At 68.6% G+C, this 115,039-nt stretch carries 114 protein-coding genes (1 of these 114 only partly in view); 86 read left to right on the forward strand and 28 right to left on the reverse strand.

Features of this window, described 5'->3' with window-relative positions; all coding sequences use genetic code 11:
- A protein-coding gene (locus tag VGC47_11870; protein HEX9856000.1) for an ABC transporter ATP-binding protein crosses the window boundary here: on the reverse strand, positions 1-91 show its beginning. 839 nt of this gene lie to the left of the window's left edge; only the first 91 of its 930 coding nucleotides appear in the window; its start codon is at positions 89-91; the stop codon falls past the left edge of the window.
- A gap of 254 nt (positions 92-345) precedes the next feature.
- Between VGC47_11870 and VGC47_11875 the strand changes: the two genes are divergently transcribed.
- The 12 genes from VGC47_11875 (at position 346) to VGC47_11930 (ending at position 13,508) form a co-directional block, all read left to right on the forward strand.
- Positions 346-1,473: a CaiB/BaiF CoA-transferase family protein gene (locus VGC47_11875; GenBank protein ID HEX9856001.1), complete on the forward strand. Its 1,128-nt coding sequence runs from the start codon at positions 346-348 to the stop codon at positions 1,471-1,473.
- A 164-nt stretch (positions 1,474-1,637) separates the two neighbouring features.
- A complete protein-coding gene (locus VGC47_11880; protein ID HEX9856002.1) occupies positions 1,638-2,783 on the forward strand; it encodes a hypothetical protein in 1,146 nt (381 codons plus the stop codon).
- Between the two features lie 13 nt (positions 2,784-2,796).
- The gene (locus tag VGC47_11885; GenBank protein ID HEX9856003.1) at positions 2,797-3,234 is read left to right on the forward strand and encodes a nucleoside deaminase; all 438 of its coding nucleotides are present in this window, start codon (positions 2,797-2,799) and stop codon (positions 3,232-3,234) included.
- 95 nt (positions 3,235-3,329) lie between these two features.
- The gene (locus VGC47_11890) at positions 3,330-4,214 is read left to right on the forward strand and encodes an ABC transporter permease (protein ID HEX9856004.1); all 885 of its coding nucleotides are present in this window, start codon (positions 3,330-3,332) and stop codon (positions 4,212-4,214) included.
- A 10-nt stretch (positions 4,215-4,224) separates the two neighbouring features.
- On the forward strand, positions 4,225-5,016 hold the full coding sequence (locus tag VGC47_11895) for an ABC transporter ATP-binding protein (protein ID HEX9856005.1): 792 nt from the start codon (positions 4,225-4,227) through the stop codon (positions 5,014-5,016).
- The gene (locus VGC47_11900; GenBank protein ID HEX9856006.1) at positions 5,013-5,858 is read left to right on the forward strand and encodes an ABC transporter permease; all 846 of its coding nucleotides are present in this window, start codon (positions 5,013-5,015) and stop codon (positions 5,856-5,858) included. The genes VGC47_11895 and VGC47_11900 overlap by 4 nt, the downstream gene beginning before the upstream one ends.
- Before the next feature lie 64 nt (positions 5,859-5,922).
- Entirely contained in the window at positions 5,923-7,041 is a 1,119-nt protein-coding gene (locus VGC47_11905) for an ABC transporter substrate-binding protein (protein ID HEX9856007.1), read from the forward strand.
- Positions 7,042-7,131: 90 nt separating this feature from the next.
- Entirely contained in the window at positions 7,132-7,977 is an 846-nt protein-coding gene (locus tag VGC47_11910) for a nitrilase-related carbon-nitrogen hydrolase (GenBank protein ID HEX9856008.1), read from the forward strand.
- Complete coding sequence (locus tag VGC47_11915) at positions 7,978-9,273, forward strand: aspartate aminotransferase family protein (GenBank protein ID HEX9856009.1); 1,296 nt, start codon at positions 7,978-7,980, stop codon at positions 9,271-9,273.
- Positions 9,274-9,285: 12 nt separating this feature from the next.
- Positions 9,286-10,713: a dihydropyrimidinase gene (hydA, locus tag VGC47_11920; GenBank protein ID HEX9856010.1), complete on the forward strand. Its 1,428-nt coding sequence runs from the start codon at positions 9,286-9,288 to the stop codon at positions 10,711-10,713.
- Positions 10,713-11,717: a TIGR03842 family LLM class F420-dependent oxidoreductase gene (locus VGC47_11925; GenBank protein HEX9856011.1), complete on the forward strand. Its 1,005-nt coding sequence runs from the start codon at positions 10,713-10,715 to the stop codon at positions 11,715-11,717. Before hydA ends, VGC47_11925 begins: the two co-directional genes overlap by 1 nt.
- 72 nt (positions 11,718-11,789) lie before the next feature.
- Positions 11,790-13,508 (forward strand): adenylate/guanylate cyclase domain-containing protein, encoded by a 1,719-nt coding sequence (locus tag VGC47_11930; GenBank protein ID HEX9856012.1) that lies wholly within the window; start codon positions 11,790-11,792, stop codon positions 13,506-13,508.
- Between the two features lie 77 nt (positions 13,509-13,585).
- Here the strand turns inward: VGC47_11930 and VGC47_11935 are convergent, their stop codons facing one another.
- On the reverse strand, positions 13,586-13,939 hold the full coding sequence (locus VGC47_11935; GenBank protein HEX9856013.1) for a hypothetical protein: 354 nt from the start codon (positions 13,937-13,939) through the stop codon (positions 13,586-13,588).
- A gap of 112 nt (positions 13,940-14,051) precedes the next feature.
- Here VGC47_11935 and VGC47_11940 point away from each other — a divergent pair, with 112 nt between their 5' ends.
- The 5 genes from VGC47_11940 to dtd are packed head-to-tail and all read left to right on the forward strand — an operon-like array spanning position 14,052 to position 17,935.
- Positions 14,052-15,494 carry an NAD-binding protein gene (locus VGC47_11940; protein HEX9856014.1) on the forward strand — a complete coding sequence of 481 codons (1,443 nt, stop codon included), beginning with the start codon at positions 14,052-14,054 and terminating at the stop codon, positions 15,492-15,494.
- The gene (locus VGC47_11945; protein HEX9856015.1) at positions 15,494-16,744 is read left to right on the forward strand and encodes a cation:proton antiporter; all 1,251 of its coding nucleotides are present in this window, start codon (positions 15,494-15,496) and stop codon (positions 16,742-16,744) included. Before VGC47_11940 ends, VGC47_11945 begins: the two co-directional genes overlap by 1 nt.
- Positions 16,745-16,785: 41 nt before the next feature.
- Complete coding sequence (locus VGC47_11950) at positions 16,786-16,977, forward strand: flagellar biosynthesis anti-sigma factor FlgM (GenBank protein ID HEX9856016.1); 192 nt, start codon at positions 16,786-16,788, stop codon at positions 16,975-16,977.
- A 2-nt stretch (positions 16,978-16,979) separates the two neighbouring features.
- Positions 16,980-17,480 carry a small multi-drug export protein gene (locus VGC47_11955; GenBank protein ID HEX9856017.1) on the forward strand — a complete coding sequence of 167 codons (501 nt, stop codon included), beginning with the start codon at positions 16,980-16,982 and terminating at the stop codon, positions 17,478-17,480.
- Positions 17,480-17,935, forward strand: coding sequence for a D-aminoacyl-tRNA deacylase (gene dtd / locus VGC47_11960; GenBank protein HEX9856018.1), 456 nt, complete (start codon positions 17,480-17,482; stop codon positions 17,933-17,935). The genes VGC47_11955 and dtd overlap by 1 nt, the downstream gene beginning before the upstream one ends.
- A gap of 1 nt (position 17,936) precedes the next feature.
- Here the strand turns inward: dtd and VGC47_11965 are convergent, their stop codons facing one another.
- The 3 genes from VGC47_11965 to VGC47_11975 are packed head-to-tail and all read right to left on the reverse strand — an operon-like array spanning position 17,937 to position 24,481.
- The gene (locus VGC47_11965; protein ID HEX9856019.1) at positions 17,937-21,035 is read right to left on the reverse strand and encodes an ATP-dependent DNA helicase; all 3,099 of its coding nucleotides are present in this window, start codon (positions 21,033-21,035) and stop codon (positions 17,937-17,939) included.
- Complete coding sequence (locus tag VGC47_11970) at positions 21,032-24,001, reverse strand: ATP-dependent DNA helicase (protein ID HEX9856020.1); 2,970 nt, start codon at positions 23,999-24,001, stop codon at positions 21,032-21,034. Before VGC47_11970 ends, VGC47_11965 begins: the two co-directional genes overlap by 4 nt.
- A gap of 33 nt (positions 24,002-24,034) precedes the next feature.
- A complete protein-coding gene (locus VGC47_11975; protein ID HEX9856021.1) occupies positions 24,035-24,481 on the reverse strand; it encodes a DUF488 domain-containing protein in 447 nt (148 codons plus the stop codon).
- A 56-nt stretch (positions 24,482-24,537) separates the two neighbouring features.
- Between VGC47_11975 and VGC47_11980 the strand changes: the two genes are divergently transcribed.
- Positions 24,538-25,821 carry a Glu/Leu/Phe/Val dehydrogenase gene (locus tag VGC47_11980; protein ID HEX9856022.1) on the forward strand — a complete coding sequence of 428 codons (1,284 nt, stop codon included), beginning with the start codon at positions 24,538-24,540 and terminating at the stop codon, positions 25,819-25,821.
- Positions 25,822-25,830: 9 nt separating this feature from the next.
- On the opposite strand, the gene VGC47_11985 is transcribed toward VGC47_11980, so the two are convergent.
- The gene (locus VGC47_11985) at positions 25,831-26,613 is read right to left on the reverse strand and encodes a PD-(D/E)XK nuclease family protein (GenBank protein HEX9856023.1); all 783 of its coding nucleotides are present in this window, start codon (positions 26,611-26,613) and stop codon (positions 25,831-25,833) included.
- 708 nt (positions 26,614-27,321) lie between these two features.
- Positions 27,322-27,990: a hypothetical protein gene (locus tag VGC47_11990; protein HEX9856024.1), complete on the reverse strand. Its 669-nt coding sequence runs from the start codon at positions 27,988-27,990 to the stop codon at positions 27,322-27,324.
- A gap of 528 nt (positions 27,991-28,518) precedes the next feature.
- Here VGC47_11990 and VGC47_11995 point away from each other — a divergent pair.
- Positions 28,519-29,154: a PH domain-containing protein gene (locus tag VGC47_11995; protein ID HEX9856025.1), complete on the forward strand. Its 636-nt coding sequence runs from the start codon at positions 28,519-28,521 to the stop codon at positions 29,152-29,154.
- Between the two features lie 6 nt (positions 29,155-29,160).
- Here the strand turns inward: VGC47_11995 and VGC47_12000 are convergent, their stop codons facing one another.
- A complete protein-coding gene (locus VGC47_12000) occupies positions 29,161-30,405 on the reverse strand; it encodes a class I SAM-dependent RNA methyltransferase (GenBank protein ID HEX9856026.1) in 1,245 nt (414 codons plus the stop codon).
- Positions 30,406-30,448: 43 nt separating this feature from the next.
- Here VGC47_12000 and VGC47_12005 point away from each other — a divergent pair, with 43 nt between their 5' ends.
- The 5 genes from VGC47_12005 (at position 30,449) to fabI (ending at position 34,443) form a co-directional block, all read left to right on the forward strand.
- A complete protein-coding gene (locus VGC47_12005; GenBank protein ID HEX9856027.1) occupies positions 30,449-32,014 on the forward strand; it encodes a 4-coumarate--CoA ligase family protein in 1,566 nt (521 codons plus the stop codon).
- Positions 31,998-32,480, forward strand: a complete 483-nt coding sequence (locus tag VGC47_12010) for a YbaK/EbsC family protein (GenBank protein HEX9856028.1) — start codon at positions 31,998-32,000, stop codon at positions 32,478-32,480. Before VGC47_12005 ends, VGC47_12010 begins: the two co-directional genes overlap by 17 nt.
- Before the next feature lie 74 nt (positions 32,481-32,554).
- Entirely contained in the window at positions 32,555-33,151 is a 597-nt protein-coding gene (locus VGC47_12015) for a poly-gamma-glutamate hydrolase family protein (GenBank protein HEX9856029.1), read from the forward strand.
- A gap of 54 nt (positions 33,152-33,205) precedes the next feature.
- Positions 33,206-33,562 carry a hypothetical protein gene (locus VGC47_12020; GenBank protein ID HEX9856030.1) on the forward strand — a complete coding sequence of 119 codons (357 nt, stop codon included), beginning with the start codon at positions 33,206-33,208 and terminating at the stop codon, positions 33,560-33,562.
- 101 nt (positions 33,563-33,663) lie between these two features.
- Positions 33,664-34,443 carry an enoyl-ACP reductase FabI gene (gene fabI / locus VGC47_12025; GenBank protein ID HEX9856031.1) on the forward strand — a complete coding sequence of 260 codons (780 nt, stop codon included), beginning with the start codon at positions 33,664-33,666 and terminating at the stop codon, positions 34,441-34,443.
- A 5-nt stretch (positions 34,444-34,448) separates the two neighbouring features.
- On the opposite strand, the gene VGC47_12030 is transcribed toward fabI, so the two are convergent.
- Positions 34,449-36,272 (reverse strand): ATP-binding protein, encoded by a 1,824-nt coding sequence (locus tag VGC47_12030; GenBank protein HEX9856032.1) that lies wholly within the window; start codon positions 36,270-36,272, stop codon positions 34,449-34,451.
- Between the two features lie 50 nt (positions 36,273-36,322).
- Here VGC47_12030 and VGC47_12035 point away from each other — a divergent pair, with 50 nt between their 5' ends.
- Positions 36,323-37,336 (forward strand): D-alanine--D-alanine ligase family protein, encoded by a 1,014-nt coding sequence (locus tag VGC47_12035; GenBank protein ID HEX9856033.1) that lies wholly within the window; start codon positions 36,323-36,325, stop codon positions 37,334-37,336.
- Positions 37,337-37,384: 48 nt separating this feature from the next.
- Here the strand turns inward: VGC47_12035 and VGC47_12040 are convergent, their stop codons facing one another.
- The 3 genes from VGC47_12040 to rpmB are packed head-to-tail and all read right to left on the reverse strand — an operon-like array spanning position 37,385 to position 38,078.
- Positions 37,385-37,618, reverse strand: a complete 234-nt coding sequence (locus VGC47_12040; protein ID HEX9856034.1) for an Lrp/AsnC ligand binding domain-containing protein — start codon at positions 37,616-37,618, stop codon at positions 37,385-37,387.
- A 54-nt stretch (positions 37,619-37,672) separates the two neighbouring features.
- The gene (locus VGC47_12045) at positions 37,673-37,885 is read right to left on the reverse strand and encodes a cold shock domain-containing protein (protein HEX9856035.1); all 213 of its coding nucleotides are present in this window, start codon (positions 37,883-37,885) and stop codon (positions 37,673-37,675) included.
- A 4-nt stretch (positions 37,886-37,889) separates the two neighbouring features.
- Entirely contained in the window at positions 37,890-38,078 is a 189-nt protein-coding gene (gene rpmB, locus VGC47_12050) for a 50S ribosomal protein L28 (protein ID HEX9856036.1), read from the reverse strand.
- A 104-nt stretch (positions 38,079-38,182) separates the two neighbouring features.
- Between rpmB and recG the strand changes: the two genes are divergently transcribed.
- The 14 genes from recG (at position 38,183) to VGC47_12120 (ending at position 53,666) form a co-directional block, all read left to right on the forward strand.
- Positions 38,183-40,369, forward strand: coding sequence for an ATP-dependent DNA helicase RecG (gene recG, locus VGC47_12055; GenBank protein ID HEX9856037.1), 2,187 nt, complete (start codon positions 38,183-38,185; stop codon positions 40,367-40,369).
- Positions 40,370-40,376: 7 nt separating this feature from the next.
- Positions 40,377-40,919 (forward strand): 16S rRNA (guanine(966)-N(2))-methyltransferase RsmD, encoded by a 543-nt coding sequence (rsmD, locus tag VGC47_12060; GenBank protein HEX9856038.1) that lies wholly within the window; start codon positions 40,377-40,379, stop codon positions 40,917-40,919.
- A complete protein-coding gene (gene coaD, locus VGC47_12065) occupies positions 40,916-41,392 on the forward strand; it encodes a pantetheine-phosphate adenylyltransferase (protein HEX9856039.1) in 477 nt (158 codons plus the stop codon). The genes rsmD and coaD overlap by 4 nt, the downstream gene beginning before the upstream one ends.
- The gene (locus VGC47_12070) at positions 41,389-41,946 is read left to right on the forward strand and encodes a hypothetical protein (GenBank protein ID HEX9856040.1); all 558 of its coding nucleotides are present in this window, start codon (positions 41,389-41,391) and stop codon (positions 41,944-41,946) included. The genes coaD and VGC47_12070 overlap by 4 nt, the downstream gene beginning before the upstream one ends.
- A 23-nt stretch (positions 41,947-41,969) precedes the next feature.
- Positions 41,970-42,476, forward strand: a complete 507-nt coding sequence (locus tag VGC47_12075) for a DUF177 domain-containing protein (protein HEX9856041.1) — start codon at positions 41,970-41,972, stop codon at positions 42,474-42,476.
- 18 nt (positions 42,477-42,494) lie between these two features.
- Positions 42,495-42,671, forward strand: coding sequence for a 50S ribosomal protein L32 (gene rpmF, locus VGC47_12080; GenBank protein HEX9856042.1), 177 nt, complete (start codon positions 42,495-42,497; stop codon positions 42,669-42,671).
- A 10-nt stretch (positions 42,672-42,681) separates the two neighbouring features.
- Complete coding sequence (plsX, locus tag VGC47_12085) at positions 42,682-43,671, forward strand: phosphate acyltransferase PlsX (GenBank protein ID HEX9856043.1); 990 nt, start codon at positions 42,682-42,684, stop codon at positions 43,669-43,671.
- Entirely contained in the window at positions 43,668-44,369 is a 702-nt protein-coding gene (gene rnc, locus VGC47_12090; protein HEX9856044.1) for a ribonuclease III, read from the forward strand. Before plsX ends, rnc begins: the two co-directional genes overlap by 4 nt.
- A complete protein-coding gene (mutM, locus tag VGC47_12095; GenBank protein HEX9856045.1) occupies positions 44,362-45,192 on the forward strand; it encodes a bifunctional DNA-formamidopyrimidine glycosylase/DNA-(apurinic or apyrimidinic site) lyase in 831 nt (276 codons plus the stop codon). The genes rnc and mutM overlap by 8 nt, the downstream gene beginning before the upstream one ends.
- 69 nt (positions 45,193-45,261) lie before the next feature.
- Positions 45,262-48,747: a chromosome segregation protein SMC gene (smc, locus tag VGC47_12100; GenBank protein HEX9856046.1), complete on the forward strand. Its 3,486-nt coding sequence runs from the start codon at positions 45,262-45,264 to the stop codon at positions 48,745-48,747.
- 60 nt (positions 48,748-48,807) lie between these two features.
- Positions 48,808-49,818, forward strand: a complete 1,011-nt coding sequence (ftsY, locus tag VGC47_12105) for a signal recognition particle-docking protein FtsY (protein HEX9856047.1) — start codon at positions 48,808-48,810, stop codon at positions 49,816-49,818.
- Position 49,819: 1 nt separating this feature from the next.
- A complete protein-coding gene (locus VGC47_12110) occupies positions 49,820-50,212 on the forward strand; it encodes a cytidine deaminase (protein HEX9856048.1) in 393 nt (130 codons plus the stop codon).
- Positions 50,209-50,538 (forward strand): hypothetical protein, encoded by a 330-nt coding sequence (locus tag VGC47_12115; protein HEX9856049.1) that lies wholly within the window; start codon positions 50,209-50,211, stop codon positions 50,536-50,538. The genes VGC47_12110 and VGC47_12115 overlap by 4 nt, the downstream gene beginning before the upstream one ends.
- A gap of 155 nt (positions 50,539-50,693) precedes the next feature.
- On the forward strand, positions 50,694-53,666 hold the full coding sequence (locus VGC47_12120; protein ID HEX9856050.1) for a fibronectin type III domain-containing protein: 2,973 nt from the start codon (positions 50,694-50,696) through the stop codon (positions 53,664-53,666).
- Between the two features lie 190 nt (positions 53,667-53,856).
- Here the strand turns inward: VGC47_12120 and VGC47_12125 are convergent, their stop codons facing one another.
- From VGC47_12125 to upp, 7 genes are all read right to left on the reverse strand, one after another.
- Positions 53,857-54,807 carry an electron transfer flavoprotein subunit alpha/FixB family protein gene (locus VGC47_12125; GenBank protein ID HEX9856051.1) on the reverse strand — a complete coding sequence of 317 codons (951 nt, stop codon included), beginning with the start codon at positions 54,805-54,807 and terminating at the stop codon, positions 53,857-53,859.
- 2 nt (positions 54,808-54,809) lie between these two features.
- Complete coding sequence (locus VGC47_12130; GenBank protein HEX9856052.1) at positions 54,810-55,574, reverse strand: electron transfer flavoprotein subunit beta/FixA family protein; 765 nt, start codon at positions 55,572-55,574, stop codon at positions 54,810-54,812.
- A gap of 68 nt (positions 55,575-55,642) precedes the next feature.
- On the reverse strand, positions 55,643-56,473 hold the full coding sequence (locus VGC47_12135; protein ID HEX9856053.1) for a purine-nucleoside phosphorylase: 831 nt from the start codon (positions 56,471-56,473) through the stop codon (positions 55,643-55,645).
- Entirely contained in the window at positions 56,470-57,777 is a 1,308-nt protein-coding gene (locus VGC47_12140) for a thymidine phosphorylase (protein HEX9856054.1), read from the reverse strand. The genes VGC47_12135 and VGC47_12140 overlap by 4 nt, the downstream gene beginning before the upstream one ends.
- Positions 57,778-57,823: 46 nt before the next feature.
- The gene (locus VGC47_12145) at positions 57,824-58,111 is read right to left on the reverse strand and encodes an MGMT family protein (GenBank protein ID HEX9856055.1); all 288 of its coding nucleotides are present in this window, start codon (positions 58,109-58,111) and stop codon (positions 57,824-57,826) included.
- Positions 58,108-58,719: a class I SAM-dependent methyltransferase gene (locus VGC47_12150; GenBank protein ID HEX9856056.1), complete on the reverse strand. Its 612-nt coding sequence runs from the start codon at positions 58,717-58,719 to the stop codon at positions 58,108-58,110. The genes VGC47_12145 and VGC47_12150 overlap by 4 nt, the downstream gene beginning before the upstream one ends.
- Entirely contained in the window at positions 58,719-59,336 is a 618-nt protein-coding gene (gene upp, locus VGC47_12155) for a uracil phosphoribosyltransferase (protein HEX9856057.1), read from the reverse strand. The genes VGC47_12150 and upp overlap by 1 nt, the downstream gene beginning before the upstream one ends.
- Before the next feature lie 90 nt (positions 59,337-59,426).
- Here upp and ffh point away from each other — a divergent pair, with 90 nt between their 5' ends.
- Genes ffh through VGC47_12180 form a run of 5 tightly spaced genes read left to right on the forward strand, consistent with a single transcriptional unit; the run spans position 59,427 to position 63,629 of the window.
- A complete protein-coding gene (gene ffh / locus VGC47_12160; GenBank protein ID HEX9856058.1) occupies positions 59,427-60,764 on the forward strand; it encodes a signal recognition particle protein in 1,338 nt (445 codons plus the stop codon).
- Positions 60,765-60,768: 4 nt separating this feature from the next.
- Positions 60,769-61,464: a 30S ribosomal protein S16 gene (rpsP, locus tag VGC47_12165; protein HEX9856059.1), complete on the forward strand. Its 696-nt coding sequence runs from the start codon at positions 60,769-60,771 to the stop codon at positions 61,462-61,464.
- Entirely contained in the window at positions 61,461-61,712 is a 252-nt protein-coding gene (locus VGC47_12170; GenBank protein ID HEX9856060.1) for a KH domain-containing protein, read from the forward strand. The genes rpsP and VGC47_12170 overlap by 4 nt, the downstream gene beginning before the upstream one ends.
- A gap of 4 nt (positions 61,713-61,716) precedes the next feature.
- Positions 61,717-62,238 (forward strand): ribosome maturation factor RimM, encoded by a 522-nt coding sequence (rimM, locus tag VGC47_12175; protein ID HEX9856061.1) that lies wholly within the window; start codon positions 61,717-61,719, stop codon positions 62,236-62,238.
- Positions 62,239-62,267: 29 nt separating this feature from the next.
- Entirely contained in the window at positions 62,268-63,629 is a 1,362-nt protein-coding gene (locus VGC47_12180) for a hypothetical protein (GenBank protein HEX9856062.1), read from the forward strand.
- Here VGC47_12180 and VGC47_12185 read toward each other — a convergent pair.
- From VGC47_12185 to VGC47_12205, 5 genes are all read right to left on the reverse strand, one after another.
- The gene (locus tag VGC47_12185; GenBank protein HEX9856063.1) at positions 63,621-63,965 is read right to left on the reverse strand and encodes a histidine triad nucleotide-binding protein; all 345 of its coding nucleotides are present in this window, start codon (positions 63,963-63,965) and stop codon (positions 63,621-63,623) included. The genes VGC47_12180 and VGC47_12185 overlap by 9 nt on opposite strands.
- Positions 63,966-64,001: 36 nt before the next feature.
- Positions 64,002-64,997, reverse strand: a complete 996-nt coding sequence (locus VGC47_12190) for an MBL fold metallo-hydrolase (protein HEX9856064.1) — start codon at positions 64,995-64,997, stop codon at positions 64,002-64,004.
- The gene (locus VGC47_12195) at positions 64,994-65,215 is read right to left on the reverse strand and encodes a dodecin family protein (protein ID HEX9856065.1); all 222 of its coding nucleotides are present in this window, start codon (positions 65,213-65,215) and stop codon (positions 64,994-64,996) included. The genes VGC47_12190 and VGC47_12195 overlap by 4 nt, the downstream gene beginning before the upstream one ends.
- A 64-nt stretch (positions 65,216-65,279) precedes the next feature.
- Positions 65,280-66,200: a Gmad2 immunoglobulin-like domain-containing protein gene (locus tag VGC47_12200; protein HEX9856066.1), complete on the reverse strand. Its 921-nt coding sequence runs from the start codon at positions 66,198-66,200 to the stop codon at positions 65,280-65,282.
- Positions 66,201-66,240: 40 nt separating this feature from the next.
- Positions 66,241-66,972 carry a heavy metal-binding domain-containing protein gene (locus VGC47_12205; GenBank protein HEX9856067.1) on the reverse strand — a complete coding sequence of 244 codons (732 nt, stop codon included), beginning with the start codon at positions 66,970-66,972 and terminating at the stop codon, positions 66,241-66,243.
- Positions 66,973-67,012: 40 nt separating this feature from the next.
- On the opposite strand from VGC47_12205, the gene trmD reads away from it, so the two are divergent.
- The 6 genes from trmD (at position 67,013) to VGC47_12235 (ending at position 70,415) form a co-directional block, all read left to right on the forward strand.
- The gene (trmD, locus tag VGC47_12210; protein HEX9856068.1) at positions 67,013-67,681 is read left to right on the forward strand and encodes a tRNA (guanosine(37)-N1)-methyltransferase TrmD; all 669 of its coding nucleotides are present in this window, start codon (positions 67,013-67,015) and stop codon (positions 67,679-67,681) included.
- 106 nt (positions 67,682-67,787) lie between these two features.
- Positions 67,788-68,132, forward strand: coding sequence for a 50S ribosomal protein L19 (gene rplS / locus VGC47_12215; GenBank protein ID HEX9856069.1), 345 nt, complete (start codon positions 67,788-67,790; stop codon positions 68,130-68,132).
- 119 nt (positions 68,133-68,251) lie between these two features.
- Positions 68,252-68,800 carry a signal peptidase I gene (gene lepB, locus VGC47_12220; GenBank protein HEX9856070.1) on the forward strand — a complete coding sequence of 183 codons (549 nt, stop codon included), beginning with the start codon at positions 68,252-68,254 and terminating at the stop codon, positions 68,798-68,800.
- Between the two features lie 77 nt (positions 68,801-68,877).
- Complete coding sequence (gene lepB, locus VGC47_12225; GenBank protein HEX9856071.1) at positions 68,878-69,579, forward strand: signal peptidase I; 702 nt, start codon at positions 68,878-68,880, stop codon at positions 69,577-69,579.
- 204 nt (positions 69,580-69,783) lie between these two features.
- The gene (locus tag VGC47_12230; protein ID HEX9856072.1) at positions 69,784-70,080 is read left to right on the forward strand and encodes a DUF2469 domain-containing protein; all 297 of its coding nucleotides are present in this window, start codon (positions 69,784-69,786) and stop codon (positions 70,078-70,080) included.
- The gene (locus VGC47_12235) at positions 70,077-70,415 is read left to right on the forward strand and encodes a YraN family protein (protein HEX9856073.1); all 339 of its coding nucleotides are present in this window, start codon (positions 70,077-70,079) and stop codon (positions 70,413-70,415) included. The genes VGC47_12230 and VGC47_12235 overlap by 4 nt, the downstream gene beginning before the upstream one ends.
- A gap of 64 nt (positions 70,416-70,479) precedes the next feature.
- Here VGC47_12235 and VGC47_12240 read toward each other — a convergent pair whose 3' ends face one another.
- A complete protein-coding gene (locus tag VGC47_12240) occupies positions 70,480-70,674 on the reverse strand; it encodes a hypothetical protein (GenBank protein ID HEX9856074.1) in 195 nt (64 codons plus the stop codon).
- A 164-nt stretch (positions 70,675-70,838) separates the two neighbouring features.
- Here VGC47_12240 and VGC47_12245 point away from each other — a divergent pair, with 164 nt between their 5' ends.
- From VGC47_12245 to VGC47_12325, 17 genes are all read left to right on the forward strand, one after another.
- On the forward strand, positions 70,839-71,624 hold the full coding sequence (locus VGC47_12245; protein ID HEX9856075.1) for an enoyl-CoA hydratase-related protein: 786 nt from the start codon (positions 70,839-70,841) through the stop codon (positions 71,622-71,624).
- Positions 71,625-71,663: 39 nt separating this feature from the next.
- Positions 71,664-73,217: a calcium-binding protein gene (locus VGC47_12250; GenBank protein ID HEX9856076.1), complete on the forward strand. Its 1,554-nt coding sequence runs from the start codon at positions 71,664-71,666 to the stop codon at positions 73,215-73,217.
- 46 nt (positions 73,218-73,263) lie between these two features.
- The gene (locus VGC47_12255) at positions 73,264-74,733 is read left to right on the forward strand and encodes a YifB family Mg chelatase-like AAA ATPase (GenBank protein ID HEX9856077.1); all 1,470 of its coding nucleotides are present in this window, start codon (positions 73,264-73,266) and stop codon (positions 74,731-74,733) included.
- The gene (gene dprA / locus VGC47_12260; GenBank protein ID HEX9856078.1) at positions 74,730-75,785 is read left to right on the forward strand and encodes a DNA-processing protein DprA; all 1,056 of its coding nucleotides are present in this window, start codon (positions 74,730-74,732) and stop codon (positions 75,783-75,785) included. The genes VGC47_12255 and dprA overlap by 4 nt, the downstream gene beginning before the upstream one ends.
- A gap of 36 nt (positions 75,786-75,821) precedes the next feature.
- Positions 75,822-76,736: a tyrosine-type recombinase/integrase gene (locus tag VGC47_12265; GenBank protein ID HEX9856079.1), complete on the forward strand. Its 915-nt coding sequence runs from the start codon at positions 75,822-75,824 to the stop codon at positions 76,734-76,736.
- Positions 76,711-77,505, forward strand: a complete 795-nt coding sequence (whiG, locus tag VGC47_12270; protein HEX9856080.1) for an RNA polymerase sigma factor WhiG — start codon at positions 76,711-76,713, stop codon at positions 77,503-77,505. Before VGC47_12265 ends, whiG begins: the two co-directional genes overlap by 26 nt.
- Positions 77,506-77,842: 337 nt before the next feature.
- Positions 77,843-79,015: a Fic family protein gene (locus VGC47_12275; protein HEX9856081.1), complete on the forward strand. Its 1,173-nt coding sequence runs from the start codon at positions 77,843-77,845 to the stop codon at positions 79,013-79,015.
- 196 nt (positions 79,016-79,211) lie between these two features.
- Positions 79,212-79,985, forward strand: coding sequence for a 30S ribosomal protein S2 (rpsB, locus tag VGC47_12280; GenBank protein ID HEX9856082.1), 774 nt, complete (start codon positions 79,212-79,214; stop codon positions 79,983-79,985).
- Complete coding sequence (locus VGC47_12285) at positions 79,982-80,641, forward strand: translation elongation factor Ts (protein HEX9856083.1); 660 nt, start codon at positions 79,982-79,984, stop codon at positions 80,639-80,641. Before rpsB ends, VGC47_12285 begins: the two co-directional genes overlap by 4 nt.
- A gap of 1 nt (position 80,642) precedes the next feature.
- On the forward strand, positions 80,643-81,347 hold the full coding sequence (pyrH, locus tag VGC47_12290) for a UMP kinase (GenBank protein ID HEX9856084.1): 705 nt from the start codon (positions 80,643-80,645) through the stop codon (positions 81,345-81,347).
- Between the two features lie 10 nt (positions 81,348-81,357).
- Positions 81,358-81,903: a ribosome recycling factor gene (frr, locus tag VGC47_12295; protein HEX9856085.1), complete on the forward strand. Its 546-nt coding sequence runs from the start codon at positions 81,358-81,360 to the stop codon at positions 81,901-81,903.
- Positions 81,904-81,948: 45 nt separating this feature from the next.
- The gene (locus VGC47_12300) at positions 81,949-85,353 is read left to right on the forward strand and encodes a phosphatidate cytidylyltransferase (protein ID HEX9856086.1); all 3,405 of its coding nucleotides are present in this window, start codon (positions 81,949-81,951) and stop codon (positions 85,351-85,353) included.
- Complete coding sequence (dxr, locus tag VGC47_12305) at positions 85,350-86,483, forward strand: 1-deoxy-D-xylulose-5-phosphate reductoisomerase (protein ID HEX9856087.1); 1,134 nt, start codon at positions 85,350-85,352, stop codon at positions 86,481-86,483. Before VGC47_12300 ends, dxr begins: the two co-directional genes overlap by 4 nt.
- Before the next feature lie 43 nt (positions 86,484-86,526).
- On the forward strand, positions 86,527-87,813 hold the full coding sequence (gene rseP / locus VGC47_12310) for an RIP metalloprotease RseP (protein ID HEX9856088.1): 1,287 nt from the start codon (positions 86,527-86,529) through the stop codon (positions 87,811-87,813).
- Between the two features lie 31 nt (positions 87,814-87,844).
- Entirely contained in the window at positions 87,845-89,056 is a 1,212-nt protein-coding gene (gene ispG, locus VGC47_12315) for a flavodoxin-dependent (E)-4-hydroxy-3-methylbut-2-enyl-diphosphate synthase (protein ID HEX9856089.1), read from the forward strand.
- Positions 89,057-89,129: 73 nt separating this feature from the next.
- Positions 89,130-90,092, forward strand: coding sequence for a UDP-glucose 4-epimerase GalE (gene galE, locus VGC47_12320; GenBank protein HEX9856090.1), 963 nt, complete (start codon positions 89,130-89,132; stop codon positions 90,090-90,092).
- A gap of 56 nt (positions 90,093-90,148) precedes the next feature.
- Positions 90,149-91,858, forward strand: coding sequence for a proline--tRNA ligase (locus tag VGC47_12325; GenBank protein ID HEX9856091.1), 1,710 nt, complete (start codon positions 90,149-90,151; stop codon positions 91,856-91,858).
- A 33-nt stretch (positions 91,859-91,891) separates the two neighbouring features.
- Here the strand turns inward: VGC47_12325 and VGC47_12330 are convergent, their stop codons facing one another.
- Positions 91,892-92,728: a hypothetical protein gene (locus VGC47_12330; protein HEX9856092.1), complete on the reverse strand. Its 837-nt coding sequence runs from the start codon at positions 92,726-92,728 to the stop codon at positions 91,892-91,894.
- A 116-nt stretch (positions 92,729-92,844) separates the two neighbouring features.
- Between VGC47_12330 and dinB the strand changes: the two genes are divergently transcribed.
- From dinB to VGC47_12380, 10 genes are all read left to right on the forward strand, one after another.
- Positions 92,845-94,092 (forward strand): DNA polymerase IV, encoded by a 1,248-nt coding sequence (gene dinB, locus VGC47_12335; GenBank protein ID HEX9856093.1) that lies wholly within the window; start codon positions 92,845-92,847, stop codon positions 94,090-94,092.
- Between the two features lie 146 nt (positions 94,093-94,238).
- Entirely contained in the window at positions 94,239-94,718 is a 480-nt protein-coding gene (gene rimP / locus VGC47_12340) for a ribosome maturation factor RimP (GenBank protein ID HEX9856094.1), read from the forward strand.
- Between the two features lie 11 nt (positions 94,719-94,729).
- A complete protein-coding gene (gene nusA, locus VGC47_12345) occupies positions 94,730-96,031 on the forward strand; it encodes a transcription termination factor NusA (protein ID HEX9856095.1) in 1,302 nt (433 codons plus the stop codon).
- Positions 96,032-96,061: 30 nt separating this feature from the next.
- Entirely contained in the window at positions 96,062-98,110 is a 2,049-nt protein-coding gene (gene infB / locus VGC47_12350) for a translation initiation factor IF-2 (protein HEX9856096.1), read from the forward strand.
- Between the two features lie 19 nt (positions 98,111-98,129).
- Positions 98,130-98,423, forward strand: a complete 294-nt coding sequence (locus tag VGC47_12355) for a DUF503 domain-containing protein (protein HEX9856097.1) — start codon at positions 98,130-98,132, stop codon at positions 98,421-98,423.
- Positions 98,420-98,776: a 30S ribosome-binding factor RbfA gene (gene rbfA, locus VGC47_12360; protein HEX9856098.1), complete on the forward strand. Its 357-nt coding sequence runs from the start codon at positions 98,420-98,422 to the stop codon at positions 98,774-98,776. Before VGC47_12355 ends, rbfA begins: the two co-directional genes overlap by 4 nt.
- Positions 98,769-99,731: a DHH family phosphoesterase gene (locus tag VGC47_12365; protein ID HEX9856099.1), complete on the forward strand. Its 963-nt coding sequence runs from the start codon at positions 98,769-98,771 to the stop codon at positions 99,729-99,731. Before rbfA ends, VGC47_12365 begins: the two co-directional genes overlap by 8 nt.
- Entirely contained in the window at positions 99,728-100,615 is an 888-nt protein-coding gene (truB, locus tag VGC47_12370) for a tRNA pseudouridine(55) synthase TruB (GenBank protein HEX9856100.1), read from the forward strand. Before VGC47_12365 ends, truB begins: the two co-directional genes overlap by 4 nt.
- Positions 100,612-101,532, forward strand: coding sequence for a bifunctional riboflavin kinase/FAD synthetase (locus tag VGC47_12375; GenBank protein ID HEX9856101.1), 921 nt, complete (start codon positions 100,612-100,614; stop codon positions 101,530-101,532). Before truB ends, VGC47_12375 begins: the two co-directional genes overlap by 4 nt.
- Positions 101,533-101,595: 63 nt before the next feature.
- Positions 101,596-102,756 carry a hypothetical protein gene (locus VGC47_12380; protein ID HEX9856102.1) on the forward strand — a complete coding sequence of 387 codons (1,161 nt, stop codon included), beginning with the start codon at positions 101,596-101,598 and terminating at the stop codon, positions 102,754-102,756.
- 138 nt (positions 102,757-102,894) lie between these two features.
- Here VGC47_12380 and VGC47_12385 read toward each other — a convergent pair whose 3' ends face one another.
- Positions 102,895-103,284 carry a rhodanese-like domain-containing protein gene (locus VGC47_12385; protein HEX9856103.1) on the reverse strand — a complete coding sequence of 130 codons (390 nt, stop codon included), beginning with the start codon at positions 103,282-103,284 and terminating at the stop codon, positions 102,895-102,897.
- Between the two features lie 162 nt (positions 103,285-103,446).
- Between VGC47_12385 and VGC47_12390 the strand changes: the two genes are divergently transcribed.
- From VGC47_12390 to VGC47_12430, 9 genes are all read left to right on the forward strand, one after another.
- Positions 103,447-104,853 (forward strand): response regulator, encoded by a 1,407-nt coding sequence (locus VGC47_12390; GenBank protein HEX9856104.1) that lies wholly within the window; start codon positions 103,447-103,449, stop codon positions 104,851-104,853.
- A 5-nt stretch (positions 104,854-104,858) separates the two neighbouring features.
- Complete coding sequence (locus VGC47_12395) at positions 104,859-105,884, forward strand: HEAT repeat domain-containing protein (GenBank protein HEX9856105.1); 1,026 nt, start codon at positions 104,859-104,861, stop codon at positions 105,882-105,884.
- Positions 105,881-107,362 carry a glycosyltransferase gene (locus tag VGC47_12400; GenBank protein ID HEX9856106.1) on the forward strand — a complete coding sequence of 494 codons (1,482 nt, stop codon included), beginning with the start codon at positions 105,881-105,883 and terminating at the stop codon, positions 107,360-107,362. The genes VGC47_12395 and VGC47_12400 overlap by 4 nt, the downstream gene beginning before the upstream one ends.
- Positions 107,363-107,455: 93 nt before the next feature.
- Positions 107,456-107,842: a RidA family protein gene (locus VGC47_12405; protein ID HEX9856107.1), complete on the forward strand. Its 387-nt coding sequence runs from the start codon at positions 107,456-107,458 to the stop codon at positions 107,840-107,842.
- Between the two features lie 86 nt (positions 107,843-107,928).
- Positions 107,929-108,195, forward strand: a complete 267-nt coding sequence (gene rpsO, locus VGC47_12410) for a 30S ribosomal protein S15 (protein ID HEX9856108.1) — start codon at positions 107,929-107,931, stop codon at positions 108,193-108,195.
- A 151-nt stretch (positions 108,196-108,346) separates the two neighbouring features.
- Positions 108,347-110,767 carry a polyribonucleotide nucleotidyltransferase gene (locus tag VGC47_12415; GenBank protein ID HEX9856109.1) on the forward strand — a complete coding sequence of 807 codons (2,421 nt, stop codon included), beginning with the start codon at positions 108,347-108,349 and terminating at the stop codon, positions 110,765-110,767.
- Between the two features lie 105 nt (positions 110,768-110,872).
- The gene (locus VGC47_12420; protein HEX9856110.1) at positions 110,873-111,112 is read left to right on the forward strand and encodes a DUF6458 family protein; all 240 of its coding nucleotides are present in this window, start codon (positions 110,873-110,875) and stop codon (positions 111,110-111,112) included.
- Positions 111,113-111,284: 172 nt separating this feature from the next.
- The gene (locus VGC47_12425; protein ID HEX9856111.1) at positions 111,285-111,908 is read left to right on the forward strand and encodes a hypothetical protein; all 624 of its coding nucleotides are present in this window, start codon (positions 111,285-111,287) and stop codon (positions 111,906-111,908) included.
- On the forward strand, positions 111,841-113,328 hold the full coding sequence (locus VGC47_12430) for a DNA polymerase Y family protein (protein ID HEX9856112.1): 1,488 nt from the start codon (positions 111,841-111,843) through the stop codon (positions 113,326-113,328). Before VGC47_12425 ends, VGC47_12430 begins: the two co-directional genes overlap by 68 nt.
- Here VGC47_12430 and VGC47_12435 read toward each other — a convergent pair whose 3' ends face one another.
- Entirely contained in the window at positions 113,329-114,072 is a 744-nt protein-coding gene (locus VGC47_12435) for a lysophospholipid acyltransferase family protein (protein HEX9856113.1), read from the reverse strand.
- Positions 114,073-115,039: the final 967 nt, after the last annotated feature.

The following is a 115,039-nucleotide window of genomic DNA, read 5'->3' on the forward strand; positions in this document are numbered from 1 at the left end:
TCCTGACCTCGAAGTCGATCCCGTCGACCGCAACGAAATCGGCGAATCGCTTGGTGAGGTTGCGGGCGGCCACGAGCGGCTGGGCGGACATCAGCCCGCCAGGTTAGAAGCCCGCCGTGGCAGCTAGTGCTTCGACCAGCAACCTACGGTTGCTGGTCGAGTTTGTCGCCTGCGCCCCTAACGGGGCTTCGACTCTGCTGGTGCGGCCTGCCGGCCGCGCCTATTGCCCTGGTCGAAGCGGCAAGCCGCTCCGCCCAGTACGAGGGGGCCGGCACAAGGGCCGCCCCCTCGTGCACCCCCACCAAGCATGCGAACGTTTCTGGTCGCCGCACTAGCGTCGCAAGGGTGAGCGCCCTCGAGGGACATCGCATCATCGAGTTCGCCGCCATCGGGCCCGTCCCCCTGTGCGGCCTGATGCTGGCGGATCATGGTGCCGACGTCATCCGGATCGACCGGCCGGGAGGTTCGGGTGCCCTCCCTGCCGAGATGCTCGACGTCGCCACACGTGGCAGGCGCTCGATCGCCGTCGACCTGAAGCAACCAGCGGGAGTGGCGTTGGCCGTCGACCTGGCGGCGACCGCCGACGCGATCGTCGAGGGACACCGCCCGGGCGTGATGGAGCGTCTCGGCCTCGGGCCGGACGTCCTCCTCGAGAGGAACCCGCGGCTGGTCTACGGCCGCATGACCGGATGGGGTCAAGACGGTCCGATGGCGGCGATGGCGGGCCACGACATCAACTACATCGGCCTCGTTGGAGCACTCCACGCCATCGGGACGTCTGATGCGCCGGTGCCGCCGCTCAACCTGGTCGGTGACTATGGCGGGGGAGCCATGCTGCTCGCCTTCGGTGTGCTCGCAGCACTGCTCGAGAGGCATCGATCGGGTCGTGGCCAGGTCGTCGATGCGGCGATGATCGACGGAGCCGCCCTCCTGATGGCGCCCACATTCGGGCTCCTCGGAGCAGGCATTTGGAGGGACACCCGCGCCGCCAACACCCTCGACGGCGGTGCCCCGTTCTACGGTGTGTACCGGTGCGCGGACGGCGAGTGGATCGCCGTCGGGGCGCTCGAGCCGCAGTTCCATGCCGAGCTCATGCAACGGCTCGGACTACCCGACGAGCCCGACCGTCTCGATCCTGCCCACTGGCAGGCTCAGCGCGAGCGCCTCGCCGACGTCTTCGCCGAGCGGCCGCGACAGGCGTGGGTCGAGCTGTTCGACGGTTCGGACGCGTGCGTGACGCCGGTGCTCGCCATGACCGAGGCGCCCGGTCACCCGCACAACGTCGCCAGGGACGTGTTCGTGCCTGTCGGTGATCGATCCGAACCTGCCCCAGCGCCTCGGTTCTCCAGGTCGGCGGCATCCGTCCCGACGCCCGGTCCCAGGGTCGGAGCGGACACGGATGCCGTCCTCGAGAGCATGGGAATCAGCGGCGCGGACATCGCGATGCTGCGGTCTCGGGGAGTCGTTCACTGATCGCGGCGCCGATGAGTAGCCCACAATGGGCTGGTCATTCCGAAAGCGTGCCAATCACCCTCGAACACACCCCAGATCGGGGTATGGTGCCTGGAACACAGGGGGCAAGCATCAAGGGCCATCTTCTTGGGCGGCGTGGGGTCGTTCCCATCCTGATCCGCGGCGTGACGACCGCGGCACTCGTCTACGTCCTCCTCTCCGGCGGGGTCGCTCTGGCCCTCTCGGGGGTGCAATGCGCCCCACAGCGTCTCACCGTCGGTGCAGAAGATCGGGTGTTCGACATCGTGGCGGTATTCCCGGATTCGCCCGGCCCGACGTCCGTCGACGTGGTCACCAGCAGCCCTGGGCTGCGCGTCGTCGGCGCCCCGAGCCCTGTCAGCAACGAGACTGCCGACGGATTCGCGTCGAGCTGGAACACGCTCATCACATTCAGCCTCGCCTCCGGGGCGGCCGACGGTGACTACGTCATCACCGTCCGTGGGATCGGCGCCGACGAGACGGCCTGCACGATCGATCTGACCGTCGATACGGCTGTGGCGGAAGGGCCGATCGTCCTGCTCCCCGACGAGAGCGGCGCCCTCGGTGAGCCGGGAACCGGGCAAGAGGCAGTGGTGACGCCTGCCGGCACCGACGAGGCAGCCGCCCCGTCCGGCAACCTCGTCGATCAACTGCTCGATCGGCTCCCATCCGCCGGCCGGTTCTTCGTCTTCTTCATCGGGTTCGTCGTGGTGGGTGGCATCATCCTCTCCCTCGGCGCCCTGGCGATCAGCATCGTGAGACGAGAGTCGCCCCAGGATCTCGCCGCCCCAGAGGTTCCCGTTGTCGAGGTCGCCAGCGTCAAACGGCGCAGGTCGGAGGAGGTTGACCTCGATGACCTTGCAGCCGGCACGACGCGCCGGGCCTCACCTCTCCCCGCCGAGGAGCCGACGCCGCTGTTCGGGCCGCGGCGGCGCTCAGAGCGCAACAGGGCGCAGCGCAGGGCGGCCGCCGAGGTATCGGTTGCGCCACTTGCAGTGCCGGACGAGGCGCCGCCCCGACACGACGCCGGCGTCAGGCGGACGCCGCCCCCCCGGCGGACGGCGATCCAGCGATTCAGGACCTCCGGTGTCGGCCGGGCGTATCTCATGCGAAAGGCCCGGGCGAAGGTGAAGCGGCCATCGGTGATCAGGCGGATGCGCACCGCCATCGCCCGGGAACGGGCCGCAGCCACGGCACCGAAGTGGGATCCGAGCACGAGGCCCAGCTTGCCGGCGCCCCCGCCCGAGGAGACGTCGGACTTCGTCCCGCACTCGGTCGAGAACGCCGGCTGAGCCGACCCGGGCGATGGATCCGTTCCTGGCGGCCGCCATCGACGAGGCTCGAATGGGCCTCTCCGAGGGCGGCATCCCGATCGGCTCCGTGCTCGTGATCGACGGCCAGGTCGTCGGCCGGGGCCACAACCGCAGGGTTCAGCAGGGCAGCGTCGTGCTCCACGCCGAGATGGACTGCCTCGAGCGTGCCGGGCGGATGCCGGCGAAGGACTACGCCAGAGCGACGATCTACTCGACCCTTTCACCGTGCGACATGTGCTCAGGGGCCATCCTCCTCTTCGGGATCCCCCGCCTCGTCGTCGGGGAGAACCGGACGTTCCGGGGCCCGGAGGACCACGTGCGCTCGAGAGGCGTCGAGGTGGCAATCGTCGACGACCCGGTGTGCGTCGCGATGATGAAAGAGTTCATCGCAGCCGAGCCCGAGCTGTGGAACGAGGACATCGGAGTGTGACCCTTCCGTTCTTGCGTCCCAGCGTCGCGACTATGCGATGTGGGGACGCAAGAGCGGAAGGGACGAGGCCCTCTCGGGTCGTTAGATTCGCGGCGATGCGGGAGGAAGTCGCCGGGAGTGGCATTCGATCGCGGGCGCGCAACGCCGTTGCGGTCGTCGGCGTCATCGCCACCGTCGTCGTCGCGTGGGAGCTCTACAAGGTCGTCTGGTCGGCGCTCGGCCTCGAGGAGCCGGTGCGACCGGACGACGTCACGATGCCGCACGTGTGGGACATGGTCTTCGAGCTGTTCCGTCCGGCGCGTCGCGGAGGCGAGACGCTCATCCTGCTCCTCGGCAAGGCCTCGCTGTTCACACTCGGAGAGGCGGCGCTCGGGTTCCTCGCTGGTGCGGTCATCGGCTTCGGCCTGGGGGTCCTCTTCGTCAGGTCTGCCCTCGCCGAGCGGGCATTCATGCCGTACGTCGTCGCCAGCCAGACGGTCCCGATCCTGGCCATCGCCCCGATGGTCGTCGTCTGGGGCGGGCGCCTCGCCATCCCCCAGTGGATGTCGGTCGCCATCATCGCCACCTACCTCACCTTCTTCCCCGTGGCGATCAACACGCTACGCGGCCTCCGCTCGCCGGCCCCCACTGCGCTCGAGCTGATGCGCTCGTATGCGGCGTCACCCAACGAGGTCCTCTGGAAGCTGCGGGTGCCGGCCGCCCTGCCCTACATCTTCACCGCCCTCAAGGTCTCGGCGACGGCGTCCGTGATCGGTGCGATCATCGGTGAGCTGCCCACCGGGATGCGCGACGGCCTCGGGCGAGCCCTCCTCGACTTCTCCTCCCGGTTCAGCGTCCAGTCCGAGAAGCTGTACGCGACCGTGATCGTGACCGCGTTCGTCGGGATGCTCTTCGTTGCGATCGTCGGATTGGCGGAGCGACGGATCGTCGTTGCGACCGGAAGCGGCGAGCAGGCGGCTGCGAACCGGGTCCCGGGATAGGAGTCGGGTGGTGGCGAGCGCGATCGAGGCGACGGCGGTCGGCAAGGTGTTCGGGACGGACGCCGGCCGGGTCGAGGCGCTGCGCGACATCAGCCTGACCATCGGCAATGGTGAGTTCGTCTCGCTGATCGGGCCGTCGGGGTGCGGTAAGAGCACGCTGCTCCGGCTCATCGGCGACCTGGTGCAGCCGTCGTCCGGATCGCTGCGAGTGAACGGCAAGGACCCCGGGCGCTCCAGGCTCGACCGCGACTACGGGATGGTGTTCCAGCAGGCGACCCTCCTCGACTGGAGGACCGTCGCCAAGAACGTCGAGCTCCCGCTGGAGATCATGGGCGGCGCCGGAGACGCAACTGGTCGTCTCGCCACTGCATCCGAGATGCTGTCGCTCGTCCAACTCGGCGAGTTCGCAGACCACTACCCGTGGCAGCTCTCGGGGGGGATGCAGCAGCGGGTGGCCATCGCCAGGGCGCTCGCCTTCCGGCCGTCGATCCTGCTCATGGACGAGCCGTTCGGCGCCCTCGACGAGATGACCCGCGAGCAGATGCAGCAGGAGGTGCTCCGGATCTGGCGGGAGACGAACACGACCGTCGTGTTCGTGACCCACTCGATCCCGGAGGCGGTGTTCCTCTCGAGTCGAGTCGTCGTGATGTCGCCCCGGCCCGGCCGCGTGGCGTCCATCGTCGCCGTCGATCTGCCCCATCCTCGCGACGTCGACACCCGCGAGTCCGCTGCCTACTTCGACAAGATCACCGAGGTGCGCGAGGCGCTTCGGGGCCGGGGAGTCGCCGAGGCCGCGTCGTGACCCACGACCCGGACGTGTTCTCGGCCTTCGAGGGAATCGTGCCCGGCGAGGAGAGAAGCACCAGCTCCGGCCGGCTGGCGGCGGCGTGGCCTGCCGTGCTTGCGTTCCTCGCCGTGCTCGTGGTGTGGGAGGGGCTCACCAGGGCGTTGTCGGTGCAGCAGTTCATCCTCCCCAAGCCGTCGGAGATCGTGCGCTCGTTCTTCGCCACGAGCGGCATCATCTGGGGTGCCGGCCTCCGAACGCTCCAGGAAGCCATCGGCGGACTGTTCGTCGGGGTGGTCTCGGGGGTGGCGATGGCCCTGGTGACGACCCGGTGGATCGGCTTGCGGTCGGGGCTCATGCCATTCGCCATCGCAGCCAACTCGGTGCCGATCGTCGCTTTGGCGCCGATCTTCAACCAGTGGTTCTCGATCACGAGCCCGATCTCGAAGGTCGCAGTTGTGGCTGTCGTCGTGTTCTTCCCGGTGATGATCAACACGGCACGCGGCCTCCTCGAGGTCGACGACTCCGAGATCGAGCTCATGAGGTCGTTTGCGGCGAGCCCGCGGACCGTGATGCTGCGCATCCGGATACCGCGGGCGTTGCCGTACTTCTTCTCGGCGCTCAAAGTGGCGAGCGCCCTGTCGCTCATCGCGGCGATCGTGTCGGAGTACTTCGGCGGTCCCCAGGACGTGCTCGGCCAGTACATCGTCAACCGAGCCCAGCTCTTCCAGTTCGCAGACGCCTGGGCGGCGATCGCGGTCGCATCGATCCTCGGCATCGCGATGTACGGGGCGATCCTCGTCCTGGAGCGCGTCGCCATGCCGTGGCATGTGTCCTTCCGCGAGCCGCAGAGCAGCTGAAGGACACATGTGGAATGGATAGTCTCCTGTGACGGAGGCTTGGAGGAACAAGGAAGGTGACAACTTGAAGAGAGAGTACGTGGGAAGGGTGCTGGCGCTCGTTGCCGCACTCGGCCTCGTGGCAGCGTCGTGCGGCGGCGGCGGGGACGGGCTCGGCACGGAGGAGTGCGACGGAGTAGACGATGTGCGGCTCCAGCTGCAATGGGTCGCCCAGTCGCAGTTCGCCGGCTACTTCGTCGCCAACGAGCTCGGGTTCTATGCGGACGAGTGTCTCAACGTCGAGATCCTCGAGGGGGCGGTCGAGATCGTGCCCCAACAGGTGCTGGCGAGCGGAGGCGCCGAGTTCGGCCTGGCCTGGGTGCCGAAGGCGCTCGTGTCACGCCAGGGCGGCGCCGACATCGTGAACATCGCCCAGGTGTTCGAGCGCTCCGGCACGCTCGAGGTGTCGTTCAAGGAGAGCGGCATCGAAGCGCCCGAGGACTGGGCGGGCAAGACGGTCGGCAACTGGGGATTCGGCAACGAGTTCGAGCTGACGGCAGCGATTGCGCAGTACGGCGTCGAAGACGTCACGCTCGTCGGGCAGGACTTCACCATGAACGCACTGCTCAACGGAGAGATCGACGCGGCCGAAGCGATGATCTACAACGAGTACGCCCAGGTGCTGGAGGCTGAGAACCCCGAAACGGGCGAGCTCTACCTGCCCGATGACCTCAACGTCATCGACTTCAACGAAGTCGGCACGGCAATGCTGCAGGACGCAGTGTGGGTGAACGCCGACTGGATAGCGGAGGACGGCAACGAGGACATCGCCGAGCGGTTCCTCAAGGCGTCGTTCCGCGGGTGGATCCACTGTCTCGACAACTTCGACGAGTGCGTCGAAGTCGTCCTCGACAACGGGTCGACGCTCGGCGCCAGCCATCAGGCGTGGCAGCTCAACGAGATCCTCGCCCTGATCTTCCCGGCGACGAACGGGATCGGCGTGATGAACGAGGACTTGTGGGACCAGACCGTCCAGATCGCCACGGAGCAGATCCCGGAGCTCCAAGGCGTCGACGTATCGGGCGACGCCTATCGCACCGACATCGCAGAGGCAGCCCGCGACGCATTGGAGTCCGCCGACCTCGACGTACAGGGGGACGGGTTCTCGAGGCGCGAGATCGAGCTCGCCCCGGGCGGCGAATGAGATGAGGCAGACGGCGGCCCGGCGACTGCCGGGCCGCCGTCGCATCAGCGTCGCTAGCTTTGGATTCACACGCGAACAAGGAGGAGCTGCATGGCCAACGTGGTGCGTGCCGCCATCGTCCAGACGGAGTGGACGGGCGACAAGGACTCCATGATCAAGAAGAACGCCGACTACGCCCGCCAGGCGGCCAACGACGGCGCCAAGGTGATGTGCTTCCAGGAGCTGTTCTACGCCCCGTACTTCTGCCAGGTGCAGGAGAACGAGCACTTCGACTACGCCGAGCCGATTCCGGACGGCCCGACGACGAAGCTGATGCAGGACCTCGCCAAAGAGACGGAGATGGCGATCGTCGTCCCGATCTTCGAGAAGGAGGACGACGGCTTCTACTACAACACCGCCGCCGTGATCGACTCAGACGGCACGTACCTCGGGAAGTACCGCAAGACGCACATCCCGCACGTCAACGGCTTCTGGGAGAAGTTCTACTTCCGTCCCGGCAACACAGGGTATGCCGCCTTCGACACCCGTAACGCAGGGCGCATCGGGGTGTACATCTGCTACGACCGCCACTTCCCCGAGGGCTGGAGGGCGATCGGGCTCAAGGGCGCCAAGATCGTGTTCAACCCGTCGGCGACGAGCCGCGGCCTGTCGATGTACCTGTGGAACCTCGAGCAACCTGCTGCGGCGGTCGCCAACGAGTACTTCATCGGTGCGATCAACAGAGTCGGCAAGGAGCCGTTCGGCGACAACGACTACTACGGGTCGTCCTACTTCGTCGGCCCGCGCGGCCAGCTCGTCGGATCGGCGGCGTCCGACACGGACGAGGAGCTCGTCGTGCGCGACCTCGACCTCGACGAGATCGACCAGGTCCGCAAGACCTGGGCGTTCTACCGCGACCGTAGGCCCGACGCGTACGGCGACCTGGTGGCCCCATAGATGGGCAGGCACGCCGAGCTCCTGGCGCGCCACCGCCGGGTTCTTCCGTCGTGGCTGGCGCTGTACTACGACGAGCCGATCTCGCTCGTCGACGGTGAGGGCAGGCGGGTCGTCGACGCCGAGGGAAACGAGTACCTCGACTTCTTCGGGGGAATCCTGACGACGATGACCGGTTACCGGCTGCCGGAGGTCGTGTCGGCCATCAAGGCCCAGGCGGACAAGATGCTCCACACCTCGACGCTGTACCTCATCGAATCACAGGTCGAGTTGGCCGAGAGGCTGGCAGACCTATCGGGCATCGCCGACGCCAAGGTGTTCTTCACGAACTCCGGAACTGAGGCGAACGACGCCGCCCTGCTCCTCGCCACCCAGTTCAGGACGTCCAACCAGGTCCTGGCGATGCGCAACAGCTACCACGGTCGCTCGCACTCGACGATCGCGATCACGGGCAACGAGTCGTGGTCTGCGACGTCGCTGAGCCCCTTCCAGGTGACCTACGTGCACAGCGGGTACCGCTACCGGAGTCCGTTCGCCGACCTGCCGGACGCCGAGTACATCGCCGCTTGCTGCGACGACCTACGCGACCTGCTCCGGATCGCCACGGCCGGCGACGTCGCCTGCCTCATCGCCGAGCCGATCCAGGGGGTCGGCGGCTTTGCGACGCCTCCCGACGGCTTCTACGGAGGGATCAAGGAGGTGCTCGACGATCATGGGATCCTTTTCATCTCCGACGAGGTCCAGACCGGTTGGGGAAGGACGGGAGAGCACTTCTGGGGGTACGAGGCCCACGGGATCGTCCCCGACATGATCACCTTCGCCAAAGGCCTCGGAAACGGACTCGCCATCGGAGGAGTGATCGCCCGGGGCGACATCATGGACGTGGTGAAAGCCAACTCGATCTCGACGTTCGGCGGAAATCCCCTGGCGACCGCAGGCGCCCTCGCCAACCTGGATTATCTGCTCGAGCACGACCTGCAGGCGAACGCCTTCAAGGTGGGTCAGCAGCTCAGGGCGAGCCTCGACGATCTCGCAGAGCAGCTTCCCAACATCGGGGACGTCCGCGGCAAAGGGCTCATGATCGGGGTCGAGTTCGTCAGACCCGGCAGCAAGGACCCCGACTCGGGAGTGACCACCAGGGTGATGGAGGAAGCCAGGACGGGCGGGCTGCTCATCGGCAAGGGGGGCCTCTTCGGCAACGTTCTGCGGATCGCCCCACCCCTGTCGGTCACCTCGGAGGAGGCCGCCGAGGGCTACGACATCCTGAGCGCGGCGGTGCACCGCGCCATCGCCGACTGAAGGGAGCGAGCAATGGCGAGAACACTCATCGAGGGCGGCACGATCGTCTCGGCGGACGACACCCAGACCGCAGACGTGCTCGTCGAGGGAGAGACCATCACCGCCATCGCATCGCCCGGCAGCCACGACTGGGGACAGACCGTCGACAGGGTGATCGACGCCTCGGGCAAATACGTCATCCCCGGCGCCATCGACGTGCACACCCACTTCGAGCTGCCGTTCGGAGGCACCTTCGTCTCGGACAACTTCGAGACCGGGACGCGGGCGGCGGCGCACGGCGGTACCACCTCGATCGTCGACTTCGCCGTCCAGGTGAAGGGCGAGCGCGTCATGGACGGGTTCGCCAACTGGATGGCCAAGGCCGAAGGCAACTGTGCCATCGATTACGGCTTCCACATGATCGTGGGCGACGTCAACGAGGCCACCCTCAAGGAGATGGACACCATCGTCGGCGAGGGCGTGACGAGCTTCAAGCTCTTCATGGCGTACCCGGGGGTCCTCTACTCCGACGACGGCCAGATCTTCCGAGCAATGCAGCAGGCGTCGGAGTCCGGCTCGACGATCATGATGCACGCCGAGAACGGCATCGCCATCGACGTGCTGAGGGAACAGGCCGTCGCCAGGGGGCACACCGATCCGAAGTACCACACCACCACCCGGCCGCCCACGACGGAGTCGGAAGCGGTGCACAGGGCGATCGTGCTCGCAGAGTTGGCGGGCTGCCCGCTGTACGTCGTGCACATGTCGGCCAAGGAAGCGGTCGCCGAGCTCACGAAGGCACGCGATCGGGGTGTCAACGCCTTCGGAGAGACATGCCCGCACTACATGGTGCTGTCGTGGGAAGACCACGTGAGCGCCCCGGGATTCGAGGGGGCGAAGTACGTCTGCTCGACACCCATCCGGCCCAAGTCGGAGGGCCACCAGGACTACCTTTGGAACGCCCTGGCTCGCAACGACCTTCAGATCGTCTCGACCGACCACGCCGGGTTCTTCTACGACGACGACGAGGCACTCGGCAGGCAGAAGCGGCTCGGTGAAGGCAACTTCACCCTCATTCCCAACGGGCTCCCCGGCGTCGAGGAGCGTCTCAACGTGATGTACCAGGCGGGCGTCGCCGAGGGCAGGCTGTCCCTCAATCGCTGGGTCGAGGTCTGCTCGACGAATCCGGCGAAGATGTTCGGCCTCTTCCCGAAGAAGGGGGCGATAGCCGTCGGCTCCGACGCCGACATCGTCGTGTACGACCCGAGCGCATCCTTCACGTATTCGCCCGAGACGATCCACATGAACGTCGACTACACGGCGTACGACGGCATGGAGATCAGCGGCAACGTCGCCACCGTGCTCTCCCGAGGCAAGGTGATCGTGGAGGACGCGACCTACGTCGGCAGCAGGGGCGACGGCCGGTACATGAAGCGCGGCCCGAGCCAGCTGCTCATCTGATGGAACTCGGCGTCGTCTTGCAGACTGATCCACCCGCAAGCCGGGTCGTCGAGCTCGCTCGGCTCGCAGAGAGCCTCGGGTTCACACACGGATGGACGTTCGACTCCCACGTCCTCTGGCAGGAGCCATACGTCATCTTCTCGCAGATGCTGGCTGCCACGGAGCGGATGATCGTCGGGCCCATGGTGACGAACCCCGGGACCCGCGACTGGACGGTGACGGCCTCCCTCTTCGCCACCCTCAACGACATGTTCGGCGCCCGGACGATCTGCGGTATGGGGCGGGGAGACTCTGCGTTGCGGTACATCGGCCGCACGCCGACGACCCTCGAGACCATGGTCGAGGCGATGGCCGTCATCAAGGGTCTCGTGGCGGGCGACGAGGTCGACTACCGGGGGAAGGCGCTGCAGATCCCGTGGATAGACGAAGGGTGGGACCTGCCCATGTGGGTGGCCGGGTACGGCCCGAAAGCACTGGCCACCATCGGCGCCCACGCCGACGGGTTCATCCTCCAGCTCGCCGATCCACAGATCCTCGAGTGGACCGCAGGCGCAGTGAAGCAGGCGGCAGCCGACGCCGGCCGGAACCCGGCAGACGTGAAGATCGCCGTCGTGGCGCCTGCGTATGTCGGCGACGACCTCCCGCACCAACGTGACCAGCTTCGCTGGTTCGGGGGGATGGTCGGCAACCACGTCGCCGACCTGGTGAACAGGTACGGCGACGACTCCGCCCAGGTTCCCCAGGCGCTGAGCGACTACATCAAGGCCAGGGAGAGCTACGACTACGCCCACCACGGCCGGTCGGGCAACCCGACGACCGATTTCGTGCCGGACGAGATCGTCGATCGCTTCTGCATCCTGGGACCCGTCGAGGCCCACATCGAGAAGCTCCGGGAGCTCGAGTCTCTCGGCGTCGATCACTTCTCGATATACCTCATGCACGACCAGCAGGAGGAGACGCTGCGGGCATATGGCGAGCTCGTCGTGCCGGCGATGCGGGGCTGACCCGAGGGCAGTCCTCGTCGCCACGGGTCTCGGGGCGGCTCGTGGCTAGCCTCCGCTGATGGAGGCAGGCCGATGACGGCGTTGACCCGTGAGACCTCGAAGATGCTCGTGGCGCTCAACGCCGACGTGGTCGGCTACTCGCGGCTGATGGCGGACGACCTCGAGGTGACGACGTCGGTGATGGGGGAGTATCACCGCTTGGTGGAGCGGGAGGTCGAGGCGAGCGAAGGATCGCTCGTGGCGTTCGTGGGCGACAACTTCATGGCGGTCTTCGACGACGTCACCGCGGCGATGCGAGCCGCCATCGCAATCAGCTCCGAGGTCGAGGCGCGCAATGCAGACGTGCCTCATCACCGCCGGGTCCGGTTCAGGATGGGTATAGACCGGGGCGAGGTGGCGATATCCGAGGACGGTCAGTACTTCGGCGAGGCGCTGAACATCGCCGCCCGGATCCAGGCGATCGCCCAGCCCGGCGGACTGAGCATCTCGGGCGAGGTCTACAAGGCGCTCGACGAACCCGAGCTGCGGTTCAAGGCGGCAGGCCCGCGCAGCTTCAAGAACATCCCGGGCACGGTTCCCGTGTACGAGTTCCTCGACCTCCCCGTCGAGGGCCACACGAAGCCTCGCCACCCGACACTCGACTCACCCACCGTGGCCGTGCTCCCGATCCACACCGAGAAGGTCGACGACGAGCTTCGCTCCATCGCAGACCTGCTGATGGCGGGCGTCGTCCATCGCCTCGCCTCGATCCCGCGCCTCGGCGTCGTTGACGCAACCGGGTCGACGGGCGAGGAGAACGGAGCCACCGTGCAGTACATGCTCGAGTCGGGCATCCACCAGTTCCGCGACAACATACGCGTGTACTCCAAGCTCGTCGACGTGGCGACGATCAACGTCGTCTTCTCTCATCGTTGGGACGCGACGCTCGACGACGTCATCGGGCTCTCGGATCGGATGCCGGACGACATCGCCCGGTCTCTCGAGGTCGAGTTGATCGTGGGCGAGCCTGCCAGGATCTATGCCGAGCTCGCCGACCCCGCCTCTCAAGAGCACATCTACAAGGGCTGGTTCGAGCTCACGGCTGGAACCGCCGAAGGCTGGCGGCGCGCCATCGAGCACTTCGGCGAGGTCGTCGAGATGCACCCGGACGTCACGACGGGCTACGCGCTGCTTGCGTTCGCTCACTGGGTCGGCGCCTCCGATCGGTTCGCAGACGATCAGCGGGCCAGTTTCCGGAAGGCGACCGAGTACGCCCGTCGCGGCATCGAGACGGGTGACCCGACGGGGCTGAGCCAGATGGTCGAGGCCGCCAGCCTGCTCTCGGAGGGCCAGATCGAGGAGGCCCTCGAGCGTCTCGAAGGCGTCGAGATCACTCGTCCGACCTGCGACGTCACGTACGCGCTCGAGGGCAGCGTGCGACGGTACCTCGGACAGTGGCAGAGGTCGCTCGAGTTGATCGATCGGGCGATGCGGCTGACGCAGGTCACGAACCCGTGGTATCCCACCGTGCAGGCGTGCGCGCTGTACATCGGTGACCGTTTCGAGGACGCCGCCTCGACCGCCGAGGCCGTGCTGGATCACCAACCGAACAACCTCGAGGCGCTGCTGGTGCTGGCGGCCGCCCAGAACCACATGGGGCTCGACCGGCGGGCGGCGGCAACGGCCGCATCGATCCGGGACCGGTACCCTGCTGTCGACATCGGGCAATGGCTGGGCTCGAATCCCTATCAAGATCCCACCGTGGTGGAACGATGGCGCCAGGACCTGAGAGCGCTCGGCCTCGTCGGATAGTGGACGTCGCCATCGGGAGCGAGGCCGCTCCCGTATCGAGGCGATCCGGCCTCTCCCTCCGCGACGAAGGCCGCCCGTCAACCCGCCCGCGTGGCGTCGAGACGCTGGAGCAGTTCGTGGGCCGCCAACTCGATCTCTTTGTGGTCCCATTCGGCGGCGCGGTACCGGCAGGCGATCAAGCCCATGCGGTGGAGCCGCTTGAAGTCGCCGTAGACGAAGGCGTACCGAGCCTTGGTCTCGTCATTGGCCCCAACGGTGAGGCCGAGGTGCCAGGCGGCGTACTCATCCCAGCCGGACCGGTCGAGGAAGGCGTTCTGGTCGTCCGCGGTCGGCTGCGACGTGCCCCACTCGCTCCTCAGAACGTACTGCCTGGCGTCGATGAGGGCTCGTGCCTTGTCGACCCCGGCGGGGTTCACCTCGTAGCGAGCCACTCGGGAGAGCCTACGAGGCCGTGCCCTCGAGCGTGACGCTCGAAGAGTGGCCGACGCTTGGTTGGGTCCTCCCGTGATCGAACGCGATAATGCCGGCTCGACAGGAGGTTCGATGCGCGCCATCGTCGTCGGTGCCGGCGGGACCGCACGGGAGCTGCTGCGCCGACTCAGTGGAATATGGGATCTGGTCCTCGTCGATACCGACGAGAACCAGATCGAGCTGGCGAGGGCGATTCGCGACGTCGAGGTGGTCGTTGGGGACGGCTCGAGCGCGCTCGTGCTGCGCAAGGCAGGTCTCGACAACGCCGACGCCCTCGTGGCGGCGACGCAGGACGACGACATCAACCTCGAGGCCGTGAGGATCGCCCAGGAGTCGGGCCTCCTCCGGGTGGTCGCGGTAGCCGCCGATCCGGAGAGGGCGGCCGAGTACCGGGAGCTCGGGGCGGAGGTGTTCTCGCCGGACTCGATCACGGCGCGCCAGGTGGAGGTGCTCCTCGAGCCTCGGCGGGTCGCCTCTACGACGTTCGCGCAGGGTAAGGCCGAGGCCATCGAGTTTCGGGTGTCTCCGGATTCGCCCGTCGCCGGGAAGCGCCTGCGCGAGCTTCACTCGGAAACCTGGGTCGTCGCCGCGGTGCTGCGCGACCAGCGGCTCATCATCCCCAAGGGTGGAACGACCCTGCGTGCCGGGGATCACGTCACGGTCGTCGGGGCGGCTGCCGATTTCGCGACGATCGTCAAGACATTCACCGAGGGGGAGTCGCGATTCCCGCTCAACTTCGGCCGCAAGGTCGCCGTCGTGCTCGACAGCCACGCCGACCTGGACGGCTGCGTTGCGGAGGCCATCAGCATCGTCCGCAACACGTCTGCCGAGGCGCTGGCGGTCGTCTACCGCGACCTCGCCAGCGAGCCGGACGTCGCCAAGGTCGACGAGATCGAGGAGCTCCTCGCCAAGCTGGAAACCCGTTCCGATGGCGTCGCCATCGAGCTGCGGCCGGCGGCCGGGTCACTCGTCGACGCCATGGTCGAGCTGGCGGGTCAGGAGTCGGTGGGGATGATCGTCGCCGATGCACCCGAAGGCGGCGAGTGGCTCGGGCGCCGCCGCGTCGTCAAGACGCTGGCCAGATATCGCAAGGCGGCACTGCCGATCCTCTTGGCGAGAGGCCGCCACCCGTACTCGAGCATCGTCGTTCCGGCCCGTCGCACTGTGGCGGGGGAATCCGCAGGACGGGCTGCGATCGACCTGGCGCGCACCTCGGGCGCGACGCTCACGGGCGTGTCGGTGGTTCCCCCGGCCTTCGTCGGGGGAGGAGACGCCATCGAGGATGCCAGACGATCGGCGGCTTGGCTTCGCGAGGAGGCGGCCGTCCAGGGGGTCCCGGTGCGCCGCAGGGTGCGCCGCGGCAACCCGATACGCGTCATCGAGGAGCTGGCCGCCTCGGCGAGCCTCATCGTGCTCACCCTGCCGGACGATCCGACGACCATCCTGTTCCCGGGGATCGTCGGCCACCTGGTGCGGCGGGTGCGGAGCTCCGTGCTGCTCGTCCCCCGCTCGTGATGCAACTGGTCGCGGTGGCGGCCGAGTCCGGTGAGATCCTGCCCGGAGCCGGGGGGTTCGTCCTCATCGGCCTCGGGGCGTTCACACTGCCGCTCATCGCCAGGCGGCTCGGGCTGCCGGCCATCGTTCTCGAGATCGTGTACGGGCTTCTGCTGGGCCCCGAGGTGCTCGATCTCATCGAGCGAACGTCGGCGGACGCCGCCTTCATCGAGGTCCTCGCCGAGCTCGGGCTGCTGCTCCTGATGTTCCTGGCGGGATTCGAGGTCGACTTCGAGCGTCTCGAGCGGCAGGGGAGGGGGCCGATCGTCTTCGGCTTGACGATCTTCGTCCTCATCGTCGGATTCGCCTGGGTCGGCTTCGGCTTCCTCGACCTGGAGACCATCGAGGAGCGCATCTTCGTCACCTTGCTCACCTCGGCCGCATCCGTCGGGCTCATCATCCCTGCGTTGCGGACGACGAACCGGGCGACCACAAGGCTCGGCCAATACACCCTGGTCACCGCAGTGCTCGCCGAGTTCTTGTCGGCTCTCGGGATCGTCGTGTTCGGGGTCGTCCACGAGTCCGGGTTCGGGGTGCGCCTCCTCAGCGTTCCGGCCCTCTTCGTCATCATGGGCGTGCTGCTCGTCACCGTGCGGCGGGCCGCCTGGTGGTACCCGGAGCGGTTCGAGCGCCTCTTCGCCGCCCATGACCCCGACGAGCTCGGCATCCGCGCCAGCCTGGCCCTGCTGTTCGTGTTCGTCGGCCTCTCGCTCGCTCTCGACATCGAGGCGATCCTGGGCGCCTTTCTGGCGGGGGCCTTGTTCGCCTTCGTCTTCCGCGACACCGGGGAGCTGGAGGCAAGGCTCGGCGCCTTCGCTTTCGGCTTCTTCATCCCCGTGTTCTTCATCAACGTGGGGCTCCGCTTCCCGCTCTCGAACCTCTCCGATCGGGAGGTGCTCGGGACGGCGGTGGCTTTGATCGTCGTCGCCATCGTCGCCAAGGTGCTGCCGGCACTGCTCCTCGTGGCGAGAGGCCTCACCCTGCGTGAATCGGCGGCAGCAGGCGTTCTGCTGGCCGGCCAGCTCAGCGTGATCATCGCGCTCGCCGAGTTCGGGGTGGAGCTGGGCGTCATCGACGAGGGCCTCGAGGCAGGCGCCATCCTCCTCGTCGGCGTGACCGCCATCCTGTCGCCCATCGTCTTCAAGCTGCTCGCCCCAGCCTTGGCGTCCGAGTCGGCGACGTTCCAGGACGTCCGTGACCTCGACGCTTGAGCTCCTCGGCTGCCGGTCCGAGCGCGGTAGCCTGATCGACCATGGATTCAAGCTACGAGTCGTCTTCTGCCGATGACTCAGTAACCGACATGGAGCCCGCCAACGTGGTGCGCATCGATCAGATCAGGACGGCGATCGCACGCGGCGATTACAGGGTCCCGGCGCTGGCCATCGCCGACGCCATCCTGGCGTTCCACCTCGTGCGGCCGTCGGTGCCTCCCCGACCGGCCTGAGGATGCGTGACGCCGTCCTCGAGTGGATCGAGGCGTTGCCGCTGCCCGATCCACTCATCGTGATCGTCGTCGCCATGACGCCGATTTTCGAGCTGCGGGGCGCCATCCCGGTCGCTCGCGGCCTCTTGGACATGGGAGCCGTCGAGGCGTACCTGTGGGCCGTGCTCGGCAACTCGATCCCCGTCCCGATCATCCTGTGGCTGTTTTCCCCATTCGTCGAGTGGACCGAGCGCAGGTGGGCGTGGCTGCACCGGATCCTGACCAGGCTGCAGGCCTACTCGCACCGCAAGCACGCTGCCAGGGTCGAGCGCCTTCGAGACCTGGCCCTCGTGACCTTCGTGGCGATCCCGCTGCCCGTCACCGGTGCTTGGAGCGGCTGCCTCGCCGCAGTCGTCTTCGCAGTCCCGAAGCGGAGAGCGATGCTGCTCATCATCCTCGGTGTGCTCATCGCAGGCCTCGTGGTGACCCTCTTCCTCGAAGCCCTCGGCTTGGCGTTGTCCTGATGCGGGCGGTCGTGCAGCGCGTCTCACGCGCCGAGGTGGCCGTGGGAGGCGACGTCGTCGGCGAGATCGGCACCGGGCTCCTCGTGCTCGTCGGTGTCGCCGCCCCGGACACAGATGCCGACGCCCGGGCCGTCGCCGCCAAGATCGGCGGGATGAGGATCTTCTCCGACGAGGAGGGCAAGATGAACCGCTCTCTCGGCGAGGTTGCCGGGGGCGTGCTGCTCGTCAGCCAGTTCACCCTGCTGGCGGACACCGGGCGAGGGAGGAGGCCATCGTTCACGGGCGCCGCCGCTCCGGCCGTCGCCGAGGTGCTGGTGCGACTGGTCGCCGACGAGCTGAGGCGTGCCGGGATCCCAGTTGCGACCGGGAGCTTCGGGGCCAACATGCAGGTCACGCTGGTCAACGACGGCCCGGTGACGATCATCGTCGAGGCGGCCGGCGGGAGGGTGCTCTGACTCAGGGACTGGTTGCGGCAGCCACGTGTGCCCTCCCTGCCGGGCACAGGTGCAGGAAGTCGCAGCCGCCGCACGCCGGCCCGGGGCGCGGCGCGAAGGCCTCACCCCCAGCCGCAGTCATGAGACCCTCGAGCCGTGCCCGAGCGTCCTCCATCCAGGCGTCGTCCACCCGACGGCTCACCTCGACCGCTTCGCCCGATCCGAGATACACGAACGAGACCGTGAGATCCACGGGAGGTTCCGACGAGACGGCGCCCTCGGCAGCGGCGACGGCGTACGCCTCCAGCTGGACGTCTCGCGCCGGGTCGTCGCGGTGCCTGCCGCTCTTGAAGTCGACGATCTCCCACACGCCCGGCTCGGGCTCGTACACGGCGTCGATGCGGCCCCTCACACGCCCGGACGGCAGGCGCAGGTCGATCGGGACCTCCGTGAAGCGAGGGCGCGCATCGGCGAATCGGGATCCCAGGAAGGCGCCATACGGATCGCCACCCGACCCCGCGTCGCCCTCAGCCGGGGACAGGTCGTAGAGGTCGTCGTCGAGCTCGTCGAGCGGCAACTGGCCCCGGTTGTGGAGCTCGATGCGTCTGTGCACCTCGACGCCTCTCGTCCGTGATGCGTCGGGACGCCGCGGGAGTCGCTCGACCTCACTCCACAGGAACCTCTGGGGACACGACGCCAGGGTCACGAGACCGGTCACCGAGACGCTGAGGAGCGCCGGCCCGCGCTCGATCGTCGGTGGTTCCGGCAGGCCGTCGAGGAGGAGCTCGATCTGCTCCATGTGGGCATCGTATGCCTGCCTGCCCTGTGCGACGTGGCGCGCCGTCCATTCCGGGTCGTCGGCGATCGCCCGTAGCGCAGCCTGCCAGCCGCCCGGGAAGACAGGGTCAGGCGCCCCTTCCGGGGTCGGGAAGCGGAGCAGGTCAGGCGGCCCACCTTGGTCGTCCACGTCGACCGAGAGGGTGACTCCCTTGGTTCGCCTCGTGGTGGCGTGCAGCTCGCTCGGCTCGCGGGGCTGACCGGACGTGTACCACCAGGCCCCGGACACGTAGAGGCGCGCCTTTGCCCTCGTCACGGCGACATACGCAGTCCGCCACTCCTGGGCGACATGGCGCACCCGCAGCTCCTCTTGGTTCTCCTTGTTGCTCCGGTCGAGCCTCGGGAGTGCCTCGGCGTCGAGCCTGAGCCCGAACGGCAGGTACTGCGCCCGCTCGACGGGGTTGTCGAAGCCGAGGGACTTGGCGGGAAACGCCTCCCGGCTCACGGCGGGTATGAAGACGGTGTCCCATTCGAGGCCTTTGGCGCGATGGACGGTTATCAGGCTGACGGCGTCTTCCTGGCCGATGCGGGCCGTGTCGAGCTCGTCCGTTGCCCGCTCCTCGGTGAGCAACCCGAGATAGCCGAGGAAGGCGTCGAGAGACGGGCGGCCCTCCAGGGGGCTCCACTCCTCGGCGAGGTCGAGGAATCGATAGAGGTTGAGCCTGCCCGTCAGGGCGCCGGCGGGGTCGAGCGCCTCGACCTCGGCCCAGGTGTCCGTGACGTCGAGGATGCGCCTGCACAGTTCCACCAAGGCGACGGACTGGGCGTCGGTCAGGAGCTTGCGGAACGTGTCGCGGAACTCCTCGAGCCGCTCCCGGGCCTCCCCGGCCAGCCCCTCGACATCGTCGAGCCTGTCGACCGCCTCGAGGAGCGGCCAGCCGAGCCCTTCCTCTGCCGTGGAGCCGCGACCCATGGCCCCCACCCACCCCGCCAGCGGGACGAGGTCCCCGAGGCCGAGTCGGTAGCGGCCCCCGAGCAGGATCCTCGCCAACGCCGCCGAGTCGTCGGGTCGCCCCAGGACCCGCAGCCATGCGTGCAGGTCTGCGACTCGGGGGACATCGAGGAGCCCGCCGAGCGAGGCGACCTCGTGCGGGATGGAGTGTCCCTCCAACGCCTCCCGCACGAGTCCCATGTGGCGGTTCTTCCTGAAGAGCAGGGCGATCTCGCGCCAGGCAACCCCCTCCTCGTCGTGGATCCGCCTGATCTCCTCGGCGATCGACGCCGCCTCGTCGACGGACGTGGCGTGGTAGCTCAGGACGAGGTCGCCGTCACCTGCGGTCTCGACCGGGTGGAGGACGTTGAACCCGGCCATCGGGTCGGCTTGGCCCCGCACCCGGTTGGCGAGCTCGAGGATGATCCGCCCCGACCGCCTGTTGAGGCTGAGCGGGAGGGTCTCGGCCGGTCGACCGTCGCTGCGCCTGAAGTGCTCGGGGAACGCCTTGAAGTTCTCGAGCGAGGCGCCCCGCCACTCGTAGATCGTCTGGTCACTGTCGCCGACCGCGGTGACCGGGAAGCCGTCGCCGAACAGCTCCCGCATCAGCTCCCGCTGACCGGGGTCGGTGTCCTGGTACTCGTCGAGCAGCACGAGCGAGTACCTCGACCGCACTCGAGCCCTGATCTCCTCGAAGCCGGTGACCAGACGGTGGGCCGCTTCGACGAGGTCGGCGTAGTCGACCACCCCGAGCGATCGCTTGGCCGCCTGGAACCTGGCGATGATGCCTGCCAGCTCGATGCGCTTCTCCCAGACGGGGTCGGCCGACGGCGGCACCGAGGCGAGCAGGTCGTCCACCCCGAGAAGGTTCTCTCCGAGTTGCCTGGCGAGCATGGCCGCCTCAGCCACGCGATGGGGCGGCGAGGACATGTCGAGGGCGGCGTAGCGGGCTCCGCGCAGCGACTCCTCGAGGAGTTGGCGGGTATATCCCCCGCCGATGACCTTGGCGTCTCGCTCGACGCCCACCAGAGCGCCGAACTCCTGGAGCAGCTTCCACGCGAACCCGTGATACGTCGTCACGTCGACCTCGCGGCCGTCATGCGCCATCTCCGGTAGGCCGGTGCGCAAACGGTCTGCGAGCTCGTCTGCGGCCTTGTTCGTGAACGTGATCCCGAGGATGCTCTCCGGCGCCATCCCCCCCTCGACGAGGCGAACCGCCCGCAGGACGATCGTGGTGGTCTTGCCGGTGCCCGCTCCGGCTGCGACGCGGAGCGGCTCGAGCGGGTAGTCGACGATCGCCGTCTGCTCGGCGGTCATCTCGAACGGCTGGTTCGACGCGTCGGTGGCCGTCATGAGAAGTCCTCCCCTCCCTGCGGCCACTTTGGACAGACCTGCCTGACCGGGCACCGATCACACTCCTCACTCACCACCGGGTCGAAGCGCTCGTCGCGGATCCCCTCGGTGATGGCCACCATGGTCGCCATGACGTCTCCCGCCCTGGCGGTGTCGAAGGAGCGCGTGGTGAGGCTTCTGCTCTCCTTCGCCGGATACCACATCTCGGCAGCCACCGGGGTGCCGTGCGAGGTGACGTCCGGGTCTGCAGCCGCCGCGGCCAGGTAGAAGCCGAGCTGGATCGAACGCGCTGCCTGCTCGAGCGTCGGCGGATTGCGGGTCGTCTTGTAGTCGACGATCTTGATCCGCCCGCTCGTCTCTTCGATCCTGTCTGCGTACCCCACCCAAGGCACATCTGCGATCCGGAGGTGGAGCTCTCTCTCGAGAGCGACCACGTGGCCACCCTCGGGCCAGACGTCGTAGAGACGCCTCAGCAAGTCGACTCCTCTGGCGTGCCAGGCGTGCGAGAACGGCGGCCCACCGAACGTCGCATGGTCGAATCGATCGGCGAGCAGTCCGAGGGCCTCGTCGAGCGAGCTCCTCGGCTCGCCGCGCTCGAAGGCGGCGTGCTCCGCCGCCTCGAGCACGTCATGGACGAGCGTCCCGAACTCGGCGTAGATCGAGGTGGCATCGCCGATCTTCAATCGGCGCTCCAACGCGTAGCGGCGTGGGCATCGCTCGTACGACTCGGCCTGGCTCGGGCTCAAACGAAGCGTGGCGGCATCGACGAGGCCGCCGTCGTCACCACGGCGACGCACGCCGTGGAACGTCGATGTCTCCCGCAGGCCCCACCTCGGGCCGTTCGCCAGTGCGCTCGCGGCCGCCATTCGCTCTGGTGCGGACCGAGCAGGATCGGTGAGGATCCGTCGCAAGTGGCTCTCCGCCTCCCTGCGCGACACGGGCCGTGCCTCGGTGTCGACCGGGGTGATGGCCCCGTCGAGCGATTCGGCTCCCGCCACGAGGGGCAGGAATCGGCTCGGCATGCCTCGCCCCTCCTCTGCGCCGGACGCCGTCGCCGTCCACACCACCCGCTTCGTTGCCCTCGTCATGGCGGTGTACGCCAGGCGGCGCTCCTCCTGGAGTCGGAAGCGGAGGTATCCGGCCGTGTCGAGGTCGTCGTGGCGGAGGATGTGACGCACGCCGAGCAGGCTGTCGCGTCTCCTCAGATCGGGGAACACGCCCTCGACCGCATCGGCGATGAAGACGACGTCGAACTCCAGGCCCTTCGCCTGGTGAAGCGTCGTGAGGGTCACCCGATCCTCGTCGGGCCTCGTGTAGCTGAGGAGGGGACGGGCCTCGAACTCCTCCTGATCGAGGAGCGTCCGGTAGTCGACGAGCGTGACCGACGGGTTGCGCTCGCCCCAGCGGTCGATGACCTGTGCCAGAGAGCTCCATGAGCGCAGCTCCCGGCGTCGCCCGGTGCCGCTCACCAGCTCGGCGATCTGCGGGAGCGACGACCAGAGGTGCCAGAACCCACGTCGTACGGGCCACTCGGCCGCCCAACGCGGCTCGTCGAGCAGGTCGGCGAGGGCGTCGCCTTCCGGCACTAGCGCCCTGATGGCTTGCGACCAGGGTATCTCGTCGACGGCTCTTGCCCTCTCGATGTCCCGGAGCCGCCCCAGCGAGACCCTGAAGAGCGGGCCGAGGAGGATGCGGCGCACCGCCCTGTCCAGCTCGGAAGGCACGTCGGCACCGGCCGCCACAGCGGTGGCATCGAGCACGAACCGCACTGCGGGCTGCTCTGCCAGGCGACTCTCCGGCGGATCGTGGGCGATCCTCCTCCGCTCCAAGCTCCGCGACATCTCAGGCAGGAAGCGCCGCTTGCTACGCACCAGAACCCCGATGCGGCCGAGGGGGACCCCGTCGACGAGATGGATCCGTTCGATCTCGGAGGCGATCCACTCGGCCTCCGCCGTCTGCTGGTCGAAGCGGTGCACGACGACGCTGCCACCGGACGAGGCGGGGGTGACCCGGCCCGCCGACCCCGGCAGGTCGCGCTCGGTGACCCGAACGGCAGACTCGAGTATCGCCTCGGGACACCGAAACGACGTCGTGAGGACGATCCTGCGCGCCGGGAGCCCCGCCGGGTCGCGGTGCCGGTCGGGGAACTCTGCGATGTTCTCCAGGACCGCCCCTCGAAAGCTGTAGATCGACTGGTACGGGTCGCCGGCCACCGTGAGGTTGCCGTGGGCGGCCGTCAGCTCCTCCACCAGGACCGCCTGGGACAACGTCGTGTCTTGGAACTCGTCGACGAGGACGTAGCGGGGCACGGCGTCGGGGTGCATCCGGGCGACGGCGACGGCTTCGGAGAGGAGCTCGCCGTAGTCGATGCGCCCGGCGGCGCGCAGCGCCGAGCGGTATCGGTGACGGAACTCGGGCAGGCCCCGCCAGTCGGCTCGGCCGGCGGCCAACTCCGACAGCTCGTCGTCCGTGACGAGTTGCTCGCTCGCTCGCAAGAGGAAGTCCCTGATCTCCCCGGCAAAGGTGGTCGTTCCGAGCAGTCCGCCAAAGGCTGCCGACCACGCTCCCCGGTTCTCGTCGGCGAGCAAGTCGCGCACGAGCGCCGCCTGCTCCGGGCCGGTCAAGATCTGAGGCGGCGAGCTCCAGCCGATCGAGGGTCCGTGCGCTTCGATGAGCCGGGCCGCATACGAGTGGAACGTCGACACGTCGACCTCGGCCACAGACCGATCGAGCCGGGTCCTGACGCGCTCGCGAATGTCGGCAACGCCGCGACGGCCGAAGCTCAGCACGAGAACCGCCCCGGGAGGGATTCCCCTCTGGTCGATCAGGTGTACGACGCGCCTCACGAGGAACTCGGTCTTGCCCGCGCCCGGTCCACCGACGACGACCTGCGGGCCGTCCGTCAGCGCGATCGCATCCGGCCAATCCTCCGGGCGAATGCGCCACTCGTTCTGCACGTCCTCCATGGACCGCAACCTATCGCGCCGTCGTGACGGAATTCACCAGGAGAGGCGGGGTTGGTGACGCGCCACCGAGCCGTCGCCGAGGATGTGAGCGACGCGAATGCCCCGTGCCTCGAGGGCACGTGCCAGCGTGCCGTCGCGGTGACACCCCTGGGGGTCGATCTCGGAGCAGAGCAGCACGACGTGCGACGAGGCGGCCAGTCCGAGGAGCTCGACGATCGCCGCCTCTGTCGATTCGACGCTCGGCGGGTGAGGGGACGGGAGGCCGCCGAGACGGTCGCCCAGGTACCGATAGCCGAGCCCCGAGGCGGAGCAGAGCTGCTCGAGGCTGTCCTTGGTGAACTCCGGCGCGTGCTTCGAGTAGCGCGCAGACCGAACGTCGACGATCGTCTGGACGCCGTGGGGACGCAGCCGGTCTGCGAGGGCGTCGAAGCTCTCGCGGCCGTGGCCGATCGTGTGGACCGTTGCCGAACGCTCCGTCACGTGACCCACCTCCAGCCAGCCGCGTCGGTAGGGTACCTGTGGCGCCGGAGGTGACCTTGGCACTGCGCACTCAGGAATCGCTGCCGACGGAATGGGAGTCCCCGCTCTTCGAGGAAGCGCTCGCTCAGTTCGAGGCCGTCGCGGAGCTCATCAACCTCGACGACAACGTCCGGGAGCGGCTCAGGACGCCCCAACGTGCGATGGTCGTCGCCTTTCCGTTCCGCAGAGACGAGTACGAGCACGTCGACACGGTGTTCGGGTACCGGGTGCAGCACCTGCTGACGATGGGGCCGACCAAGGGCGGGATCCGGTATTCGGACGACGTCAACCTCGGCGAGGTTGCCGCCCTCGCCATGCTCATGACATGGAAGTGCGCCATCGTCGGTCTCCCGTTCGGAGGCGCCAAGGGCGGTGTGCGCGTCGACCCGACCGACCTCTCGAGAGCCGAGCTGCAGCGCCTCACGCGGCGCTACACGATGGAGATCATCGACTTCATCGGCCCGGACCGGGACATCCCTGCACCGGACCTGGGGACGAACGAGCAGGTGATGGCGTGGATCATGGACACCTACTCGACGCACGTCGGGCATGCCGAACCCGCCGTGGTCACCGGAAAGCCGCCCGCCCTGGGCGGCTCCGTGGCAAGGCGGGAGGCTACCGGCCGGGGGCTCGTCAGCCTGATCCCGTCGGTTGCCGGTCACACCGGGGTACCCGTCGAAGGAGCCAGAGTCGTGATCCAGGGCTTCGGGAACGTAGCCAGGTACGCGGCACTCGCCGCTTCGCAACTCGGCTGCAAGGTGATCGGCGTCTCGGACATCACCGGCGCCATCCACAGCGACACAGGTCTCGACGTCGAGGCCCTCTTCCGGCATGCCGACGAGCATCGTGGGGTGAAGGGATACCCGGCAGCCGACGAGATCACCTCCGAGGAGCTGTTCGCTCTCGACTGCGAATACCTCATCCCCGCCGCCGTCGGGGGAGTGCTCAACGCCGACAACGCAACATCGGTGCGGGCCAAGGTCATCCTCGAGGGCGCCAACGGGCCGACGACCAGGGCGGCGGATGCTGCGCTCAGGGAGGCGGGGGTGTTCATCGTCCCCGACGTGCTCGCCAACGCCGGCGGAGTGACCGTCTCGTACTTCGAGTGGGTGCAGGACCTCCAGAACTACCTGTGGTCGGAGTCCGAGATCGTTGCCCGCCTCCGCGAGATCATGAACCGGGCATTCCAGGAGGTGCTCGAGATCTCGACGCGCGACAAGGTCGACATGCGCACCGCGGCGCTCATCAAGGGCATGCGACGGGTTGCATCCGCCAAGCTGGCACGCGGCATCTATCCCTGAGGAGCGCTCTCAGCTCTCCTCGGCGAAGGCGGGGCAGATGCTCTTGTACTGGCACCAGTCGCACAGGCTCGACGGCCTCGGTGGGAACTGGTCGCGTTCGATGGCCCGGTTGATCGCTTGCCACAGCGCCCGGAGCTGCCGCTCCATGGCGTCGAGTTGCCGGTCGTCGACGTCGATCTCGTAGACGGTCGGCCCGTTGAGGTACATGAGCCGCAGCGTCGTCGGGGTCCTACCGACTCGGCGTCGGACGAGCAGAGCGTAGATCTTCAACGCGAAGAACGCCGGAATGGCGTACTGCTCGGGGGGCGCCTTACCCGTCTTGTAGTCGGTGATCACGAGCTCGCCTGCTCGCTCCTCGATCCTGTCCAGGATGCCGCGGATCACGATGCTGTCGAGCTCTTCGAGCATGTCGAGCTCTCGATCGAGCGGCTCGATGGCGGTGGGGTCCTCGACGCCGAAGTAGTTGGCAAGGATCTCCATGCTCTCGATTCCCCACGCGCGCTCATCGTCGACCGACGAGAACAGGTCGGCGAACTCCGTGGGGCGCAGTTCGACCCACGCTTCCCGGAAGAGGTCGAAGAGGCGCTCCGGTGTGCGCCCCTTCGAGTCCTCGTCGAACAATCGTTGGAGCGCCAGATGGGCGGTGGTGCCGCGCGCCTGATAGACCGTCGGGGGCATCTCGATGCGATCGATGGCCTTGAACTTGAAGAGCTGCGGGCACAGCTTGAAGTCGCTCGCCCGGCTGGGGGAGAGCGTCTCTAGCAGAGAGGCCTCGGTGGCTTCGACCGTCATCCTCTCGAATATAGGCGGTGGCTCCGACAGAAACCACAAACGTGTAGTTCGATGTGACGGGCGTATGCCAGCGACGCTCGCCGGGCACCGGCGGTTGCTCGCCGGAAGCCGGCGGTTGCTCGCGAAACTGGTGACTGACTCGCGAAAACGAACCACCGGATTCGGTTGCAGGCGCGGCGACCCGATCGTTACGGTTCCGGCCGCTTCGGGAGCTCAGGCTTCGGAAGCCACCCCGAGGCAACTCGCAAGAGGGACTCGAGGCACGCGGACGGGCTACCGGACGTGAGCCCGAAGCTCGGGGATCCGCCGCCGAGGCTTCGGTTTCGGTGCGGAGTTCGGAGCGGTCGCAAGGCCGCCCCGAGCGCCTCTCGGGCTTCGGTCCGCTGAGGCGGCGATGCCGGCGCCGGCGGGCAACCGTCGGGGCACGGGGCCACGCCTTTTCGGCAGGGCCCCGTCAGGGATCGCACCATCGGTCGGAGACGCTTCGGTGGATCCGGTCGATACCCGGAAAGGCTTCGGCCTGGATGGGGAGGTACGGGGGGTTGGCCCAGAGGGTCGGCGGCTTGCCGAAGACTCGCTGGGTCGCCGCCCGAGCCACTCGCCACGGTGAGAGCCGCGGGGAGGTGCTCGCCGGGTCTCGATCCGGTGGCGGCAAAGCCCCGAGAGGGTGAGGCTTCGGCCGAGCTTCCTCGGGGTTTTTGCCGCGACTCAGTCGATCGGCTCGCACCCGGGCACGCGCTCGAGGAACGTGACGCGGTCGTCGGCCTCCGGCCCCGACAAGCGGCCGGCGAGATGCGCCGGGTCGTCACCGTCGATCGAGAATCCCCACACGTCCACGTCCACGTTCCCGACCTCGGTGAGGCGATCGCCGTACGCCTGGCGCACCTCGGCGAGGCTGCTGCCGATGCCGATCCCCTCGGCGGTTGCCAGGCCGAGCTCCCACGGATCGACGCCTGCCAGTGAGGTGTCGTGGTCGAACCCGTAGGTCCACGACGAGAGCGTCCCGCTGCCGGCGCCTCCGTCGTTCGAGAGGCCTTCGTCGTTCGAGAGGCCTTCGTCGTACGAGAGGATCGCGTAGAAGCTTCCCCAGCCGACTGCGCGCACCTCGGCCCCGGGGCACGACCCGTAGACCTCCGATCGAGAGGCGATCCACCCGGAGTCCTTGTCGGGCGATCCGAGCAGCTCGGTCAGCGCCGCGATCACCTCCTCCTCCTGGTCGCCGATGGCGGTCGGCCCGATCCCGCCGGGCGACAGAACGGGGCGCTCGAGCTGGGACGGCACGGTGCCTGCGCCACCGCCGCAGGCTGCGGCGACGATCGCCAGCGAGAGGACGAGGGTTGCGGCGACAGTGGCAGGAGGGCGCAGGGCTGCAGCCATGGAGGCAATCTAGGTTGGTAGGCGAGACGGCCGTGCGGTCTCACGGACGGCTCTGGGTGGGACGGATGGCCCCGACCCGGCACTGAAAGGACGAATGGCCAGGTCAGCCACGGTCGCGAAACAACGCGGTGAGACGCGAAAACCAAACAGCGTTTCGGCTTGACCCGTGATGGGCTGACGCGTACATTCCCTGCTGTCGCCGGGAAGGGAGACCGACCCGGGGACCCGGCAGCCCGCAAGGGCCGCAGGCGGTGGGTCTCTTCGGAGACTCCCGAGGTCCAGGAAGCTCACCTCCGCGAGGGGGTGGCGCCTACAGGGCGACCGGATTCGAGCCTTCGGGCTCGGAGTCGGCCGGAGGACCGGCCCGGTTCAGGCTTCGGCCAGGACAGGGAACATCGGCCACCGTGAGGTAGACCGATTGGTGAACCCCGAGAGGGCGAAGGTTTCGGCCGGAGCTTCCTCGGGGTTCATCGCGTTGCTGCCCGAATCGCCACCGCGGCGAGCGGGACGCTCTCTACACTCACGACCATGACATTCCCGCACCGGTTCCTCACCGACGACGAGAGCATCGTCAGGCAGTTTCGCCCCCATTGGCGTCTCCTGTTCCTCCCCATGCTGTGGGTCGTGGCGGCGATCGTCGCCATCGTGCTCGTCTACCAGGTCATCCCGCCGGAGAACGGAACCGCCGACCTGATCACCTCGCTCGTCATCGCAGCCGCCCTGATCCCGCTGTCCGTCGTCCCGCTCGTCGACTGGTGGTTCACGCAATACGTGCTCACGAGTGAGCGGCTCATCACTCGCTCAGGCGTCATCAGCCGCAGCGGCATCGAGATACCGCTCGTCAACGTCAACAACGTCCTCTTCCACCAGTCGGCGTTCGAGCGAATCCTCCGTTCGGGCGACCTGCTCGTGGAGTCGGCCGGGGAGAGTGGGCAGAGCCGCTTCTCCGACATACCGCAACCGGAGGAGTTCCAGGCGCTCCTCTATCGCACCCGGGACGAGCTCGTCAAGGCGCGCGCCCGCGAGGAGGGCTCGTTGATCGGCGAAGCAGTCGCACCCGACCCGACCACCCAGCTAGAGCGCCTCGCCAAGCTCCATCGCGACGGCGTCATCACCGACGACGAATACGCCGCCAAGCGCCAGGCGCTTCTCGACCAGATCTAGAGGAGCTCACCTGAGGGTGAAGGAGGCGACCGCCTCGATGTGGTAGGTCTGCGGGAACATGTCGACGGGGCGCACCCGGTCGAGCCGGTATCCCCGGGCAGCGAGGTGCCCGGCATCCCTGGCGAGGCTGGCAGGGTCGCACGAGACGTATGCGATGGCCCGAGGAGCCGCCGAGGCGAGGACATCGATCATCTCGCGGCCCAGCCCTGAGCGGGGCGGGTCGACGACGGCGACGTCGAAGGCGGCCCCGACTTCCTCGAGCACGGCGTCGAAGTCACCCCGGTAGACGACGGCTTCGACGTCTGCGGCCTCGAGGTTGTGGCGCAGGTCGGCGACGGCAGTCGGGCTCGCCTCGATGGCGACAACCGCGGCGCACCCCGCGCCGACGGTTGCGCCGAACAGTCCCCCGCCGGCGTACCCGTCGAGCAACACCTCGTGCGGCTGCGGACTCAGGGCCTCGGAGACGCACTCCACCAAGGCCTCGGCGCCGGCCGAGTTGACCTGGAAGAAGGACCCACCCGTGATCCGTAGCGGTGTGCCGGCCACGACCTCGGTGATCGTGGTGCCTCCGATGATGCTGCGCAGCCCACGGCTCGACCGGTGAGCCACGGAGGCTCCCCAAGTCGCCGCTTGCTCCGGGACGTCGCCCTCGACGATCACGAGCATGTCGCCGGTCGGCGCCGCCACGCGCATCGTGAGCGACCGGGCGCCGTCGAGGGGGCCGAGGCGATCGAAGAGCTCTCCGAGCTCGGGCCGGAGCAGGAGGCACACCTCGAGAGGCTCGAGCGTCTTGCTCCTGAGCCGATGCAGGGCCGGGACGCCGGCGGCGATCTTGAAGTCCATCCGGTTCCGATAGTGGTAGGGAGGGCCGGGGACGATTGCCGCGTCGACCTGGACCGACTCGAGGCCCCCGAGGTGGGCGAGTTGGCCCGCCACGATCGAGCGCTTCCAGTCGAGCTGTGCCTCGTAGTCGGCGTGCTGCCATTGGCATCCCCCGCAGCGCGCGAAGTGCGGGCACGGCGGCTCGACCCTGGCTGGAGACGCTGCGACGACGTCGATCAGGTCGACCCGAGCCCACGATCCCTTGTCCTTCACGACCTGCCCGACCACCCGCTCGTTCGGGAGGGCACCGGCTACGAAATGGGCCTTGCCGTCGAGGCGGGCGATTGCCTCTCCTCCGTGAACCATGTCCGTCGTGTAGAGCTCGATCACCGGTCTCCTCGATCCCGTGGCGGCGCCTGTGAGGCTCATTCTCCTACTCTCGGAGGACGCGCAGACCGAGGAGGCAGGCAGCATGCGCATCCACCACAGTCCCTTCTCCGACGTGGAGATCCCAGATGTCGCGGTGACACCCTTCGTGATGCGTCACGCCGAGCGCCTCGCCGACAAGCCGGCGTTCGTCGACGGCACATCGGGACGCACCCTGACCTACGGTGCTCTCGACGACCTGATCCATCGCCTGGCGGGAGGGCTCGCCGGAGAAGGCTTCGCCAAGGCTGGCGTGCTCGCCCTGATGGCTCCGAACATGCCCGAGTATCCGGTCGTGTTCCATGCCGTCGCCACCCTGGGGGGCGTGGTCACGACCATCAACCCGACGTACACGGCGGGCGAGGTGGCCCACCAACTCGCCGACTCCGGCGCCACGGTGCTGGTCACCATCCCGCAATTCCTCGACGTCGCCCACCAGGCCGCGGCCGCTTCGGGGGTCGAGGACATCATCGTGCTCGGAGATGCAGACGGAGGTCGGCCGCTCGCTGAGCTGCTGGCGGCCGAGCCGGTCTTCCAGGTCGACGTCGACCCGCACAGCGATGTGGTCGTGATGCCCTACTCGTCGGGAACGACCGGCCTCTCCAAGGGCGTCATGCTCACCCATCGCAACCTCGTTGCCAATGTCGTCCAGGCAGACGCCGCGGTCGGCCTGGCAGAGGAGGACGTCATCGTGGCGGTCCTCCCGTTCTTCCACATCTACGGGATGCAGGTCCTCATGAACGGGATCCTCGCATCGGGAGGGACGGCCGTGACCCTTCCGCGGTTCGATCTCGAGCAGTTCCTCCAGTCGCTCCAGGACCACCGGGTGACGCGGGCCTACGTGGTGCCGCCCATCGTGCTGGCGCTCGCCAAGCACCCGGTCGTCGACCGATACGACCTCTCGGCGCTCGATCTCGTGTTCTCCGGCGCGGCGCCCCTCGGCGCCGACCTGGCGAGCGAGGCCAAAGCTCGGATCGGCGCCGAGGTCGTCCAGGGATACGGGCTCACCGAGACGAGTCCGGTGACCCACGCCACCCCGCGCGGGCAATACCGGGCGGGCTCCATCGGGATCGTGATCCCGAACACAGAGGTCAGGGTCGTTGACCCTGTGAGCGGGGAGGATCTCGAGGTAGCCGAAGACGGAGAGATCTGGATCAGGGGGCCCCAGGTGATGAAGGGATACCTCAACAACGAGGAAGCCACCGCGGCGACCATCGACCCGGAAGGATGGCTGCACTCGGGAGACATCGGCCACGTCGACGAGGACGGGCATTTCTACATCGTCGACCGGCTCAAGGAGCTCATCAAGTACAAGGGGTTCCAGGTGGCTCCGGCCGAGCTGGAGGCGCTGCTCCTCACCCACCCGGCCGTCGCAGACGCCGCCGTCATCGGCGTGCCGGACGACGAAGCAGGCGAGATCCCCAAGGCCTTCGTCGTGATCAGACCGGAATGCCAGGTGACGGGGGACCAACTCATGGCTTTCGTCGCCGAGAACGTCGCCTCGTTCAAGCGAGTCAGGGAGCTCGACGTCGTCGACGCCATCCCCAAGTCGGCGTCGGGCAAGATCCTCCGCAGGGTCCTGCGCGACCAGGAGCGTGAGCGGGCTGGCTGAGCACGACACACCCGCTCTGGCGTCACTGCGGGCTGCCGGTATCCACCACGAAGTGGTTCGCACCGGTCCCGTGACAGGTGTCGAGGAGGCCGCCGCCGCCCGGGGCATCCCGGTGGCGGCCCTCGTCAAGTCGATCGTCGTGCGCATCGGAGACGACCGGTACACCTTCGTGCTCGTCCCCGGCGACCGAGTCATCGATTGGGCCAAGCTGCGCGCCCATCTCGGGGTGCGCCGTGCATCGCTGCCCAACGCAGACGAGGCGCTCTCCGTCACCGGGTACGAGCGCGGCGCGATAACCCCGTTCGGCTCGACGCGGGCGTGGCCCGCCGTGGTCGATGCCACGCTTCTCGAGCATCCCGTCGTGTCCCTCGGCGGAGGCGCCCACGGCGTGTCGGTGAGGGTCAGCCCGTCCGACGTGGTCGCCGGGCTCGCAGCGGAGGTCGCCGACGTCACCGCGCCCGCGTGAGAGGTGACCTGTACCCTCCGGCCGGCGGCAGCAGCACGGCGCCGGACGGCATGACGGGGCATGGTGATCGGCGGGTGGGCGCAACTCCGGCCATCGCCGAGCCCGGGCACATGCTCAGGGGGCTCCTCGCCGAGGAGGGCGTCCACGAGCTCTGCACGCTCGCCGGATCGGTCGGCGTCATGGCTCTCCACGGAGGTTTGGAGGCGGGCACGTGGGAAGCGGCGCGCCGTTGCGCATCTAGGATCGGCGCCAGCACCTACGCAGTCGTGCAGCCGGACGGCCTCCGCTGGCACGTCCCGTCGTTCCAGTTCGACACGGCAGCGAGTGCGACGCTGCGACGATTCGTCCGCCACGTCTCGGTGGCCGTCTCGTTCCACGGCTTCGGGCACCCAGACCTCGACGGAGCCGTGCTCGTCGGCGGCTCGAACCGAACGCTCGCAACGGCGATCGGAGCAGCCATCGACGGGACAGGCAGGGCGACCGCCGTCACCGACATCTCGTCGATACCGAGGCGCCTGAGGGGACTCCACCCCAAGAACCCGGTCAACCTGCCGAAACATGGCGGCGTGCAGCTCGAGCTCTCGCGCCGTGCGAGGTCGGGCGGCGCCGAGCTCCACATCGCCGACGCCGTCGCCTTCGCCATCGCCGAGGAGCTTCCTTCACTCGAGTGACGCCGCGGCGCCTCACGGCGCCGCGCCGCGGGCGAGCACTACGCTCCCGGTCGCATGCTGGCGTTTCACGAGGCGTGGTTCTACGTGGCCGTCCTGGCGACGGGAGTGGTCGGGCTGTGGGGGGTCGCCCTCGGCGCGATGAAGTCAGAGCCGGTGCGGTGGTTCACCCTTGCCCGCAACGCGGCAATCGCGGCGATGCTCGTCCAGATCGGCGCCGGGCTCGCCGTCTACGGGCAAGGCCGCAGGCCCGGCAACGGCTTCCACGTGTTCTACGGCGTGGTCATCGCCATCACGCTCAGCTTCGCATACGTCTACCGCGCCCAGCTGGAGCGCCGGCCCGCCCTCGGCTACGGGCTCCTGTTGCTCTTCGTGATGGGTCTCGGCCTGCGTGCCTGGGCCAACGTCAACTGATCTGGTCTTCGTCACGGTGGGCCATCGCAGGCGAGGACCGGCTCCCGCCGGACACCGTTACCTCTTAGCATGCGCCCCGTTCACGCGAGGAGGGTTCATTCGTGCTTCTCGAAGGAAAACGCCTGCTGATCACCGGCGTCCTCACCGACGACTCGATCGCATGGCATACGGCGAGGGTCGCCCAAGAGGAGGGCGCTGCGATCCTGCTCACGGGGTTCGGCCGGGGGCTGCGCCTCACCGAGCGGGCCTCGAAGAGGCTGCCGGTCGAGGCCGAGGTCGTCGAGCTCGACATCAACGACCCGGCACACATGGATGCGCTCGCCTCGAGGATCGACGAGCTCTGGGGGGCGATCGACGGTGCCTTGCACGCCATCGCCTTCGCTCCCGATGACGCCCTCGGCGGCAACTTCCTGGCGACGCCTCCCGAAAGCGCCAGCACCGCCTTCTTGACCTCGGCCTACTCGTACAAGACGCTGGCGGTCGGGCTCCGTCCCCTCATGCAGAGGGCAGGCGGCGGATCGCTGGTGACGCTCGACTTCGACAACACACAGGCGTGGCCGGCGTATGACTGGATGGGAGTCGCCAAGGCCGCCCTCGAGGCTGTGACCCGTTATCTGGCGCGCGACCTCGGGGCCGACAGGATTCGGGTGAACGCCGTGTCGGCCGGGCCCCTGACGACGGTCGCCGCCAAGTCCATTCCCGGTTTCTCCGTCTTCCAGGACGTCTGGTCCGGCAGAGCTCCGCTCGGATGGGACTCTGCCGACCCGGAGCCCGTCGCCAAGATGGTGGCGGTGCTGCTGTCCGACTTCGCGCCGATGACGACCGGTGAGATCGTGCACGTCGATGGGGGCTTCCACGCCATCGCGACGGCTTCGAGCTGATCCCGTCAGTCCGCCGGGACCCCGGCAGACGGCTCCTCGCTGCGGCTCACGGTGCCTGCCCGCACGGGCAGCGCCACGGTGAACGTCGCCCCACCACCCACGGTCGGCTCGAACCAAGTCCGGCCGCCCATCGCTTCGCTGAGCCCGCGCACGATCGAGAGGCCGAGGCCGGTGCCGCCGTAGCCGCGGGTCTCACGGCGCTCGATCTGAGTGAACCTGTCGAAGATGTGCTCGTGGTGCTCATACGGGATGCCGGGGCCGTGGTCGATCACCGAGAGGTACACCTCGCTGCCCCGCAGCCTTGCCTGGACGTCGATCGTGACCCGCGGGGCGTACTTCAACGCGTTGTCGATGAGGTTCGTGACGATGCGACGCAAATGGCCCGGGTCGACGCGGATCTCGTCGATGGCGGGGTCGACGAGCACCGTCGCCCATTGCCTGGCGCCCGGGACGTCGCTGATGATCTCTTCGATGAACGAAAGCAGCTTGACCGCCTCCGGCCTGACCGGCAGGGCGCGGTTGTCGAGGCGGGATACGACCAGCAGGTCCTCGATGAGGGAGCGAAGCCGATCGGCCTGACGCTCTGCGGTGCCGAGCAGCTCCTGGGCATTCGGGTCGCGTGGCGCCAGCTCGGGCCTCTGGAGCGTTTTGAGCGACCCGATGATCGAGGTGAGCGGCGTCCGCAACTCGTGACTGACGACCGACACGAAGTCCGTCTTGAGCTGGGCGAGCTCCGCCATCTTGGCACTCGTCTCCTTGGCTTCCTCGTAGCGGGCCAGCTGGTTGAGCACCAGAGCAGACGGTCCGGCGAGCGACTCGAGCTGCCTGGCGTCCTGTTCGTCGAACTGGCCCTCGAGCTTGTCTGCGACCGCGAGCACGCCGAGCGACCGCGACTCGAGCTGCAGGGGAACCGCGAGCAACTGCGTGGCGTGCAGCTCGGTGAGGAACTCGCCGAGCTTGCTCCGGTTGACCGCGTTGTCGATGAGGGGCGACCCACCGGTGAACACTCGCTGCAGCGGGCCGGGATCCGAGAGCTGGAGCTTGTAGCTGCCGGTCTTCACCGTGTGGCCCGCCACCCAGAGGGGAGACATCACCTCAAGCTGCTCCTGCTTGGGCCGGTAGAGGAGGACGAAGCCGGTCCTGGCACGAACCGTGGCGGCCACCCTGCCGACGATCTCGGGGAGCACCTCGGCGAGGTTGCGTCCGATCCCGATCGTGCGCGAGAGGTCGTAGAGCTGGGTGAGCTCCCCCTCGTGCTGCGCCAACTCCTTCTCTCGGCTGCTGAGCACCTCGAGGCGCTTCGCCGTCGAGCGCATCATGGTGCGCAGCCCCCTGGCCGCCACGAGCATGAGCAGCGCGGTGAGGACGAACGCCGAGATTCGCAGGGTCAACGCCCCATCTCGCGGCCCGGTGGCATCCGAGACGAGGGCCGTCACGTACCCGATGAGGGCAAGCCCGCTGACGAGGAGGAGCACGATCGGGCTCACCAGGATCGCAGAGGCGAACACGACGGGCGCCAGGAACGCTGCCGCGGTCGCCTCGCCGGCCGAGAGGCCTTGGACGACCAAGGTTCCGGCGACCGCAAGCCCGCACCAGAACAGGACGACGTGATCGCTCCATCTCGTGGCGAGCAGCCGCCGCCACGGGATCACGGAGACGATCAGGGCTCCGCCTCCGAGTATCGAGAGCGGCATGTAGACGGTGGCGTCGTCGAGGCCTGCATTGCGCCAACCCGTGTAGGCGAAGGCGGCGAGCGCCAGCCACGATGCCCCGAGGCCGAGCCTGACGACTCGAACCCGGTAATCGATGAAGGGGTCGCGGTCAGCCATGCCTCTCGGGCTATCGGAGGATCCTGCAGGCAACGGTAACCTCTCCCGTGATGGCCCGGGTACTTCTCCTCTTCGGCGGCCGCTCGGCCGAGCATGAGGTTTCCTGCGTATCTGCCGTCTCTGTTGCTGACGCCCTTGCCGAGGGTGGACACCGCGTCATCCCGGTCGGAATCGACAGATCTGGTGACTGGTTCCTGGCCGATGCGGGCGAGCGTCCCCTGCGGGCCGAGGGTCGGAGGGTGACGCTCTCACTGCCGGGGGGGTCGCTCGTGTCCGGTGAGGACGAGGTCGGCTTCGACGTCGCCTTCCCGGTCCTGCACGGTCCATACGGCGAAGACGGCCGCATCCAGGGTGCATTCGACATGGCCGGGGTGCCGTACGTCGGCTGCGGCGTCCTCGGGAGCGCCGTGGCGATGGACAAGGACGTCGCCAAGCGGCTGGCACGCGACGCCGGGATAGCGACGACCCGGTGGCAGATGGTGCGGCACGCCGATCTCCGGGACGACGCGCCGGCGGTCGTCGACGAGGTCGCCGGGCTGCTCGGCTTTCCGGTCTTCGTCAAGCCCGCAGAGCTCGGATCCTCCATCGGTGTCGCCAAGGCATCGACAGACGCCGAGCTCAAGGATGCGTTGCTGCGGGCATTCGAGCTCTCCGACAAGGCGCTCGTGGAGGAGACCGTCACAGGGAGGGAGATCGAGGTCGGGGTGCTGGAAGGTCCGCGGGCCTCGGCGCCGGGCGAGATCGTGATCGAGGCGGAGTGGTACGACTACGAGGCCAAGTACAACGACGATGCGAGCCGTTTCGTCGCTCCGGCGAGACTGACGCGCTCCCAGGTGGCGACGGTCCAACAGCTCGCCTGCCGGGCGTTCGAGGCGCTCGAGTGCCGGGGCCTGGCGCGGGTCGATTTCTTCTTCGAGAAGCCGGGCCGCGGCTTCATACTCAACGAGGTCAACACGATGCCGGGATTCACGCCCATCTCCGGGTTTCCCCTCATGTGGCAGGCCTCAGGGATGAGCTACCCGGAGCTGTGCAACGAGCTCGTCGAGCTGGCGCTCGGCGGTTGACCTCTCCCTCGTGAGCCGGACCAGGCCGAGTCGCCGGTCGGGTGCGATTCAGAGCCGGACGACGGGACAGGTGAGGGTACGGGTGATGCCTTCGACCGCCTGGATGCGCGCCACCACGAGCTTTCCGAGCGAGTCGACGTCGTCCGCCTGGGTGTGGACGATGGCGTCGTACGGTCCGGTCACCGACTCGGCAGACGTCACCCCGGGAATGGTCGCGATCTGGGCGGCCACGGTGGCCGCCTTGCCGACCTCGGTCTGGATGAGGATGTATGCCTCGACCACGTGCGATCCCTTCTTTTCGTGGATCCTACCCGGGCGGCGACTCGGGGTGCCGGCTCAGTATCCGTCCGAGCCGAACCTCAACCGGTAGGCGTACGGGTTGCCGTCGGCGTCTTGGACGTCGAACACGACGCGCTGGCCCTGTCTGAGTGTCCGAAACAGCGAGCCCGAGAGCGAGCCCGGCCGCAGCAGCACCTCGCTGCGATCGTCGTCGCGCACGATGATGCCGAAGCCGGTGGCGGGGTCGTACAGCTTCACGACTCCCTGCACCGCTTCACACCTTCTCGATCTTGCCGGCCTTGATGCACGACGTGCACACCCTGGCGCGACGTGAGTTGCTGCCGTGCTTCACGCGCACCTTCTGGATGTTCGGGAGCCAGCGGCGGCTGGAGCGCTTGTGTGAGAAGCTCACCTGCTTGCCGACCCACGGCTCCTTGCCGCACACCTCACAGCGATATGCCACGAAGGGACCTCCTGGGGAGGCGGCATCGTAACACGGGCACGGGATCGGGCAGCCGGACACCTGAGGTTCCAGGCGCGCATCCACGTCGTCGTATCCTGCCGGCCATGACCGCCACGGGCACCACGAGCCGGAGCCTGGCGTACCTCGCAGGTGTGCCGGCCGAACGGGTGAAGGGGATCGGACCGCGCTCGGCCAAGAAGCTCGGCGACAACGGCATCCACTCGGTCGCCGACCTCCTGTTGCACGTTCCCCGCCGGTATCTCGACCGCTCGCAGCTGTTCGACCTGGCGAGCGTGCCGCTCGGCGAGGAGGTGACCGTCGGCGGTACCGTTCTCGCGGTCGAGCTCAGACGCCTCTCGAAGAACAGGAAGCGCACCAGCGCCCGCATCTCCGACGGGACGAACCTGCTCACCGTCACCTGGTTCAATCCCTACGTCAAGGTCGCCAAGGGCGCCGACGTCGTGCTCTCCGGCAAGGTGGAGCGATTCAGGGGCCGCCTCCAGATGTCGAACCCCGACATCGACACCCTCGACCCAGACTCGCTGTTGATCGGCCGGGTGGTGCCGATCCACCCAGCCGTCGGCGGCCTCTCGCCGACGAAGATCAGGAGCGCCATCGCCAACGCCCTGCCGAGAGCTCGGCCGATCGAAGACCCGCTGCCTCGGGGAATGGTCGAGCGCCTCGGCCTCATGGAACGTGACGCCGCCATCGGGATGGTGCACTTCCCCGATGAGGCTTCGGACGCATCCCGCGCCAGGGAGCGCCTCGTGTTCGACGAGTTGTTCCGGCTCGAGGTGGCGCTGGCGCTCCAGAAGCACCGACAGATCGAAGGGTCGGTGGGGATCGCCCACGACGGCGACGGGACACTTGCTGCCGCCTTCCTCGATGCGCTGCCTTACAGCCTCACCGGCGCCCAGCGGCGGGCGATCGAGGAGCTCGACGCCGACATGACGCAGGCCCACCCGATGCACCGCCTCCTCCAGGGGGAGGTGGGGTCGGGGAAGACCGTGGTCGCCGCAGCGGCTCTCCTCACGGCAGTCCAGGGAGGGCACCAGGGGGCGGTGATGGCGCCGACGGAGGTTCTCGCCGTGCAGCACTACCTCGGGCTGCGCGACCTGCTCGAGGAAGCGGGGCTCGACCCGCCGCGTCATGATCCGTCGGCTCCCGAGGGCATGGTGAGCCTCTTCGGAGGCGAGACGGCGGATGGCCCCGTCGTTCGCCTCGCCCTCCTCACGTCGAGCAGCGCCGAGGTGAACTTCGTCGCCGCGGGTGCGGCGCGCCGAGCAGACGTCATTCGCTGGATCGCAGATGGGATGGTGGACCTCGTGGTCGGGACCCACTCGCTCATCCAGGATGCGATCGAGTTCGCGGGGCTCGGGCTCGCAGTCGTCGACGAGCAGCATCGCTTCGGGGTCCACCAGCGGGTACAGCTCAAGGAGAAGGCGGACGGGTACGCCCCCGACGTCCTCATCATGACGGCGACGCCCATCCCGAGGACGCTGTCGATGACGCTCTACGGAGACCTCGACGTGTCGGTCCTCGACGAGATGCCGCCCGGGCGCCTGCCGTGCCGCACGAGGCACGTTCGGCCGGCCGATATCGCCGAGGTCTACGACCTCATCCGCCACGAGGCCGGGGCGGGCCGCCAGGCGTTCGTGGTGTGCCCCCTCGTCGAGGACAGCGACAAGCTCGAGGCTGCATCGGCGACCGCCGAGCATGAGCGCCTCTCGTCGATCCTCGCCCCGCTCCGGGTGGGTCTGATGCATGGCCAGCTTCGGCCCTCCGAGAAGGAAGACGTGATGCGGCGCTTCCGCCGCGGGGAGCTGGATGTTCTCGTGGCGACGACCGTGATCGAGGTGGGCATCGACATCCCGAACGCCACCGTGATGGTGATCGAGGACGCCGACCGGTTCGGCCTCAGCCAACTCCACCAGCTGCGGGGGCGGGTCGGGAGAGGAAGCGACCAGGCAACGTGCGTCCTCGTCGCCGATCCGTCGACCGACGTCGGAGAGCAGCGGATCGCTGCCATGGTGGCGACTACGGACGGATTCCGCCTCGCCGAGGAGGACCTGCGCATCCGCGGGCAGGGGACGGTGTTCGGGGCGAGGCAGGCAGGCCTCAAGGACCTCAAGCTCGCCGACATCCTGCGCGACGCCGAGACGCTCGCGGTGGCGCGCCGCGAGGCGTTCGCCCTCGTTGCGTCCGACCCCGACCTGCGGGGGTCCGCCCCCGTCGCCGAGGAGGTGCGGGCCATGCTCGGCGCCGACGTGGAATGGCTCTTCAAGTCGTGACGCCGGGATGAGGATCATCGCGGGACGTGCCAAGGGGCGCACTCTCGCCTCGCCGAGAGGGCCGGCGACCAGACCGCTGACCGGGCGCGCCAGGGAGGCGGTGTTCTCGTCACTCGGCGACTCGGTCATCGGCGCCACCGTCCTGGACGCCTACGCGGGGACCGGCTCGATCGGCCTCGAGGCGCTCAGCAGGGGCGCCGTCTCCGCCGTCTTCATGGAGCGGTCGAGGTCGGCGCTGGCGGTCATTCGGCGGAACGTCGAGCGAGTCGGCCTCGGCGGGACGATCGTGCCCGGCGACGTCGTCGCCAGCCTCTCGGCGGACGCCAACACGTACGACTTCGCCTTCGTCGACCCCCCCTACGACACGGGGAACCCCGAGGTCGAAGCCGTCCTGGCGGCGATGGAAGGGCGCCTCGGGCGCGGGGCGTGGGTCGTCGTGCACAGGCGGACGGGAACACCGCTCCCGGCGCCTCCCCCATTCCTCCGGCTCGTCGACCGGCGACGCTACGGTGATGGCGAGGTGTTGCGGTTCGTGGAGGAGCAGCCTTGATCTCCGCCCTTGTCCCCGGGAGCTTCGATCCGCCGACGAAGGGTCATCTGGACATCGTCGAGCGTTGCGCGGGGATCTTCGATCGCGTCGTGGTGGCCGTCGTCAGGAATCCCGGGAAGTCGGCGCTCTTCACCGCCGAGGAGCGCATGGATCTGCTGGCCGAGTGCTGCAAGTCGTGGACCAACGTCGAGGTGGCGGCGTTCTCGGGCCTCCTCGTCGACTTTGCGTCGGAGCAGGGAGCCAACGTGATCGTGAAGGGCCTCCGGGCCGTGACGGACTTCGAGTACGAGATCCAGATGTCGCAGATGAACCGTCACCTGTCGGGGATCGTGACGCTCTTCGTGGCGACGAAGCCGGAGTACGGCTACCTGTCGTCATCCCTCGTCAAACAGGTCGCCGAGCTGGGAGGGGCGGTCGGCTCGCTCGTTCCCGAGGTCGTGGCGACGGCGCTCACGGAGAAGTTCTCCCGATGACGGACGACCCGATGCAGGAGGAGCCGCGCCAGGAGGAGCCGCCAGAGGAGGAACCGAAGAAGCCGCCCCCGATACCAGGCAGGATCCTCGACATCGTCGACGATCTCCTCGTCATGGTGGAGGAGGCGAGGCCGGTCCCGCTGTCGAGCGCCATCCGCATCGACCGTGACCAGCTCATCTCCCGCCTCCATGAGCTCCAGGAGATCCTCCCCGACGAGCTCAGGGCGGCGCGTTGGATGGTGCGCCAGCGCGAGACATATGTCGCCCGGACGAACGAGAAGGCCCGCACGATGCTCGCCAAGGCCAAGGCGAAGTCGGAGGACCTCGTCGCCGACTCCCACATCGTCCAGGAGGCCGTCGAAGAGGCCAACCGACTCGTGCGCAACGCCGAGAAGGACGCCGAGCGCATCCGGCTCGAGGCAGAGGATCACGCCGAGCGACGGCTCGCCGAAGCCGAGGCGGTGCTGGGAGAGCTGCTCCGCTACGTTCAGGAGGCGCGCGCCGAGCTCCACGAGGCGCTGCCGGCGCCCATCGAGGCCCCGGTGGGGGAGTGACCGCACTGAAATAGAATCGGCTCGTGACCGCCGCGAACCACTTCATCGTCCCCGTCGCCGACCTGATGCGCCATCACGGATCATCCCGCCACGTCACGGTCGAAGCACCCGTCGATTGGCATGTCGAGCTCTCCGGCGTCCGGCCGGATCCTCCCCTCGTTGCCGGCCTCACCGCAACACGCGTCACCGGGGGGATCCTCTTCAGGGGTGAGGTCGCCGTGACGGTCGACCACTCCTGTCACCGCTGTCTCGAGCCGAGTGAGGAGGTGATCGTCGTCGAGGTCGCTCAGCTCTACTCCGATCGGACCGACCCGGACGGTGAGGACTACTCACTGGACCGTGATCTCGCCGACCTCGAGCCGATGCTCCGCGACGAGGTCATGCTGGCCATGCCGCTGTTGCCGACGTGCGACCCCGAGTGCCCGCAACTTGTTGAAGGTCTCGGAAGCGACTTGAATATCGAGGCATCCGCCGGCGAGCCTGGCGGGGCTTCTCCTTTCGCCGTGCTCAAGGACCTGCTCGGCGATTGACGCGGAAACGAGGTACCGATGGCGGTTCCCAAGAAGAAGATGTCGCGGTCGCGAACGCGGCGGCGCAAGGCGAACTGGAAGGTGAGCGCACCGCACACCATCCCGTGCGATCGTTGCGGCGCGCCTCACATGTCACATCGCGTCTGCGCCAATTGCGGCTCATACAAGGGCCGCGAGATCATCGCCGTCAAGTGACCTTCCGCTGATGCCGCGTATCGCCGTCGATGCCATGGGCGGGGATCACGCACCCCGCGAGGTCGTGCTCGGAGCCGTAGACGCGGCAGAGGCGGGCCACGACATCGTTCTCGTCGGCGACAGGTCGAGGATCGAGCTCGTGCTCGGCGAGACCGGCGCCGACGTCGCCATCGCAGACGCCTCCGAAGTCATCGAGATGGGCGCCGACGCCGCCAGTGCCATACGGGAGCGAAAGGACGCCTCGATCTCGGTAGCGGCGCGCCTCGTCTCGTCGGGCGAGGCGGCAGCCCTGGTATCCGCCGGGTCCACCGGCGCTGCCATGGCGGCCGCCTCTTTCCTCATCGGGCGGATCGACGGGGTGTCTCGTCCCGCCATCGCCTCGATGTTCCCAGGGGGAAAGATCGTCCTCGACTCGGGCGCCAACCTGTCCTGCCGGCCCGAGCACCTCGTGCAGTTCGCGGTTATGGGCGCCGCCCTGGCGGCGACCAAGCTCGGGATCGACCGCCCGAGGGTCGGGCTTCTCAACATCGGCGAGGAAGCCGGCAAGGGTCGCGACCTGGAGCGGGAGGCCTATCCGCTCCTCGCCGAGGTCCCGTCCATCGAGTTCGTCGGCAACGTCGAGGGGCGCGACGTCGGAAGCGACCGTGTCGATGTGATCGTCTCGGACGGGTTCACAGGCAACGTCCTGCTCAAGACGGCGGAGGGAGCAGCCAAGCTCCTGCTCGGCCTCGTCGTAGAGACGCTCTCGGGACCGGAGCTGGCCGACAAGATGGCCGCCATCGTCCCGGCGCTCGGAGACGTGCGCCACCGGCTCGATCCCGAGAGCTACGGAGGGGCGCACCTCCTCGGCACGATGGGCGTCGTCGTGATCGCCCATGGATCCTCGTCGAGGCGCGCCGTCGCCAACGCCATCGGCATGGCTTCGGACGAAGCGGCCCACGGCCTCGTGGAGCGCATCACCAGGGACATCGGCGCGGTTCACTCACTCGCGGGCGCATGACGACCCAAGAGGCGAGCCTCACGGCGTTCCAACAAGCGCTCGGCTACACGTTCGACGACACCGACCTCCTTCGTCGGGCGCTCATGCATCGCTCATACGCCTCCGAGCACACGATCGACGACTCGTACGAGCGCCTCGAGTTCCTCGGAGACGCCGTGCTGCAGCTCGCAGTCACGAGGTACCTGTTCGTCGAGCACCCGGAGCTCTCCGAGGGCGAGATGGCCAAGGTGCGGGCAGCCGTGGTCAACGAGAGAGCGCTGGCGGTGCTGGCACGCCGGTTCGGGGTCGGGGACGTGATACTCCTCGGGAGGGGAGAGGACATGACGGGGGGACGCGACAAGAGCTCGATCCTCTCGGACGTCGTCGAGTCGGTGCTCGGCGCCTTGTACGTGGAGGCGGGATTCGAGAGGGCGGCGACCGTCATCATGTCGCACTGGGCGGAGTTGGTCGAGGACCGAGCCGAGGAGCCGGGGAGGCGCGACTACAAGACCCGCCTCCAGGAGGAGCTCGCCAGGAGGGGGCTTCGCCCGGTCTACGAGGTCGACATGGCGGGCCCCGAGCACCGGAAGCACTTCACGGCCAAGGTGTACGTGAATGGCTCGGTCCTCGGGTCGGGAGATGGCACGTCGAAGAAGCGTGCCGAGCAGGCGGCCGCCCGGGACGCCTCCTCTCGTCTCGACGCGGCCCAAGATGCCTGAGCTCCCCGAGGTCGAGGCCACCCGCAGGGCGATTGCCGGCGAGCTCACCGGCAATCGCGTCTCCCTCGTCGAGGTAGGCCGCGACAGGATGCTCCGCCGCCAGGAGCGGCCCGGGGACTTCGCCGAGCGGCTCTCCGGAAGGCGGATCGAGCGGTGGAGGCGCCACGGCAAGTTCCTCATCGCCGACCTCGAGGGTGACGTGGCGTGGGTCACCCATCTCGGCATGTCGGGACGCGTCCAGTTGGCCGGGCCGGCGGAGGCCAGGGTGGCGCACACGAACGTCGTGGTCGCCACGGAAGGCGGGACCGAGTTCCGCCTCGTCGACCCGAGGACCTTCGGATTCGTGGCCGCCTATCTCCCCGACGAGCTGGCGGCTTCTCCCGTGGGTCGCCTCGGTCCGGATGCCCTCGATGCGCTGCCCTCGGCCCGGCAGCTCGGCGTGCTCCTCCGAGGGAGGTCGGTCCCGATCAAGCCGGCGCTGCTCGATCAGCGGATCGTCTCCGGCATCGGGAACATCTATGCGGACGAGGCGCTCAGCAGGGCTGCCATCTCGCCGCACCGGCCCGCCGGGTCGCTCGAGACCGCCGAGCTGTCCCGCCTGCGCCGATCGATCGCAGACACGTTACAGATGGGGCTCCGTTGGGGCGGCACGTCGCTCGATGATCTGGCATACCTCCTCCCGGACGGCGCGACGGGGGACTACACGAGGCGTTTGCGCGCCTACGGCCGGGAGGGCAAGCCGTGCCGCCGCTGCGGCCTGCCCATCCGCAGAGACGTACTCCGGCAGCGCAGCACGTTCTGGTGCGAGGGCTGCCAGCGCTGAGCGGGCGCTCCCACACAGGGGCTCCGTAATCCCAGCCCTGTAATTCGTCGCTGGTACACTGCCGCCGCCTTGCTGCTCAAGACGATCTCACTTGCCGGCTTCAAGTCGTTCGCCGACAGGACCCGCCTCGAATTCGACGCCGGGGTCAACGTCGTCGTCGGCCCCAATGGCTCCGGCAAGTCCAACATCCTCGACGCCTTGGCGTGGGCGATGGGCACCCAGGCGACACGCCAGCTGCGTACGGAGCGTATGGACGACGTGATCTTCGCCGGGACTGCCACCCGACCGAAGGTCGCCAGGGCCGAGGTCACCGTCACGTTCGACAACCGCGACGGGTTCCTGCCCCTCGACCTGACCGAGGTCGCCCTGACGCGGCGGCTCTTCCGGGACGGCACATCCGAGTACGAGCTGAACGGCACGCAGTGCCGGCTCCTCGATCTCCAGGAGTTGTTGAGCGATGGCGGCGTTGGCCGCCACCAGCACGTCTTGGTGGGGCAGGGCCAGATCGGGGAGATACTCAACGCCAGGCCCGACGAGCAGCGAGCCGTCATCGAAGAGGCGGCAGGCATCACCAAGCACCGTTCCAGGCGGGACCGCTCGGTGCGGCGTCTCGAGCAGACGGCCCAGGACGTAGAGCGGCTCGTCGACATCCTCGACCAGTCGAAGAAGCGCCTCGGCCCGCTGCGCAGGCAGGCGAATGCCGCGCAGCGACACGACTCGGTGAAGGCCGAAGTGCTGGCGTTGCAGCTCTATACCGGTGGCGAGGCGCTGCGGAGGATAAGGGCGAGGATCGAAGTTGCCGCCGCCGAGCACGCCGAGAGGCGCCGAGGCGTATCGACAGACGAGCAGGCACTCGCCGAGGTCGAATCGACACTCGACTCGCTGCGGTCGTCTGCCGGCGCGGTCGGCCTCGAGCTCGAGCGGGCAACGGCGGCGGCCGCCCGGCTGGAGACGACGGCCGAGAGGCTGCAGCGCATCGGGATGGTGGCCAGGGAGCGCCGTTCCGGCCTCGAGAGCCGGCTGGCAGGAGCGGGGGAGCGTCGTCGCGACCTCGAGGTCGAGTACGCCGCACTCGGCGCCGAGCTCGACCGTTCAGGCGCCGACGAACACGAGGCACGGGCGTCGGCCGAGCGCACGGAAGCGATGCTGCAGCAACTCGAGGACGAGGAGCGGGCACTCGCCGAGCAGATCCAGCTCCCGGCAGAGGGCCTGGTCGCCAGCATGCGCGGCGAGCTGCGCTCGCTGGAGTCGGCGTGGGAGCGGGACCGTCGCGAGCAAGAGCAGCTCGCCCATCGCCGCCAGGTCGTACAGGCTCGCCTCGGCGACGAGAGGGGCCGGTCGGCAGGGCTCGACGACGTGATCAGACGCACCGACGTCGAGGCGGCCAAGGCAGGAGACGCCTACGAGACGGCGCGGTCGAGGCGCGCTGAAGCGCAGCGTGGCTTCGAGTCGATCGAATCCGCCAACAGCGAGGCCCAGCTGGCCCTCGCCAGGTCGACGGCCCGTCTCGAAGCGGTCGAGGCTGTCCTCGAGGGGCTCGGCGACCCCTCGGCGCGCCAGGCGGCAGCCGCCCTGGCGGCGATTCGCGGAACGGTGGCGGCCCTGCTCGACGTGCCAGCGAGCATGGCTGCCGCAGTCGACGCCGCCCTCGGCGACTGGAGGAGCGCCTTCGCCGCCCAGGGCCCCTCGGAGCTGCGGAGCGCCGTAGAGCAGCTCAAGTCTGCCGGTCTCGGCGGCGTTGCGTTCGTAGACCCCGCGCCGGTCGGCGACGACCCGCCCGCCAGGGCCGTGGCGCAGGAGTGGGGGGTCGACGCCCTCGTCGATCTGCTCGGACCCTCCGCCGATCACCAAGCCGCCAACGCCCTCCTCGGCGACGTCGTCGTTGTCGAGGGATGGACTGCAGGTTCCGATCTCGTGGCCCGCCACCCGGAGGTGCGCGCCGTCACCCCGGAAGGCGACTACATCACCGAGCTCGGCATGAGGCTCGCCCTGCCGGACGGCGCCGGCCCCGCCGCCCTCGAGGCGGCCGCGGTCGCCGTCGAGATCGCCGAGCGTGAGGCAGCCAGAGCGGCGAGCCTCCAGGCGTCCTCGCGACGGGAGTTCGATCAAGCTCGAGCGCGGGAGCGCGAGGCCCTCGAGGCCCTCGAGGCCCTCGAAGCGCGCTTGGCCGGCAACACGGAGGCCCTCGCCATCTCGGAGCGGGCCTGCACGGAGGCCGAGGCCGAGATCGCCAGGAACGAATCGCGGCGCACCGCCATCGATGAGGCCGCCGAGGCGAGGCAGGAGCGGGCTGGAGAGCTGCGGGCCCGTCTCGCCGAGCTCGAAGGCGAGGAGCGGGTTCGCCAAGAGGCGTTCGAAGCGTTGAGCAGAAGGCGGGTTGAGGTCGCTCGCCGTCGCGACGAAGCCCGCAGGGCCCGCGAGGCGGCTGCCGGCGCTCTCGCAAGGGTGCTCGAGAGACGAGAGATGTTGCAGCGCCGCCACTCGGCGGTCCAGGCCGACCTCGAACACATCGAGACGGCGCCCACGGCGCCGGCCGACGTGGCGCGCCTCGCCGGCGTCGAAGAGCGAGCCCGTTCGGCGGTCGAGATCGTCAGGGAGCACATCGCCGAGCTGCGCCGCAGGCAGCGCGACCTCAGGGAGCGTTCGACCGCTGCAGATGCCCGCCTCGACGGCGCCCGCCAGCGTCAGGACGCTCTGGCGAGAGGCATCGCAGACGCCAAAGAGGCATTGAGCACCCTCGCCGTGGAGCTCGCCGAGCTGCGAGTGAGAGACGAGTCGGTATGCGAGGCGCTGCGGCGCGACGCCGACGCCACCGAGGAGCAGGCGCTCGCCGCGGCCCGGCCGGACGTCGACGAGGACGCCCCCGACCTGAAGGATCTCCTGGCGACGAGGGAGGCCGAGTTGCGCCGCATGGGTCCCATCAACCCGCTGGCAGCCGCTGAGTACGAGGAAGTCGCATCCGAGGCCGAGCTTCTCGAGACCCAGCTCGCAGACCTGGAGGAGTCGCGCACGGAGCTGCGCAAGGTGATCCGCGCCCTCGACGAGGAGATGGCGTCGATGTTCATGGTGGCCTTCGAGCAGATCGCCGCCCTCTACGAGGAGAATTTCGGGCTCGTGTTCCCCGGGGGACGGGGCTCGCTCCGCCTCACCGATCCTGGTCGCCCGCTCGAGACGGGAGTCGAGATCGAGGCGCAGCCCCTCGGCAAGAAGGTCGGCCGCCTCAGCCTGCTGTCAGGGGGCGAGCGTTCGCTTGCCGCCCTCGCCTTCCTGTTCGCGGTGTTCCGGGCTCGCCCGAGCCCCTTCTACGTCCTCGACGAGGTGGAAGCTGCGCTCGACGACGCCAACTTGCGCCGTTTCCTGAGGCTGGTCGACACGCTTCGCAACTCGGCACAGCTCGTGATCATCACCCATCAGCAACAGACGATGGAGGCCGCCGACATCCTGTACGGCGTCACCATGGAGCCGGGAGAGTCCTCGAAAGTGATCGCCAAGCGCCTCGGCGGGCGGCGGGGGGCCTTAGAGTCGCGCACCGCCGGCGCAGCCGACGCGGGGTGACCCCAGCCGGCCGGCCGCCGACTCGCCGAGCCGCCGGAGAACCAGCCAGAGAGCCTGTCCATGGACCCCGTGATCATCGCCATCATCGCCATCATCGTGCTGTTGGCGCTCGGCGCCGCCATGACGACGGCTCGACGGCGGGGCGGTTCCTCTCCCACCCTCGAGAAGAGGGCGGCCGCTCCGGCATCGCCCGAGCTGCGCGAGCGCCTCGACAAGACGCGCCGTGCCCTCGGCGAGCGGCTCGGGGCAGCCTTCGGGCGAGCCCGCCTCGACGACGAGTTCTGGAGCGAGCTCGAGGCGATCCTCATCGGAGCGGACCTCGGCGTCGGTGCGGCCGCCTCGATCGTCGAGCGCGCCAGACGACGCAGCCCCGCCGACGGTGGGGCGGCCCGTGACGCGGTGTCGGGCGAGATGCTCGGACTCCTCGAAGGAAGAGACCGCCGGCTCGACGTCTCCGGATCGCCGGCGGTGGTGCTCGTCGTCGGAGTGAACGGCTCGGGCAAGACGACGACGATCGCCAAGCTCGCCGCCGCGCTGCAAGGTGGCGGCAAGTCGGTCGTACTCGGGGCGGCGGACACCTACCGAGCCGCCGCCGACCGACAGCTCGAGGTGTGGGCGGATCGTGTCGGCGTCGGCATCGTCACCGGCCGACCCGGAGCCGACCCGGCGTCGGTGGCGTACGACGCCCTGCTGGCAGCCAGGTCGGGCAGCGTCGACGTCCTCATCGTCGACACGGCCGGCCGGCTCCAGACGAAGCAGAACCTCATGGACGAGCTCGGCAAGATCGCCCGCGTCCTGCAACGTGACGGCGAGCGGGTGACGGAGGTGCTGCTCGTCATCGACGGCACGACCGGCCAGAACGCGCTGTCGCAGGCGAGGCGCTTCGCCGAGTCGGTCGGGGTCACCGGTATCGTGATGACGAAGCTCGACGGCACGTCCCGCGGTGGCGTCGTCGTGGCCATCGAGCAGGAGCTCGACATCCCGGTCAAGCTGATCGGCGTCGGCGAGGGGGTCGACGACCTCGTGCCATTCGACCCGGCGCGGTTTGTCGACGCTTTGATGGGAAGGTGACGTGAAAGGCGCGGTAGAGCTGATGGCCGACGCCCGCGAGGCGGCGGGGCGGGCGTACGCGCCATACTCGAGATTCCGAGTCGGCGCGGTGGCGATTGCAGAGGACGGCAGGCGATTCATCGGTGTGAACGTCGAGAACGCCGCGTACGGGTCGACGATGTGTGCCGAGGCGACTGCCATCGCGGCCGCGGCGACCGAAGGGGTCCGCAAGATCGACACGGTCGTCGTGGCGTGCCTCGACGCCGACGAGTGCTACCCGTGCGGCAACTGCCGCCAGCTCATGCGCGAGTTCGACGTCGACACGGTCGTCGTCCAGGGACCAGCCGGACCGGTGGAGCACACGCTCGAGAGCCTCTTGCCACACTCCTTCGGCCCGGACGACCTGCCTGGTTGAGCGCCCCGGCGCTCAAGCCCGGGGGCACGGACGCCGATGACATCACGATGGGGCAGCGGCACGAGTTCATCCACGGTTGGCGGAGCACCGCCGGGCGCCTCCTGATCCTCACCCTCGGTTGGCTCCTCTTCGCGGCGGCTGCCGGGGCGGTCGTCGTCGGCTCGGTGCGGGGGAGCACGTCGATACTCGCCGGGGGTTTCGTGTTCGGTGCGGTGGCACGCCTCACGTCGAGCCTGGCACCCGAGCCGCTCCCCGGCCCGCACAAGCACGTGCGGCGCCGCATCGCCAGCATCGCTCGGATCAGCGGCCACGAGCTCCCGACCTGAGACGATCGACCCAGAGGATCTAGCCGGTTCCCGGCTACGGGCTGGCCCGAAGCGCGGCGATGTTCGCGCGTATCAGCGGCGGGCCTTCCAAATCATTGCTGTCGCGGTTGCCGCCGGTATGATGCTCGCGGGCTAGGACAGGGGGCTAGAGGGTGATGGTCGGTACCTCCAAGAAGTTGGGGGCAGTGTTCTTTGCGGCGTTTCTCGCCGTCAGCGCGCTCGTCGTCATCGGGGGTCCGGCGTTCGCCGATCCCGTGCCCTTTCCGGAGCAGCCGCTCGACGGCTGGGACACGAACGGAACCGTGTACGGCGTCAAGATCGTGGGCGACGTCGTCTACCTCGGAGGGCAGTTCACCCAGGTCCGGGCGCCCACGGGTGGCCAGACGCAAGCTCGCACCAACGTGGCGGCCATCAACCGGGTGACCGGGAACATCCTCCCCTTCACCGCCAACGCCAACGGGGTGGTCTACGCCATCGAATCGGACGGGACCCGTCTCTGGATCGGCGGGGCGTTCTCGACGGTCAACGGCACGACCAGGCGCCGAGTCGTCTCCGTCGACCCGACATCCGGCAACGTCGTCGGAGCGTTCAACGTCAACGGCAGCGGGACCGTGTATGGCTTGGCGGTGCGCAACGACACGCTCTACGCCAGTGGCATCTTCACGACGTTCGGAGGCACGACGCAGCGCCGCATCGTCTCGCTGAACGCCACGACGGGAGCCGTGAACGGCGGCTTCGACGCCGACGCCAACGCTCAGGTCCGCGACGTGATCTTGTCGCCCGACGGAAGTCGCCTCTATGCCGCCGGGCAGTTCTCGCAGATCGGCGGCGCCAACCGGATCGGCCTCGCCGCTCTCAACCCGACGACCGGAGCCGCCGTCGCACCGGTGTTCTCCCAGACGGTGAACCTGATCCAGGACATCGACATCAACGAGACGGGCTCCCAGATCTACGGTGCCCTGGCGGGGGCGCCCGCCAACGGCAACCGAGCCGCAGCCTACTCCACGGCGACCGGGGCCAGGCAGTGGGCCCAGCAGGCGATGGGCGACATGCAGGCCGTCGCCTACCACGGCGGCAACGTCTACTTCGGATTCCACGAGGGATTCCGCAACGACCTCTCGGTCCGGGTGCTCGTCGCCGACGCCGGCACGGGCAACCTCGAGAACATCTGGCGGCCGACGGTCGACAGCTTCTTCGGCGTGTGGGCGATCGATGCGACCGTCGGCGCCGCCGCCATCGGCGGGACCTTCACACAGGTCGAAGGGGTCAACACGCGCGGTATCGCCGTGTTTCCGGTGGGCGGTGGCGTCGAAGACGAGGAGCCGCCCTCCACGCCGACGGGCCTGGCGGTGACGGGCGTGACAGGTGACTCGGTCTCGCTCGACTGGAACAACTCGACGGACAACATCGGAGTGCTCGGCTACGACATCCTGGTCGACGGGGTCCTCTCCTCCACCGTCGGCTCGTCGGACGGCACGGTCGCAGGCCTCGACGACGCCACGACCTACCAGTTCCGCGTCAGGGCCCGCGACGCGGCCGGCAACCTCTCGGGGCTCAGCAACGCCGTCTCCGGCACGACGAACTCTGCTCTCGTGAGCGCCGGCGACGTCTGGCGCTACCTCGACAACGGATCGAACCAGGGAACGGCGTGGCGCGAGCCGGGCTTCAACGACGCTTCCTGGGCCTCCGGTCCCGGCCAGCTCGGCTTCGGCGACGGCGACGAGGCGACCGTGCTCGACAACGGCTTCATCACCTATTACTTCCGAAGGACGATCAACGTGCCGGGCTCCGTCCTCGGGGACGCCACCCTCCAGGTGCAGCGCGACGACGGCATCGTCGTGTATGTCAACGGCATCGAGCGGTACCGAAACAACATGCCGGGCGGGGCGGTCGCCTTCAACACGAATGCGAGCGGAACGGTGGCTGGGGCCGCCGAGTCCGCATGGCAGCAGGCGACGATCCCGGGAACCGCCTTCATCGCGGGGGGCAACACGATCGCCGTCGAGGTCCATCAAGCAGGGGCGGGCAGCTCGGATGTCTCGTTCGACATGCAGCTCGGCGCTGCGGTCCAGGCGGGCCCGGCCGACGAGGAGAACCCGTCCGTGCCGCAGAACCTGGCGGTGACCGGCGTGACGCAGTCGACGGTTGGCCTCTCGTGGAGCTCCTCGACGGACAACGTCGGGGTGGTCGCCTATGACGTGTACATGGGAGGCTCGCTCGACGGTTCGTCGGCCGGGACGACATACACGTCCTCGGGCCTCGAGTGGGGGACGGCGTACCAGTTCACCGTGCGAGCCCGCGACGCCGCAGGAAACGTGTCCGGCAGCAGCGGCTCGGTGAATGCCACCACCGACAGCCCGGCGCCCGACAACGAAGTGCCCTCCGTGCCGACGGGGCTGGCCGTGACCGGCGTCACCGCCACCTCCGTCTCGCTCGACTGGAACAACTCGACGGACAACGTCGGCGTGACGGGGTACGACGTACTCCAGGACGGCGTCGTCGTGGGTTCCCCGGCCGCCTCGGCGTACACCGCCACCAGCCTCTCGCCCGGCGAGACATACGAGTTCCGGGTCAGAGCGAGAGACGCGGCCGGCAACGTGTCGGCGGTGAGCGGCGCAGTCAACCCGACCACCACGACGGTGATCGACGGGGAGCTCATCGCCCCGGGATCGGTATGGCGCTACCTGGCGAACGGCTCCGACCAGGGCACTGCGTGGCGGGCGAGCGGTTTCGACGACTCGTCGTGGCCTGCGGGGGCCGCCGAGCTCGGCTTCGGAGACGGCGACGAGACCACTCTGCTACCCACAGGCGCCTTCACGTACTACTTCAGGTCGACCATCGACATCGGAGGGACGCTCTCGGCGGATCCGACGATGCGGATCATCCGCGACGACGGTGCCATCGTCTACGTGAACGGCGTCGAGGTGTGGAGGGACAACATGCCCGCCGGTGACGTCGACTTCATGACGGGTGCCTCGTCGGCCGTCTGGTTCGAGGCGAGATGGGTCGAGGTCACGCTTCCGGCTGCGGCGTTCGCCGGCGGAACGAACACCATCGCCGTCGAGATCCACAACCACACTCTTGGAAGCTCCGACCTGAGCTTCGACTTCGAGCTGACCGCCAACTGACCGAGCCTCACCGCTCGATTGGCCGCCGACCTCGAGGACGGCGCGGGTTCTCGCCGAGAGCCGGTCTCCGAGGTCGGCGTCCGGCTGCACCCCGCCCTCCCACTTCTCGGTACCGGTCGGTGTCTCGCCTACCGGCGCGCCGTATCTGTGGTGTCGCGCCTACCGGCGCGCCGTATGTGTGGTGTCGCGCCTACCGGCGCTCCCGCAACGTGTCGACCAGTGCCGGGACCACCTTGTGGACGTCACCGACGATGCCGAGATCGGCGACACCGAAGATCGGGGCGTCGGGATCCTTGTTGATGGCGATGATCGTGGCCGAGTCCTTCATGCCGACGAGATGCTGCATGGCGCCGGAGATGCCACAGGCGATGTAGACGCTCGGCTTCACGGTCTTGCCTGTCTGGCCCACCTGATAGGAGTACGGCACCCACCCGGCGTCTACCACCGCCCGGGTGCCGCCGACGGCTCCGCCGAGGAGGCCCGCCAGCTCGTCGAGCATGGCGAACTTGGACGGGTCCCCGAGGCCCCTACCGCCCGACACGACGATGTCGGCCGCTTCGAGCTTGGGGCCGGTCGCTTCCTCGACGTGCCGCTCTAGCACCTTCGCCGAGGAGGCATGACCCAGGTCGGGAAGCTCGACCGCGACGACCTGCGGCGCCTCGCCACCTGCCGGCTCGGCGGCGAAGGCCTTGGGCCGCACGACGACGAGTGCCGGAGCTCCTGCCGTGATCCTGGTGACGACCCGGGTGGTCCCGCCGAGGATCTCGTTCGTGACGCGGACCCCGTCGGCGGCGTCGACGTCCGTGGCGTTGGCGAGCACGGGCCGCCCCAGACGGGCGCTGAGCCGCCCGGCGACGTCCCTGTCCGTCGGCGACATCCCGAACAGGATCAGACGGGGGGTCTCGGCTGCGGCGATCTCGGCGAGGGCGGCGGCGGCCGCCGCTCCCGGGAGGGCGTCCCCTGTATCGAGGTGGTGAACCTTGTGCGCCCCGTGGGCGCCGTATGCGGCGAATGCTCCATCGTCGCCCTCTCCGGCGTGGAAGACGGCGACGGGACCCCAAGACCTGGCCTTGGAGATCGCCTCGAGAGCGGAAGACGCTGGTCCCTCGCCGGTCGCCTCTGCGAAGACGATGGTGGTCATGGTCACACCACCTTGAGCTGCTCGAGGAGGGCGACGATCCGCTCGTGGCCCGTGCCGTCGTCCTCGTGGACCGCCCCCGCTTGCCTCGCCGGGACCGGGGTCACGGACTCGATGACCTGCTGCGCATCGGCGGTGACGCCCAGGTCACCAGTCGTCAGCTCCGTCACCGGCTTCTGCTTGGCCTGCATGATCCCCTTGAACGTCGGGTAGCGCGGCTCGACGGCTCCAGCCGTGACGCTGATGACGGCCGGCATCGAGGCGACCACGACGTCGTAGCCGCCCCTCGTTTGCCGTTCGATCGTCACCTGGTCGCCGACCACCTCCACCTTGCGGGCGAAGGTCAGCGAGGGCACTCCGAGGATCTCGGCGATCTGCTGCGGCACGACACCCGTGTAGCCGTCCGTCGACTCCGTGCCCGCGATCACCAGGTCGAAGCCGGCGCGATCGATCGCGGCGGCGAGTGCCCGCGCCGTCGTCAAGGCGTCGCTGCCTCGCAGCTGCTCGTCCTCGATGAGGACTGCCTCGTCGACCCCCATCGCCAGCGCTTGGCGTATCCCCTGGAGCGTGCCCCGAGGCGACATGGTGAAGATCGTGACGGTTGCATCGCCGCCTGCCGCCTCTGCGATCTGGAGGCCGACCTCGATGCCGTAGCGGTCGGTGTCGTCGAGCACCTGCTCCGGAGGGCGGTGCACGAAATGGGTCTCCGGATCGAGCGCGTATGGACTGGCGGGATCGGGTATCTGCTTGGCGCAGACGGCGACCTTCATTCGTCACTCCTGTGCTCGTGCCGGACTGGCCCCCGGCGATGTTACGGACCACGGAATGTGGCGAGAAATCACGTCAGCCCGACGAGTCGAGGCAGCAGCTCGTCGAGGAGGTGGGCGAACTTCTCCTTGGCCAGCAGGGCCGTCTCGGTCACCTCGTCGTGACTGATGGGCTGGTCGGCGATGCCCGCCGCCAGGTTCGTGACGAGAGAGATGCATCCCACCTTCACGCCCATGTGTGCCAGCGCGATCGCTTCCGGCACCGTCGACATGCCGACGAGGTCGCCTCCGATCCGCTCGACCATGTCGATCTCGGCCGGCGTCTCGTACGACGGCCCGAGGAACCAGGCGTACACGCCCGTCTTGAACGTGATGCCCAGGTGCTGGGCAACGGCCTCGATCTCGTCGCGGATCTCCTCGGAGTAGACGTCCGAGAGGTCGGGGAAACGAGGGCCGAGGCGCTCGTCGTTCGGGCCGTACAGCGGGTTGCGCCCTGCGAGGTTGATGTGGTCGCGCACCGCCACGAGGTCACCTTGGCGCAGGTACGGGCCGACCCCTCCCGCTGCGTTCGTCAGCAGGACGACGGCACAGCCCGCCAGCGCGGCACACCGTACCCCGAAGACGACGTCGTCCATGTCCCAACCTTCGTATGCGTGCACCCTGCCCGAGAGGACGAGGACCCCGCGGCCCTCGACCTCGACGGAGTGGATGGTGCCTGCGTGGCCTTCGACCTTCGGCACGGGAAAGTGCGGGATCGTGTCGTACGGCACCTCGACGGCGCCCGGCAGCGAGGCGGCGTAGTCGCCCAACCCGCTGCCGAGCACGAGCCCAACGGAATGGCGCTCCCGGTCGGTCGCCTTGGCGATCGCCTCGGCAGCCTCGACGAGTCTCTCGTAAGTCATCTCACCTCTCCGATGATGAGCGGGCCAGGGTCTGCATCCACTCCCACGCCGAGTGCGGCGGTGAGCAGCGGCAGCGCAGCCTCGAACCTCTCCGTGTCGTTGTAGCCGATCCTGGCGAGGGCGTCGCCGTGTGCCACCTCGTCGCCCACCTTGGCGAGCAACTCGATCGAGACCGCATGGTCCACCGAGTCTTCCTTCCGCTGACGCCCCGCCCCCAACGCCACGGCCGCCCTGCCGACGGCGAGGGCATCACACCTCGAGACCACCCCGCTCCGGCCGGCTGTGATCTCGTGGAAACGTCTCGGCTGTGCCAGTAGCGCTGTGTCGTGGATCACCGCCGGATCGCCTCCCTGGGCCTCCACGACCTCGACCAGCTTGTCGAGCGCCGATCCGGTATCGATGGTCGCCTGCAGTCTCGATGAGGCGTCGTCCACGTCGCCGGCGACGCCGCCGAGGAGGAGCATCTCGACTCCGAGCCGCATGGTGATCTCGACGAGGTCGGCCGGACCTTCGCCGCGCAGCACGGCCACCGACTCGGCGATCTCGCAGGCATTGCCGACCGCCCTGCCGAGTGGCTGCTCCATCGAGGTGAGAACCGCCACGGTGGCCGTCCCATTCGAGCTCCCGATGGCGACCATCGTCTCGGCGAGCCTCCTGGCGTCCTCTTCGGCCCGCATGAAGGCCCCGGAGCCGACCTTGACGTCGAGGACCAAGCCGTCGAGGTCCTCGGCGAGCTTCTTCGACATGATCGACGAAGCGATGAGCGGCAGCGACGGCACGGTTGCCGTGGCGTCGCGCAGCGCGTAGATGCGTCTGTCGGCAGGTACGAGAGATTCGGACTGGCCGGCCAGCACGAGGCCGGTCTTCTCGAGTATCGAGGCGAATTCGGGAGGGTCGAGCGCGGTGCGAAAGCCCGGGATCGACTCGAGCTTGTCGAGGGTGCCCCCGGTGTGGCCGAGGCCGCGCCCCGACATCATGGGGACCGCGACTCCGCACGCTGCCACCATCGGCGCCAGAGGGATCGAGACCTTGTCGCCGACCCCTCCCGTCGAGTGCTTGTCGACCTTGGGTGCCGTCACGGCATCGAGGGCGAGTGTCTCGCCCGAGTGGAGCATCGCCTTGGTCCAGGCGGCGAGCTCGTCGGCGTCGAACGAACGCTGGAAGATGGCCATCAGCATGGCCGCCATCTGGTAGTCGGGGACCGCGTCTGCGGTGAACTCGCCGATGATCCACTCGATCTCGTCGGGCCTGAGCGTCCCCCCGTCCCTCTTCCGCTCGATGAGCGAGACCATGCTGTGCCCCATCGTGGCAAGTCTGGCACACGGACGGCGCTCGATCCCGAGCGACTCCTCAGCGGCGGGCGACCCGTCCCTTGGCGACCCGAACCCCTTCCGCCCTGAGGCGCTCGGTGTGCTCCCGCTCGTGTCCTGGGACGAGCCTCCCGCTCGACGCCACCACTCGCCACCACGGGAGGCCATCGACTTCGCGCAGCACGTTGCCGACGGCCCTGGCCGCCCCGGGTCGCCCCGCCTCGGCGGCGACCTCGCCGTACGTGACGACGTCGCCCGGCTCGAGGTTCATGAGAACGGCGATGACCGCTTCGGTGAAGTTCGCCCCGGTGAAGCTCGGCTCGGTCATACCGCCGCCAGGGTCATCACCTGGGAGTGGAGCCCGTCGTCGCCCTCGTTCTCGAGGAATCGCACGTCGGCGACCTCGAAGCCGACGAATCGGAGCGCCGCCAAGCCGGCGTCTGTGAAGAAAGAGAAGAAACGCGCCGGGACGCACCAGTCGTCGGGGATGGTCCCTTCCATGTCGCGCCCGCCCCACACGACGATCAGCAACGATCCGCCCCGCTTCATGACCGGTCGCACACCCGCCACGACATGGGGCAAGTCGCCTTTCGGGACGTGTACGAGGGCGTTGATCGACCAGACACCGTCGAAGAGAGCGTCAGGCAGATCGAGATCGCCGAAGTCACCGACCCTGGCATCGACGCCCCGCAGCCGGCATTGCTCGACGTTCTCGGGCGAGAGGTCGATCGCCGTTACCCGGCCGCCGCGATCCGCCACATAGGCGGCCGCCTGGCCGGTGCCGGCTCCGAGCTCGAGCAGCTTCGGCTTGCCCGGCAGGCCCTCGAGCCACTCGTCGAGCACCCCTGCCCGCCACTCGAGCCCCCGCACCGCCCGTCTCGGTGCGTCGCGGTCGTAGGCGGCACGCAGGTCGGCGAGCAGCTTGGCGTCGATCATCAGACCGTGCCGAAGAGCCTGTCGCCCATGTCGCCCAGGCCGGGGACGATGTAGAAGTGGTCGTTGAGCTCGCGGTCGCTGGCGGCGGCGAAGATGCGCACATCCGGATGGTCCTGGTACATCCTCGCAACTCCCTCAGGGGCGGTGACCACGCACAGCGCCGTGATGTTCGTCGCTCCGAGCTGTTTCACCTTGTCGACCGCCCACGACAACGAGCCGCCGGTCGCCAGCATCGGCTCGAGCACGAGCACCGTGCTGTCGCGTAGCGCCGGCATCTTGGCGTAGTACTCGAGCGGCTCTGCCGTGCTCTCGTCCCGCTGCACCCCGGCGAACCCGACCTTCACCTCGGGGATCAGGTCGAGGACGGCGTCGAGCAGGCCGAGGCCGGCGCGCAACACGGCGACTGCGACGATGTCTCTGAGCCGGTGACCCTGCGTCGTCTCGAGCGGTGTCGTCACCTCGATCTCGTCGAGGGCGGCGTCCCGGGTCGCCTCCATGACGAGGGCATACGTGAGTCGCCGGGCTGCATTGCGGAACTCCTCCGGCTCCGTCGTGCGATCCCTCAAGATCGTGAGGTAGTGCCTGGCGAGCGGGTGGTCGATGACCGAGAGGTTCATTCTGCGGGAGCGTACCGCCTCGATCCGAAGCGGGCTCACCCCAGCCGGCGGAGAGTCGTCGGCCGTGGCGGCAGAGTACCGTTCGACGGCATGTTCGACTCGCTCAACTCCCGATTCGGCGACGTGTTCTCGCGACTGCGTGGCAAGGGCAGGCTCTCCGAGGACGACGTCAAGGCGTCGTTGCGCGAGGTCAGGCTCGCCCTGCTCGAAGCCGACGTGAACGTCAACGTCGTGAAGTCGTTCCTCGGCCGGGTCCAAGAGCGGGCGGTCGGCTCGGACGTCCTGGGGAGCCTGACGCCCGGGCAGCAGGTCATCAAGATCGTCCACGAGGAGCTCGTGGCCACCCTCGGTGAGGAGGCGGCCCAACTGGCCCGGCCGGCGTCCCCGCCTCTCGTGATCCTGGTGGTCGGCTTGCAGGGATCCGGCAAGACGACGACGGCAGCCAAGCTCGCCGCCCACCTCAAATCGCGGGGACGGCGCCCTCTCCTCGTCGCCGCCGACCTGCAGCGCCCTGCGGCGGTCGACCAGCTCGAGACGCTCGGTAGGCGCGTCGGCGTGCCGGTGTTCGTCGACCGGGGAGGCAAGCCACCGAAGGTCGCCAAGGCCGCAGTGCGGCGAGCCCGCCAGGAGGGCGAGAACGTCGTCATCATCGACACGGCAGGACGCTTGCAGATCGACGAGGCTCTCATGAGGGAGCTGGCAGCCGTTCGGAAGGCGAGCGACCCCCACGAGACGCTGCTCGTCGTCGATGCGATGACCGGCCAGGAGGCGGTCGGCGTCGCCCAAGGCTTCCTGGCGCACACCGACATCACGGGACTCGTGCTGACCAAGCTCGACGGAGATGCCAGGGGAGGCGCCGCCATCTCGGCTCGTGAGGTGACGGGGCGCCCGATCAAGTTCGTCGGCCTCGGCGAGGGACTGGGCGACCTCGACGTCTTCCATCCGGATCGGATGGCGTCCCGCATCCTCGGGATGGGTGACGTGCTCACCCTCATCGAGAAGGCGGAGGAGGCGTTCGACGAGGATCAGGCGCGGGTGGCGGCGGACAAGCTCCGCAGGGCGAGCTTCGATCTCGAGGACTTCCTCGACCAGTTCCAGCAGCTGAGGAAGATGGGGCCGCTCAAGCAACTGGTTAGTATGTTGCCCGGCATCGGGCAGGAATTGCGCGACGTCGAGGTCGACGAGCGCGACCTCAATCGGGTGGAGGCCATAATCCGCTCGATGACGCCGGCGGAGCGGCACGACCCGAGGCTGATCAACGGCAGCAGGAAGCGCCGCATCGCGACCGGGTCGGGGACGAAGCCGCAGGATGTCAACAGGGTCCTGAAGCAGTTCTCCGAGGCACAGAAGATGATGAAGGCGATCGCCGGCGGCAAGAGCCCCATACCGGGGCTTGCATTGCCGGGGATGGGCCGCAAGAAGAGGTGAGTAGATGCCGGTGAGGATCCGCCTGACGCGGTTGGGTAAGAAGAAGCAGCCGACGTACCGGGTCGTCGTCGTCGACTCGCGCCGGCCGCGCGACGGGGCCTACATCGAGCAGATCGGACGTTACGACCCGCGCCAGGACCCCTCCCTCATCGAGATCGACAACGAGAAGGCGGTCGACTGGCTCCGCAAGGGCGCCCAGCCGAGCGAGAGGGCCAGGAAGCTGCTCGAGGTGAGTGGAGCCTGGACCCAGTTCCGGGTGTCGAGAGGGGACATCCACACCATCGAACCGCCGAAGCCGGTCGTCTCTCCTGAGCGGGAGATCCACGTCGTCGGCGAGGTCGCCGAGTCGGCGGACGAGGTCGAGACCGAGCTCGCGACCGGCGTCGAGACCGATCCGGCGGAGGGCGAGGCCGAGATCACCGCGGGAGCGGCGGAGCACGGCGCCGCCGCGCAGGGCGCTGCGGCGTACAACGCCGAGCTCGAGCCGGACGGTATGGACGCCGCAGCAGAGGACGCCGCAGCAGAGGACGCCGCAGCAGAGGACACCGCAGCAGAGGACACCGGGGCGCAGGCCGGTGCGGGTGCATCCGAAGAAGCCCCCGACATCGAGGGAGTGCTCGGCTCGATCGAGGACCAGTCGGGCGGCGACGTCGCCGACGACGCCATCGCGCAGCCTGACGAGGAGGATGAGCAGACGTGAGCAAAGGTGACATCGTCGAGCGGGTCGTGCGGTACATCACGGAGCAGATCGTCGACGATGCCTCGTCCGTGCAGGTCGAGGTGGTCGACGACGGCGAGGATGCCGTTCTCGCCGAGGTGAAGACGGCCAAGCCCGACATGGGGCGGGTCATCGGCCGACGGGGAAGGGTGGCGAGGGCGATCAGGCTGGTCGCCAAGGCTGCCGGTGATGAGGAGGGTCTCGACGCCCAGGTCGAGTTCCTCGACTGACGTCGTGTACGACCCTGACGAGGGGCGGGTCTCGGTCGGTTACGTCCGCAGGGCGCACGGACTCCGTGGCGAGGTGCTCGTGAGGGTCCTCACGGACAACCCAGGTCGGTTCGTCTCCGGGGCGACCTTCTACACGGACGACGATCCTCCGGTCCACCTGGTGGTTTCGACCGTCCGCCAGCACACGGACGGGCTCATCGTGGCATTCGAGGAGATCCCGGGCCGCGAGCAGGCCGAGCAGCTCCAGGGCTCGACGCTCACGATCGGTGCATCGGAGCGTCGTGAGCTCGGACCGGACGAGTACTGGCCCGAAGACCTGGCGGGCCTGGCCGCCATCGACCCTTCGGGTAATCACCTCGGGTCGATCTCCGGAGTCGTGTTCGGGGATGCCCAGGACCGGCTCGTCGTGGAGACACCCGGCGGAGCCCTCGTCGACGTGCCTTTCGTCGAGGCCATCGTGCGTGACGTCCATCCGTCGCTGGGGCACGTCGTCATCGATCCGCCGGAAGGCCTCTTCGAGCTCTGAGCATCTCCGGCGAGACCTATCCTCGAGCGATGGAAGCAATCGACGAGGCGATGCGCCGGATCGTCCACGGACGACGCTGGATCGTCGCCTTCGACGTGTCGGCGGCCGCCGCCGACACCGTCGAGAGGCTGCGTCGTTGGGGTGCGTCGGACGTGCTCGTCGTCTCGGCGACGGAGGGCCTCGGTGACCAGCCGGCCGGGGTGCTGGTCCACCACACGAGGTCGCGCGGCGCCACCATCATCGACGGGATCCGCGCATACTTCCGGTCGATCGCGCAGCCTGCTCCGGAGTTGGCGCGCCTCGTCGACGAGTTCGACCCCGACGGAGCAGCCCTCGTCCTCGCCCCGCCATTCGCCTCAGGCGACGGCTACCTCGGTCGACGGCTCTACGGCGGCCGCCGCATCGAGTGGACGGCCCTCGAGGACAAGACGACCGTCGACCGTCTGTGGGACGAGGCGGGTGTCCGCAGGGCGCCGAGGCGCGTGGTTGCGGTCACGGACGCCGCCCAGGCCGCCGCCGACGTCGCCGGTCCTCTCGGGACCGTGTGGGTGGCAGACAACAAGCAGGGCTGGCACGGTGGAGGGGACTACGTCAGGTGGGTACCGGACCCGGCGGCGGCCGCCGAGGCCGCCGAGTGGTTCGCCGACCGGGCAGACCTGGTGCGGGTGATGCCGTTCCTGGACGGCCTCCCATGCTCGATCCACGGCTTCGTCACGGCGAGCGGAGCCGCCGCCTTCCGGCCGGTCGAGATGGTGGTGCTGCGACGACTCGACCGAGCCGGCTTCGTGTATGCGGGTCCCTCGACCTTCTGGGATCCGCCGGCGGACGTCAGGGAGAGCATGCGCGGCATCGCCGTGCGAGTCGGACAGCACCTGGCGCGTCGCGTCGGATACCTGGGGCCCTTCTCCGTCGACGGCGTGTGCTCCGCAGATGGATTTCTCCCCACCGAGCTCAACCCCCGCCTGTCGGCAGGAATCGGGGCTCAGACGGCCGGCATGGACATTCCGCTCGAGATGATGACCATGGCTCTCATCGAAGGCGATCTCGACATCGACGCCGAGTGGCTCGAGCGCCGCGTCGTCGACTGGGCGGACTCTCACCGAGTCGGCGGGATGGGGCTTCCGGTCGACGTGGGGGCCGAGCCGGCATCGACCCACCTCCGCTTTGTCGGCGGCGTCGCACAGGAGACGACCGCCGAGGCGGCGGAAGCCACGATGGAGATCGGTCCGGCTCCGACCGGCGGCTTCGTCCGCATGCGCCTGCTGGCCGAACGCGTCGGCGTGGGGGGCTCGAGCGCTCCGTATGCCGTGGCTGCGGCGGCCCTGGCAGCCACCATGTGGGGGATCACGGTGCCGCCCCTGGCCGCGGCGCTCGACCGCTGCTCAGAGTGAGGTCTTGGGCTCCGCCCATCCGCCCATCATGTGAAAGTGCAGGTGGAACACCGTCTGGCCGGCGTTGGCGCCGACGTTGCTGACGAGCCGCCATCCGTCATCGACCCCTTCCGACCCTGCAACACCGGCTGCCACCGCCAGGATCTCGGCGAGCAGCTCGCCGTGTTCGGGGGCTACGTCGCCCGCCGAGTCGGCGACGTGCTCCTTCGGGATCACGAGGACGTGAACCGGGGCCGCCGGGTTGATGTCGCGAAAGGCGAGCACCCGATCGGTCTCGGCAACCCGGTCGCAAGGGATCTGGCCGGCCACGATCTTGCAGAAGATGCAGTCCCTCATCGCTCTACCTCGGTCGTGCTCCCGGGACACCCCGGCTCAAGTTCGCTTCCTCTCGGGTAAGCGGTAGTACCACGTGCCCTCGTCGGAGAAGCGGGCGAGCTCGTCGCGACGACGCAGGTACGCCACGTGTGCCAGCGTCTCGGAGAACGCCAGGCGGGTCTCGAGAGGGTTGAGGTTGGGTCTGAAGATCGCCTCGAGGATCTCCCACGCCGTCGCCGGGCCTGCCCGTAGGAATTGGAGGATGCCGCCGAGTCTCCGCTCGTGGTGGAGCGCGATCTGCCTGGCGCGCAGGCTGCCGCGGTCGAGGACGGCGACATGGGCGGGATACGTGAGGCCGATCTCCATGCGCTCGATGAGCGCCAGCGATGACAAGTAGTCGCCGAGCGGATCCTCGTCACGGTGGTACTGGATGACGGGAGTGATCCTCGAGAGGACGTGGTCACCCGAGAAGAGGGCCCCGGTCAGAGAGTCGACGAGGCAGATGTGGGTCCGCTCGTGGCCGGGGGTGTGGATGACGTCGAGCCGTCTCCCGTCGGCCACGGGGATCTCGTCGCCGCCGGCAACCATGGCATCCGGCTCGACCATCGTGCCCGCCCAGTCGGGCCGCGGCTCGTCGGCGCCGATCATCTCCCTGACGTCGTCGGGGACACCGTGCTCGCCGGCGAAGTCGTGGAGCTCGGCCCGGTACAGCGACCAGTCGTTGTAGAAGGGCAAGGCGTCTGCTGCGCTCTCGTGCATGACGAGGCGGCATCCGATCTCGTCGACGAGCTCTGCGGCGAGCCCGATGTGATCGGGGTGCATGTGAGTCCCGACCAGCGTCACCACGTCTCCCAGGTCGTGACCGACGGCCGCGACGCCTCGCTCGAGTGCCGCCTTGCCGTCTCTCGTCGCAACGCCGCAGTCGACGAGGGTCAGGCCGCCCCCGCCTTCGATGACGTATGCGTTCGTCCATCGGAGGGCAGGGAAGGGAAGGGGGAGCGGGATCGACCACACCCCGTGGCCGAGCGGCGTCGCGACGCCTTCTTGGCTCACCCGTGCACGCTCTCGCGAACCCCGAAGGTGATGTCGAGCGTGACGTCGTAAGACTCGGGGAGGCCGGAGTCCGAGACCGTCCCGCCGAGCTTCACGACCTCGAACGATGCGATGTCCGCGATGGTGAGGGCTGCCCTGCCGAGGACGGTCGTGATGGCGTCTTCTATCGAGTTGCTCGACCCGCCGCTGAGGCGAATCGTCTTGGTGACCCCCGTCATGGCAATCCTTTCTCGGTGACGGCCTGCCCGATGCACCCCCAGGCTAATGGGCGTCGATTCCGGTTCACCGAACGTCGAGGGTGACCCCGACCCCGACGAAGGAACCGTCCTCGGGGTCGTCCGAGCCGACGGTGAGCTCGGCTGCTCCGAATGGGCCGTCCTCCGGTAGGCCGATCGTCGCCTCGAACTCACCCCAGGTCTCGGCCCAGTCGGCCGCCGTGGCGACCACTTCCTGCGTGAGCGTCCCGTCCGTCAACCTGGCGACGACGTTGCCCTCGAACGTCCTGGCGTATCCGTGAACGACGATCGGATACTCCGCAGGGCCCGGGAGCGGCGACAAGAGGACGAGCTCGGGCGTCACCTCCGGGGAGCCGAGCAGCGGGGCGCCGTCCTCGACGGGCCGCACGTCGACCACGAGGCGCGCCGGATCGAGCACGAGGAGGCCGCGTGCTGCGACCGCCTCCGCCATGTGGAGATCGACGGCGAGGGCACCGCCGAGTGTCCGGTAGACGAACGCCCTGGTCACGAGGGAACCTTCGAAGAGCGTGTCCGCCACGGCCGTCGTGGTCATCTCGGGCGGCAGGGCCACCGTGACGACCCCGAGCCCGGCATCGACTGCCACCTCGGAAGCGCCGAGCATGGCTGCGGGTGAGCCTCCTGCCGTCTGAAGGTCGATCACGATGCGCTCACATCCGCCGTGGGCGGCGAAGCGGATGCCGCCGACCACTGCGGCATCTCCGGTGCCCGACCCGAACGTCCCGGCGATGCCGGATGACGAGAATGGGGTGTCGCCGTCGAGGCACGGGGGCGGGCCCTCGCTCGTAGACGACGCCTGGACCACGGTGGTGTCGACCGGTGGGGTGGTGGTCGATGTCGGCTCGGGGGAGGCGGTCGTCGGAGGAGGCGTCGTCACGGTCTCCGTCGGCTCGGCGCACCCGACGAGGGCGATTGCCGCCACGACGACGATCGGGAGAGCGCGCAGCATCGGTATCGAGGATAGGCAGGGGTCCGGATTGCGCCCTTGATCAGGCTCGGTCGCGCAGCGTCACTGCCGTTCCCGAGAACGTCACGAGCAGCCGTTCCCCGACCGTGGTGTACTGCATCGACGTGCCGAGCACCGCGTGGGCACCTCGCTCGACCGCCTCCTCGACGAGTCCCTCGATCCCGAGCTCTCGGGCCCTGGCGAGTGCCGCGCCCAGCGTGCGAGCATCCGACGTGTCGTGGTCGACTGCCACCTCGGAGTTCACGACGCCGAGGTAGGTGTCGATCGCCCACACCTCGAGCTGATCGGTCGTGGCGACGATCGGGCGCCACACCGGTCGCCCCGTCTCGGCGCCGATCCACCCTTGGCGCGAAGTCGACCACTCGGCGCCCCATCGGCTACCGAGCCCGTATTCGCCACCTGCCACCGCCGGTACCGGGCCGCGGGCGCCGGTGCGCCCGGGGCGCAGGTCGACGAGGGTCGCTCGGGACGCCCGGATCGCCACCGCCAGACCGGGAGAAGGCGACGCGTCCGCCATCGGAGGCGTCACCATGTTCTCGTCGAGTCCGAGGTCGACCGTGATGATCGGCTCGTCGCTCTCCGTCTCGTCGAATGGTTCGACAGGACGCCGGCGGCTCCCGTTCCACGGATCGCCCGGGTCGTAGCGGTGGCCCACGGCCGAGATCGCCTGGCGCAGCCTGCTCCCCGGCCTGGGCGACTCGTGGTGCGGAGGGGCCACATCCCCGGTCCCCCTCTTCTTCTGCCCCTGGCTCATGCCGCTCCGTCCCGCTAGCGGTCGAGGATACTCTTCCGCCATGCGGATCAACATCATCTCGATGTTCCCCGAGTACTTCGTCTCGCCTCTCGGCGTGAGCCTCGTCGCCCGGGCGATCGAGGACGGCCGGCTCGACGTGCACCTGATCGACCTGCGCGAGCACGGCATGGGACCCCACCGCAAGCTCGACGATGCTCCGTTCGGAGGCGGGCCCGGAATGGTGATGATGGTCGAGCCCCTGGCGGCGGCACTCGATCCGCTGGCGGGCACCCAGCGGGTTCTTCTCTCGGCGGCGGGACCCCCGCTCCGCCAGGAGGCTCTCGACCGGTGGGCGGGCCTTGCCGAGCTCACCATCGTGTGCGGCCGCTACGAAGGGGTCGACGAGCGGGTCGTCGACCACCTAGTCGACGAAGAGGTCTCGATCGGCGAGTTCGTCATGCTCGGCGGCGAGGCAGGTGCGCTGGCGATCGTCGAGGGCGTCACCCGGCTACTCCCGGGGGTCGTGGGCAACCCGGACTCGATCGTCGCCGAGAGCTTCCGGTCCGGGCTGCTCGAAGAGCCGCACTACACCAGGCCTGCCGAGTTCCGGGGCTGGCGCGTGCCCGACGTGCTGCTCTCCGGAGACCACGGCAAGATCGAGGAGTGGCGACGCGCCAGGCGGGCAGAGCGCACCGCAGAGCGCAGGCCGGGGATGGCGCACGGCGGCTGAGGATCGTCCCAGCCATGGCGACGTGGGGCGGGCGGGCTTTTGGCGCAGTCGCGACCGAGGCCTATCATCCATGGCCCAGTTCAGCTCTCCAGAACCCGGAGCGGTCGTGAACACCCTGGATCACATCGAGTCCCGATACATGCGCGACGACCTGCCCGACTTCGGGCCGGGTGACACCGTGCGCGTGCACGTCAGGGTCATCGAGGGCGGCCGGGAGCGGGTCCAGCTCTACGAGGGCATCGTCATCGCACGCAGCGGCGGCGGGGTTCGAGAGACGTTCACGGTGCGCAAGCTGAGCTTCGGGGTCGGGGTCGAGCGCATCTTCCCGATCCACGCTCCGATCGTGCACAAGATCGAGGTGGCGAGGCGCGGCAACGTACGTCGCGCCAAGCTGTACTACCTGCGCGATCGTGTCGGCAAAGCCACGAGGATCAAGGAAAAGCGGGACTGACCGACCCGAACGACGCCGGGCGGCCCTCCCGGGACGCGTCCCAGCCGGAGGAAGGGCCCGGCACGGAGCCCGACCAGGAATCCGCCGACGACGAATCTCCCAGGCCCTTCTGGCGCGAGCTGCCCGTGCTCGTGCTCGTCGCCCTCGTCATCGCGGTGGTCGTCAAGACCTTCCTGTTCCAGGCCTTCTACATCCCGTCCGGGTCGATGCTCGAGACCTTGCAGATCAACGACAGGGTGATGGTGAACAAGCTGTCGTATCGATTCGGCGACGTTCACCGGGGCGACGTCGTCGTCTTCGACAGGCGCAACCGGCCGGAGGAGGGCGTGCCGGAAGCGCTCCTCCGAAACCTGCTCGAGTCCGTGGGCCTGCGGACACCCGAGGCGGACCTCATCAAACGGGTCATCGGCCTGCCGGGTGAGACGATCGAGATCCACGACAACACCGTCCACATCGACGGGGTCCCGCTCGACGAGCCGTACCTCCGACGGGGGACCCGCATGCCGGACTTCCCCGCCCAGGAAGTGCCGGACGGGACGTACTTCGTCATGGGCGACAACCGCAACTCCAGCCGGGACAGCCGCGTCGACGGGCCCGTCGCCGACGAGCACATCGTGGGTCGGGCCTTCGTCCTCGTGTGGCCGCCGAGCCGATGGGGCGGCCTCTGACGTCCACGACCGTGGTGCGATCGAGTCGGCCGGCACTCCCGAGCTATCGACCCGCCTGCGGTAACGTCCAAGGCGTCGTGACACACCCGCCCGGGACCGGAGGCCAGGAGATCGACGCCGACCCGTTCGCGCCGGCGCACGTCGCCGTTCGCGAGCTGCGTGCCGAGGCCGCCGAAAAGGCAGAGGACGAGGTCGTGAGGCGATCCTTCTGGCGAGAGCTTCCAGTTCTCGTGCTCGTCGCCCTCGTCGTCGCCATCGTCATCAAGACCTTCCTGTTCCAGGCGTTCTACATCCCGTCGTCGTCGATGGAGGACACCCTCGAAGTCAACGACAGGGTCATGGTGAACAAGCTGGCATACCGCATCGGTGACTTGAGGCGCGGCGACGTCGTCGTCTTCGACGACCCGCGCGGCTCCGACGACGGCGATGGGGGCATCATCGGCTCGCTCCTGCGCAACGTCGCCGAGTCGATAGGGCTCTCGACTCCCCGCAGCGAGTTCATCAAGCGCGTCGTCGGGTTGCCCGGCGAGTCGGTCGAGGTGCGCGACGGCGTCGTATACGTCGACGGAGAGCCCATCGACGAGCCGTATCGCAGGCAGGACTGGAGCAGGCGCGACGACTTCGGGCCGACGACGGTTCCCGACGACTCGGTGTTCGTCATGGGGGACAACCGCGATTCGAGCCAGGACAGCAGGTCGTTCGGCGCCATTCCCGTCGACTCGATCGTCGGGAGGGCGTTCGTGACCCTGTGGCCGCCTGCCCATTGGAGCGGGCTCTGAGCCGCCCGCAGGAGGCGGCGCGCCGGTCGTGTCACACCGCGGTGATAGAACACCCTCGAGGCCGGTCGGCGTCGGAGGGTCCCACCTCCGCCGGCGCCGAGCGGCCCTCCGGGGCTGCGGCGGTCGAGACTGGCGTCACCCGAACGGGCGACTACGGTATGACCGCTCGGTCGCCAAGTGCGACGAAGCGACAGGAGTGAGTGGATGGGCGAGGAAGACCTCGAACGGTACGAGACAGACGTCGAGCTGAAGATCTACAAGGAGTACCGCGACGTGCTCCCGATGTTCAAGTACGTCATCGAGACCGAGCGGCGTTTCTACCTCGCCAACGGCGTCGATGTCACCACGAAAGGCGCGGACGGTTCCGTCTACTTCGAGCTGGAGCTGGATGACGCATGGGTTTGGGACATGTACCGCCCCGCCCGCTTCGTCAAGCGGGTGAAGGTGATGACCTTTCGCGACGTCAACATCGAAGAGTTGGAGCAGGCACCCGCTCTGTGACCGCCCGCCTGGCGGTCGGCGCCTTCGGCGAAGAGGTTGCGGCGGGTTTTCTCGCCTCCCGAGGTGCGAGAGTCGTCGGGCGCAACGTTCGCCACGGCCACAGGGAAGCCGACCTCTTGGTCGAGCTCGACGGTGAGCGCGTCATCGTCGAGGTCAAGACGATGGTCTCCCGCCTCGTGGACGCCGACCCGGTCGATTGGCTCTCGGCCGAGAAGCTCGCCCACCTCGACCGGCTTCGCAACGCCTTCGGACTGCCGGTGCCGCGCCTCGACTTCGTCGGCGTCACCTTGGCGGCGGACGGGGTGACGGTCCGGTGGCTGCCCGGCATCCGCTGACACCATCCGTGTCCGCGATCGGCTGGCGTTGCGCTCGTCGTGACCGGCCGTCTCCCCGACCTCGTCAGGGCGTGCCGCGCCGGCGAAGCTCCTTGAACCAGCAGCCGCGATGCCAGTGCCTCCTGAGGTCGGGAGCCAGGTCCGGGACGACGACGAGGTGGCCGACGCCGGGCTCGATCTGTTTCTCGCAGCCGGGGCACAGGTACGTCTTGCGAGCCTGGTACGGCTGGATCGGGTGGACCGACACCGGATCGGTCAACCGAAGAAGCCCCACAGCACCAGGACGATGACGATGACGATGAAGCCGACGACGATGGCGACGTCGGCCGGGGTCTTCCTCTGGGAGCGAAAGGGATTGAAGCCCACCGCGCCGGCATGGTAGGTGGAGTGAGGCGTGGCGTCCGGGCCCGGTATCCTGCCTGCGTGGCAGACGGGATCCTGGAGATCACAGAGGAAGGCCCGATCCGCGTCGTCACGATCGCCAATCCGGGCAGCCGTAACGCCGTGCCGACGAGCGGTTGGGACGAGCTGCGGGGGGCTTTCGAGGACTTCGAGCGCTCCGACCGTCGGGTCATGGTCGTGACGGGCGCCGGGGGCGATTTCTGCTCGGGCGCCGCCCTCGACGAGTCCATGCTCGATCCCGGAGTCACGACGGCAGCCACCACCGAGTTCATGCGCCCTCCCCAGGCTGCTGCCCTGGCCCTTCACCGCATCACGAAGCCCACGGTCGCCGCCGTCGACGGCGTGGCGGCCGGGGCAGGGATGAATCTGGCGATCGGCTGTGACATCGTGCTGGCATCCGACCGTGCCCGTTTCTCGGAGATCTTCGTGAGGCGCGGTCTGACCATGGACTTCGGCGGGAGCTGGCTGCTGCCGCGCATCGTCGGGTTGGCCCGAGCCAGGGAGTTGGCCCTCACGGGACGCATGGTCGATGCGCGAGAGGCGGCTGCGATCGGGCTGGCCCTGGAGGTGGTGCCTGCCGACGGGCTTGGCGAGCGTGCTCTCGAGATCGCCCGCCAACTCGCCGACGGCGCCCCCCTCGCACAGCGGTTCCTCAAGCGAGCCCTCGATCGCTCGTCAGGGGCGACGTTCGAGCAGGCGATCGCCATGGAAGCGACCGCCCAGTCCATCCTCCTCGCCTCCGAGGACGTGCGGGAGGGCGTCGACGCCTTCCTCGGCAAGCGTCCTCCTCGCTTCCAGGGACGGTGAGCGGCGCACAAACGGCCGACTCACATACACTTGTGTGAGATGAGTTGCCCCATCGGTCGCGTCAGCAGGTCACTGTGGCTCGTCGCGATCGCCGTCTCGATGGCGGGTTTCGTAGCCGTACCGGCAGCCGCAGCGGACGAGACGTGCGACGGCAGAGCGGCGACGATCGTCGGAACGCCGGGTGACGACTTCCTCGTCGGCACGTCGGGCCGCGACGTGATCGTGGGGCTGGGAGGCGACGACACGATCCTCGGCCGGGGCGGCAAGGACGTCCTGTGCGGCAACTCGGGCAAGGACGAGCTCGACGGCGGAGGAAGCGCCGACGTCCTGATCGGCGGGGCCGGACGTGACACGCTCATCGGCGGGGCCGGTGACGACGAGCTCCGCGGAGGGGGAGCCACCGACGTCGCCGCCTTCGGGTCGGCCGCCGGCGCCGTGACCGTCGACCTGGCCGCCGGCACCGCTGCCGGCCAGGGGACGGACAGTATCGTCGGAGTCGAGAGTGTCGACGGCTCGGACTTCGACGACACCATCTCGGGAGATTCCGAAGGAAATCGCCTGCGAGGCAAGGCAGGCAACGACGACATCGTCGGACGGGGCGGACCCGACTCGCTCCAAGGCGGCACCGGGGACGACGTGCTGTCCGGTGGCGGAGGTCGAGACGGCCTCGACGGCGGGAACGGCTTCGACACCCTTCTCGGCGGCGGGAGCGCAGACGCCATCTCGGGGGGCAAGGGCAACGACACGATCAATGGCCAGGGTGGCGCCGATGTGATCGAGGGCGGCGGGGGCAGCGACATCATGTCGGGGGGGACCGGGGGTGACACCATCTCGGGCGGGGGCGGCGACGACGCCATCTTCGGGAACACGGGCAACGACACGATCACCAGCGGGGGCGGACTCGACTTCGTCGCCCCCGGTCCGGGTGACGACTCGGCCAAGGGCGGCAAGGGCGACGAGGACGAGCTGAGCTTCGCAGGAGCCGGGCAGGGTGTGACCGTCGACCTGGCGGCAGGCACGGCGACGGGCGAGGGCGACGACGTCGTCGACGGCTTCGAGTGGCTCAGCGGATCGGTGCACGACGACACCCTCGACGGCGATGGTCGCGACAACAGCATCTTCGGTGGAGACGGTGACGACGAGCTCGGTGGAGCGGGCGGAAACGACTACCTCGTTCCCGGCCGCGGCGACGACGTGGTGAACGGAGGAGTCGCCTTCGATCGGGTCTCGTACTTCGACTCGCCGACGCCGGTCAACATCAACTTCGGGAGCGACAGGGCGACGGGGGCCGGCCTCGACACCCTCATCAGCATCGAGGACGCCGAGGGGTCGAACTTCGACGACATCATCACCGGCGACGACGCGGTTGCAGGGAACTTCCTGTTCGGCCTCGACGGCGACGATCAGATCGCCGGGTTCGGCGGGAACGACTTCCTGTACGGGGGCTTCGGGACGGACGAGCTCGACGGCGGCCCCGGCACGGACGTCTGCGCAGAGGGGGAGAGCTACGTGAGCTGCGAGGACATCGGCGCCGCCGCTCCTGCGGGCCGCGGGGCCCCGGCCTGGCTCGCCGTGCTCGCCAGACGAGCCTGAGCCGGGTCCCCTCCTTCGTGTCACACCGGGTCGATACGGTGCCGGCATGTTCTCAGCCGTCACATCAGTAGCCCTCGTCGGGGTCGAGCCTCGCCCGGTGCGGGTCGAGGTGCACATCACGGGGGGTCAGCCGGCCATCGCCATCGTCGGTCTCCCGGACGTGGCCGTTCGCGAGGCAAGAGAGCGCGTGCGGGCCGCCCTCGTCTCGAGCGGGTTCAGGTTCCCGGCCCGTCGAGTCGTCGTCAACCTCGCCCCGGCGGACATCCCCAAGGCCGGGAGCGCGTACGACCTCCCGATCGCGCTCGGTGTGCTGGCGGCGTGCGGTGAGGCGCCGCCGGGGGCGGCAGGCGTCGTCGCTCTCGGCGAGCTCGCCCTCGATGGGGCGGTGCGGGCCGTCAGGGGCGGCTATGGGGCCGCCCTCGTCGCCAGGGCGGGAGAGAAGCCATGCCTCCTGTCGCCGGGCTCGGCGGTCGAGGCCTGCCGTGTCGCCGGCGCCGACGTGCGGGCCGTGCTCACTCTGCGTGACGCCGTCGACGTCGCCACCGGCCGTGCCGAGCCGGCGCCGATCCCGGTGGGTTGCCCGGTCGAGGAGCCGGCGCTCGACCTCGCAGACTTGAAGGGCCAGGTCGTGGCGCGCCGGGCACTCGAGGTCGCCGCGGCGGGAGGCCACCACATGCTGCTGTCCGGCCCCCCAGGGGCCGGCAAGACCATGCTGGCACGGTCGCTGCCCGGCATCCTCCCGCCACTCGAGGACGAGGACGTCAACGAGGTCTCATTGGCGTGGGCGGCGGCGGGCAGGATGCGGGGTACGACCAGGGTGCCGCCGTTCCGGGCGCCACACCACTCGGCGACCATGGCGGCGCTGGTCGGGGGCGGAAGCGGCGTGCCCGTCCCGGGAGAGGTCACCCTGGCCCATCGCGGAGTCCTCTTCCTCGACGAGTTGTGCGAGTTCCCGAAGCAGCTCCTCGACGGGTTGCGGCAGCCGATCGAGGAGGGGTCGCTCGTCATCTCCCGGAAGGGAGCGACTGTGGAGTTCCCGAGCGACGTCCAGCTCATCGCCGCCACGAACCCGTGCCCGTGCGGACACTCGGGAGACAGGACGAAGGCGTGCGCCTGCACCCCGAGGACGGCCGAGCGGTATCGGGCCAGGCTCTCCGGGCCGATGCTCGACCGGTTCGATCTGCGGCTCTCCGTGGGCGCCGTGCCGTCCGCCGAGCTGGCAGGGCGAGGTGGTGAGCCGAGTGCAGCAGTGCGGGAGCGGGTGGTCGCGGCCCGCAAGCGGCAGACAGACCGCGGGCGTCTCAACCGAAGACTGGGCAGCCGTCAGCTGGCTGCCCTCGACTGGGACCCGGCCGCTTCTGCGCTCCTCGCAAAGGCGGTCGACCGCCTGGCCCTCACGGCCAGGGGGTGGGACAGGGTTCGCCGGGTGGCCGCCACGATCGCAGACCTCGACGAGTCGGCCGTCATCGGCGAGCCGCACATGGCGGAAGCGCTCACGTATCGGAGCGCGTCGTGACCGAGGATCATCGCCTGCGGCTCGCATTCGCCGGGCTCCATCCCGAGCAGGTCGAACGACTGCTGTCCGAGGGCTCGGCGCGGCGCGCCCTGGCGAAGGTCGAGAACGGCCAGATCGGCTCGCCGGTCGCCCGAGCCGCCGCTCGCGTCCCGGCAGACCAGCGGCGTCGCGAGCTCGAGCGACTCGGCATCACCGTCGTCTTCCGTGGGGGGCCGGGCTACCCGGAAGCGCTCCAGGGACGGCAGAACGCTCCTGACTCGCTGTTCGTGCGCGGCTCGGTGGCGGAGGGACCGGCCGTGGCCGTCGTCGGGACCCGTCGCTGCACGATCTACGGGAGGCGGCTCGCTCGCAGCTACGGCAGAGCGGTCGCCAAGGCGGGGTGGCCACTCGTGAGCGGGTTGGCTCGCGGCGTCGACGGCGCCGCCCACGAAGGCACGGTCGATGTCGCCGGGCAGGGGATCGCCGTGCTCGGCAGCGGCATCGACGTGCTCTATCCCGCCGAGCACCGTGCGCTGGCGCAGCAGCTCGTGGACAACGGCGGTGCAATCGTCACGGAGTACCCGCCGGGCACGCCGCCCGAGGGATGGAGGTTCCCTCCCCGCAACCGGATCATCTCGGGGCTGTCGGGCGCCGTCGTGGTCGTCGAGGCAACCGTCAAGGGTGGCGCCCTCATCACCGCGTCGGCAGCCCTCGAGCAGGGCATCCCGGTCTTCTCGGTACCCGGAGACGTCGACCGTGACTCGTCGCGGGGCTGCAACCTGCTGATCAGGGACGGCGCACACCCGGTGCTCGACCCCGACGACCTCGTCGAGGAGCTCGAGCTCGTGCTCGGCCCGGCGCCGCGTGGCCGAAGGCGTGGCGGCGTCCCTGCGGACGTCGATCTCCCGAACGACGTCATCGCTGCCATCGAGGGTATCGGTGTCGGTCAGAGCGTCGACGAGTTCGCCGCGAGAGCCGGCGTCGACGCGGTCGCCGCCCTCGTCCTCGTCGGCCTCCTCGAAGCGAACGGCCTGGTGTGCCGGGAGGGCTCGCTGCTCACGAGGGCACCGTGACTGCCGAACGTCGCGCAACGAGGTCGCGAAGTTCGCATGCCGCGTGCCACCATGGGCGCCGTGTCTGCACTCACCGTCGCCCCGTGGTTCGAACGGCGGGCCGTCGCCTACCTCGAACGCATCGCCGCCGAGCGTGGGGCGTCGCCGCACACGATCGCCGCCTACCGGTCGGACCTGATGCAATTCGGTGTCTTCTGCACCCGGCTCGGCATCGACGGGCTGGGCGGGATCACCAGGACCACCATCCGCCGCTACATGGGCCAGCTCGCAACGAGGGGATACGCCAAGCGATCGGCGGCCCGCAAGGCTTCCGCCATCCGTTCGTTCCTCGATGACGCCGCCCGGCGGGGGGAGATCCCGGCCAACCCTGCCGTCGGGGTCTCGCAGCCGAAGAAGCCGCAGACGCTCCCGAAAGCGCTGCCCGCCGCCGGTCTCGCCTCGCTGCTCGACGGGCTGACCGGCGACGACGCCGTCTCGCGGCGGGACAGGGCGATTCTCGAGATGCTGTACGCCACGGGCTTGCGCGTCTCCGAGCTGGCATCTCTGACAGTCGGGTCGCTGCGGGGAGACGACTTCATCACGGTCACCGGGAAGGGAGGACGGGACCGGGCGGTCCCGGTGGGTGCTGTGGCGCAGCGTGCCCTGGCGGCGTATCTCGCCGACGGCAGGCCGTTGCTGGCGACCCGAGAAAGCGGATCTGCACTCTTCCTCGGTGCCAGGGGCAAGCCCCTCGACGCCAGGGGCATCAGGCGGGTCGTGAAGTCTCGGGCCGGCACCTTCCCGCACGCCCTGCGCCACTCGTTCGCCACCCATCTCTTGGAGGGTGGCGCCGACCTGCGTAGTGTGCAGGAGCTTCTGGGGCACGTAGAGTTGGCTACGACCCAGATCTACACTTCTGTGTCCCGCCGACATCTCAAGGCAAGCTATGACCGAAGCCATCCGCGTGCCTGAGCGCGGCGAGAAAGAGCTCGAAGAGCTGTGGGAGCGCTTCAAGTCCACCAGTGACGCCAAGGCGCGTGAGGGACTCATCCTGCACTACTCGGCGCTCGTCAAGTTCGTGGCCGGTCGCTTGAGGGCCGGGCTCCCGCGCAACGTCGACCCACAAGATCTCGTTTCGTACGGCACGTTCGGCCTCATCGATGCCATCGACAAGTTCGATCCGGAGCGCGGCTACAAGTTCGAGACGTACGCGGTCAACCGGATCAAGGGAGCGATACTCGACGAGCTGCGGGCCCTCGACTGGGTGCCCCGCTCCGTGCGGGCACGGGCCCGCGAGATCCAGCGAAGCCTCGCCGAACTGGAGCACGCCCTGCAGCGCACGCCAACGGACGAGGAGCTCTCCGAGCACATGGGGGTTCCTCTCGAGACCCTGCAGGATCACCTCGGCGAGATCTCGACGCTCGGCTTCGTCGCCCTCGATGAGCTGCTCAACCCGGGGGAGCGCGACTCGGCCGCGGTCGGCGACGTTCTCGCCGACCCGACGGCGAGCGACCCGAGCGGATCGTTCGAGAAGGAAGAAACTCGCTATCTGCTCGCAGATTCGATCAACCGCCTCGGAGACCGGGAACGCCTCGTGGTGACCCTCTACTACTACGAGGGCCTCACCCTCGCCGAGATAGGCAAGGTCCTCAGCGTCACGGAGTCGCGGGTGTGCCAGATCCACACCAAGGCCGTGATGAGCCTCAGGAACCGCCTTATGGAGCCCCCTTACCGCAAGTGACGGGGGGCCCGACCCCGGCGATGAGCAGTGGGTCCGTTTGAGCTTCGGGGGTTCGCATGCCGCATGACGAGCGTGCGGACCTGCAACCGGGAGCCGAGTTGTTCACGAACGTGCAGGCGTCGTGCGGGTTGCCCTCCCCGCCGAGCCAGGACGGGACGAGCTTGGTAACGGCGTTCTTGGCAGCTCTCGTGACCCCGGACCGTGCCGCGGGTGCTCATGCCCTCCACCAGGCAGCCGATCTGTCGCCGTCGTTCCTTGCTCAGCTTGTTCACCGTACCGACCATCATGCTGGAATGTAGGTTGTGAACCCACACGATGATAGTTATTATCTAGCACAGTGGTAGATAGAAACAAAGTTACGAACTTGTTGTTATCGACTCCCGAGATCGATGACCAGGAGCAAGCAGTACTGGAGCAGATGGAGAGCCTTTGGAAGGATCTTCGGCACTCGCTGTTCGAGCCCCGGCGCTGGTATGGGTCGCTGCGGCGACTGTCCCTTGCTCGCGCAATCCAAGGGTCGAACACGATCGAGGGGTACGACGCCGCACTGGACGACGCGGCTGCCGTTGCCCTTGGGGAGGAGCCGCTGGATGCCAGCGAGGAGACTTGGCGGGCCCTCCAGGGATATCGCGACGCAATGACCTACGTCGTGCAACTGGTAACCGAGGACGACTTCGAGTACAGCACACGACTGTTCAAGAGCCTTCACTTCTTGATGACGAGCTACCGGCTGGAGAACCGCCCGGGCTTGTGGCGCCAAGGCACGGCGTACGTCAGGAGAGAAGACACGGGACAGATCGTGTACGAAGGCGCCGACATCTCGCTGGTCCCGGATCTCATGGAACATCTGGCCGCTTCGCTGAACGATCCAGACGACACTCCTCCGCTGATCCGCGCAGGGATGGCACACCTCAACCTCGTGATGGTCCATCCGTTCAAGGATGGCAACGGCCGCATGGCCCGCTGCCTACAAAGCCTTGTTCTCGGGCGCGAAGGCATCCCTCTTTCTCCGGTCTTCCTAAGCATCGAAGAGTACCTTGGGAGAAACACCCAGGTATACCATGACGTCCTGGCGAACGTGGGCGGGGGGGAGTGGCAGCCGCATCGAGATGCACGCCCTTGGGTTCGCTTCACATTGACGGCACACCTCCACCAAGCGCGGAAGTTGGTCCAGCGCATCTCGGAGTCTGAGGAGATGTGGGGGCGACTAGAGGAGCTTGGAACCAAACACGGCCTCATCGATCGCTGCCTCGTCGGACTCTTTGATGCCGCGATGGGCATGCGCGTCAGAAACTCAACCTACAGAGCAGCGCATGAGGAGATGGGTGAGGCGATCAACGAGGCAACCGCCACACGCGATCTGCGCCGAATGCTCGACGCCGGCTTGGTCCACGCACGAGGTGAGAGGCGCGGCAGGTACTACGTCGCAGCAGAGCCCCTGAGAGAAACCCGGAAAGAGGTCATCGCCCGACGCGATCCGCACATGTTCTCAGACCCCTTCGCAGCCTGATCGAGGTCTCGAAAACTGAACCACTACCCGGCGGTGAGGGCGCCGGTACGGGCTACACTCTCGATCCAACACACACGTCTGCTGCGACCTCCAGTGGTCGAGGTGCCATCTCCGCCGAGAGGCCCTCGTGGAGCCCGGTGCGCAAGCCGTCCCGGATGGCAGGCGGAGGAACAACCCGAACATCAGGAGGAATCTCTTGGCCGTCGTGACCATGCGGCAGCTTCTCGAAGCAGGTGTCCACTTCGGGCACCAGACCCGTCGGTGGGACCCGAAGATGCGCCCGTTCATCTTCGGCGATCGCAACGGCATCCACATCATCGACCTGCGCCAGACGCTCGAACGCATCGAGGAGGCGCACAAGTTCATCCGTGAGACGACGTCCACAGGCGGGACCGTGCTGTTCGTCGGAACGAAGAAGCAAGCCCAGGGAGCCATCAAGGATGCGGCCGATTCGTGCGGCATGCCGTACGTCAACCAGCGATGGCTGGGCGGGATGCTCACCAACTTCCAGACCATCAACCAGCGAATCCGCTACATGCTCGAGCTCGAGCGGATGGACAACTCGGGCGAGATGAACGCCTTGCCGAAAAAGGAGCGCCTCCGGCTCCGCCGCGAGCTCGAGAAGCTCCTCACCGTCCTCGGGGGCGTCCGTGAGATGACCCGGCCCCCCGACGCCGTGTTCATCATCGACATCAAGAGCGAGCACATCGCAGTCGCCGAGGCGGCAAGGCTCGGTATCCCGATCGTTGCCGTCGTCGACTCGAACTGCGACCCCGATCTGATCGACTATGTCATCCCAGGCAACGACGATGCCATCCGCGCTTCGCAGCTCCTCAGTGGGATCGTCGCCGATGCCGCTCGCTCAGGCAGGGAGCTGAGCGAAGCGGGACGCAAGGACAGGGCGCAGTCCCTGGATGCCGAGGCCGAGGCGGCTGCCGTCGGGCATGACGGTTCTCGGGCGGGCGCGTGAGCGAGATCTCCGCCAAGGACATCCAGCGGCTCCGCCAGCTCATGGGGGCCGGGATGATGGACGCCAAGCGGGCGCTCGAGGAGTCGGGCGGCGACTTCGAGAGGGCGAAGGACATTCTGCGCGAGAAGGGCCAGGCCGCAGTGGCGAAGCGCTCCGACCGCGCCGCCACCGAGGGGACCGTCGGGAGCTACCTGCATCATCAGGCGGGCCGGCCGGTGATCGGAGTCCTGGTGGAGCTGGCCTCGGAGACGGATTTCGTCGCCAAGAGCGACGACTTCCAGGCGGCCGCCAACGACATCGCCATGCACATCGCGGCGGCGCGCCCGGAGTGGGTACGTCGACAGGACGTCCCCGCGGCGGTGCTCGCCAAGGAGCGAGACCTCATCGCAGCCCAGGCGCGCAACGAGGGCAAGCCCGACCACATCGTCGACAAGATCGTCGAAGGGCGCCTCCAGTCGTTCTACGAGGACAACGTCCTGTACGAGCAGCCCTTCGTCCGCGGTGAGCGATTCGACGGTACCGTTGGCGAGATGGTGGAGCAGCTGGCAGCCGCGATGGGCGAGAACATCTCCGTTGCCCGCTTCTCACGGATGCAGGTCGGCGAGTCCCCGAGCGCCGCCGACGGTGGGACGAGCCTCGAGTCGGCGAGCGCCTGAGGTGGGTAGACGCGTCGTCCTCAAGCTGTCCGGCGAGGCCTTCGCCGATCCCGTCCTCAACTACGGCATCGACCCCAAGGTGGTGGCGGCGGTGGCGGAGGAGATCGCCGACGTCCACTCCGAGGGGCACCAGATCGCCGTCGTGGTGGGTGGAGGGAACATCTTTCGCGGGATCTCGACGGCGGCCGCCGGGATGGACAGGGCGAACGCCGACTACATGGGGATGCTGGCGACCGTCATCAACGCCCTGGCCGTGCGCGATGCCCTCGAGCGTGCAGGCGCCGAGTGCCGGGTACAGACGGCGATCACGATCCAGCAAGTGGCCGAGCCGTACATCAGGCTGCGCGCCATCCGCCACTTGGAGAAGAACCGGGTGGTCGTGCTCGCCGGCGGCACCGGGAATCCCTTCTTCACGACGGACACGACTGCGGCGCTGCGCGCCGCCGAGATCGGGGCCAACGCCGTGCTCAAGGCGACCAAGGTGGACGGCGTCTACGACAGCGACCCGGTGACGAATCCGGACGCCAAGCTCATCGAGGACGTCTCCTACATGGAGGTGATCTCCAAGCGGCTCCAGGTCATGGACTCGACGGCCATTACGATGTGCATGGACAACGAGCTCCCGATTCGGGTGTTCAACATCTCGAAACCCGGAAACATCGCCGGCGCCGTCAGAGGTGACAGTGTCGGGACACTGGTGCACTGAGGTGGTGGCCGTGATAAACGACGTTCTCGATGACGCCACTCAGAAGATGGATCAGGCGATCTCCCACACCGCCCAAGAGTTCGGCAACGTGCGCACCGGGAGGGCGAACCCGGGACTGCTCAGCCGTATCCAGGTGTCCTACTACGGCACACCAACCCCACTCCAGCAGATCGCGGGCTTCTCGGTCCCGGAACCTCGCCTGCTCGTGGTTCAACCGTACGACAAGTCGGCGATGAAGGACATCGAGCGGGCCATCCAGGAGGCCGACATCGGATTGAACCCGTCGAACGACGGCTCGGTGATCCGCCTCGTCTTCCCCGAGCTCAACGAGGAGCGTCGCAAGGAGCTCATCAGGCTGGTGCGGCACCTCGCCGAAGAGGGGCGAATCGCCATTCGGAACGTGCGCAGGCACGCCAAGGACGAGCTGGAGGCGCTCGACGTCTCGGAGGACGACATCCGCCGCGGGGAGAAGGACCTCCAGGAGCTAACCGACAAGCACATCGCCCGTCTCGACGAGCAGCTCACCCACAAGGAAGCCGAGCTGTTGGAGGTCTGACCAGGGTGGCACATGCCCTCCGTAGCACGGCTCAAGGAAGGTCCTGTGCCTCGCAGACGGCCTGAGCCCGAGTTCGACCCGCATCCCGGCGATCCGTGGCACCCGCGATGGGTGGATTCGGACGACCTGTTCGTGTACCTCACCGACGAGGAGATCGCCGCCGAGCAGCAGGCCCTCGACGACGCGATGGCACACGTCGACGAGTTGCTTCGCGACCTGGCGTCGTCCGACAAGACGTCCGCGTCGGTGCACGCCGCCGCCGAGACGGGTCGACTGGAGCGGGCGACCGAGCGCCAACGCGCCCTCATCTCGGCAGGCATCATCTCCGCCTGGGCGGCCGGGGAGTCCACGGCCCGGGCACAGGCAGAGGGCGCCCGGCGGTCAGGCGAGACCGTCAGGGCATCCGCCGCCGTCGAGTTGGCCCGGACTGGCGCCGCCGACGAGGCCGCCCGGGGCTTCGCCGGCGAGCTGGCATCCTGGGAAGGGTTCCGCGTCACAGCACTGGCGGCTTTCGAGAACGACAGGGCCGGACATCAGGTCGAGGTTGCTCGCGGCGCCCAAGCTGCCGCAGTGATCGCAGCGTGGTCCGAAGACGCCCGAGCCTCGGCCGCCCGCACGCTGGCCCGAGTGACGAGCGCCGAAGGGGACCGGCTGCGCCACCAGCTGCGCACGGCAGCAGGAGAACACGTGTCTCGGCTCGTCGGTGACGGAGCAAGCTCCGGCGGCGATTGGGGAGCCGAGCAACGCCGGTTGGCCCGGCAACTCGAGGCGGTGCACGCCGACGGGGCGCATGCGGCAGCCCTCGAGCTCGTGGATGTCATGCAGGCTGCAGAGGCGAACGATCGGCGGACCCACGAGAGCGTCGAGTCTCAGCGGATGGGCGCCCAGACCGGTTCGGCGGCGCGGGCACACGGCGAGGCGCTGGCCGCGGCAGTGCTCGGTCCGCTGCAGGACCAGCAAGTGACGGCGGCACGCCACCTCGAGCGGTCGGAGGGCGAACGGCTCGACCGTGCCATCGAGCTCGGGCGGTCGTCCGACGCGGCGTCGACGGCGCGGCAGCTGGCGGCCGAACTGGCTGCGGACGATGCATGGCGCACCATGAGAAGACTCCGCGACGAGATGGAGCGCTCGGCGGCGTCGATCGCGGCGGCGTCCGAGGCAGACGACGACGCCAGGGCAGCGATGATCCAATCAGAGATGTCGGCTGCGGCCGCCCGGGCTGCCGCAGCCCGGCGAGACGGCTCCGCCAGGGAGCTTCGGTCGGTGCTCGCCGTCGTCACCGGGATCGCGGCACGGGAAGCGCTGGCCGAGACGGCGGGCATCGGCGCAGCCGCATCGCTGACTCCGGTCGAGCCCGGCGGCGTGCCAGAATCGTTGCCTAGCTGGTGGAGCCGCCTCACCAAGAGGCTTCGCAGGGCCTCGCACGGGAACGGACCCGGGATCGTCGAGGCGGTGCCGTCGCATCGATCGGAGGAACCGTTGCAGCGCGACACGCCTGAGCCGCCTGAAGGCGAGGACTCGACCGCGTATGCGTCGTCCCCCGATGAATCCCCGACCGAGCACGGCGGGTCCCCGGCCGACGCCGTAGGGGATGCCGAGGGTGCGTGGCTCGACGATGCTTTCCTCGACGACGCCCTCGCCTCCGGCGTCAAGGACGGCGGCGGCGTCGAGGACGGCGGCGGCGTCGAGGACGGCGGAGGAGTCGAGGACGTCGGAGGAGTCGAGGACGTCGGCGGCGCAGAGGTGACCGATTTGGACGTGATCGGCCAAGTCGAGGCCGGGATCGCCGGCGGGGCGCCTTCCGGTGAGATCGAACCCATCGACATCGCGTCTCTGGGCGACCAAGACGAACCCATCGACATCGCCTCGCTCGGCGACGACGAAGCCGCCGGGCAGGACGGGGGGGCCGTGCAGGACGCACCGGAGGTCGAGGACGTGCAGGCGGCCGAGGACGTGCAGGCGGTCGAGCACGCACCCGAGGTCGAGGACGTGCAGGCTGCCGAGGACGAGCGGGCAGACGACGACGGGGTGGGCAAGGACGCCGTATCCGACGAGGAGACGCCCGGGCCGGAAGAGGAGCGGCCGGGGACCGACCTCGACGCGCCCCTCGCCGGCGACGGCTCACCGTCCCACCCTGCTCCCGAGGACTCACATCACGCTGGGGAGGAGCCGCACGGGGAGTCTCCGGGTGCCTCGGCGATCCCTGCAGATGCCGCACCGGACGACACCGGCGCACAGCCCGGCCCTGACGATGGATTCGACGAGTTCGAGCTCGAGCCGATGGCGCTGGCCACTCCAGCGGACGAGACCGATGCAGACGGCCGCGGCGAGGACCTCCTCGACGAGATGGAGGCCTGGTCGGATCCGGGATGGGGTGTGGAGGCGCCGGCGGAGGAGGAGGGCCAGATCGAGTTCGCATGGCAAGGCGACGAGATCGACACGATCCCCGACTTCGCCGACTTCACGTCGGACGAGTACGTGAAGAACACCACCGAGGAGTACGCCGGGCTGGCCGCCGAGGTGGCCCGCTCGGCGAGGGAGGTCCACGAGCTCAGCCCCGTCGCCGCTGAGATTCCCGGCATCGAGAGCGGCGTCCTCGGCCTCGACGACGTCATCGCCGCCTCCGGCGGATTCGGGCCGGATGTGGTCGAGGAGCGCCGGTCCGACCTGCCGGTTCGAGTCACGACCGGCATCGGCCTCGTGGTCCTCTTCGTCCTGTCGCTCACGTACCAGTTGTCCGTCGGGCTGCTCATCGTGGCGATCATGCTCCTGGCGGCCGGCGAGTTCTTCGCAGCCCTCGTGAGGAGCCGATACCGGCCGCTCACCCTCTTCGGCCTCGTCGGCACGGGAGCGGCGCTGCTGAGCACTTGGGTGTGGGGGGTGGGCACGCTCCCGACCGTTCTGCTGCTGACCTCCCTCGCCGTAGTGCTGTTCTACGCCATCAGCCAGCGCCCCGCACCGCTCGTCAACATGGCGGTCACACTGATGGTCGTGGTCTGGGTCGGAGGGCTGGGGTCGTTCGCCATGGAGATCGTCGACGCTCCCGATTACCGATGGCTCATCGGGGCGTTCGTGGTGACGGTCGGCGCCATGGACATCGCCCAGTACTTCTTCGGGCGGCGCTTCGGCAGGAGGCCGCTCGCTCCTCGAGTCTCGCCGAAGAAGACCCTCGAGGGCCTCATCGCCGGTGTCGTCGTCGCCATAGGCGTCGGGGCGCTGTGGGGGTTCGCTCCACCGCTCGACCTGGCGACGGGCCTCACGCTCGGTGTCGTCGTCTCGATCGTTGCTCCGTTCGGCGACCTTGGCATCTCGGTGATCAAGCGGGCCCTCGGCCTCAAGGACATGGGAACGATCCTCCCGGGCCACGGCGGGGCTCTCGACAGGATCGACGCCATGATCGTCGCCCTGCCGGCAGCGTGGATGGTGTTCGCCTGGGCCGGAGTTCTGTGACGCGACCGCTCGTCGTTCTCGGCGCCACCGGTTCGATAGGGCGTCAGACGATCGAGGTCGCCTCCTACCTCGAGCTGGAGGTCGCGGCGCTCGTCGCCGGTTCGCCGTCCGACGATCTCGCCAAGCTGGCGACCGAGATCCCCGAGGCGATGATCGTGGTGGCCGAGGAGAGCGCCGAAGCGCGGGCCCGATTCGGAGGGTTCGGCAGGCGGGTCGAGTTCGGCGAGGCGGCGGTCGCCGAGGCCGCCGCCCGGCCAGGCTCCACCGTCGTCAACGGGATCGTGGGGGCCGCCGGGCTGCGGCCTTCGGTCGCCGCGCTGCTGGCAGGCAACCGGCTCGCCCTTGCCAACAAGGAGAGCCTGGTCGCCGGGGGTCCTGTCGTGAGGGCGGCTCTCGAGGCGGGGCATGGGGAGCTGATCCCCGTCGATTCGGAGCATTCGGCCCTCTGGCAGTGCCTCGTCGGGGAGGACATCGAGACGGTCAGGAGGCTCATCCTGACGGCGTCGGGTGGGCCGTTCCGGGGCGCAGATCGTGCCCGCTTGGCCTCGGTCACGGTCGACGAGGCCCTGCGGCACCCGACGTGGAACATGGGTCCACGGATCACCGTCGACAGCGCCACCCTCGTCAACAAGGCGCTGGAGGTGATCGAGGCCTACCTCCTGTTCGAGATCGGCCTGGCTGCGATCGACGTCGTGGTCCACCCCAAGAGCATCGTCCACTCCCTCGTCGAGTTCGTGGACGGGTCGATCAAGGCACAACTCGGCGATCCCGACATGCGCAAGGCCATCCAATACGCAATCACGTATCCCGGCAGGCAGCCGGCGGCGCGCCTCGGGTTCGATCTCACCGCGGAGCCACTCGTCTTCGAGCCGGTCGATCGGGCCGCCTTCCGTGGCCTCGACCTCGGCTACCAGGCTGGGACGGCCGGGGGATCTGCGCCTGCGGTGCTGAACGCTGCAGACGAGGTGGCCGTCGATGCGTTCCTGGCGGGCCGCATTGGGTTCCTGTCGATCACGGACGTGATCGAGGAATGCCTCGACGCGATCGAGGTCGTGCCGCTCGAGAGCGTCGACCACGTGATGGAGATCGACGCAGAGGCTCGCCGCGTCGCTCGGTCGGTCGTCTCGTGACGTCCGCTGTAGTGCGTCCGCCTCTCTACCGTTATAGGTGCAGATGGGCTCACTCGTCGTAATCGTCGGTGTCATCCTCATGGTCGTCATCCATGAGGGGGGTCACTTCATCGCCGCCAAGGCCTTCGACATGAAGGCGACGGAGGCGTTCTTCGGTTTCGGTCCTCGCCTCTGGTCGATCACGAGAGGGGAGACCGAGTACGGCGTGAAGGCGATCCCCCTCGGGGGGTATGTCCGGATCACGGGGATGAACCCCTTCGAGGAAATCGATCCGGCCGAAGAGCACAGGACGTATCGCCGCAAGCCGTTCTGGCAGAAGTCGGTCGTGGTGCTCGCCGGCATCGCCAGCCACTTCGTGGTGGCGTTCGTCATCTTCGTTGTGGTCGCGCTCGTGTGGGGGACGGTCTCACTCGGTCGCTACACGCTCGATCCTGCCATCAGCGACGTGACGCGGGTGCTCATCCGCTCGAGCGGCGTCGCAGAGGAGATCCCGCTCGAATTGGAGCGCGGTGACGAGATCGTGAGGATCGACGGCGACCCCGTCGAGGATCTCAGCCCGGTCTCGACGGCGCCTCCCGGGACGATCCACCAGGTCGAGGTGGAGCGAGGGGGTGCGATCGTCACGCTGGCAACGACGGACATCGTCGTTCCGACGCCGGCCTACCTCGCAGGCATGCAAGCCGGCGACCGGCTCGTCTCCATCGACGGGCGATCTGTCGAAGAGTGGGACGACTTCGTGGAGGGCGCTCATCTGAAGCCCGCCGAGGAGACGACCATCGTCTTCGAGCGCGACGGCGAGGAGATGACGATCACGACGGTCCTGGCGGTCAACGAGGTGGACGGCGAGGCCGTCGGTTTCTTCGGCGTCAGTCCCAGTGTCACAGGCGATCGGGTCGGGCTCGTCGGTGCGGTCACCACGGCAGGGTCGGCACTCGGCACCGGCGTCGTGCAGGCGGGTCGAGGCCTCGCCGACCTGGTGGCGAACTTCGGCAACATCGTCCACGCAACCGTCACGTCGAACGACGAGGTGCTGGACGAGACACGTCCAATCAGTGTGATCGGGCTGGTGAGGATCGCCGGCCCACTGGAGCAGTCTCTCGTGCTGCTCGCCTTCGTCAACATCTTCGTCGGCGTGCTCAACGTGGTGCCCCTCTACCCGCTCGACGGCGGTCACTTCGCCGTCGCCCTGTACGAGCGGCTTCGGGGACGTCCGGCAGACGTGAGGAAGCTCATGCCGGTGGCGGCCGCGGTGTTCATCTTCGTGGTGATGCTCGGCCTGCTCGGCATCTATCTCGACATCGTCAACCCGCTCCGCCCGCCGGGTCAATGAACGCTCCCCGGCCCGTCCCTACGATTGCCCGATGAGCTTCGAGCGCAGGCACACGAAGCGGCTCCAGGTCGGTGGCGTCCCCGTCGGAGGCGGAGCGCCGATCTCGGTCCAGTCGATGACGACCACGAAGACGGCCGACGTCGACGGCACGCTCGCCCAGGTGTACGCCCTGGCGGCGGCCGGAGCAGACATCGTTCGTATCACCTGCAACGACGTCGCCGCCGCCCAAGGCCTCGCCGAGATCGTCCCGCGTTCGCCGGTGCCGATCATCGCCGACATCCACTATCAGTACCGACTGGCGCTTGCCGCCCTCGAGGCCGGTGTCGCAGGCCTGCGGCTCAACCCCGGCAACATCCGCAAGGAGGACCAGATCCGCACCGTCGCCAGGGCGGCGGCAGACGCAGGCGTGTCGATCAGGGTCGGCGTCAACGCCGGCTCGCTCGACAAGGACCTGCTCGCCAGGTACGGAGCACCGGTGCCGCAGGCTCTCGTCGACTCGGCGCTCAAGGAGATCGGGTACCTCGAGGACGAGGGATTCCACGACATCAAGATATCGGTGAAGCACAGTCACGTGCCCTCGATGGTCGCCTCGTACCGTCTGCTCGCAGACGCCGTCGAGTACCCCCTCCACCTCGGCGTCACCGAGGCCGGGCCGCTGCCGGGCGGGCTCATCAAGTCCGTGGCGGGCATCTCGACCCTGCTTTTCGAGGGTATCGGCGACACCATCAGGTTCTCCCTGACTGCCGACCCCGTCGAGGAGGCCAAGGCGGGGCGTCAACTCCTCGAGTACCTCGGGCTTCGTGAGCGGAAGGGCCTCGACCTCATCGCTTGTCCTTCGTGCGGCCGTGCCGAGGTCGACGTCATCAAGGTTGCCCAGGATGCCCAGGCGGCGCTCGAGGCCGAGAAGCTGTCCATACAGGTGGCCGTCATGGGGTGCGTGGTCAACGGTCCCGGCGAGGCGCGCGAGGCCGACATCGGCATCGCCGCCGGCCGCGGAAGGGGCCACCTGTTCATAAAGGGCCAGGTCGTCCGCGTCGTGCCTGAGGCGGACATGGTCGACGCCCTCCTCACCGAGGCGCGCTTGCTGGCTGCCGAGGGGGTCGAGGCGCGCCTGGCGGCTGCCGATTCCGACGCTGCAAAGATCGCCGAAGAAGCGGCCATAGAGCTGCGGAGCGTCCAGGGAGACGTCAACCACGCCGCCGACCGCCGCGCCGCCGTCGCCGAGGTGGCGGCGGCAGACTGACACCGGTGACACCCTCCCGATACGCCTGCCACGACGCCCGGCCCGGCGCGGCGCCGCTCTCAGAGCCGGCACCGTGACGAGCGTCCTCGTCACCGGTGGAGCGGGTTATGTCGGCGGGGTCGTCGTCGAGCACCTCAAGGAGGCGGGAGAGCGGGTCGTCGTGCTCGACTCGATGGAGCGGGCGCCTCGAGCGGCTATTCCCGACGGGGTCGCCTTCTATGAGGGACCCGTCGGCGACGGAGGGCTCGTCGCCCGGATCGTGGCGGACCACGACGTCGATGCGTGTATGCACTTCGCCGGGCTGATCTCGGTCGGCGAGTCGGTTCGCGAGCCGCAGCGCTACCACCAGAGCAACGTCGCCCAGACGGCGACGCTCCTGTCGACGCTCGTGTCCGAAGGCGTCGAGATCGTCGTGTTCAGCTCGTCCGCCGCCGTCTACGGCGATCCGCTCGACGTCCCCATCAAGGAAGTTCACCGGCACGCCCCGACCAGCCCGTACGGCTGGACGAAGTCGGCGGTCGAGGCGATGCTCTCTCAGCTCGGCACGGCGGGCCTGCTGAGATCCGCCTCGCTCCGCTACTTCAACGCGGCGGGGGCCGGGTCGGGCCGGCGCGAGGAGCACGATCCCGAGACGCACTTGATCCCGCTGGCGCTCGACGCCGCCTCCGGCGCCGGCCCGCAACTCACGGTGTTCGGCAGCGACTACGACACCCCGGACGGCACGGCGATTCGCGACTACGTCCACGTCGACGATCTGGCGACGGCCCATGTCCTGGCGCTCGGCCACCTGCGCTCGGGCGCGGCGACCACGGCGTTCAACCTCGGCAACGGCGCCGGATACTCGGTCTTGGACGTGATCGAGACGGTCGGCGCCGTCACGGGCCAGGCGGTGCCGCACGAGATGGGGCCGCGGAGGGACGGCGACCCGGCCGTCCTGGTCGCCTCGGCCGAACTCGCCAGGACGGTGCTCGGATGGCGACCCGCCCACGAGGCGCTCGAGGACATCGTCGCCAGCGCCCAGGCGTCGCGTCGCTGACGGCTCGCTGCCCGCCGCATCTATCCTCGCGTGCCCCGATCACGAGAGAGCCACCGATGCGCTGGTCCAACGCCTTCATCCCGACGCTGCGCGACGACCCGGCGGACGCCGAGGCCGTCAGCCACAGGCTGCTCGTGCGCGGCGGGTTCATCCGCCAGCTCATGTCGGGGTCGTATTCGCTCCTCCCTCTCGGGATGCGCGTCGCCACGAAGGTCTCGACGATCATCCGCGAGGAGATGGATCGCATCGGGGGCCAGGAGTTCTCCCTGCCGGTCGTGCACCCCGGTGAGGTGTGGAAGAAGACGGGTCGCTGGGACGACGTGGAGGGAATCCTCGTCAAGTTCAAGGACCGGAAGGGCGCCGACCTCCTGCTGGCCATGACGCACGAGGAGGTCTTCACGCTCCTCGCCACCGAGCTGCACTCGTACAAGGAGCTGCCGCAGACGTGGTATCACCTGCAGACGAAGTTCAGGGACGAGCCGCGACCCAAGGCGGGGCTGTTGCGTGTCAGGGAGTTCGTGATGAAGGACTCCTACTCGTTCGACATCGACGCTGCGGGGCTCGACGTCCAGTTCGAGAACCACCGAGGCGCCTACCTCGCCATCTTCCGGCGTCTCGGGCTCGACGCCATCCCGGTCCACGCCAGCTCGGGAGTCATGGGCGGCACCGAGAGCGTCGAGTTCGTGGTCGCATCGCCTGCCGGGGAGGATGACGTCGCCCGCTGTCCGAACGGCGACTACGCGGCGAACGTCGAGCGTGCGGTCTCCGAGGTCGTCCCCGAGGTCGACGAGCCGTGGGAAGGGCGCCCCGAGCGGGTGGCGACGCCGGGGATCAGGACGATCGCGGCACTCGCCGAAGCCCACGACTTCGCCACACCGCAACGCCAGATCAAGACGCTCGTCTACGTCGTCGACGGCGAGCCGACGTTGATTCTGCTGCGGGGGGACCATGAGCTCATGGAGCAGAAGCTCGTCGACGGCCTCGGAACCCAGCACGTTCGACCGGCACACGCGGACGAGATCAGGGAAGCACTCGGTGCCGATCCCGGCAGCCTCGGCGCCGTCGGGGTGACCGCGCTCCCGATCATCGCCGACCCGGCCCTCGACGGTCGCTCCAACATGACGACCGGGGCCAACGAAGACGACTGGCACCTGCGAGGCGTCGACGTGGCCCGGGACGTCGCCGTCGGCCGGTGGCTCGACCTGCGCAGGGTACGCGCCGGCGAGCCATGTCCGGTGTGTGGGGCGCCGCTCGTCGTCGAGCGGGCCATCGAGGTCGGGCACATCTTCAAGCTGGAGACGACCTATTCGCGGAAGCTCGGCGCCACGGTCCTCGACGCGGAGGGCGAGGAGGTGCCGCTCCAAATGGGCTCGTACGGCATCGGCGTCGGGCGCAACGTGGCCGCAGTCGTCGAGGTCCACCACGACGACAAGGGCATCTCGTGGCCGGTCGCGGTCGCACCGTACGAGGTGGTGATCACGACGCTGAAGGTCGACGACCACGCGACGATGGCGGCAGCCGAGGGGCTCTACGAGCGGATGCGCGCTGCGGGGCTCGACGTACTTCTCGACGACAGGGACGAGCGTCCCGGCGTCAAGTTCAACGATGCCGAGCTCATCGGGATCCCTTATCGCGTCACGGTCGGCCCTCGGGGGCTCGCCGACGGTGTCGTCGAGCTCACCGTCCGAGCGACGGGTGAGACCACGACCGTGGCACGCGATGATGCAGCGTCCGAGCTGGCGTCACTCGTCGGCTCGGCGCGCTGACCGCACCGCAGTCTCGTTGGGCGGTGCGGGATCTCACCCCAACGGGTCGCCCACCGCCACGATGACGTTCGTGACGTCGTCGGCGTTGCCCACGATCGTCACCGACGTGATTCCGCTGTCCCCGAATGTGCTCCACGACACCTGATCGTTCGTGGTGGCGAGCGGCTCACCCAGCTGATCCGTGTAGTAGGCGACGAGCTCGTCGAAGTCGGCGGTCGTCGTGAACGACGCAGTGGCCACGCCGCCCGCGTTGAACACGCCTTCCACCGTGCTGTCGGGCGGAACCAGGTCGGCCGGGAAGTCGTCGGGTAGGTCTACGCCAGGGCCGCCGACTACCCCACCCGATGTGGTGTCGGTGTCGCCGCCGGCGTCAGCGGGGTCGATGCCGCAGTACTCGGCGATGTTGTCGGCGGCCTCCTCGAAGGCGGCATCGTCGAACGGAAGCTCGAGGGAACCTTCGTCGAACGCCTGCATGAGGGCCGTGAAGCTGTAGTCGTACTCGTCGAGGAGATCCGCCAGATCGCGCATCCCGCCTGCGAGCACCTCGACGTCGTCGCGGATCTCGCCCGGCGCCCTGTCGACGATCTCGTCGATCTGGGAGACGGCGTTCTCGATGGCGTTTCTGAGGGACTCGGGATCGGCGGTGAGGCTGACGCCTTCCATCGGATCGAAGTCGCTGTTGGCGTCGCAGAAGTCGGCGTCTCCGCCGCCCCCGTTGTCTCCGCCGCCGCCCCCGCCGCCGCCGTCCTGAGACGGTGCAGTTGTCTGTGTGCCGCCTGCTGCGGCGGTGGTCGTCGTGTCGTCGCCGCTTCCGCCGCAGCTGGCGAGCACGAGCAATCCGGCTACGAGGGTGATCGTGACCCTGCGCAAAGGCTCCTCCTTGTTCATCCGGCCGAGTGGTGCGTCCCGCCGACCGGTCGGCAGCCAGTCTATGTGCGGATCGGGCAGGTCGGATTCTGTCGCGCGCCCAGGGCAAGATCGCTCTCGTGGCCGGCGCGGACATCCTGCACGTCGATCTCGACGCCTTCTATGCGTCGATCGAGCAGCTGCGTGAGCCGCGCCTGCGCGGCAGGCCGATCGCAGTGGGAGGCGGCGTGGTGCTGGCCGCCAGCTACGAGGCAAGGGCGTTCGGCGTCCAGGCGGGCATGCCGGGCCGTCTGGCGAGGGAGTTGTGCCCCGGGCTCGTGTTCGTCCGCGGAAGCTTCGATCGGTACGGACTGATCTCCAAGCAGGTGTTCGCCATCTGCGAGGACTTCAGCCCGCTCATCGAGCAGGTCTCCATCGACGAGGCGTTCATCGACGTCTCGGGGGCGCACGGCCTCTTCGGCTCGGCGGCCGACATCGCAGCGGCGATCCGGTCACGGGTCCGCATCGAGGTCGGCCTGCCGATCTCGGCCGGGGTCGCCCGCACGAAGTTCCTCGCCAAGGTGGCCAGCCAGGTCGCCAAGCCCGACGGGCTCGTCGTCGTCGAGCCCGACAGAGAGCTCGAGTTCCTCCACCCACTTTCGGTGCGCCTGCTCTGGGGCGTGGGGCGGGTGACCGCAGCCAAGCTTGCGTCGATGGGGGTCCACACGGTGGGCGAGCTCGCCGGGGTCGACCCTCGTTTCCTGGAGAGGATGGTCGGACGGGCCGCCGGCGCGCAGCTGAGCCGGCTCACATGGAACATCGACCGTCGGGCGGTCACCAGGGAGCGCACGGCAGGCTCCGTCGGCGCCCAGTCGGCGTTCGGTTCGATGCAGGACACCAGGGACGCCAGGGGGCGGGTGCTGCTGATGCTCGCCTCCAGGATCGGCTCGCGACTCCGCAAGTCTTCGAGGGCTGGGCGCACGATCACCGTGCGCGTCCGATTCGAGGACTTCAGCGCGGTCACCAGGTCGGCGACCCTGGCCGCCCCCGTCGCTTCGGACGCGGCGATCCTCCAGGTTGCGGAGGGCCTGGCCGACACGGCCGTCTCGGCGGCGGCCGCCGGTAGGAGGGTGAACCTGCTAGGGATCGCCGTCTCGAAGCTGACAGGCCGCGGGGCGCTGCAACTCGAGCTCCCACTCGGCTGGGGTCGGGTCGACATGACCGCTTCCGGGAGCGCCGAGGCTGAGCTCCAGGCGCAGCTCGAAGAGGCGCTCGACGCGGTCAGGATCCGGTACGGCAAGTCGGCCGTGGGGCCGATGTCTCTGCTCCTCGGCCGGCCGGCAGGCTATGCCCCGGATGCGTTTCGGGAGCTGGCCGAGAAGAGCTGAGCCGCCGTGCGGAGGCCGTTTTTCCAGGCCGGCGGCGCCGACTCGCCGGTCCTGGGGACAGTCGGACCTGCTAATGTTGCGCTACCAACTGAGATTTGCTCTCGAGGTGGGCCTGGGCCCGCCTCTTTTGCTGATGAGGAGGAACCGTGAGCGACACGGCCCGAGGCCTCTGGGGCATCATCGAGCCGTACGTCGCAGCAGAAGGAGTGGAACTGGACGACGTCGAAGTCCTCGGCAGCGGGTCGGCGCAGATCGTGCGGGTCACGATCGACGCTCCCGAGCCCATCGATGTCGACAGGATCGCCCGGCTCTCGAGGGGCCTGTCGAGAATGCTCGACTCGGAGGACCCGATCGAGGCGTCGTACACGCTCGAGGTGAGCTCGCCGGGCTTGGAGCGTCGCCTGCGGCGCTCCCGACACTACGAGAAGTCCGTCGGCAGGGAGCTGACCGTGAAGACCACGGTTCCCGTCGAAGAGATGACGAGCCACCGGGGAGTGCTGGTCTGCGCAGACGAGAAGGGCTTCGTCATCGCGGTCGATGACACGAAGCGCCGGATCGAGTATGTGGACGTGGCGTCCGCCCGCACGGTGTTCGTGTGGGAACGCGGGGCGAAGAGGCGCCACTAGAAGGAGCGACGATGGATTACAACCTCATGGAGGCGCTCGAGTTGCTCGAGCGGGAGAAGGGTGTCCCAGCCGACACCATCCTCGACGCGCTCGCCAACGCACTCGTGTCCGCCTACAAGCGTACCCCGGGGGCCGCCGAGGAGGCGCGAGTCACCATCGACGCCGACACCGGCGAGATCGTCGTCTACGGCCAGGACCTCGACGAGGACGGCAACGTGGTGCGGGAGTGGGAGGACACTCCGGATGACTTCGGTCGGATCGCCGCCCAGACCGCCAAGCAGGTGATCATGCAGCGCCTGCGGGACGCCAAGCGAGAGCAGGTGTTCGAGCTGTACGACGGTCGCGAAGGAGACCTCGTGACCGGCATCGTCCAGCAGTCCGACCACCGTTACGCCATCCTCGACCTCGGGAACGCCGAGGCGATCATGCCCTCGTCGGAGAGGATCCCGTACGAGCGTCTCGAACGAGGCAATCGGGTCAAGGCGTACATCCTCGAGGTGCGCGGCGAGGGCAAAGGCCCCCAGATCGTCGTCAGCCGCAGCCACCCCGAGTTCATTCGGTCGCTCTTCGAGCTCGAGGTGCCGGAGCTCGTCGACGGCGACGTCGAGATCCGCGCCATCGCCAGGGAGCCGGGACACCGCACGAAGATCGCGGTCGCCTCCAACGACGCCAACATCGACCCGGTTGGCGCCTGCGTCGGCGCCCGGGGCTCGCGGGTGCGCCAGGTCGTCAACGAGCTGCGCGGCGAGAAGGTCGACATCGTGGAGTGGCGCGACGACTCCCACGCCTTCATCGCCGAGGCTCTCTCCCCGGCGAGGGTCAAGGAAGTGCGGCTCGACGAGGAGGAGCGAATCGCCACCGTGATCGTCCCTGATCATCAGCTGTCCCTGGCCATCGGCAAGGAAGGCCAGAACGCCAGGCTCGCTGCCCGCCTCACCGGGTACAAGGTCGACATCAGGTCGGAGTCCCAGGACCTCGGCCTCGACGAGCCTCCCGAGGAGGCGCACGCCGAGCCGGACGGCGCCGAGCCGTCGCTCGCCGAGCGAGCCGCCAACGAGATGGCAGGGACGACTGCCCCGCCGACGCTCGCCGAGCGTGCCGAGCCGGAAGAGCTCGCAGGCGAGGAGACGCTGGCGGCCGGAATCTCCGACGAGGAACCGGGGTCCGAGGACCCGCAGGCCGCCCCGGACGAGGGAGCCCCGGTCGAAGTCGCCGACGAGGCGAGCGATACTGCGCCGGATGCGGAGCGCGCCGTCGACGACGGTACCGTGAGTGCAGAAGAGGACGCCGGAGATGGCGAGCCGCGAGGCTGATCTCCCGGCGGAAAGGTTCAGTGGCGATATATGCGCGTATACGAGTTGGCACGTGACCTCGGCGTCGAGTCGAAGGATCTGCTGGCGCGCGCCCAGGACCTCGGCCTCGACGTGAAGACGGCGTCGTCGGGCCTCGACGACGACACCGCAGCCCTTCTCAGACTGTCGTACGACGACACGGCCGCTGCCCCCGACCAGGAGGATGGTCGGACCGGGGAGCCGGACGCCGAGCCTGAGCTGCAGCCGGACCTGCAGCCGGAGGCCGAACCGGAGCCGGAGCCTCAAACGGAAGGGGAACCGGAGGAGGATCGGATCCTCACCGTGGAGGCCGGCATCACCGCCCAGGAGTTCTCGAGGCTCGTAGGGGTCCGAACGGGCGACGTCGTTCGTGAGCTCATGTCGATGGGCGAGATCGTCCCAGGCGGCGGCACCATTCCCGTGAAGGCGCTCGAGCCCCTCGGCGAGCTGTTCGGGTACGAGGTGCTCGTCGAGGAGGGCCCCGCCGAGGTCGAGGAGGTGGAGGCACTCGGGCGCCACGTCATCGAGTACGAAGACGACCCGTCCTCCCTGCAGCCGCGTCCGCCGGTCGTCACGGTGATGGGCCACGTCGATCACGGCAAGACCCAGCTGCTCGACACGATCCGCAAGACCGACGTCGTCGCCGGCGAGGCCGGCGGGATCACCCAGCACATCGGCGCCTACCAGGTCGAGAGGAACGGGGAGAAGATCACGTTCATCGATACCCCGGGCCACGAGGCGTTCACCGCCCTGCGAGCCAGGGGGGCGAACGTCACCGACGTCGCGGTCATCGTGGTCGCCGCCAACGACGGCGTCATGCCCCAAACGGTGGAAGCCATCAACCACGCCAAGGCCGCAGAGGTACCGATGATCATCGCCATCAACAAGATGGATCTGCCCACCGCAGACGCCTTCTCGGTACGCGGCGCCCTCACCCAGCACGGGATCGTCGTCGAGGATCTCGGCGGAGACGTGGTGGCCGTCGAGGTGTCGGCGCTGACGGGCGACGGGATCGAGGAGCTGCTCGACCTCATCTCGCTCGTCGCTCAGGTCGAGGAGCTCGTCGCCAACCCGGCCGCCTCGGCCGTCGGTACGGTCATCGAGAGTCAGCTCGAGGTGGGACGTGGGCCGGTTGCCACCGTCATCGTGCAGCGGGGCACGCTCACACGTGGTGACGCCATCGTTGCCGGACCCGTCTCCGGCAGGGTGCGTGCCATGTTCGACGAGAAGGGCAGTCAGCTGAAGTCCGCCCCGCCGAGCACCCCGGCGCTCGTGATGGGCTGGGACGACGTGCCAACGGCGGGCGACATGTTCGAGGCCGTCACCGACGAGCGGAACGCCAGGAAGATGGCCGAGGACAACCTCGACAGGATCCGCGCTCACGACATCACCGTCCCGACGGCGACGCAGCGCCTCGGCCTGCTGCTCGAGCAGCTCAGGACGGCCGATCACGCCGAGCTGCGCATCATCGTGAAGGCGGACGCCCACGGATCGCTCGAAGCGATCCGGGACGCGGTCGCCAAGATCAAGCGCGACGACGCCTACGTCTCCGTCATCCACGGCGCCGTCGGTGGCATCACGGAGAACGACGTCGCTCTCGCCGAGGCGTCCGAAGCGGTGATCTACGGCTTCAACGTGCGCCCGGACTCGGGGGCGAGGAATGCCGCCAAGGAACGCGGGATCGACATCAGGACGTTCTCGATCATCTACGAACTGCTCGAGGACATCGAGTCCCTCCTCGTCGGTGAGTTGGCTCCCGAGGAGATCGAGAACTTCCTGGGAGTTGCCCAGGTCAGGGCCACATTCCGCGCTCCCCGCTACGGCACCATCGCCGGGTCGTACGTCACCGAGGGCAGCATCAACCGGAACGCCAGAGCCCGTCTCGTGCGCGACGGCGTCGTCATCTACGACGGCAGGATCGCCTCGCTGCGTCGGTTCAAGGAGGACGTGGCCACCGTGGCGACCGGGTTCGAATGCGGAATCGGCTTGGAGAACTTCCGCGACATCAAGGAAGGCGACACGATCGAGTCGTACGAGATTCGCGAGATCGCCAGGACATAGCGGGTGCTGAGGAGACACCATGCACGCCTCCGCCATGCGCGTCGAGCTGCGGGTGAGGGACGCAAGGTCGCTCAAGTCGAAGCGGATGGTCGTCAAGTCGCTGACCGCCCACCTCCGCGAGACGTTCTCCGTGGCCGTGTCCGAGGTCGACCACAACGACCTCTGGCAGCGCTGCGCCCTCGGCATCGCAGCCGTGGCCCCGCAGTCGGGTCAGGTCGAACGGATACTCCAGTCGGTGCGGCGGGCCATCGACTCGCGTCAAGACGTCGAGCTGCTCGGGTGGTCGACGACACACCTGGAGCAGCCATCGTGACGAAACAGCCTTCTCCCCGTATGCGCAAGGTCAACGAGCTGCTGCGCGAGGTGATTGCGGAAGAGGTGACACAGCTCAAGGACCCGCGGCTCGGATTCATCACGATCACAGGCGTCGACACGGCACCGGACCTGAGGACGGCCGTCGTCTACTACTCGGTGCTCGGCAGCGAGGATGAGCGGACGGCCACCGCCACGGCGCTCGCCTCGGCGGCCTCCAAGCTCCAGGCGGCCCTGGCGTCCCAGGCGCGTCTCAAGTACACGCCCCGCTTGACCTTCTCGGTCGACGAGTCGATCGACATCGGCATGAGGATGAGCAAGCTGCTCCGGGAGCTCGAGGAGTCCGATGGCTGACATCGACGCCATGCTCGAAGAGGCGGCCGCCCTGATCGGTGATGCTGGAAGCATCGCGACCATCGGGCACGTCGGTCCGGACGGCGACGCCCTCGGGAGCGCACTCGCTCTGGCGTTGGCGGCTCGCGCCGCAGGCAAGGACGCCTGGGCGACGTTCGGAGAGCCGTTCGTGGTCCCTTCGCAGTTCGACTATCTCGACCAATCGCCGCTGGTCCGGTCCACGGAAGTCCCCCGATCTGTCGACGTCGCCATCGTGTGCGACGTCGCCGCCGAAGATCGGCTCGGCAGCGCTGCCCCCGTCGCAGCCGGGGCTGGCCGCGTCGTCGTCGTTGACCACCACGCCTCGAACGCCGGGTTCGGTGACTGCCGGGTGATCGACCCCGCCGCGGCGGCCACGGCGGTTCTGGCGTATCGGCTCATCGCGGCGCTCGGCTGGCCCATGACAAGAGCCGTCGCAGATGCGCTCTACACCGGGCTGGTCACAGACACCGGTCGCTTCCAGTACTCGGCGACCTCGCCGGACGACCACCGGATGGCGGCCGACCTTCTCGAGGCCGGTGTTCGCCCCGAGGTGATCGGCAGGCACGTGTACGAGGAGGCGCCCTTCGGGTACCTGTCCGTCGCCGGCGCAGTGCTCGCACGCGCCCAGCTCGACGCCGATCGTCGCCTGGTCTGGTCCGTGTTGCTCCAAAATGACCTGACGGCAGGCGGCATCGCGTACGAGGAAGCGGACGGCCTGATCGACCTGATCCGCATCGCCGAGGAATCGGAGGTGGCGTGCCTGCTGCGTGAAGTCGGTGGCGGCGCCGTCAAGGGGAGCCTGCGGAGCAGGGGAGCCGTCGACGTCGGGTCGATCGCGGCCGCCCTGGGCGGCGGGGGTCATCACAACGCCGCCGGGTTCACGGTGGAGGGCTCCATCGCGGACGCGATCGAGCAGGTGCGCGCCAGGTTGTGAGCGGACCAGAGGGCTTCCTCCTCGTCGACAAGCCCGGAGGCTGCACGTCCCACGACGTCGTCGCCGCGACACGGCGCCATACGATGGTGAAGAAGATCGGGCACGCCGGGACGCTCGACCCCATGGCGACCGGATTGCTCGTCCTCGGGCTGCGCCGGGCGACCCGGCTCCTCCGTTTCGTCCAGGATGCCCCGAAGAGGTACGTCGCCACTGCTCTCTTCGGCGTCGCTACCGAGAGCCTCGACGCAGACGGGGCGGTGGTGAGCCGCCAGCCCATGCCCGTCGGAGAGAGCGAGGTGGCAGGGGCGATGGCTCGTTTCGTGGGTCGGCAGATGCAGATCCCGCCGATGGTCTCGGCGAGGAGGGTTGAGGGCAGGCGGCTGTACGAGCTCGCCAGGGAAGGCCTCGACATCGAGCGGGAGGCGAGGCCGGTGACGATCCACGCCATCGAGCTCCTCGACTTCGCTCCGAGCGACTACCCCGAAGTGACGTTCCTGGTCGAGTGCGGCACCGGTACATACGTCCGGACTCTGGCGGACGACATCGCCAGGTCGCTCGGCGGGAGGGCGCACCTCACGACGCTGCGGCGCACGGCCAACGGGGCGCTCCACGTCGATGCCGCGGTGGCGCTCGACGATCTGCTCGCCGAGGACGACTGGACCTCGCTCCTGCTGAGCCCGGACGCCGGCCTTCCTGACATGCGTGCGGTGTACGTCGCCGAGGACCTGCGTGAGGCGGTGGCGAACGGTGTGGCGCTGCCGGCGCGTGCCCTCGCCGAGCACCTCGAGAACGGGCCCGTGAAGATCATCGGGGAGGACGGCCGGATGCTGGCCGTATACGACGTCGAGGGGAACAGGGCCGGCGCCGCGGTGGTGCTGGCGTGAAGGTGCTCGACGGCTCGTTCCTGGAGTGGTCGGAGGGCCCCCTCGCCGTGACGATCGGGGTCTTCGACGGCGTCCATCGCGGCCACCAGCACATTCTCGAGACCCTCGCCCGTCGGGCGGGCAGCGTACCCGTCGGGGTCGTCACGTTCCGCACCCACCCTGCCGCGCTCACCAGCCCGCAGGGCGCCCCGCCCCTCATCTGCAGCGTGGCACAGCGAATCGAGCTGCTCGCCGCCGGAGGCGTCGACGTCGTCGCACTGCTCGACTTCGACGACGCGTTACGGAGGATGCCCGCAGAGCGGTTCGTCCGGGAAGTGCTCGTGGGCCACCTGGGTGCCGAGCACGTGGTGGTCGGGACCGGATTCCGGTTCGGTCACGAGCTGTCCGGCGACACGGGGCTGCTGCAGCGGCTCGGCATCGAGATGGGGTTCACCGCCACCGCCGTCCCGGTACTCGGGGGAGCCACTCCGGTGTCGTCGACGGCGATCAGGACGGCGATCGCCGATGGCGACGTCGAGGAGGCGGCGGCCCTCCTCGGGAGGCCATTCCAGCTGAGGGGCACGGTCGTCGCCGGCGACGGCCGAGGCCGCGGCATCGGGTTCCCGACAGCCAACCTGTCCTTCCCCGCCGGTCTGGCTACGCCCGGGCACGGCGTGTACGCGGTCTTCGTCGACGCCGACGGCACGAACCGCGGGGGAGTGGCCAACGTGGGCGTGCGCCCGACGTTCGCGGGTACGGCCGAAGTCGTCGAGGTGCACGTGTTCGACTTCGACCGCGACCTGTACGGCAGCGAGCTACGAGTCGACTTCCTGGCGCGCCTGCGCGACGAGATGAGGTTCGCCGGAGTCGGGGAGCTCGTCGCCCAGATCGGGCGAGACGTGACCGCGGCCCGGCATCTCCTGGCGCAGAGGTCTTGACCCGGGCGCCTGCCTGGACCACATTGCGCACATCGCACCCGCCTTCCCAGAAAGAAGGCTCAGGTGATCGTCCCCGCTCTCGTCGGCCTGGCGCTCCTCACGGCAACGCCGGTCGGAGACGACGGTTCGCCGAGCGATGCGCTCGGTCTCGCTCCGCTTCCTCCGATCGCCGTCGATCCGCCCCGTTCGCTTCCTCCGATCGCCGTCGATCCTTGGCGTGGATTCCCGCGCCAGGTCTCGCCGGCGGCGGCGGCGCCGCTACGGAGGCGGATTCCCTCACCGTCCCCTGCGGGGCCGGCGGGTATGGCGGCTCTGGCGATGCTCGCCGTCGCAGCCGGCTCGGCGCGAGGTGGCAGGCGCTCCCGGAGTGGCGATGCAGGTAGGGCCGCCTTCCCCGCCGACGTCGTCCTCGTCTTCGTCCCGGGGTTCGGCAGCGAGCGAACCGGCACCTTCGCACCTCTCGTCGCCCGGCTCGGCGTGCCGCCGAACCAGTACGTCGAGTTCGACTGGCGCCTCGCAGCCGGCGGAGTCTCGCACCCCATCGCGGCATCCGGTGCCTCGGTCGCCGAGGGCGCCGACGCGCTGGAGGCGATGCTCGGGTCGCTGGCGACGGAGGGCAAGCGCGTCTACCTCGTCGGACACAGCAAGGGCGGAGCCGCCATCGCCGAGCTCGTGGCGCGGTGGGATCGGGCGCCGCACCTTCGAGTCAGGGACGTCGTGGGATCCGCCCTCCTCGATCCACCGCTCGACGTCGGCCTCCTCGGGGCGCTGCAGAGCCTCGGGCTCCCTTTCGTTGTCGTCCCGAACGACGGCGGATACGACCCCCAGGCGTGCACGGTGACCCGTTGCGGTGACGCCCGGGTCGACCTGGGTGTCGCCTCGTCGGTCGAGGTCCTGGTGATCCGGAATCCGGATGCCGCCGTGACGAGCTTCGTCGACGTGCCGGACGGGCTGCGGGTGCACGATCTCGAGAGAGACGGCGGCACGCACGCCTTCGTCGGCGGCAGGAGCCTGGCGGGCATGCTCGAGAGGATCCAGGAAGCTCACACCGCACCCATCGGCCACCCGGCGACGGCGGCGTGCATCCTCGAGGAGCTGCGTGAGCTGCGGTCGTGTCGTTGGACCGCCGGCGCCACATGGAACCTCACGGATCGCCCGCGACGCGTGACGGGGGTGGACGTACGGAGGCGTAGCCGCCCGCCTCACCCGTCCGATGCGGGGTGAGGCGCCCTCACCTGAGGCGCCTTCACCTGTCGGATGCGGGGTGAGGCGCCTTCACCTGTCGGATGCGGGGTGAGGCGCCCTCACCCGTCCGATGCGGGGTGAGGCGCCCTCACCTGTCGGATGCGGGGTGAGGCGCCCTCACCCGTCCGATGCGGGGTGAGGGCGGTCACCCGCCGGGTTGATGACATGGCGGGTAAACGGCGTCGCCTCGATGGGCAGGCCCGCCGCGGCCCAGGCGACGATGCCACCCGCCATGTTGACGAGATTGCTCAGGCCGAGCCGGGTGGCCAGGGCGCCAACGACGGCGTGGGAGCGCACCCCCGTGCGGCAGTAGACGACGACCGGTCCGTCGCGCGGTAGGTCGCCGTGCCAGTCGCCGATCGTCGACATGGGCATCCACTGCGCGCCCGGGATCCTCGCCTCGGCCCACTCGGGCGCCTCGCGGACGTCGACGAGGGGGGCCCCGCCCCCAACGAGGTCGTGTGCCTCGGTTGGGAGCACGTTCTTGACGAGGGCTTCGGGCTCCACCTGCGGGATCGTAGCGAGGGACCTCTCCGAACCATCCTCAACCGGGCGCCCCGGCAGCCGATACATCTTGGAGATGTTGCGTCGAACTCGTCGCGGCGAGACGCGATCGGCTCGGGCGGGCGAGACGGCGCGGGCCCGAGTGCTCTATTGGATGGTTGTCACTTGAACGAGCTGATCCAGATGTACCGCGAGGCGATTCGCGACGAGACGGTCGCCCTCGATGAGCTCGTTGCCCGGATCCCAACCGATCCCGCCGCGGCCGAGGGGATCAAGGACATCGCCCACCGGCTCAAGGGGTCGGGGTCGAGCTACGGCTTCCCCGAGATCACGGCGCGCGCCATGAACGTGCTCGCAACGCCGGATGCCGGCATCGTCGGCGTGACCGGCGAGCTACTCGAGGTACTCCGCCTCGTCGCGCAGGGAGGGAGCCTCGAGAAGCGACGCGTCCTGGTCGTCGAGGACGACAGGCTCATCAGGATGCTCCTCATGAAGTCGCTCACAGACGACAAGCTCGACGTGCTGGAGGCCGGGACGCTCGCAGAGGCCAGGCAGATCATCGGTGCGGATGTCGTAGACGTGCTGCTGCTCGACCTGTTCCTCCCGGACGGTGACGGCCGCCGGATCCTCGTCGAACTGCGGTCGAGCGACGCCTATGCCGGCCTTCCCATCGTGGTCCTCTCGGGCAGCGACTCGGGTGATGTGCGAGCCGAGTGCCTCGCTCTCGGCGCCGACGGCTACGTCGAGAAGCCATGCGATCCCGTGGTGCTGCGGTCCCTCGTCGACTCGCTCGTCACGGTTGCCCACGGAGACTCGCCGGTCCCGCAGCGACGAGCCGCGCTGGCCCACTTCCTCGCAGCTGCGGGGCGACCGGACGTTCCGGCGACGGTCGCAGTCGTCCAGGCAAAGCACCTTCCCGACGATCCGCTGCTCGTCGAGCTCGCCAGCAGGCTCGGAGCCGCCGATCACGTCGCCCGGTGGAGCGATGGCGAGCTCATCGTGGTGATGGAGAGCGTGGCGGCCGCCGACGCCATGTACCGACTCGACGAGGTGCTCGGGAGGGCGGCCGACCTCGAGACCGCCCGGGCAGCCGTGGTGGATGTCCACGACGTCGCCGAGCTCCCCGAGGCGATCGATCGCGCCTCCCGTGCGATGAGGACGAGTGTTCGCCGCGTGGCGCTCGCCGGCGGGCCTGCCAAGGAGGACGTTCGCATCCTCGTCGCAGACGACGACGACCTCACGGCCGGGCTCGTCGTGCACCGGCTCGAGCGCGAGGGTTATCGGGTGGAGCGCTCCTCGGATGGCCGGGAAGCCTTCCGGATGGCGACGACCGACGACTACTCGCTCGTGATCCTCGACGTGAAGATGCCGCGCATCGGAGGGTTCGAGCTCCTCGAGCGCATCAGGGAGCTTCCCCAGTACCACGAGACCCCGATCGTGATGCTGACCGCCATCGGTAGCGAGAAAGACGTGGTGCGAGGGTTCAACCTCGGAGCGAGCGACTACATCGTCAAGCCGTTCTCGCCGACCGAGCTGACGGCGAGGGTCCAGCGGCTCCTCCTCGAGGACTGACCGCCGTGCCGGCCCTCGTGCTCGCCTCGATGGTCACCCTGGTCGCCCTCATCGCCCCATTCGCCGTGATGCTCACGTTCCTGCGAACGAGGAACAATCTCAGGTCCACGCGGTGGGCGCGCCTCGAGGCGGCGTGGAATCCACGCATCATGGGCCTGGTCTCGGGGGAGGCGACCGCCGAGGAGCTCGTGCCGCTGGCCCGCCGGCGCGACCGGCGCTTCATCCTGGCGATCGCGGCGCGCTTCGCCTCCCGACTCGCCGGCAAGGACAGGGACGTCGTCGAAGACTTCGCCAGGACGCTGATCCCGACGCTGCTGCGGGACCTGGGGTCGCGCCGTCCCGAGGTGCGCGCCCGGGCCGTGAAGACGATCGCGCTGCTCAGCTTCGACGACCACGTCGGCGAGGTGCTGGTGGCGCTCGACGACGACTCGCCGCTCGTGGGCATGGTCGCCGCACGAGCTCTCGCCAGGCACGGCGGAGCTACCTTCATCTCGGACGTCCTCTCCCACCTGCATCGCTTCGCCGAGTGGAATCCGGAGTTCGTCTCGACGATGCTGGCGTCCGTCGGCCACGGCGTCGCCCCACCGATGCGCAGGATGCTGCTCGACCCGGGCCAGCATCCGCTGGTGCGCAGGGTGATCGCCGACGCTCTCCGCCTCCTTCCCGACCCGGTTGCGGGTGACGGGGCCGCCTGGGTGCTGTCCGGGTCGGAAGAGCGCGAGCTACAGGCCGCATGCCTTCGCCTGCTCGCCGTCGTCGGCAGGCCGGATCACGTGTGGGCGATCGAGCCGTACCTCCACCATCCCGACTTCGCTCTGAGGGCACACGCCGTCACGGCATTCGGACAAACCGCCCTTCCCCGTCACCTCCCCGCCGTCGAGTCGCTCCTCGACGATCCGTCGCCGTGGGTGGCCCTGCGGGCCGCAGAGGCCCTGGCCATCGCAGGCGAGCTCGGCATGCTCGAGGAACGGGCATCGCTCGAAGGGCCGGCGGGGACCCTGGCCCGCGAGGTCTTGGAGCTGGCTGTATGAGCCCTGAAGCGTTCGTCCGGTATACCAGCCTGCTCATCGTCATGTACATCGTCGCCCTCAACCTCGTGTACCTGGCGCTCACCGTCGTCGCATTCGGAGGGCTCCGAAAGTACGTCGCCCGGCTCAAGTCGCTCGACATCCAGGATCTCCTCTACTCGGCCGGCACGATCCCCATGGCGATCCTCGTGCCCGCCTACAACGAAGAAGCAACGATCGTCGCCTCGGTGCGATCGTTCCTCACCCTCAACTATCCCGACTACGAGGTCGTGATCGTCAACGACGGTTCGAACGACGCAACGCTGCAGAGCCTCGTCGACGCCTTCGATCTGGCGCCTGCCGACCGGCTGCCGACGAGCACGGTGGCGACTGCCGTGGTCCGCGCCGTCTATCACGGCAGCACCCACCCGAACCTCTGGGTGATCGACAAGGAGAACGGCGGCAAGGCCGACGCCCTGAATGTCGGCCTCAACTACTCGAGGAGCCCGGTGTTCTGCGCCCTCGACGCGGACACGATCCTCGAGTCGGAGGCCTTGCTGCGCGTCGTCCGGCCGTTCCTCGAGGACACCACGACGATCGCGGCCGGCGGCATCATCCGGATCGCCAACGGGTGCAGGATCGACGGGGGAGTAGTCGAGGAGATCATGGTCCCTGCCAAGACCCTCCCGCGCCTCCAAGTCGTCGAATACCTGCGGGCGTTCCTGGCGGCCCGGGTCGGCTGGGACGCCGTCGGGGGGACGCTCATCATCTCAGGTGCCTTCGGAGCCTTTCGTCGTTCGCTGGTTGCCGAGATCGGCGGCTACTCGCCCGAAACCGTCGGCGAGGACATGGAGCTGGTCGTCCGCCTTCACAGACATTGCCGCGAGCGGCAGATCCCGTACCGGGTCGCCTTCCTGGCCGACCCGGTGGCGTGGACCGAAGCGCCGGAGTCGCTGACCGTGCTCGGCAGCCAGCGGGAGCGGTGGCAGCGCGGGCTCGCCCAGGTGCTGATGAAGCACCGCGACATGATCCTCCGGCCGAAATACGGCACGCCCGGGATGGTTTCCATGCCGTACTTCGTGCTGTTCGAGCTGATGGGGCCACTCATGGAGATCCTCGGCTACGCGACGATCGCGCTCGCCGCGATGCTCGGGATCATCTCGCCGATCTACCTGCTCGCCTTCGTGATCCTCGGGATCTCGTTCGGAACGCTCCTCTCCCTCTCGGCGCTGGCCCTCGAGGAGCTGTCCTTCCGGCGATACCGACGGGGCGGCGACCTCGTCAGGCTGTTCTTCATCTCGATCCTCGACGGGATCGGGTTCCGCCAGCTCGTCAGCTACTGGCGGGTCAAGGGCATGGTGAGGGCATTGCGCACCAGGCGGGCCACACGATGGGACGCCATCCCGCGGAAGGGGTTCGGGGACCCCGCCTCCGGGCCGAGCGCCCGGTCGGCGGGGGCCGGCTCGGCTCCGGCGGACAGGCGGGTCGCCGCCTCCCGCTGAAGGACCCTCGACCGATCTCGGGGAGGCGCCACGCTCCCTCCCTGCGGCCGCGCCTGGAGCAGGTCCAGGGACACCGCCTACTCTCACGGCCCGATGAGACGAAGCGTCGGATCCGGGTCCCGCTGGGAGGAGGCGTACGGCTACTCCCGGGCCGTTCGGGTCGGCTCCGTCATCAAGGTCTCCGGCACGCTCGCCGTGGCCAGGCTCGGTGAGGAGACGGTCGACGGTGCGTACGAGCAGATGCTGCGGTGCGGTGAGATCACGCTCGACGCCGTCACCAGGCTCGGCGGCTCCGTCACCGATGTCGTGAGGACTCGGATGTTCATCACGGACCCGGCCGATGCAGACGACGTCGGCAGAGCCCATGCCGCGCTGTTCGCAGACGTCCGGCCGGCAGCGACGATGGTCGTGGTCGCTGCGCTCGTCGAGCCGGCGTACAAGGTCGAGTTGGAGCTCGAGGCGATCGTCGACACCGCCTGAGTGCCCGCCGAGCCGTGGCCTACGCGGCGGCGTGCTATCATCAGAGTTCGGACGGTCGTCCGCGCACGTCTATCCCACTTCGAGGAATCGATCGCGTGAAAGACGCCAAGACCATCACAGCAGAGCACGGCCAGCATGCCACAGACACCGGTTCGCCCGAGGTCCAGGTGGCGCTGCTGACCGAGCGGATCAACCATCTCACCGAGCACCTGAGGGTCCACAAGAAGGACCACCACAGCCGGCGAGGGCTGCTGATGCTGGTCGGAAAGCGCAGACGACTACTCGCATACCTCCGCAACCAGGACGTCGAGCGATACCGATCGCTCATCGCCAAGCTGGGACTACGGAGATAGCTGGAAAACGGGAGGCGGCCCGGAGTCGCCTTCCTCGCACGCTGAGGGCGACGCCTCAGTTGTCAGTGGCCGGCTCTCGGCTCCAAGCGGCCGATGGCCGACCACTGCCAATTGAGCGAATCTCCCTCAGCAACCACAAGAGGAGAGACGCGTGGCAGAAACCACCGTACGCGGTCACATAGGCGACCGCGAGTTCAGTCTTTCGACGGGCAAGCTGGCGCTGCTCGCCGATGGAGCAGTCGTGGCGAAGATCGGGGGCACCGAGGTGCTCACCACCGCCACCGCCGCCAGGTCGGTGCGCGAGGGAGTCGACTTCTTCCCGCTCACCGTCGATGTCGAAGAGCGCATGTACGCCGTCGGTCGTATCCCGGGCTCGTTCTTCCGTAGGGAGGGAAGGGCAACCGAGAAGGCGACGCTGACGGCGAGGCTCATCGACAGGCCGCTGCGGCCGTCGTTCGCAGACGGGTTCCGTTGCGAAACCCACATCGTGGCGACCGTCATATCGGCCGATCTCGTCAACTCATACGACGTCCTCGCCCTCAACGGCGCCTCGGCGGCGTTGACGGTCAGCGCCATCCCATTCCAGGGCCCGATCGCCGCCGTTCGGCTCGCCCTCAAGGACGGCGAGTGGATCCCGTTCCCCACGTTCGAGGAGCTCGAGGCATCGGTGTTCGACCTCGTCGTTGCCGGCAAGCGCAACGCCGCCGGCGACATCGACATCGCCATGGTCGAGGCCGGTGCCACCGAGCACGGCCATCGCCACGTCCAGTCGGGGCAGGCCGCCAGCGACGAGGCTGAGCTGGCCCGCGGCTTCGAGGAGGCCAAGCGCCACCTGGCGACCATCATCGAGATGCAGCACGAGCTGCGCCGCCAGACCGGGGAGCCGGAGCCGGTCGACTTCCCAGTGGTGCACGAGTACAGCGAGGAGACGCTGGCTCGGGTCGACGCCATCGCCCGCACGAAGCTCGTGAAGATGGGCACGATCGTCGACAAGCAGCAGAGGCTCGAAGCCGAGGCGTCGATCGCAGAGGAGGTGCTCGCCGAGCTCGGCCTCCCCGAGGACGACGCCGCCTCGATTGCCGAAGCGAAGGGGGCGTATCGCAGCGTCAGGAAGGCGGTCATGCGCCGCAGGGTGGTGGACGACGGAGTCCGACTCGACGGCAGGGGGCTCACGGACATCCGGCCTCTCGAGATCGAGGTCGGTCTCGTGCCGGAGGCGCACGGTTCGGGCCTGTTCCAACGAGGCGAGACGCAGGTCCTCAACGTGACGACGCTCGGCATGATGCGGATGGAGCAGATGCTCGACACGATCTCGGTCGAGGAGTCGAAGCGATTCATGCACCACTACAACATGCCGCCGTTCGCCACGGGCGAGACCGGGTTCATGCGCGGACCGAAGCGGCGCGAGATCGGCCACGGCGCCCTCGCCGAGAAGGCGCTCCTGCCGGTCATCCCGACGACGGACGTCTTCCCATATGCCTTCCGCCTCGTCTCCGAGGTCCTGATGTCGAACGGGTCGAGCTCGATGGCGTCGGTGTGCGGGTCCTCGCTGTCTCTCATGGACGCAGGCGTGCCGATAGCGGCTCCGGTTGCCGGCATCGCCATGGGCCTCATCGCCGATGACGGGAAATACGTGACCCTCACTGACATCCTCGGTGCCGAGGATGCCCTCGGCGACATGGACTTCAAGGTTGCCGGAACCCGCGACATGGTCACGGCGCTGCAGCTCGACACAAAGATCGAGTCGCTCCCCACCGAGGTCCTCGTCGCCGCCATGGACCAGGCGAGGACGGCGCGCCTCGCCATACTCGACGCCATGGCCGAGGTCATCGCCGAGCCGCGCTCCGAGCTGGCCCCGACGGCACCGAAGATCGAGGCGATCGAGATCCCGAAGGATCGAATCGGCGAGGTGATCGGGCCGAAGGGCAAGGTCATTCGTGAGCTCGAGGAGGAGACCGGCGCCACGATCGAGATCGACGACGACGGCATCGTGCGTGTCGGCGCCGCCAACACGGCCGCGTTGCAGCTCGCCAAGGAGCGCATCCTGGCCATCGGCTTCCCGCCGATCGCCGAGGTCGGCAAGGACTACGAGGGCGAGGTCGTCAACATCACCAAGTTCGGCGCTTTCGTCAACATCCTTCCCGGCAGGGACGGTCTGCTCCACATCTCGAAGATGGGTGGAGGCAAGCGGGTGAACCAGGTCGAGGATGTGCTGTCACTCGGCGACAAGGTCCAGGTGGTCGTGCGGGAGATCGACGATCGCGGCAAGGTGAGCCTCGACCTCGCAGAGGGGTTCGAGCTCGCCGTCCCCGAGTCCGCCCATGGTGGCTCCGGTGACGGTGGCCGCGACGCCGGCCGCGACGGCGGCCGCGACGCCGGCCGCGACGGCGGCCGTGACCGCGAGCGGCGTGATCGGGGGAGTCGCAGCAGCCGTGACGGTGGCCGTGAGGGCAGCCGTGAGGGCAGCCACGATCGTGACCGGGGTCGTGACCGCCAACCCGAGCGGCAGCAGTCCGATCGCCCTGCGAGGACGATGGTCTCGTTCGAGGACGAGTTCGAGTCGGGCACTTGAGGGTCCGGTGATCGAACCAGAAGGGGCCCCGTGATGGGGCCCCTTCTGGTTTACCGGCCCAACCGACCGGGTAGTGCCTCGTCAACGCCGAGAAGGAGGCGAATGATGGCCGTACTGGGACTCTTGCTCATCGCGATCGGTGCCATATTGGCTTTCGGGATCAATGTCCTCGTTGACGAGGTCGACTTGGTCGCCATAGGGGTCATCCTGATGGGTGTGGGTGCCGTCGGCTTCGTCGCAGGAATGCTGCGGAGCGCTTTCGGTTTCCGTACGCACACCGAGCGGGCCGTGAGCGCGGATGGCAGGCACGTCATCGAGGAGCATCACAGCTCGACAAGCGTGTGATGCCGGCTTGACGGATCGAGGGGTCCCGGGACGTCCGGGGCCCCTTCTACGCGTCCCCTTGTGTATCGAACATGTGTTCGATACAGTGTCTTTCCCCAGAGGGCAGCCAGCACGCCTCTGGGTATGAAGACGTGTCGTTCTGTTGTCGGGGTTAGTGATCTTGGGGCCAGCATTGACGCCAGAGCATGTGACGTCATCGGGGGATGTCGTTGCCCTCCTCTCGCTCGAGCCGGGACGGGTGACCGGCCTCGTCGGGAGCCCAGGGCTCGGCCTCACGAAGCTCGGTCTCGCTCTGCTCGCCTCGAGGACCGGGCTCGTCGCATGCCTCGACGTGCGCGGCTGGCTGTCACCGGTGGCGGCTTGGGAGAGCGGCATCGACCCCGACCGGCTCGTCATCGCCCGTTGCGGCGATCCCGTCAGGTGGGGGAGGGCCGCGGCGACTCTCCTCGAAGGAGTCGATGCGCTGTATGCCGAGGTTCCCCGCGGGGTGAAGGACCCGCAGATCCGCAAACTCGTGGCCCTGGCCAGGGCCAGGGATGCTCCCGTCGTCTTGCGGCCGGTGCGTGGGGACCTCCCGCCCGGTCTCGTGCACCTACGCCTCGAGGCACGAGAAGTGATCTGGGAAGGGACGGACTCCGGGCACGGCAGGCTCGGGCGCAGGAGGATCGCTCTCGAGGCGTCCGGCAAAGCGGTGCGAGGGATGACGCGGCGTATCGAGGTGGAGGACGATGGAACGAACGCTCTGCGTCTGGTATCCGGACTGGCCACTCAGGAGATCGGGCGTCACGCAGTATGAGCCTGCTCAGGCCGTAGACCAGGACAATCGAGTCGTTGCCCTCAACCATACGGCCACGGCTGCAGGAGTCCTTCCCGGCATGCGCAGAAGGGAGGCAGAGGCTGTCTGCCCAGCGATCGTGACCATCGTCTGTGATCCGGGCGCAGATGCCGCCGCCTTCGAACCCGTGGCCATTGCGATCGAGTCCGTGGTCCCTCGCATCGAGATCTCCTCCCCTGGGCTCGTCCATGCCGCAGTGACGGGGGCGATGCGATATTTCGGGGGTGAGACCGAGCTCGTCGAGCGGATCGTCGAGGAGTTGGAGGCGGTCGGGGCGCTCGGCTACAGAATCGGGCTCGCCTCCGGACCGTTCGCCGCCGGGATCGCCGCCTCGCAAGCGACGGAGGACGCCCCGATCCATGTCGTCGCAGACGATGCCGCCTTCGTGGCATCGCTGGATGTCACCGCCCTGGGCAAGGAGGACCTCGCGGCCGTGTTTCGCTGGCTGGGGATCACGACGCTCGGTGCGCTGGCAGCCCTGCCGCGCCAGGCGGTCGTCTCGCGATTCGGTCCCGAAGGCCTCGAAGCCCACCGGCTGGCTCGTGGGGAGGATCGTGCCACCCATGCCAGAGTCATCCATCCCGATCTCGCCGTGGAGGAGCGGTTCGCTCCTCCACTCGAGAACCTCGAGCAGGCGGCATTCGTCTCCAGGGCCATGGCGCACCGTCTCCTCGGCGAGCTCGCCGCTCAGGGAGCTGCCCCGCACCGGGTCGAGGTCGAGGCGGAGGCGGCAGATGGCGAGACCAGGGTCCGGGTGTGGCGCAACGTGGACCCGTTCGACGAGGAGACGTTGTCGGAGCGAGTCCGCTGGCAGCTGCGGGCTTGGCTCGATTCCGAGCAGATGCGAAGCGGTCGGGGCATACGAGGTGGCCTGGTCCGGCTGCGGATCGCCCCTCGGGACGTTTCGGACAGGGGACGTCAGCTGGCGTTGCAGGAGGACGCTCGATCAGCAGCGGAGGCCCATCGCGCCCTCATCCAGACGCAGGCGATCGTCGGAGTCGACGACCTGCTCCAGGCGCGGCCGCAGGGAGGGAGGCACCCCGCTGAACGGGTGTCGTGGCATCGCTGGGGAGAGCCGGCGCCGAGCCCGGTTCGCGAGGCGGATGCCCCCTGGCCGGGCTCCGTGCCATCGCCTGCGCCGGCTCTGGTGCCTCCCGAGGCGCAGACTCTCGAGGTCGAGTGGGACGACGGGATGCCTGCCAGGGTTCGTCTCGGGTCGCGGTGGGTTCCCGTCCTCTCGTGGGCGGGACCGTGGCGTGAGGTTGGGCGCTGGTGGGAAGGCGATGCCGCCTCCGACCGCTATCAGATCGTCACCTCGGCAGGGGCATTCCTCTGCACCGTCCGGGACGGCGTCACATACTTGACAGGCATCTACGACTGATCACGGGGCCGTCAGCCTGGCCGCCGCGTATGTCGCAGCGATGACGGCTTGGGCACGGTCGCGGACGGTGTCGAGGTCGGCGAGCGTCAACCCGGCAGTCGGTATCGGCTCGTGGACCACGGAGCGCACCGCGCCGGGGAAGATCACCTTCCGTCCGGGCGCCCACACCTCCCAGGTGCCCGAGATCGTCACCGGCACCACCGTGAGCTGGTTGGCGATCGCAATGCGGAATGCACCCTTCTTGAACGGCTGCAGCATTCCCTCGTCGCTGCGCGTCCCCTCCGGGAAGATGATGAGCGAGTGTCCTCGCGCCTTGGCGGCTGCCACACCCTCGTTCACCGTCGTGTGGACCGAGCTCCCGGCCTGGCGGTCGACCTTGACCATCCCGATGTGGTGCATCGCCGTCGAAACGAGCGGGATGCGGTACACCTCCTTCTTGGCGAGGTACCTGATGGGGACGGGGGCCGTGAGGAACATCACCGGGATGTCGAAGTTGGAGAGATGGTTGGCCACGAAGACGTACTGGCCTGCCGGGTCGATCCGATCGCGTCCCTCGATCTCGAGGTCGACCCCGCCGACGAACAGGAAAGACCTGCTCCACCAGCGGATGATGCGATCGATGAGCGGCGTGTCCCGCTTCACGATGGCGACGACGACGACGATTCCTGCCAGGGCGATGGTGAACACCAGGAAGAGCGGCACCGAGATCGCGGTCCTCACCGCGGCGACGAGGGTCTTCCACATCGCTGAGTAGCGTAGCCAGCCACCCTTTCCACGCAGTCTCCCGCTTTGCGGGGGACCGGATTCACCCTGCTTGACCTCTCCTTGCTCGGTGTGGCACTAGTCAGGTCGAGCAGGGTGAACAAAGCGGCGAAGGCCGAGTCGAGGGGGTGGTTGCGGCGGGGCCCCCTCGGCTCGGTCCCTGGCGGGACGCTCGCCAATCCCCCGGGGACCGGGGGATTGCGTTGGGGGTGGTTGCGGCGGCGGGTGGGCTTCGCGCGTCGGGCGTCTCACGGACGAGCACCTTCTTACGCAGTCTCCCGCTTTGCGGGGGACCGACGAGTGCCGAAGGCCGAGTCGAGGGGGTGGCTGCGGCGGGGCCCCCTCGGCTCGGTCCCTGGCGGGACGCTCGCCGATCCCCCGGGGGACCGGGGGATTGCGTATGAGGGGGTGGCTGCGGCGGCGGGTGGTCCTCGCTCGCCCCGGGGCCGCCCTGCCCCACGGTCGAGCACTCCTTCTGACCCGTCTCCCGCTCTTTCCGCGCAGTCTCCCGCTATGCGGGGGAGCGGATTCACCCTGCTTGACCTTTCCTTGCTCGGTGTGGCACTAGTCAGGTCGAGCAGGGTGAACAAAGCGGCGAAGGCCGAGTCAAGCGGGTGGTTGCGGCGGGGCCCCCTCGGCTCGGTCCCTGGCGGGACGCTCTGTTCACCCTGTTTGGCCTGACGGGGTACCACGCCGAGGACCGGAGGCCAAGCAGGGTGAACCAATCCCCCGGGGACCGGGGGATTGCGTAAGTGGCCGAGCCGGTCGGAGGCGGCGGGTGGTCCTCGCTCGCCCCGGCCACCCTGCGCCAGAACGCGACTCCCTCCTGTGCGCTCCGCCCGAGCTCCCGGCGGCTACTCGACAGCCGGACCGACGAAACCGTCGAGCGGCAGCGAGTCACCGTCGAGGGGGACGCGCCACGCCCTGCCGGTCCTGGGGTCGAGGACGA

The sequence above is a fragment of the Acidimicrobiia bacterium genome, from assembly GCA_036396535.1.
Lineage (GTDB): Bacteria > Actinomycetota > Acidimicrobiia > Spongiisociales > UBA5794 > DASWKR01.

Coding starts and splice junctions, on each gene's coding strand:
- VGC47_11885 (HEX9856003.1), top strand. CDS start 2,797: ATGGATCCGTTCCTGGCGGCCGCCATCGACGAGGCTCGAATGGGCCTC.
- VGC47_11890 (HEX9856004.1), top strand. CDS start 3,330: ATGCGGGAGGAAGTCGCCGGGAGTGGCATTCGATCGCGGGCGCGCAAC.
- VGC47_11910 (HEX9856008.1), top strand. CDS start 7,132: ATGGCCAACGTGGTGCGTGCCGCCATCGTCCAGACGGAGTGGACGGGC.
- VGC47_11915 (HEX9856009.1), top strand. CDS start 7,978: ATGGGCAGGCACGCCGAGCTCCTGGCGCGCCACCGCCGGGTTCTTCCG.
- hydA (HEX9856010.1), top strand. CDS start 9,286: ATGGCGAGAACACTCATCGAGGGCGGCACGATCGTCTCGGCGGACGAC.
- VGC47_11925 (HEX9856011.1), top strand. CDS start 10,713: ATGGAACTCGGCGTCGTCTTGCAGACTGATCCACCCGCAAGCCGGGTC.
- VGC47_11930 (HEX9856012.1), top strand. CDS start 11,790: ATGACGGCGTTGACCCGTGAGACCTCGAAGATGCTCGTGGCGCTCAAC.
- VGC47_11940 (HEX9856014.1), top strand. CDS start 14,052: ATGCGCGCCATCGTCGTCGGTGCCGGCGGGACCGCACGGGAGCTGCTG.
- VGC47_11945 (HEX9856015.1), top strand. CDS start 15,494: ATGCAACTGGTCGCGGTGGCGGCCGAGTCCGGTGAGATCCTGCCCGGA.
- VGC47_11950 (HEX9856016.1), top strand. CDS start 16,786: ATGGATTCAAGCTACGAGTCGTCTTCTGCCGATGACTCAGTAACCGAC.
- VGC47_11955 (HEX9856017.1), top strand. CDS start 16,980: ATGCGTGACGCCGTCCTCGAGTGGATCGAGGCGTTGCCGCTGCCCGAT.
- dtd (HEX9856018.1), top strand. CDS start 17,480: ATGCGGGCGGTCGTGCAGCGCGTCTCACGCGCCGAGGTGGCCGTGGGA.
- VGC47_11965 (HEX9856019.1), bottom strand. CDS start 21,035: ATGACGGCCACCGACGCGTCGAACCAGCCGTTCGAGATGACCGCCGAG.
- VGC47_11970 (HEX9856020.1), bottom strand. CDS start 24,001: ATGGAGGACGTGCAGAACGAGTGGCGCATTCGCCCGGAGGATTGGCCG.
- VGC47_11985 (HEX9856023.1), bottom strand. CDS start 26,613: ATGACGGTCGAAGCCACCGAGGCCTCTCTGCTAGAGACGCTCTCCCCC.
- VGC47_11990 (HEX9856024.1), bottom strand. CDS start 27,990: ATGGCTGCAGCCCTGCGCCCTCCTGCCACTGTCGCCGCAACCCTCGTC.
- VGC47_11995 (HEX9856025.1), top strand. CDS start 28,519: ATGACATTCCCGCACCGGTTCCTCACCGACGACGAGAGCATCGTCAGG.
- VGC47_12000 (HEX9856026.1), bottom strand. CDS start 30,405: ATGAGCCTCACAGGCGCCGCCACGGGATCGAGGAGACCGGTGATCGAG.
- VGC47_12005 (HEX9856027.1), top strand. CDS start 30,449: ATGCGCATCCACCACAGTCCCTTCTCCGACGTGGAGATCCCAGATGTC.
- VGC47_12020 (HEX9856030.1), top strand. CDS start 33,206: ATGCTGGCGTTTCACGAGGCGTGGTTCTACGTGGCCGTCCTGGCGACG.
- VGC47_12030 (HEX9856032.1), bottom strand. CDS start 36,272: ATGGCTGACCGCGACCCCTTCATCGATTACCGGGTTCGAGTCGTCAGG.
- VGC47_12035 (HEX9856033.1), top strand. CDS start 36,323: ATGGCCCGGGTACTTCTCCTCTTCGGCGGCCGCTCGGCCGAGCATGAG.
- recG (HEX9856037.1), top strand. CDS start 38,183: ATGACCGCCACGGGCACCACGAGCCGGAGCCTGGCGTACCTCGCAGGT.
- rsmD (HEX9856038.1), top strand. CDS start 40,377: ATGAGGATCATCGCGGGACGTGCCAAGGGGCGCACTCTCGCCTCGCCG.
- VGC47_12070 (HEX9856040.1), top strand. CDS start 41,389: ATGACGGACGACCCGATGCAGGAGGAGCCGCGCCAGGAGGAGCCGCCA.
- rpmF (HEX9856042.1), top strand. CDS start 42,495: ATGGCGGTTCCCAAGAAGAAGATGTCGCGGTCGCGAACGCGGCGGCGC.
- plsX (HEX9856043.1), top strand. CDS start 42,682: ATGCCGCGTATCGCCGTCGATGCCATGGGCGGGGATCACGCACCCCGC.
- rnc (HEX9856044.1), top strand. CDS start 43,668: ATGACGACCCAAGAGGCGAGCCTCACGGCGTTCCAACAAGCGCTCGGC.
- mutM (HEX9856045.1), top strand. CDS start 44,362: ATGCCTGAGCTCCCCGAGGTCGAGGCCACCCGCAGGGCGATTGCCGGC.
- ftsY (HEX9856047.1), top strand. CDS start 48,808: ATGGACCCCGTGATCATCGCCATCATCGCCATCATCGTGCTGTTGGCG.
- VGC47_12120 (HEX9856050.1), top strand. CDS start 50,694: ATGGTCGGTACCTCCAAGAAGTTGGGGGCAGTGTTCTTTGCGGCGTTT.
- VGC47_12125 (HEX9856051.1), bottom strand. CDS start 54,807: ATGACCACCATCGTCTTCGCAGAGGCGACCGGCGAGGGACCAGCGTCT.
- VGC47_12130 (HEX9856052.1), bottom strand. CDS start 55,574: ATGAAGGTCGCCGTCTGCGCCAAGCAGATACCCGATCCCGCCAGTCCA.
- VGC47_12135 (HEX9856053.1), bottom strand. CDS start 56,473: ATGACTTACGAGAGACTCGTCGAGGCTGCCGAGGCGATCGCCAAGGCG.
- VGC47_12140 (HEX9856054.1), bottom strand. CDS start 57,777: ATGGGGCACAGCATGGTCTCGCTCATCGAGCGGAAGAGGGACGGGGGG.
- VGC47_12145 (HEX9856055.1), bottom strand. CDS start 58,111: ATGACCGAGCCGAGCTTCACCGGGGCGAACTTCACCGAAGCGGTCATC.
- VGC47_12150 (HEX9856056.1), bottom strand. CDS start 58,719: ATGATCGACGCCAAGCTGCTCGCCGACCTGCGTGCCGCCTACGACCGC.
- upp (HEX9856057.1), bottom strand. CDS start 59,336: ATGAACCTCTCGGTCATCGACCACCCGCTCGCCAGGCACTACCTCACG.
- ffh (HEX9856058.1), top strand. CDS start 59,427: ATGTTCGACTCGCTCAACTCCCGATTCGGCGACGTGTTCTCGCGACTG.
- rpsP (HEX9856059.1), top strand. CDS start 60,769: ATGCCGGTGAGGATCCGCCTGACGCGGTTGGGTAAGAAGAAGCAGCCG.
- VGC47_12180 (HEX9856062.1), top strand. CDS start 62,268: ATGGAAGCAATCGACGAGGCGATGCGCCGGATCGTCCACGGACGACGC.
- VGC47_12185 (HEX9856063.1), bottom strand. CDS start 63,965: ATGAGGGACTGCATCTTCTGCAAGATCGTGGCCGGCCAGATCCCTTGC.
- VGC47_12195 (HEX9856065.1), bottom strand. CDS start 65,215: ATGACGGGGGTCACCAAGACGATTCGCCTCAGCGGCGGGTCGAGCAAC.
- VGC47_12200 (HEX9856066.1), bottom strand. CDS start 66,200: ATGCTGCGCGCTCTCCCGATCGTCGTCGTGGCGGCAATCGCCCTCGTC.
- VGC47_12205 (HEX9856067.1), bottom strand. CDS start 66,972: ATGAGCCAGGGGCAGAAGAAGAGGGGGACCGGGGATGTGGCCCCTCCG.
- trmD (HEX9856068.1), top strand. CDS start 67,013: ATGCGGATCAACATCATCTCGATGTTCCCCGAGTACTTCGTCTCGCCT.
- VGC47_12230 (HEX9856072.1), top strand. CDS start 69,784: ATGGGCGAGGAAGACCTCGAACGGTACGAGACAGACGTCGAGCTGAAG.
- VGC47_12250 (HEX9856076.1), top strand. CDS start 71,664: ATGAGTTGCCCCATCGGTCGCGTCAGCAGGTCACTGTGGCTCGTCGCG.
- VGC47_12255 (HEX9856077.1), top strand. CDS start 73,264: ATGTTCTCAGCCGTCACATCAGTAGCCCTCGTCGGGGTCGAGCCTCGC.
- VGC47_12265 (HEX9856079.1), top strand. CDS start 75,822: ATGCCGCGTGCCACCATGGGCGCCGTGTCTGCACTCACCGTCGCCCCG.
- whiG (HEX9856080.1), top strand. CDS start 76,711: ATGACCGAAGCCATCCGCGTGCCTGAGCGCGGCGAGAAAGAGCTCGAA.
- rseP (HEX9856088.1), top strand. CDS start 86,527: ATGGGCTCACTCGTCGTAATCGTCGGTGTCATCCTCATGGTCGTCATC.
- ispG (HEX9856089.1), top strand. CDS start 87,845: ATGAGCTTCGAGCGCAGGCACACGAAGCGGCTCCAGGTCGGTGGCGTC.
- VGC47_12325 (HEX9856091.1), top strand. CDS start 90,149: ATGCGCTGGTCCAACGCCTTCATCCCGACGCTGCGCGACGACCCGGCG.
- nusA (HEX9856095.1), top strand. CDS start 94,730: ATGGATTACAACCTCATGGAGGCGCTCGAGTTGCTCGAGCGGGAGAAG.
- infB (HEX9856096.1), top strand. CDS start 96,062: ATGCGCGTATACGAGTTGGCACGTGACCTCGGCGTCGAGTCGAAGGAT.
- VGC47_12355 (HEX9856097.1), top strand. CDS start 98,130: ATGCACGCCTCCGCCATGCGCGTCGAGCTGCGGGTGAGGGACGCAAGG.
- VGC47_12365 (HEX9856099.1), top strand. CDS start 98,769: ATGGCTGACATCGACGCCATGCTCGAAGAGGCGGCCGCCCTGATCGGT.
- VGC47_12400 (HEX9856106.1), top strand. CDS start 105,881: ATGAGCCCTGAAGCGTTCGTCCGGTATACCAGCCTGCTCATCGTCATG.
- VGC47_12405 (HEX9856107.1), top strand. CDS start 107,456: ATGAGACGAAGCGTCGGATCCGGGTCCCGCTGGGAGGAGGCGTACGGC.
- VGC47_12420 (HEX9856110.1), top strand. CDS start 110,873: ATGGCCGTACTGGGACTCTTGCTCATCGCGATCGGTGCCATATTGGCT.
- VGC47_12430 (HEX9856112.1), top strand. CDS start 111,841: ATGGAACGAACGCTCTGCGTCTGGTATCCGGACTGGCCACTCAGGAGA.
- VGC47_12435 (HEX9856113.1), bottom strand. CDS start 114,072: ATGTGGAAGACCCTCGTCGCCGCGGTGAGGACCGCGATCTCGGTGCCG.